105 protein-coding genes, 2 tRNA genes and 2 pseudogenes (1 of these 109 running past the window's edge) are annotated in these 115343 nt (G+C 42.6%); 41 read left to right on the top strand and 68 right to left on the bottom strand.

All coding sequences use genetic code 11. The features are described 5' to 3' along the window. A protein-coding gene (locus H6G17_RS13350; RefSeq protein WP_192157824.1) for an FtsQ-type POTRA domain-containing protein crosses the window boundary here: on the bottom strand, positions 1-544 show its 5' portion. It extends 287 nt beyond the left edge of the window; the window shows 544 of its 831 coding nt (coding positions 1-544); its start codon is at positions 542-544; the stop codon falls past the left edge of the window. Between the two features lie 204 nt (positions 545-748). Between H6G17_RS13350 and aroC the strand changes: the two genes are divergently transcribed. From aroC to H6G17_RS13325, 5 genes and pseudogenes are all read left to right on the top strand, one after another. Then, positions 749-1840: a chorismate synthase gene (gene aroC, locus H6G17_RS13345; RefSeq protein WP_192157822.1), complete on the top strand. Its 1092-nt coding sequence runs from the start codon at positions 749-751 to the stop codon at positions 1838-1840. Further along, a complete protein-coding gene (locus H6G17_RS13340) occupies positions 1837-2007 on the top strand; it encodes a hypothetical protein (RefSeq protein ID WP_192157816.1) in 171 nt (56 codons plus the stop codon). The genes aroC and H6G17_RS13340 overlap by 4 nt, the downstream gene beginning before the upstream one ends. Positions 2008-2264: 257 nt before the next feature. Then, a pseudogene (locus H6G17_RS34635) lies at positions 2265-2616 on the top strand (ABC transporter ATP-binding protein); the annotation flags it as partial. 1 nt (position 2617) lies between these two features. Beyond that, a complete protein-coding gene (locus tag H6G17_RS34630) occupies positions 2618-2749 on the top strand; it encodes a DUF4926 domain-containing protein (RefSeq protein WP_199316699.1) in 132 nt (43 codons plus the stop codon). A gap of 45 nt (positions 2750-2794) precedes the next feature. Then, the gene (locus H6G17_RS13325) at positions 2795-2947 is read left to right on the top strand and encodes a hypothetical protein (protein ID WP_192157814.1); all 153 of its coding nucleotides are present in this window, start codon (positions 2795-2797) and stop codon (positions 2945-2947) included. Between the two features lie 51 nt (positions 2948-2998). On the opposite strand, the gene H6G17_RS13320 is transcribed toward H6G17_RS13325, so the two are convergent. The 6 genes from H6G17_RS13320 to H6G17_RS13295 all read right to left on the bottom strand — a co-directional run bounded on the left by H6G17_RS13320 (position 2999) and on the right by H6G17_RS13295 (position 9119). Next, a complete protein-coding gene (locus H6G17_RS13320) occupies positions 2999-3682 on the bottom strand; it encodes an alternative oxidase (RefSeq protein WP_192157890.1) in 684 nt (227 codons plus the stop codon). A 77-nt stretch (positions 3683-3759) separates the two neighbouring features. Next, the gene (locus H6G17_RS13315; protein ID WP_192157812.1) at positions 3760-4041 is read right to left on the bottom strand and encodes a hexameric tyrosine-coordinated heme protein; all 282 of its coding nucleotides are present in this window, start codon (positions 4039-4041) and stop codon (positions 3760-3762) included. Between the two features lie 318 nt (positions 4042-4359). Then, complete coding sequence (locus tag H6G17_RS13310; protein ID WP_192157810.1) at positions 4360-4515, bottom strand: hypothetical protein; 156 nt, start codon at positions 4513-4515, stop codon at positions 4360-4362. A gap of 130 nt (positions 4516-4645) precedes the next feature. Beyond that, positions 4646-6979, bottom strand: coding sequence for a CHASE2 domain-containing protein (locus tag H6G17_RS13305; protein ID WP_192157808.1), 2334 nt, complete (start codon positions 6977-6979; stop codon positions 4646-4648). 2 nt (positions 6980-6981) lie between these two features. Beyond that, a complete protein-coding gene (locus tag H6G17_RS13300; protein WP_192157806.1) occupies positions 6982-8205 on the bottom strand; it encodes a DUF1822 family protein in 1224 nt (407 codons plus the stop codon). Between the two features lie 8 nt (positions 8206-8213). Then, entirely contained in the window at positions 8214-9119 is a 906-nt protein-coding gene (locus tag H6G17_RS13295) for a hypothetical protein (RefSeq protein ID WP_192157804.1), read from the bottom strand. Between the two features lie 215 nt (positions 9120-9334). Here H6G17_RS13295 and H6G17_RS13290 point away from each other — a divergent pair, with 215 nt between their 5' ends. Next, positions 9335-10345 (top strand): IS4 family transposase, encoded by a 1011-nt coding sequence (locus tag H6G17_RS13290; protein WP_192157888.1) that lies wholly within the window; start codon positions 9335-9337, stop codon positions 10343-10345. A gap of 56 nt (positions 10346-10401) precedes the next feature. On the opposite strand, the gene H6G17_RS13285 is transcribed toward H6G17_RS13290, so the two are convergent. After that, positions 10402-10830: a hypothetical protein gene (locus H6G17_RS13285; protein ID WP_192157802.1), complete on the bottom strand. Its 429-nt coding sequence runs from the start codon at positions 10828-10830 to the stop codon at positions 10402-10404. A 438-nt stretch (positions 10831-11268) separates the two neighbouring features. Here H6G17_RS13285 and H6G17_RS13280 point away from each other — a divergent pair, with 438 nt between their 5' ends. Both H6G17_RS13280 and H6G17_RS13275 read left to right on the top strand, forming a co-directional pair. Then, positions 11269-13779, top strand: coding sequence for an S-layer family protein (locus H6G17_RS13280; RefSeq protein WP_192157800.1), 2511 nt, complete (start codon positions 11269-11271; stop codon positions 13777-13779). Further along, a complete protein-coding gene (locus H6G17_RS13275; protein WP_199316697.1) occupies positions 13715-16831 on the top strand; it encodes a CHAT domain-containing protein in 3117 nt (1038 codons plus the stop codon). The genes H6G17_RS13280 and H6G17_RS13275 overlap by 65 nt, the downstream gene beginning before the upstream one ends. Positions 16832-16865: 34 nt before the next feature. Here H6G17_RS13275 and H6G17_RS13270 read toward each other — a convergent pair whose 3' ends face one another. From H6G17_RS13270 to H6G17_RS13245, 6 genes are all read right to left on the bottom strand, one after another. Next, on the bottom strand, positions 16866-17618 hold the full coding sequence (locus tag H6G17_RS13270) for a DUF928 domain-containing protein (protein ID WP_199316696.1): 753 nt from the start codon (positions 17616-17618) through the stop codon (positions 16866-16868). A gap of 60 nt (positions 17619-17678) precedes the next feature. Then, positions 17679-18077 (bottom strand): nuclear transport factor 2 family protein, encoded by a 399-nt coding sequence (locus H6G17_RS13265; protein ID WP_192157798.1) that lies wholly within the window; start codon positions 18075-18077, stop codon positions 17679-17681. A 26-nt stretch (positions 18078-18103) separates the two neighbouring features. After that, positions 18104-20260 (bottom strand): cytochrome c peroxidase, encoded by a 2157-nt coding sequence (locus H6G17_RS13260; RefSeq protein ID WP_192157796.1) that lies wholly within the window; start codon positions 20258-20260, stop codon positions 18104-18106. Between the two features lie 30 nt (positions 20261-20290). Then, complete coding sequence (locus H6G17_RS13255; RefSeq protein WP_199316695.1) at positions 20291-20749, bottom strand: lipocalin-like domain-containing protein; 459 nt, start codon at positions 20747-20749, stop codon at positions 20291-20293. Between the two features lie 41 nt (positions 20750-20790). Continuing rightward, positions 20791-21669, bottom strand: coding sequence for a dioxygenase (locus H6G17_RS13250; protein ID WP_192157795.1), 879 nt, complete (start codon positions 21667-21669; stop codon positions 20791-20793). Between the two features lie 256 nt (positions 21670-21925). Beyond that, complete coding sequence (locus H6G17_RS13245; RefSeq protein WP_242038371.1) at positions 21926-25591, bottom strand: NB-ARC domain-containing protein; 3666 nt, start codon at positions 25589-25591, stop codon at positions 21926-21928. Between the two features lie 397 nt (positions 25592-25988). On the opposite strand from H6G17_RS13245, the gene H6G17_RS13240 reads away from it, so the two are divergent. From H6G17_RS13240 to cobO, 3 genes are all read left to right on the top strand, one after another. After that, positions 25989-27038 (top strand): glutathione S-transferase family protein, encoded by a 1050-nt coding sequence (locus H6G17_RS13240; protein ID WP_192157793.1) that lies wholly within the window; start codon positions 25989-25991, stop codon positions 27036-27038. Between the two features lie 2 nt (positions 27039-27040). Continuing rightward, a complete protein-coding gene (locus H6G17_RS13235) occupies positions 27041-27958 on the top strand; it encodes a histone deacetylase (protein ID WP_192157791.1) in 918 nt (305 codons plus the stop codon). 240 nt (positions 27959-28198) lie between these two features. Continuing rightward, the gene (cobO, locus tag H6G17_RS13230; RefSeq protein WP_192157789.1) at positions 28199-28870 is read left to right on the top strand and encodes a cob(I)yrinic acid a,c-diamide adenosyltransferase; all 672 of its coding nucleotides are present in this window, start codon (positions 28199-28201) and stop codon (positions 28868-28870) included. A 72-nt stretch (positions 28871-28942) separates the two neighbouring features. Here the strand turns inward: cobO and H6G17_RS13225 are convergent, their stop codons facing one another. Together H6G17_RS13225 and H6G17_RS13220 are read right to left on the bottom strand one after the other, a co-directional pair. Continuing rightward, positions 28943-29104, bottom strand: coding sequence for a YqaE/Pmp3 family membrane protein (locus tag H6G17_RS13225; RefSeq protein WP_015154571.1), 162 nt, complete (start codon positions 29102-29104; stop codon positions 28943-28945). Positions 29105-29272: 168 nt separating this feature from the next. After that, positions 29273-29632, bottom strand: a complete 360-nt coding sequence (locus tag H6G17_RS13220) for a translation initiation factor (RefSeq protein ID WP_192157787.1) — start codon at positions 29630-29632, stop codon at positions 29273-29275. Between the two features lie 160 nt (positions 29633-29792). Here H6G17_RS13220 and H6G17_RS13215 point away from each other — a divergent pair, with 160 nt between their 5' ends. Together H6G17_RS13215 and H6G17_RS13210 are read left to right on the top strand one after the other, a co-directional pair. Continuing rightward, complete coding sequence (locus H6G17_RS13215; protein WP_192157878.1) at positions 29793-30626, top strand: peptidoglycan recognition family protein; 834 nt, start codon at positions 29793-29795, stop codon at positions 30624-30626. Between the two features lie 20 nt (positions 30627-30646). Continuing rightward, entirely contained in the window at positions 30647-30940 is a 294-nt protein-coding gene (locus H6G17_RS13210) for a hypothetical protein (RefSeq protein ID WP_192157785.1), read from the top strand. A gap of 227 nt (positions 30941-31167) precedes the next feature. Here H6G17_RS13210 and H6G17_RS13205 read toward each other — a convergent pair whose 3' ends face one another. From H6G17_RS13205 to H6G17_RS13175, 7 genes are all read right to left on the bottom strand, one after another. Beyond that, on the bottom strand, positions 31168-31794 hold the full coding sequence (locus H6G17_RS13205) for a ribonuclease D (protein WP_192157783.1): 627 nt from the start codon (positions 31792-31794) through the stop codon (positions 31168-31170). Positions 31795-31962: 168 nt separating this feature from the next. Further along, positions 31963-34737, bottom strand: coding sequence for a response regulator (locus tag H6G17_RS13200; protein ID WP_192157780.1), 2775 nt, complete (start codon positions 34735-34737; stop codon positions 31963-31965). 72 nt (positions 34738-34809) lie between these two features. Further along, positions 34810-37110 carry a methyl-accepting chemotaxis protein gene (locus H6G17_RS13195; protein ID WP_192157778.1) on the bottom strand — a complete coding sequence of 767 codons (2301 nt, stop codon included), beginning with the start codon at positions 37108-37110 and terminating at the stop codon, positions 34810-34812. 156 nt (positions 37111-37266) lie between these two features. Further along, positions 37267-39660 (bottom strand): methyl-accepting chemotaxis protein, encoded by a 2394-nt coding sequence (locus H6G17_RS13190; RefSeq protein WP_192157776.1) that lies wholly within the window; start codon positions 39658-39660, stop codon positions 37267-37269. Between the two features lie 245 nt (positions 39661-39905). Then, a complete protein-coding gene (locus H6G17_RS13185; RefSeq protein ID WP_192157774.1) occupies positions 39906-40391 on the bottom strand; it encodes a chemotaxis protein CheW in 486 nt (161 codons plus the stop codon). Further along, on the bottom strand, positions 40391-40750 hold the full coding sequence (locus H6G17_RS13180) for a response regulator (RefSeq protein ID WP_015154562.1): 360 nt from the start codon (positions 40748-40750) through the stop codon (positions 40391-40393). The genes H6G17_RS13185 and H6G17_RS13180 overlap by 1 nt, the downstream gene beginning before the upstream one ends. Before the next feature lie 216 nt (positions 40751-40966). Beyond that, on the bottom strand, positions 40967-42157 hold the full coding sequence (locus H6G17_RS13175; protein WP_192157772.1) for a response regulator: 1191 nt from the start codon (positions 42155-42157) through the stop codon (positions 40967-40969). Between the two features lie 228 nt (positions 42158-42385). Between H6G17_RS13175 and H6G17_RS13170 the strand changes: the two genes are divergently transcribed. Then, the gene (locus H6G17_RS13170; RefSeq protein ID WP_347276428.1) at positions 42386-45415 is read left to right on the top strand and encodes a UPF0182 family protein; all 3030 of its coding nucleotides are present in this window, start codon (positions 42386-42388) and stop codon (positions 45413-45415) included. Between the two features lie 99 nt (positions 45416-45514). Here the strand turns inward: H6G17_RS13170 and H6G17_RS13165 are convergent, their stop codons facing one another. Together H6G17_RS13165 and H6G17_RS13160 are read right to left on the bottom strand one after the other, a co-directional pair. Further along, the gene (locus H6G17_RS13165; protein WP_192157769.1) at positions 45515-46027 is read right to left on the bottom strand and encodes a GNAT family N-acetyltransferase; all 513 of its coding nucleotides are present in this window, start codon (positions 46025-46027) and stop codon (positions 45515-45517) included. Further along, entirely contained in the window at positions 46002-46301 is a 300-nt protein-coding gene (locus H6G17_RS13160; protein ID WP_192157767.1) for a DUF1778 domain-containing protein, read from the bottom strand. The genes H6G17_RS13165 and H6G17_RS13160 overlap by 26 nt, the downstream gene beginning before the upstream one ends. A gap of 191 nt (positions 46302-46492) precedes the next feature. Here H6G17_RS13160 and H6G17_RS13155 point away from each other — a divergent pair, with 191 nt between their 5' ends. Continuing rightward, positions 46493-46897: an OmpA family protein gene (locus tag H6G17_RS13155; RefSeq protein WP_192157765.1), complete on the top strand. Its 405-nt coding sequence runs from the start codon at positions 46493-46495 to the stop codon at positions 46895-46897. Here H6G17_RS13155 and H6G17_RS13150 read toward each other — a convergent pair. Beyond that, a complete protein-coding gene (locus H6G17_RS13150) occupies positions 46878-47033 on the bottom strand; it encodes a hypothetical protein (protein WP_192157763.1) in 156 nt (51 codons plus the stop codon). The genes H6G17_RS13155 and H6G17_RS13150 overlap by 20 nt on opposite strands. After that, entirely contained in the window at positions 47034-47540 is a 507-nt protein-coding gene (moaC, locus tag H6G17_RS13145) for a cyclic pyranopterin monophosphate synthase MoaC (protein WP_192157761.1), read from the bottom strand. 36 nt (positions 47541-47576) lie between these two features. Between moaC and H6G17_RS13140 the strand changes: the two genes are divergently transcribed. After that, positions 47577-47650 (top strand) — tRNA-Arg (locus H6G17_RS13140). A 61-nt stretch (positions 47651-47711) separates the two neighbouring features. Here H6G17_RS13140 and H6G17_RS13135 read toward each other — a convergent pair. The 3 genes from H6G17_RS13135 to H6G17_RS13125 all read right to left on the bottom strand — a co-directional run bounded on the left by H6G17_RS13135 (position 47712) and on the right by H6G17_RS13125 (position 50795). Further along, positions 47712-48938: an MFS transporter gene (locus tag H6G17_RS13135; protein ID WP_192157759.1), complete on the bottom strand. Its 1227-nt coding sequence runs from the start codon at positions 48936-48938 to the stop codon at positions 47712-47714. A gap of 75 nt (positions 48939-49013) precedes the next feature. Then, positions 49014-50018 (bottom strand): glycosyltransferase family 2 protein, encoded by a 1005-nt coding sequence (locus tag H6G17_RS13130; RefSeq protein WP_192157757.1) that lies wholly within the window; start codon positions 50016-50018, stop codon positions 49014-49016. Positions 50019-50105: 87 nt separating this feature from the next. Beyond that, the gene (locus H6G17_RS13125) at positions 50106-50795 is read right to left on the bottom strand and encodes a C40 family peptidase (RefSeq protein ID WP_192157755.1); all 690 of its coding nucleotides are present in this window, start codon (positions 50793-50795) and stop codon (positions 50106-50108) included. Positions 50796-50864: 69 nt separating this feature from the next. Here H6G17_RS13125 and H6G17_RS13120 point away from each other — a divergent pair, with 69 nt between their 5' ends. Together H6G17_RS13120 and H6G17_RS13115 are read left to right on the top strand one after the other, a co-directional pair. Continuing rightward, a complete protein-coding gene (locus H6G17_RS13120; RefSeq protein ID WP_192157753.1) occupies positions 50865-51815 on the top strand; it encodes a serine hydrolase in 951 nt (316 codons plus the stop codon). A 212-nt stretch (positions 51816-52027) separates the two neighbouring features. Then, positions 52028-52720, top strand: a complete 693-nt coding sequence (locus H6G17_RS13115) for a hypothetical protein (RefSeq protein WP_192157751.1) — start codon at positions 52028-52030, stop codon at positions 52718-52720. A gap of 40 nt (positions 52721-52760) precedes the next feature. Here the strand turns inward: H6G17_RS13115 and H6G17_RS13110 are convergent, their stop codons facing one another. Further along, entirely contained in the window at positions 52761-54119 is a 1359-nt protein-coding gene (locus H6G17_RS13110; protein WP_199316694.1) for an ABC transporter substrate-binding protein, read from the bottom strand. Between the two features lie 89 nt (positions 54120-54208). Here H6G17_RS13110 and H6G17_RS13105 point away from each other — a divergent pair, with 89 nt between their 5' ends. Next, entirely contained in the window at positions 54209-54358 is a 150-nt protein-coding gene (locus tag H6G17_RS13105; RefSeq protein WP_192157749.1) for a hypothetical protein, read from the top strand. A 10-nt stretch (positions 54359-54368) separates the two neighbouring features. Here the strand turns inward: H6G17_RS13105 and H6G17_RS13100 are convergent. Then, positions 54369-54460 (bottom strand) — tRNA-Ser (locus tag H6G17_RS13100). A 59-nt stretch (positions 54461-54519) separates the two neighbouring features. On the opposite strand from H6G17_RS13100, the gene H6G17_RS13095 reads away from it, so the two are divergent. Next, complete coding sequence (locus tag H6G17_RS13095) at positions 54520-54957, top strand: NUDIX hydrolase (protein ID WP_192157747.1); 438 nt, start codon at positions 54520-54522, stop codon at positions 54955-54957. A gap of 154 nt (positions 54958-55111) precedes the next feature. After that, the gene (locus H6G17_RS13090; RefSeq protein ID WP_192157745.1) at positions 55112-55507 is read left to right on the top strand and encodes a RidA family protein; all 396 of its coding nucleotides are present in this window, start codon (positions 55112-55114) and stop codon (positions 55505-55507) included. 58 nt (positions 55508-55565) lie between these two features. Here the strand turns inward: H6G17_RS13090 and H6G17_RS33450 are convergent, their stop codons facing one another. Next, on the bottom strand, positions 55566-55712 hold the full coding sequence (locus tag H6G17_RS33450; protein WP_347276429.1) for a hypothetical protein: 147 nt from the start codon (positions 55710-55712) through the stop codon (positions 55566-55568). A 376-nt stretch (positions 55713-56088) separates the two neighbouring features. Here H6G17_RS33450 and H6G17_RS13080 point away from each other — a divergent pair, with 376 nt between their 5' ends. Continuing rightward, on the top strand, positions 56089-56970 hold the full coding sequence (locus tag H6G17_RS13080; protein ID WP_192157743.1) for a DUF2382 domain-containing protein: 882 nt from the start codon (positions 56089-56091) through the stop codon (positions 56968-56970). Between the two features lie 525 nt (positions 56971-57495). Here the strand turns inward: H6G17_RS13080 and H6G17_RS34095 are convergent. Further along, complete coding sequence (locus tag H6G17_RS34095) at positions 57496-57627, bottom strand: hypothetical protein (protein ID WP_277875996.1); 132 nt, start codon at positions 57625-57627, stop codon at positions 57496-57498. A gap of 2 nt (positions 57628-57629) precedes the next feature. Beyond that, positions 57630-58013 (bottom strand): hypothetical protein, encoded by a 384-nt coding sequence (locus H6G17_RS13070; protein WP_192157741.1) that lies wholly within the window; start codon positions 58011-58013, stop codon positions 57630-57632. A gap of 1155 nt (positions 58014-59168) precedes the next feature. Here H6G17_RS13070 and H6G17_RS13065 point away from each other — a divergent pair. From H6G17_RS13065 to H6G17_RS13045, 6 genes and pseudogenes are all read left to right on the top strand, one after another. Beyond that, a complete protein-coding gene (locus tag H6G17_RS13065; RefSeq protein WP_192157739.1) occupies positions 59169-59384 on the top strand; it encodes a phage holin family protein in 216 nt (71 codons plus the stop codon). Positions 59385-59402: 18 nt separating this feature from the next. After that, a complete protein-coding gene (locus H6G17_RS13060) occupies positions 59403-61034 on the top strand; it encodes a cation:proton antiporter (protein WP_192157737.1) in 1632 nt (543 codons plus the stop codon). A gap of 704 nt (positions 61035-61738) precedes the next feature. Beyond that, the gene (locus tag H6G17_RS13055) at positions 61739-62497 is read left to right on the top strand and encodes a hypothetical protein (RefSeq protein ID WP_192157735.1); all 759 of its coding nucleotides are present in this window, start codon (positions 61739-61741) and stop codon (positions 62495-62497) included. Between the two features lie 73 nt (positions 62498-62570). Beyond that, on the top strand, positions 62571-62693 hold the full coding sequence (locus tag H6G17_RS34090; protein ID WP_277875995.1) for a hypothetical protein: 123 nt from the start codon (positions 62571-62573) through the stop codon (positions 62691-62693). 31 nt (positions 62694-62724) lie between these two features. Next, positions 62725-63339 (top strand): annotated as a pseudogene (locus H6G17_RS13050) (methyltransferase domain-containing protein); the annotation flags it as partial. 52 nt (positions 63340-63391) lie between these two features. Beyond that, entirely contained in the window at positions 63392-64039 is a 648-nt protein-coding gene (locus tag H6G17_RS13045; protein ID WP_192157733.1) for a fasciclin domain-containing protein, read from the top strand. A gap of 361 nt (positions 64040-64400) precedes the next feature. Here the strand turns inward: H6G17_RS13045 and H6G17_RS34085 are convergent, their stop codons facing one another. Continuing rightward, positions 64401-64523, bottom strand: coding sequence for a hypothetical protein (locus H6G17_RS34085; RefSeq protein ID WP_277875994.1), 123 nt, complete (start codon positions 64521-64523; stop codon positions 64401-64403). 102 nt (positions 64524-64625) lie between these two features. Here H6G17_RS34085 and H6G17_RS13040 point away from each other — a divergent pair, with 102 nt between their 5' ends. The 6 genes from H6G17_RS13040 (at position 64626) to H6G17_RS13015 (ending at position 68873) form a co-directional block, all read left to right on the top strand. Continuing rightward, positions 64626-64838: an NblA/ycf18 family protein gene (locus tag H6G17_RS13040; RefSeq protein ID WP_192157731.1), complete on the top strand. Its 213-nt coding sequence runs from the start codon at positions 64626-64628 to the stop codon at positions 64836-64838. A 49-nt stretch (positions 64839-64887) separates the two neighbouring features. After that, the gene (locus H6G17_RS13035) at positions 64888-65067 is read left to right on the top strand and encodes a chlorophyll a/b-binding protein (RefSeq protein WP_192157729.1); all 180 of its coding nucleotides are present in this window, start codon (positions 64888-64890) and stop codon (positions 65065-65067) included. Positions 65068-65837: 770 nt separating this feature from the next. Beyond that, entirely contained in the window at positions 65838-66323 is a 486-nt protein-coding gene (locus tag H6G17_RS13030) for an allophycocyanin subunit alpha apoprotein (protein ID WP_015154539.1), read from the top strand. 147 nt (positions 66324-66470) lie between these two features. Beyond that, a complete protein-coding gene (locus H6G17_RS13025; protein ID WP_015154538.1) occupies positions 66471-66776 on the top strand; it encodes a hypothetical protein in 306 nt (101 codons plus the stop codon). A gap of 201 nt (positions 66777-66977) precedes the next feature. After that, positions 66978-67247 (top strand): RNA-binding protein, encoded by a 270-nt coding sequence (locus H6G17_RS13020; RefSeq protein WP_192157727.1) that lies wholly within the window; start codon positions 66978-66980, stop codon positions 67245-67247. A 783-nt stretch (positions 67248-68030) separates the two neighbouring features. After that, positions 68031-68873 carry a fatty acid desaturase gene (locus tag H6G17_RS13015; protein WP_192157725.1) on the top strand — a complete coding sequence of 281 codons (843 nt, stop codon included), beginning with the start codon at positions 68031-68033 and terminating at the stop codon, positions 68871-68873. Between the two features lie 174 nt (positions 68874-69047). On the opposite strand, the gene H6G17_RS13010 is transcribed toward H6G17_RS13015, so the two are convergent. Further along, positions 69048-69227: an NblA/ycf18 family protein gene (locus H6G17_RS13010; protein WP_015154532.1), complete on the bottom strand. Its 180-nt coding sequence runs from the start codon at positions 69225-69227 to the stop codon at positions 69048-69050. Positions 69228-69340: 113 nt separating this feature from the next. Next, on the bottom strand, positions 69341-69520 hold the full coding sequence (locus H6G17_RS13005) for a hypothetical protein (RefSeq protein WP_015154531.1): 180 nt from the start codon (positions 69518-69520) through the stop codon (positions 69341-69343). A gap of 425 nt (positions 69521-69945) precedes the next feature. Here H6G17_RS13005 and H6G17_RS13000 point away from each other — a divergent pair, with 425 nt between their 5' ends. Next, a complete protein-coding gene (locus tag H6G17_RS13000) occupies positions 69946-70242 on the top strand; it encodes an RNA-binding protein (protein WP_192157723.1) in 297 nt (98 codons plus the stop codon). A gap of 129 nt (positions 70243-70371) precedes the next feature. Then, positions 70372-70560 carry a 30S ribosomal protein S21 gene (rpsU, locus tag H6G17_RS12995; protein WP_015154529.1) on the top strand — a complete coding sequence of 63 codons (189 nt, stop codon included), beginning with the start codon at positions 70372-70374 and terminating at the stop codon, positions 70558-70560. Positions 70561-70917: 357 nt separating this feature from the next. Here the strand turns inward: rpsU and H6G17_RS12990 are convergent, their stop codons facing one another. From H6G17_RS12990 to H6G17_RS12965, 6 genes are all read right to left on the bottom strand, one after another. Continuing rightward, positions 70918-71652 (bottom strand): DUF1269 domain-containing protein, encoded by a 735-nt coding sequence (locus H6G17_RS12990; protein WP_192157721.1) that lies wholly within the window; start codon positions 71650-71652, stop codon positions 70918-70920. Between the two features lie 35 nt (positions 71653-71687). Continuing rightward, the gene (locus tag H6G17_RS12985; protein ID WP_192157719.1) at positions 71688-74825 is read right to left on the bottom strand and encodes an MFS transporter; all 3138 of its coding nucleotides are present in this window, start codon (positions 74823-74825) and stop codon (positions 71688-71690) included. Positions 74826-74968: 143 nt separating this feature from the next. Then, positions 74969-75238 carry a hypothetical protein gene (locus H6G17_RS12980; protein WP_192157717.1) on the bottom strand — a complete coding sequence of 90 codons (270 nt, stop codon included), beginning with the start codon at positions 75236-75238 and terminating at the stop codon, positions 74969-74971. A gap of 7 nt (positions 75239-75245) precedes the next feature. Next, on the bottom strand, positions 75246-75764 hold the full coding sequence (locus H6G17_RS12975; protein WP_192157715.1) for a hypothetical protein: 519 nt from the start codon (positions 75762-75764) through the stop codon (positions 75246-75248). 60 nt (positions 75765-75824) lie between these two features. Beyond that, positions 75825-76262: a hypothetical protein gene (locus H6G17_RS12970; RefSeq protein WP_192157713.1), complete on the bottom strand. Its 438-nt coding sequence runs from the start codon at positions 76260-76262 to the stop codon at positions 75825-75827. 129 nt (positions 76263-76391) lie between these two features. Further along, the gene (locus H6G17_RS12965) at positions 76392-77273 is read right to left on the bottom strand and encodes a DUF2382 domain-containing protein (RefSeq protein ID WP_192157712.1); all 882 of its coding nucleotides are present in this window, start codon (positions 77271-77273) and stop codon (positions 76392-76394) included. A gap of 807 nt (positions 77274-78080) precedes the next feature. On the opposite strand from H6G17_RS12965, the gene H6G17_RS12960 reads away from it, so the two are divergent. Beyond that, complete coding sequence (locus H6G17_RS12960; RefSeq protein ID WP_192157710.1) at positions 78081-79556, top strand: helix-turn-helix transcriptional regulator; 1476 nt, start codon at positions 78081-78083, stop codon at positions 79554-79556. A gap of 58 nt (positions 79557-79614) precedes the next feature. Here the strand turns inward: H6G17_RS12960 and H6G17_RS12955 are convergent, their stop codons facing one another. Then, on the bottom strand, positions 79615-79959 hold the full coding sequence (locus H6G17_RS12955) for a PadR family transcriptional regulator (protein ID WP_192157708.1): 345 nt from the start codon (positions 79957-79959) through the stop codon (positions 79615-79617). A 904-nt stretch (positions 79960-80863) separates the two neighbouring features. On the opposite strand from H6G17_RS12955, the gene H6G17_RS12950 reads away from it, so the two are divergent. From H6G17_RS12950 to H6G17_RS12940, 3 genes are all read left to right on the top strand, one after another. Continuing rightward, on the top strand, positions 80864-82033 hold the full coding sequence (locus H6G17_RS12950) for a glycosyltransferase (protein ID WP_192157706.1): 1170 nt from the start codon (positions 80864-80866) through the stop codon (positions 82031-82033). Positions 82034-82119: 86 nt separating this feature from the next. Continuing rightward, positions 82120-83424 carry a glycosyltransferase gene (locus H6G17_RS12945; protein ID WP_199316693.1) on the top strand — a complete coding sequence of 435 codons (1305 nt, stop codon included), beginning with the start codon at positions 82120-82122 and terminating at the stop codon, positions 83422-83424. A 315-nt stretch (positions 83425-83739) separates the two neighbouring features. Continuing rightward, positions 83740-85014, top strand: coding sequence for a tetratricopeptide repeat protein (locus H6G17_RS12940; protein ID WP_192157704.1), 1275 nt, complete (start codon positions 83740-83742; stop codon positions 85012-85014). Positions 85015-85032: 18 nt separating this feature from the next. Here the strand turns inward: H6G17_RS12940 and H6G17_RS12935 are convergent, their stop codons facing one another. The 20 genes from H6G17_RS12935 to hepC all read right to left on the bottom strand — a co-directional run bounded on the left by H6G17_RS12935 (position 85033) and on the right by hepC (position 108788). Continuing rightward, on the bottom strand, positions 85033-86133 hold the full coding sequence (locus tag H6G17_RS12935) for a glycosyltransferase (RefSeq protein WP_192157702.1): 1101 nt from the start codon (positions 86131-86133) through the stop codon (positions 85033-85035). Beyond that, positions 86120-86968 (bottom strand): glycosyltransferase family 2 protein, encoded by an 849-nt coding sequence (locus H6G17_RS12930; RefSeq protein ID WP_192157700.1) that lies wholly within the window; start codon positions 86966-86968, stop codon positions 86120-86122. Before H6G17_RS12930 ends, H6G17_RS12935 begins: the two co-directional genes overlap by 14 nt. A 1308-nt stretch (positions 86969-88276) precedes the next feature. Further along, positions 88277-89458, bottom strand: coding sequence for a polysialyltransferase family glycosyltransferase (locus H6G17_RS12925; protein ID WP_199316692.1), 1182 nt, complete (start codon positions 89456-89458; stop codon positions 88277-88279). A 35-nt stretch (positions 89459-89493) separates the two neighbouring features. Beyond that, positions 89494-90027 carry an HAD-IIIA family hydrolase gene (locus H6G17_RS12920; protein WP_192157696.1) on the bottom strand — a complete coding sequence of 178 codons (534 nt, stop codon included), beginning with the start codon at positions 90025-90027 and terminating at the stop codon, positions 89494-89496. Next, positions 90020-90865 (bottom strand): 3-deoxy-8-phosphooctulonate synthase, encoded by an 846-nt coding sequence (kdsA, locus tag H6G17_RS12915; RefSeq protein ID WP_192157694.1) that lies wholly within the window; start codon positions 90863-90865, stop codon positions 90020-90022. The genes H6G17_RS12920 and kdsA overlap by 8 nt, the downstream gene beginning before the upstream one ends. 390 nt (positions 90866-91255) lie before the next feature. Further along, complete coding sequence (locus H6G17_RS12910; protein ID WP_192157692.1) at positions 91256-92227, bottom strand: glycosyltransferase family 8 protein; 972 nt, start codon at positions 92225-92227, stop codon at positions 91256-91258. A gap of 59 nt (positions 92228-92286) precedes the next feature. Next, positions 92287-93876: a glycosyltransferase gene (locus H6G17_RS12905; RefSeq protein WP_192157690.1), complete on the bottom strand. Its 1590-nt coding sequence runs from the start codon at positions 93874-93876 to the stop codon at positions 92287-92289. Next, positions 93877-94653 (bottom strand): 3-deoxy-manno-octulosonate cytidylyltransferase, encoded by a 777-nt coding sequence (kdsB, locus tag H6G17_RS12900; RefSeq protein WP_192157688.1) that lies wholly within the window; start codon positions 94651-94653, stop codon positions 93877-93879. Between the two features lie 36 nt (positions 94654-94689). Next, a complete protein-coding gene (locus H6G17_RS12895) occupies positions 94690-95682 on the bottom strand; it encodes a KpsF/GutQ family sugar-phosphate isomerase (protein WP_192157686.1) in 993 nt (330 codons plus the stop codon). A 50-nt stretch (positions 95683-95732) separates the two neighbouring features. Further along, a complete protein-coding gene (locus tag H6G17_RS12890; protein ID WP_192157684.1) occupies positions 95733-96599 on the bottom strand; it encodes a glycosyltransferase in 867 nt (288 codons plus the stop codon). 165 nt (positions 96600-96764) lie between these two features. After that, complete coding sequence (locus tag H6G17_RS12885) at positions 96765-97607, bottom strand: hypothetical protein (RefSeq protein WP_192157682.1); 843 nt, start codon at positions 97605-97607, stop codon at positions 96765-96767. A 165-nt stretch (positions 97608-97772) separates the two neighbouring features. After that, positions 97773-98828, bottom strand: coding sequence for a class I SAM-dependent methyltransferase (locus H6G17_RS12880; RefSeq protein ID WP_192157680.1), 1056 nt, complete (start codon positions 98826-98828; stop codon positions 97773-97775). Next, positions 98825-99844 carry a methylenetetrahydrofolate reductase gene (locus H6G17_RS12875; RefSeq protein ID WP_192157677.1) on the bottom strand — a complete coding sequence of 340 codons (1020 nt, stop codon included), beginning with the start codon at positions 99842-99844 and terminating at the stop codon, positions 98825-98827. Before H6G17_RS12875 ends, H6G17_RS12880 begins: the two co-directional genes overlap by 4 nt. Continuing rightward, entirely contained in the window at positions 99841-101082 is a 1242-nt protein-coding gene (gene metK / locus H6G17_RS12870; protein WP_192157675.1) for a methionine adenosyltransferase, read from the bottom strand. Before metK ends, H6G17_RS12875 begins: the two co-directional genes overlap by 4 nt. 207 nt (positions 101083-101289) lie before the next feature. Further along, entirely contained in the window at positions 101290-102378 is a 1089-nt protein-coding gene (gene rfbB, locus H6G17_RS12865) for a dTDP-glucose 4,6-dehydratase (RefSeq protein WP_192157868.1), read from the bottom strand. 280 nt (positions 102379-102658) lie between these two features. Then, positions 102659-103558 (bottom strand): glycosyltransferase family 2 protein, encoded by a 900-nt coding sequence (locus tag H6G17_RS12860; RefSeq protein WP_192157673.1) that lies wholly within the window; start codon positions 103556-103558, stop codon positions 102659-102661. 159 nt (positions 103559-103717) lie between these two features. Then, the gene (gene hepA / locus H6G17_RS12855) at positions 103718-105559 is read right to left on the bottom strand and encodes a heterocyst formation ABC transporter subunit HepA (protein ID WP_192157671.1); all 1842 of its coding nucleotides are present in this window, start codon (positions 105557-105559) and stop codon (positions 103718-103720) included. A gap of 346 nt (positions 105560-105905) precedes the next feature. Further along, positions 105906-107180, bottom strand: a complete 1275-nt coding sequence (locus H6G17_RS12850) for a glycosyltransferase family 4 protein (protein ID WP_192157669.1) — start codon at positions 107178-107180, stop codon at positions 105906-105908. A gap of 251 nt (positions 107181-107431) precedes the next feature. Further along, entirely contained in the window at positions 107432-107707 is a 276-nt protein-coding gene (locus H6G17_RS12845; RefSeq protein WP_192157667.1) for a hypothetical protein, read from the bottom strand. Between the two features lie 244 nt (positions 107708-107951). After that, entirely contained in the window at positions 107952-108788 is an 837-nt protein-coding gene (gene hepC, locus H6G17_RS12840) for a heterocyst development glycosyltransferase HepC (protein ID WP_192157665.1), read from the bottom strand. Positions 108789-109816: 1028 nt separating this feature from the next. On the opposite strand from hepC, the gene H6G17_RS12835 reads away from it, so the two are divergent. After that, complete coding sequence (locus H6G17_RS12835; RefSeq protein WP_192157663.1) at positions 109817-110173, top strand: response regulator; 357 nt, start codon at positions 109817-109819, stop codon at positions 110171-110173. Between the two features lie 74 nt (positions 110174-110247). Here the strand turns inward: H6G17_RS12835 and H6G17_RS12830 are convergent, their stop codons facing one another. From H6G17_RS12830 to H6G17_RS12820, 3 genes are all read right to left on the bottom strand, one after another. Further along, positions 110248-112032: a right-handed parallel beta-helix repeat-containing protein gene (locus H6G17_RS12830; protein WP_192157661.1), complete on the bottom strand. Its 1785-nt coding sequence runs from the start codon at positions 112030-112032 to the stop codon at positions 110248-110250. Positions 112033-112594: 562 nt separating this feature from the next. After that, complete coding sequence (locus H6G17_RS12825; RefSeq protein WP_192157659.1) at positions 112595-113515, bottom strand: phytanoyl-CoA dioxygenase family protein; 921 nt, start codon at positions 113513-113515, stop codon at positions 112595-112597. A 247-nt stretch (positions 113516-113762) separates the two neighbouring features. Then, a complete protein-coding gene (locus H6G17_RS12820; protein WP_192157657.1) occupies positions 113763-114794 on the bottom strand; it encodes a GDP-mannose 4,6-dehydratase in 1032 nt (343 codons plus the stop codon). Positions 114795-115343 lie beyond the last annotated feature (549 nt).

Raw genomic sequence — 115343 nt, 5'->3', positions numbered from 1 at the left:
CACTTTGACCGATTTTTTGATACAGGGAACTCCAGTAAGCGCGATAAGTCTCTGGCGAACCCAAAACTTTTAATTGAGGCTTGAGACGCTGCCGGACTTGGGCAGGGTAAGATTCAAATGGAATCCACGCGCCCTGCGAGTCGAGAAAGCCAACAGATGCTTTGGAGTAGGGAGTGGAACTATTGGGAATCAAACGGGCGATCGCTACAGCTACAGGCGTGCGTTCTTGCACTTGGACGACTAAACTAGGAGGGAAGAGTCGGCGAGCCACCTTAGCATCAGCAATCGGAGGGTAGGACTCTAAAGTTTGAGCGATCGCCATTGGCGAAATTTGCAGCAGCGATTGAGGATATGCTAGGGCAAGGCGCGACAGAATAACTGGCTCAGACAACAAACTATTACCTTCAATCGCCACTTGTCGATTGTCGCGTAACACCCAATTAGGTCGTGTCATTGCCCAAACTGTAATAGCCAAAAGCCCTGATAGAGATAGTGTCTGCCAAATAGCCTTTAGTACCTGCCCAAAATCGCGGTCTCGTCTCATTTCGCTCTCCCCGTCAACTCGCGCTGACATATTAGCGCAAGTTAGTGAGTAGTGAGTAGTGGCTGGTAGTTAGCATCTGGATTCTTCATCTAGTCACCAGTCACCAGCCACTAATCACCGATCGCTGATAACTGAAAAAAATCCCCTATATCTAAAGCTTCAGAATGTGATACAAAAATCAACAGTTCCTCACAACACAGCATCATGGGCAATACCTTCGGACATTTATTTCGGGTGACGACTTTTGGCGAATCGCACGGTGGCGGTGTGGGAGTCGTCATTGATGGATGTCCGCCACGCTTGGAGATTTCCGTGGAGGAAATTCAGAGGGAACTCGATCGCAGGCGACCAGGGCAAAGTAAAATTACGACACCCCGTAAAGAGGCTGATAGCTGCGAAATTTTGTCGGGGATATTTGAGGGAAAAACACTAGGGACACCAATCTCGATTTTGGTGCGTAACAAAGATACCCGTCCTCAAGATTATGACGAGATGCAACAAAAGTATCGCCCTTCCCATGCCGATGCTACCTATGATGCTAAATACGGGATTCGTAACTGGCAAGGCGGGGGACGTTCTTCAGCTAGAGAGACAATTGGCAGAGTTGCAGCAGGGGCGATCGCTAAAAAAATCTTACATCAAGTTGCTGGGGTAGAAGTTGTTGCTTATGTTAAGCGCATCAAAGATATAGAAGGCGTTGTCGATCCCAGCAGCGTAACTCTAGAACAGGTAGAAAGTAACATTGTCCGCTGTCCCGATCCCGAATGTGCCGATCGCATGATTGAATTGATCGAGCAGATTGGTAGACAAGGCGATTCTGTCGGTGGTGTTGTCGAGTGCGTAACGCGCAACGTACCTAAAGGTTTGGGTTCTCCAGTATTTGACAAACTAGAAGCAGATTTAGCTAAAGCTGTCATGTCTTTACCCGCTACCAAAGGCTTTGAAATTGGCTCTGGGTTTGCAGGAACTCTGATGACAGGTAGCGAACACAACGACGAATACTATACAGATGAAAATGGAAAAATTCGCACTGTTACCAACCGTTCTGGTGGGGTACAAGGAGGAATTTCTAACGGCGAGAATATTATTTTACGAATTGCATTTAAACCAACAGCGACAATTCGGAAGGAACAAAAGACAGTCACAAATGCAGGGGAAGAGACACTATTAGCAGCCAAAGGTAGACACGATCCCTGCGTGTTGCCCAGAGCTGTACCGATGGTAGAGGCAATGGTAGCTTTGGTACTATGCGATCACTTACTGCGACATCAAGGTCAATGTAGTGTATTAAGTTGAGTCAAAAGTTAAAAATTGTACGGGCGGGTTTTGACCAAGAAGCTTCGGCTAAAGCTGTCAATCTATTTGCTAAACCTGCCCGTACAAAAGTCAAAAGTCAAATATTTGAGGGGCGGGTTCATCCACAATCTCCTATTACATTTAAGTGCGTATTCTTGCAGTCATGATAGCTTTTCAGGACTTACGAAGTCGATCCCTCCTGGTTCCCCCCTTTTTAAGGGGGGAACCAGGAGGGATCGAGATCTCAGATTTTCTTGTGCGTAACTCCTACTTTTGTTAAAGAAAGCGTTAGAAGAAAGCTTTCATGAAATTGTCCGCCGTCACGAAATATTGTGTACCAACTTTGGAGTGCAAGAGGGGCAACCCGTACAACTAATTATGCCCCATTCAAAGGTATTCCTTAAGATATCCGATTTACAGCAGTTATCAACGGGCAATGGCATCGATTCGGCGAGTCATGGGATTGATGACAACTCCAATCACAATGGCGGCTGGAACGCGATCTTTGCCGATGCAGTAGGTGCGCGGCGAAGGGCAAATCGATCGCGCGAGCTTCACCTATGACAACTTTACTACAGTACTCAAAAACATTTCACTACACATTTGGGCTGGTAGCAAGCATCGGTATTGTTGGCGCGACCGGATCGGACAAAAGCACGCTAGCCAAGCTGCTGCTACGCTTTTATGAGGTGCAACAAGGCAGCATTCAAATTGATGGTATTGACATTCGATCGCTTCAGTTACGCGATCTGCAAAGTTGCATTGGTGGGGTGAGTCATGGCATTCGATCGCGAAGCTTTTTCGATCGATTTTTCCGATTCAAAAGGAACTACTTACGCGATGGAAACTCTTCCAGCAAATAAACTCATGCATTTAATCTACGAACCAACTGAGGTTTATGCAAAGTAAAACATTGATACATCCCTATTAGTTCGCGATGAATTGAAGAAAGGTGTGTCAACCCAAAGCCAATCAGTTGAAAGAAGCGATCGCCAAAATTACAGAAATCATACAGCAATGACAAAAAGAACTGCTAATGTGATGGATGCGATCGCCAGAGAAAAGCAAAATGTGGGATGGCTGAGAGTGAAAAAAATCAAGCTGTAAATTATTCGTCAATCGGACATTTTGAGCGAGGAACTATAATTTTGATGCGATTTAAACTTCTCCTTCGCTCGGTAAAGCTTTTGCTGCAATGAAAACTGTATGAGGACTGTGAAAAGTAGGCTGCGCTTCTGGTTTCTGGAGTGCCTCCATTGTTTTTACATGTTCCCATTCGTCATCGCGAATATTCACGAACACATCGTATAGATTATCTACTTTAGGGCGGCGAAATTCACAATTAGCTGTCGTCTGAACTTCCTCAAACATATAGAGATCGCCATCGCGATAAAAGTCGATCGCAACTTGAGGAGCGTTTTGAGCTTTCAACTGTGCTTCATGCGTCTTCAAGTACTTGTCATAGGTATGATAGGCATGACTTTCAATCAGTTCCATCAGATAGTAGGCGGATTCAGGAAACAATATATAGAGCGGCACGATCGCCCAGTAGTAAGCCACAGCAATATGTTGAGCGATGAAGCGATCGATCCAGCGGCGATCGCCACCCAAAGATTCCATAATCAACAGATGGTGTAATTCGTTCCAGGTTTGGGCAAAGTGAACTTTCAACCAGTCTGCTTTGCGCCAAGAACCGAGCGTCTCGTAGAGATGCAGCACCGATAGATAGGAAAAATAAGGCACGCGGGCGATCGTTTCTAGCACGTAAAACCGAGCGTAGGAACGATTGCCGTAGACAACATCGACAACGAAGACAAAAAAGCTCACGACCGCTCGAATCAAGAGTTTCATAGCGTATTTCTCCTTGTATCAGAACATATGACTGATTTAACGGCTTTAAAGTGCTATTTATGGAAATGCTACTTTCGCCAGTAGTTATTAGCAGCGGCGATCGTGGCAAATTCTGCGGCAACAACTTGACTTACGGCAATTAGCATCATGGCATCATTGTCATAAACCTTGCGTAGTTGTTGGCGCTTTTCTTCATCAGGTTGAGTTAGCTTAATAATCAGCCGTGCCATTTTAACTGCTAGTTGCCGTCCTTCTTCTGGTGTCTCGGTCAAGAGTGAATTGTTTGGGATTAATGTAATTTCTGGTGGTGTGAGAACAGGTGTATGGTTCGGAGCAATTGCGTTATCCATATCAAAATCTCCTACAATTATTGTTTTCTAAAGTAGGGTGGGCAATGCCCATCCTACTGTTTTCTACCGTCAACAGTTAACCCCCGATGTTTACGAATGATTTAGTGTTGCAATAGTTTATTCTTGCCTGAACACCGACCTCAAGTTGTGAATACCAATTGTGTTCATCGAACGACCCAGCAAGCGCAAACGCTGAACTCTTTGAGCTTGAAAGTTATTCATTAAATGAAGAAAAGCTTGATGTCTAACAGAGTTGATTTTCATGTTTTTATCATTGTGAGGTTTATCGCAATTGAGATTAGATTTTAAGCGGACTGTTTACGCATCTTGTGAAATCCATCGTGCTACTAAATGATGACGTTTACCGTCAAACTCTTTCACCCAAATCATCGATAATCTAGGACGGCGATGTTTGAATTGCTGTAGGTCAACATCTACTCGATCTAGTGAGTGTGAAGTCGTTTTGGCGTGCATAGGCTTTAATTATTTAATAAAATTTTCATGATTTTTATGACAAATTCATGATGTTGTTAACTCGCTCTGTTCTATCTATGTAATGGGTGGAGTTGCGGTTGAATTATGCAGCGATTTCTAATCGCCAAAACTATTTCTGAGTTTTGAATCCTACATATGCCGCTACACATGCAGACGCAATAACTAAAGCTAATGCAGCAGGAATCAACGGTATCCAGCCACCCAGTAGCAAGAGGCTAAAACAAACCCCATACATGACGCTAAAGGCGATCGCGCCTGCTAGTCCCAAACGTAAGCCTTGCAGGCGATAAGCAAGTATGCCACCAACAACAGACCAACACCAAACCCAAAAAACTTCACTCCACTGCGACCAAACCCAGATCGACGGTCGGCGATCCAAAACTGCACCGAGGATTTGACTGACCATGTGCGCCTGTACGATAACTCCTGGCATCTTTTGGTGAGGAAACTGACTGATACTGTAAGGAGTAGACCAATAATCGTGAAAACTTTCGGCGATCGTACCAATTAGGACGATCCGGTCTTTGACTACATCGGCGGTGAGTCGATTGTTAAAAACGTCTGCAACAGTTACTTGCTTTGCAACTGGATTGGCAGCACGATAATTGAGTAGGAGCTGATAGCCACGACTGTCTATACTGTGGTAGCCGCCAGTATTCTCCTCTAAAGTATGAAAAATGATGCTACCAATCTGCCAATCATTTTCTAAGGTTAGTTGCGGTTGGATGCCTAAATCGGCTAGGTAATGGGTTGCTAATTGCAAACTTAAGGATTTGTCAGTTTTGCAAGGAGGCGCAGCAGCCATAGCTAAGAGTTGACGGCGCAGAATGCCATCGGGATCTATCACCACATCGCTGAAAGCCAAGCGTTGCATGGGGACTTCTGGAGGTGGTGCAACACCAGATTTTTTATCCTCTTGGCTAGCTTTGCAGACTGCAAAAAAGCGATCGCTCTGTTGCATTGTCCGAGCTAAATCTGTATATTCTGCTCCCACGGGGTTTTCGCGATAGATATCCAAACCGATAACACGGGGTTGAAATCGCTCTAGTTTTTGAATTAGTTGAGCCAGCGTCCGATCGGAGATGGATGCGGCTCCCCTTTCTTTGGCTGGTTGCGCTTGTACGTCGGCTTCGGTAACGGTGACAACTAGAATACGCGGATCTGGCGGCTCGGCTGGTCTGCTCCGCATCAAGGCATCAAACGCTGAAAGTTCCCATGTCTGCAAGATGCCTTGCGATCGCACTCCCATCACTAAGGTCGTTGCGATTAAACTCGCTTGGAAAACTGTGAGGAAAACTTGACGCAGTGGTAATGGACGATGTGGGGAGACATTTGACCAAACTAGCGGTGCTGCTGTGGGATTTTGACAAATTACGGGTAGCCAACTGGCACAGGGGAAGCGATTTTCTAAACCCTGCAACCTTTCCCTTGCTTCTCGCGCCGCTCGATAGAAAGATTCGCCGCTAGCAAATGCTTCTAGAAAGTATTTCAAAAATTCTTGAGCAACCAAATCTGGCAATGGTTCCCGCGTCACGATAATTTGGGGAATGTGCAGAGCCGCAAGTTCTTTTGCCAATCCCAAACCATCGCAAGAGTTGAAAATTGCCAATCTCAAACCACGAGCGATCGCAGCTTTGAGTCCATTTTTTAATTGAGCGATCGTTAAACTATCGGTGCGATTCAGATAAATTTGACCAGTCTCACCATCAGCTTGACTCGCACTATGTCCAGCAAAAAATAGCATGTCCCAACCTTGTTTATCCCACAACCATCGATCTAATTCTTGGCGTTGTGGCTCTATGAGAAAAACAGTTTGTGCGCCTGGTAATTGCTCTAGAATATTTCGATCTTTTTGGATATCTATCCCTTCACTGTTACCCAAAACAGCTAGAATTCTAATTTTTCTCTGTGAATTTTTGCGTAACGATCTCACTCGATCCACTTCTGGTACGCTGAGGCTAGCGATCGCTTGTTGGTAATCTTCAAAGAAATCCCACAAATGCCAGGGAATTCGCCGTACTTGGTCTGATTCTGTTTCTAGTGCTACGAGAATTTCTTCATTTGGGGCTAATTTAGTGCGTAATTTGCGGTCAATATTGAGAAAAGACTCGGATTTAAGCCAAAGATTAAATCGATTTTTAAATTCATTACATAAATTACTAAACTCTACTGAGGAAACATGAGTAATATCTTCCGTATCAATTTCTAAATCTTCTATTTCTATATATCCGCGCCAATTTAAGCTGCGATCGAAAGACTCATAAAGTAGCTGATAAAGTAACTGCCAGCGTTGATATAGTTCGTATAACTCTGGTGCAGGGGGTAAGCTACCAGTAAATTGTATTGGCACGGGATTACCATCTTCCCACAATTGAGCTGTCACCGTGGGAAAACCTACTTGGAAGTCACCCTTACCCAGTTTGAGAATAACCAACTTATTCATGGCTACGCGCCAATTGGCGATTCGAGGACAAAATCTTCTCTAATATTGACATTACCTAAAGCTACTTCGATCCCGAAACTTTTTCCTAGAGGAGATTTAAATCGTTTCAGTTGAATTAAGCGATCGAGATTTCTCGATTGGATCTCCTGAAGCATTGTTCCTGCTTGAGATAGTAAAATGAGTTTGAGATTGGCTGGTAAGTAAGTTTGTCCGCTGGCTGGATGCAGTTGTACGCGGATACTAACTTTGCGATCGCTCTCTAATGTTAGAGCAACCAATAATACCACTTTTACACCTTCTAATTGCATTCCCAGATCGATCAGTTTTGCCCCTTGGACGCGAATTGTATTTGCGTCAGTTTCATGACGAAATTGAAATGCTAAATGTTGAGGATGTAAAAGTGAATCGAGCGACTGCCAACCCCCTGTAAAGAAATTTTGCCACCAGTGGCTTAAGTTATTAATTTGAGGCTGGCATTTTACAGCACAGCTTCGAGTTTGCAATCGTTTTTGGTATAATAGTTGTCGATTTTCATCCGCAGCAATAAGTGCTGCCCATTGTCCAAATGGAACGCAAAGGCGAGGCGAGAAGGGAGTATGTTGACTGAGTTGTGCTAGTAATTTTTCTACTTGTGCAGTGGATAAGTTAGGTAATGCTTTAACCTCTAGTTTCTGAGGCGCAAAAAGTTCCCGTGCTATCCACATCATGTTAATATCTGCAATTAAATCTGCTGGCTCTAAGCAGTAACTTCGATCCATGGGATCGTATTTTCCTTCCTCTCTAATTTGCTGATGGGTTGCATATCCCCATACCCGTAACCAGCCTGCTTCTAAGTTTAACTGTACGGCTAAATAATAATTGACTGCCCAGTTAGGAATATCAACCCATTCTTGAGGAATGCGAAATTCTGCTTGACTGCTTTTATCGCTAGGAATGAGTGCAAGTCGAGTTTTTCCTACAGCTAGTACTGTGCCGTTGACTATTTCCCAAAAACTAGGAAGTTCGGCTCGATTCGGACAGATAATAGGTGTTTTGGGTTCTATCGGTAGCCAATTGAACAGTGTATGCAAACACAAATGATTCAAAAATCCTCGCCAACGGGCAGCATGATTAGAATAAGACTCTTGAGTCACAATTTGCCATATCTTAGTTTGAACTTCTGATGGTAGTTCTATCCAAAGATGTTCTGGATAGATTGTAACTAATTCGTTGAGTTGAAGTGTCATTGTACCTCCTATATTTTTAATACGACTTGCTCGCTTTTCAACCATTCATGAATAAAAGTAGATATTTTAGCTTCGGCTACGCTTAATGAATTTTTAGTGATATTCATGTCAACTGCTAATTCTTGATAAAAACAATCGATCAAATTCTTTTGCATTTTTTGCTCTTGAAAACCAGTAACTTTATTTTCATCGAATAGTTGGTTTTTGGTTTTTTCTAAAGTTGAATTGAGGGATTGTACGCAATGCGATCGCAAACACTCTATTAAAGAATTTTTGAGGTACTCGATATCGCGATCGCCTTGAACTTGAATATCTGGATTAAGTTGGTTCCACTCTTGCAAAAAGTCTTGTAATAACTTTGTCGTGTATCGTCCTAATTGACGCGCAACTTGATATTGCTTTTGCATTTCTGGATATTTATGCTGGACGATCGCTGCTATTTCTGCTTGAGTTAAGTTTAATCCTTGCCAAAATGTAAATAATATTTGACCTGCGATCGGCATTGAGGTAAATAATTTGACAATCAAAGATTTAACTTGTTCTTGTTCTTCAATTTGAATTGCTGTGTCTAAAGGGGTAGAAATGAAATCTGATATATGACTATAGTTATCTAAAGGGAGAAATTGCATCGTGCGGCGATCGCGGGCGGCTTGGATGCAGGTTGTTAACATAGCTTGAATTGTTTCTGTTGTAGCTATGGCTGTGGGAAAATTGAGGCGATCGCGCTGCTTGTTATAATAGGCAACTATTTGTTGTAGATCTTCTTGAGTAGGTGGTTCTAGAATGCGGCTAACTCGACTGCGATCTGGCTGATAAATATCATCAAAACATCGCCACGCGAGAGAGTGTAGATCGAGTTGGCGATCGGTTATTCCTTGTAATATCAATGCTTCTTTTAATTCTTTAGCACTCAAATCTTTAAGCAAACCGTAATCAGAAAATTTCTGTCTCTTTGCTTCTATATCTTGACAATAAATTTTATCGTTGACGAAACGTAGTATTGCTGTTTTAGCATAGCCCTCTATGTTGGATTGAGACAGAAGTGTTGAATGTTAAGAAATCGCTATAAAAAACAGCCCAAAAGGTGATAACTTGTGAGCTGAGTAGAACTAATAAATGTTAACAATTGATGATACCTTCATTTCACAAACTTGTCAAACAGTGCCTAGCTAATTTGCCAAAAAATGATTTTCCAGTCCTCAGCACTCGCCTATTTGTCGAATGCTGGCTCGGCTATGTGATGGACAAAAGCCTAACAAGTATGAGAGATTTATTCGCCCGACTTAATTTGAGAGAGATTAACTGTGACATTTCGACTTTCTCTAAGGCTAGCAAACATAGAAGTCTAGAGCCTTTTATCAAAATTTATCAACAGTTAAATTCGCAATTACAACAGAAAAATTCCGCGAATAAATTGGTAATTTGTCCGATAGATACAACTGTAATAACTTTGACAAGTAAATTATTATGGCAATTGGGTTATCACCAAGTCAAACTGATAAGTAGTTTAAATTTATCAACAGAAGCAGTGGAAGAAAATCTAGTTAATTTTGGTTGGAACCATGACTATAACTATGGAAAAGAAATGATAGAGGCCTTGCCAGAAAATGGTATCGGTGTCATGGATAGAGGTTTTGCTAGCCTAACCTTCCTAAGAGAAACGTGCCAAACCCAGAAGTATTTTGTAGTCAGAATTAGTCAATTATACAAATTAGAATATGTGAGAGATAGTGAGTTAATTAAGGTAGGAACAGGTAAAGAGGCAGGATTGTATAGAGCCATCAATTTCTGTGATTTGGAAACGAAAAGAGAGTATCGATTAGTGACTAATCTTCCAGCTCAAGGAGAAGCAGAAGTGAATGATGCAGAAGTTGCGGAGATTTATAGACAGCGTTGGGGGATTGAACTCCTGTGGAAGTTTTTAAAAATGCACCTCAAGCTGGATGAGTTAATTACAAAAAATCCGAACGGAATTGCGATTCAGATTTATGCTACTTTAATTGCTTATTTGATTCTACAATTAGTAGAAATTCCTCAAGCATGGGGAAATAAATTATTAGATAAACTGCGCTATTTGCAGGCTTTTATGTGTCAAGAAATTAGCTATGTTCATTGGATGGAGAAGCTCATGAAATGTTGACCGATTCTCTTTTCTCACAGAAGTATCAAAAATTATATGAAGATTTGTCTCAGGATTCAACATTTCTGGGATTGAGAGTATTCTAAGTTGAAAGTTTTGAGTAGTTTTGCTGGCAAGCAGCTAGCAAGATTGGCAATCTGAAAGTAGTCTTCTAATAAATATTTATGTCTTAAATATGAGAGTCTTTTGTGTGTTTTTTGTGCTGCCCAAAGACAAGCTTCTTGTAAATATGCTGAGATGTGTTTTTCAGCTCTTAACTGGGTGTGAGGTGTGGGGTGTGGAGAATGGAAAGTGGGAGTTAGGGATATTTCTCGTAAAACTTTTAAGAAATATCGCGCCCAGAATTCTGCTTTAGCGTCTGGGTCTGACTGGACTAAATATTGCATAGAATGCTCTAATTGGAGTTCAGCCTGCCAACAGCAATTTTTGCTATTAAAGCAGAAAAAAGTAGAGAATTTTTGTACGATATCTTCACGCTGTTTCATGAAGTTTTCCTCACGATCTAACTTAATATCTCAAAAACAGGCTGCACCCATGAGATACGATGCGCGTATCTACAACTACATAAATCCCTCCGACCAAATGAATTAAACCAGTACTCTTTATCTATGGGTACAGCAGCAGGGCGATTATGCAGGTTTCCGTCTTTTTCTACTTAAGTCAGAGCTTAACTGGGTTAAGTTGCCTGGTATCAACCTGGGAAACAATGGATACTGTTGATATCTGGCAGTAGGAGGGTAGGTGTAGCGGCTATTTAACTTGACAATTTTTGTTCTGCTTTCAGCACCCGTCACTAGCGGGTCTAGCTACAGATAGTAGCACTTTCTAACAGGCTTTTGCCTATGAGCGTATTTTGTCTCATTTCGTCTCGACTACGGCAGAGCAGATCCCCTCAACCCCCCTTGCCAAGGGGGGCGATGAGGATGCTAATCGTATATGGTGGCGTGGTATTTGCTTTATGCAATACTTACCCAGGAGTAGCCCAAGTTGTCACAGATGCAAGCCTGCCAGTCAATACTACCGTCACGATTTCCGGCAACACAAATGTGATTTCTGGCGGAACTCAAGCTAGAACAAATTTGTTTCATAGTTTCGACTCATTTTCCATTCCTACGGGTGGTACGGCTGCGTTTAACAATGCTGTCGAGATCCAAAATATTTTTAGCCGCGTCACGGGTGAATCTGTATCCAATATTGACGGGTTAATTCAAGCTAACGGTGCTGCTAACTTATTCTTGCTTAATCCCAATGGAATAATTTTCGGTCAAAATGCGCGGTTAGATATTGGTGGCTCGTTTGTGGGGACGACGGCGAGTAGCATCAAGTTTGCTGATGGCACGGAGTTTAGTGCAACTACGCCCCAAACTGCGCCATTGCTAACTATCAACGTTCCTGTTGGTTTGCAGTTTGGACAGAATCCGGGAAGTATTGGAGTGCAAGGCAGGGGTCATAGCTTGAAGCGCGATTCGCAATTCTCGCCTTTTATTGGAGCAGGGAATAGCTTAACAGGGCTACGAGTAAAACCTGAGAAAACTTTAGCTCTAGTAGGAGGTAAGGTCACTTTAGAGGGAGGCATACTAACCACACCAGGACGAATTGAATTAGGCAGTGTTAGCGCAGGGCAGGTTAACCTCAATCCAGTCAATGATGGCTGGTCATTGGGCTATGAAGCAGTGCAAGGTTTCCAGAGTATTCAGCTACATCAAAAAGCGTTGCTAGATGCTAGTGGTACAAGCAGTGGCTCAATTCAGATCCAGGGACAGCGCCTTGAAGTACACGATGGTTCTGTCATTTTGATTCAAAACACTGGCAGCCAATCCGCAGAGTCGATCTCCGTTCACACCCAAGAATTAGTGGAAATTCGTGGATTGTCCGTTGAACCAACGCTTGATAGCGAGTTGGCTAACGAAACCACAGGAATTGGCAATGCAGGAGATATTGAAGTTTCAACAGCACGGTTAGTCTTGCAGGATGGAGGAGCAATAACCACAAAAACCTATAGTCCTGCAAGAGGTGGCAATATTACTGTAAATGCCTCTGAATCGGTGAAAATAATTGGGTCTTTAACTAACGATCGCCAAACTTTGAGTGCCATTGCGACTCAAACATTCAACAGCTCTGGAGACGCGGGAGATATCACAGTGTCATCAGCACGGCTAAGTAGTCTTAATGGAGGAATTTTAGCCTCTGTATCCTTTAGCGCTGGGAATGGAGGAGATATAACAATACACGCAACTGATTTTGTTGAACTAATCGGAGTCAACCGGACTGCTTCTGTGAGCAGTGGGTTTGCTGCTTCATCGACTGGTAGTGGGAATGCTGGTAAATTAACAATTAACACGTCAAAATTGAAACTTAAAGACGGAGCAGTTGTCAGTGCTTCCTCTTTAGGAAGTGGTAATGCAGGAAGCGTTCTTGTAAATGCCTCGGATTCTGTAGAGGTGAGTGGGATAACACCTGGTTTCGTAAATCCAAGTCTTTTGATCTCATCTGCCCAATTTGTGAGTTCAGACTTTCAAGCAATGGTTGGAGCGCCGCCAAGACCGAGTGGGGCTTCTGGAAATGTAACAATTAATACTAAAAAATTAAGCGTTACAGATAATGCTCTAGTAACAGTGAGAAATGATGGCTTAGGTAGTGCAGGGATACTACAAGTCAATGCTGATTTTGTTTTTCTAGACAATCGGGGTGGCATTACAGCAGCAACCAGTTCTGGTAATGGTGGCAACATCAATCTACAAGTACGGGATCTACTACTGATGCGCCGTAATAGTTCAATATCCGCTACGTCCAGTGGTACTGGTAATGGTGGCAACATCAACATCGATACTCCCTTACTCATTGCCATCCCATCTGAAAATAACGATATCAGTGCCAATTCCGAGAATTTTCGTGGTGGCAATGTCCGCATCAACACCCAAGGTATTTTTGGCACTCAATTCCGCAACTTCCCTACTTCAGCTAGTGACATCACGGCTTCTGGAGCAAATTCAGAGCTGAGCGGCACGGTAGAAATCGAGACTCCAGAAATTGACCCCAGTTCTGGATTAACAGAATTACCTACAATTCCTATAGATCGCACGAAATTAATTGTTCAAGGTTGTCCAGCAAATGAAGGTAATACATTTACCATCACTGGACGGGGTGGTTTACCATCACTGCCAGATGAAGCCCTGCGTAGCAATAACCCTGTTGCGATTGATTGGGTGTCGCTTGGGGAGTCGGGAGTCGGGAGTCGGGAGTCGGGAGTCGGGAGACAAGGGGGACAAGGGGGACAAGGGAGACAAGGGGGACAAGGAATCAACTACCAATTACCAATTTCTGAGGCACAAAGCTGGAGGTATGACGATCGCGGTAACGTGATTTTGATTGCAACTGCGCCTAGTGGCGATCGCCATAGTTTTTTATCTCACCCTACTTCTTGTAGTGATTAAACGCAGAAGACTGCTGAGGATTTACCAAAAAGCACGCGCTTTATTCAAAGCGGCTCGTACTGTTTTGTCTCGACTACGCCGGAGAAGATCCCCCCAACCCCCCTTGACAAGGGGGGCGTTAAGATCTCTACAACTTTCGTTAAAAAGAAGGGCTAGGAGCGATCGCAAGATATGGTGGTGTCAGTTTGTTATTGTTGTCTCAATTGCAGCGATAGCCTTTGGGGGAATTGTTCCCAACATAAATGGACGTATCTCCAGGCTTACATTTCCATCGGCTCAAGCAGTAGAAAGTCCAGCCGAGCGAAATCAACCTGATGCTCAAGCATTACTCGATCGCGGGCGGGAACTCTACAAATCTGGGCAATACTCAGCTACGATAACAGTTTTACAGCAAGCAGCATCGGCTTTTCAAGCTACTGGGGACAAACTAAAACAAGCGATCGCCCTTAGCAATCTTTCCCTTGCCTACCAACAACTCGGACAATGGGAAAAAGCCGCACAAGCGATTGCCTCTAGTCTCGATCTTTTAGGATATTCCGTAGAGAAGAGAGCTGGGGAACAAGGGGGACAAGGGGGACAAAAGAGCTGGGGAAGCCGAGGGAAAAATCGCCTCTCACCAACTACCAACTACCATTTACCAATCCAAAATCTCAAAATTCTAGCTCAAACTCTTGAAATTCAAGGCGATTTACAGCTCAAACTAGGACAAGCAGCACTAGCTTTGGAAACTTGGCAACAAGCTGCTAGCATATACGATCGCCTTGACGATAAAGTGGCGATCGCTCGCACCTTAATTAACCAAAGTCTTGCACGGCAAAGTTTAGGTTTCTACCGTCAAGCTCTAGCAACATTAGAGCAAGTCAGCCAAACTCTAGGGCAACAGCCAGATTCATTACTTAAAGCCATTGCCTTACGCAACTTGGGTGATGTGCTGCAATTGGTTGGCAATTTGGAGCAGTCGATGAAAGTGTTGCAACAAAGTTTGGATCTCGCCAAACGTTTGAAATCTCCCTCAGAAATAAGTACAGCGTTACTCAGCTTAGGCAATACAGAGCGCGCTTGGGGTAATCGAGTACGAATGCGGCAAAATGTGGTCAATGAAGACATATATCCTTCGTTACGCTGTAATATCAGTCAACCAGATGGTAAATTAAGCCCAACTGCTGTAATTTCCTCCTATCAAAAGGCTGAGCGATATTATCAAGAGGCAGCGATCGCTTCACCCTTACCCACATCACAAATTCAAGCAAAAGTCAATCAAATCAATGTATTGCTAGAACTCCAGCAGCGGTCGCAGATCCAAAAAATATGGACTAACCTACAATCAGAACTGACGAATTTATCGCCCAGTCACGCTACCATCTTTGCTCAAATCAACCTGGCTCAGAGCCTTGGGTGTTTGAAACACGCCGCTGCTACCAACGCTCCCACCTGGACAGAAATTGCTCAAATCTTCGCCACCGCCATTCAACAAGCGCGAAGTATTGGGGATGTGCGATCGCAAGCTTATGCCTTGGGTGCATTGGGCGGATTGTATTTAGAATCTCAAGATTTATCAGACGACGCACAAACATTACATGAATCGTCTCTACAATCTGCTCAAGAATTAACAAAACAAGCTTTGATACTAGCCCAATCAATTCAAGCGAATGATATTGTTTATTTGTGGCAGTGGCAGTCAGGGTATCTGCTCAAACTACAAGGAGATTTGAAAGGTGCGATCGCCTCCTACACTGAGGCAGTTAATACATTACAATCTCTACGCAGCGATCTCGTCGCTCTCAATCCAGACATCCAATTTTCCTTTAGAAATAGTGTAGAACCCGTCTATCGGCAACTAGTCGATCTATTGTTGCGATCGTCCTGTAGAGACGCACGGGTGTGCGCCCCTAACAACAATCCGATCGCTCGACAAAACTTACAACAAGCTAGAAATGCAATTGAAGCACTTCAGTTAACTGAACTAGAAAATTTCTTTCGTGAAGCTTGTTTGCAGGCTAAGCCGAAACAGATTGACGAGGTAGTTGACAAAACAGATCCGACAGCAGCAGTCATTTATCCGATTATCTTACCAGATCGCTTGGAAGTTATTGTAAAGTTGCCAAATCAAACCGAACTACGCCATTACACAACTTATAGATCGCGTCAAGAAATTGAAAACAGTATAGAAAAATTGCAGTCATTCTTAGTAGAACCCGACCGAATTAATGATATTAAAGAATTGTCTCAGCAGGTGTATGACTGGCTAATTCAACCCTTTACCACCGAATTCGATCGCCAAAGAATTAAAACATTAGTATTCGTACTGGATGGTTCTTTGCGGAATATACCAATGGCAGTACTTTATGACAAACAGCAAAAACAATATCTGATCGAAAAATATGCGATCGCCCTCGCTCCCGGTCTGCAACTGGTTGACCCTCGACCTTTGCAACGACGAAGACTCAATGCTCTCATTGCTGGAATTAGCGAGAAACGCCAAATTGCCGGAAGAAACTTTTCTCCACTTGAAAATGTCGTATTGGAGTTGCAGCAAGTTCAAACTAAATTGCCTAGTAGCGAAGAACTTTTCAACCAAGATTTTACGAAACAAAACATTCAAAACCAGATAGATTCATCTAAGTTTTCTGTCGTTCATATTGCTACTCATGGCGAATTTAGTTCCAATGCTGAAGAAACTTTCATTCTTGCTTGGGAACAACTCATTAAAGTAAAAGATTTTGATAAATTGTTGCAATTAAGCGGTCAACGCCAACCTAAAGCGATTGAATTGTTAGTTCTCAGTGCCTGTCAAACAGCTGCGGGCGATCGCCAAGCCGCTTTGGGATTAGCTGGAATCGCCGTGCGTGCGGGGGCGCGGAGTACGCTAGCAACATTGTGGTCGGTAGACGATCGCTCTACTGCCGAATTGATGACTCATTTCTATCAAGAATTAGAAAATGCCACAACAACTAAAGCCGAAGCTTTACGTCGCGCTCAACTAACACTGTTGAAAAATTATGAAATCCCCTATTTTTGGGCTGCGTATGTTTTAGTGGGAAATTGGCTTTAACAGTGAACAATGAACAGTGAACAGTTGTCAGTTGTCAGTTATCAGTGACTTTTGACTTTTGACTTTTGACTTTTAATATTGGTTCTTTGGCTAGTTTCTCTAAACCAACGTCTCTTAATAAGTCAGTCCAATGGCGATCGAGGGTTATGTTTTGGGGTTGAGTTTGACGGAGTTGCGCTAATTCAGTGAGGGCTGAGTACCAAATCCCATTTTGAGCGTAGAGAGTCACGCGGTCTAGTGGTGCGATCGCGGCTTTTAAGCTGTTTTTTAAATTAGGTGACGGTGCTACTCGTCGTACTCGTCCGTAGACAAAAACGGGAGCAGACAATTTTTGGCGATCGCAGTAAAGCTTAAAATACCAATAATATGTTTTGTCAATTTCTAAAGGTTTTGTGGATAGCGATTTCACGTTGATAATACCCGATTTGTTGGGTAGCAGGAAAGTCGCGCGATCGACATTCTGGTTTTGTTCGTCCTGCAAGGAAAATTCGCCCCAAACCGTCTTTTGGGAGATAGCAGGTACATAAAACCAAAAAGTAGGATTCTCTTCTACTGCTAAACCTGAGTTATTAGCGGGGACTAAAGCCGTAAGCGGAATATTTGCCACCGGAAAATCACCACGGCTACCCGTTCCCTCTCTTCTACCTGGTCTACCTCGACTCGACCCATCAATTTGCTGTTGGTTAAAAATGCCGACCGAGCGATCGCCCTGTGCTAGCAATAACATAGGATCGCCGAACGAACTCGCGAAGATTATAGCCAAGACAAAGCTAAGTTTGACTCGCATAAAATGACTTCCTCATATCGCATCTGTCGATAAATATTTATGCTTATGTCCACCTACTATTTATCTTGAAATTGGCGTAGGCTGAAAATGAATTAATTGCCATCCCTGTTTTTGCTTTGCCCAGATATTGACAAAAACATTGTCTATGTACCTTACTTCACCTCTAACTATGGCAGTCATTAAGATCCTGCCCGTCACCACAGCTATCTCGCTGTAAACTTTTATCAGCACGTTTTCACGCACAATTTGCTGGTACTGCACTGCACCCGATTTCAGGGAAGCAATGTAACTCGCTTTACTATCGATAAGTGCATTTGAATGTACGTAGCGTAGTTCTTCCCCTAGCAGCCGTTCGAGTGTAACGAGATCGTTATTCAGCATTGCCTGATAGCGGCGTTCTTCTTGCCGTTCTATTTCTGGTTCGGGTTGCGTAATTGCAACAACTTCCGCAGATTTCATCTTTTCACCTCTAAAATGGATAGAGTTTATTGAGTGGCGAGAAAATTGGGTGAAAGATCGCCACCGTTGCGACCGACAGCAGGGATCTCCATTAAGTTTTCGGTAGCTTTCCCCGTTCCGTCATTGTTTACGGTCTTCTCGTTACCTGGATGTCCGTTGGGGACGAAGATCTGTGGGTGGTCGAAAGGAGCTTTGTCATAACGAACGCGATCGTCGGTCAACCCCTTCAAAAACGCTACCAACGCCGCTTTTTCATTCGCAGTCAAATTCAGCACTGGCAGACTGGGAAAACTCTCAAAATCGCCACCACGATTGTAAAAATCGACAACTTGCTCAAGAGTCAAGAACCCGCCGTTATGCATATAAGGAGCCGTCAGTTCTACATTGCGGAGTCCTGGGGTTTTAAAAGCTCCATCCGCCACGACAACTTCATTCGGGTTAAGCGGTGGATTAAAAGTAGGGGGATTCTCGCCTAAGAGTTGCGGAAATTTGCCTTGTTGAGCTAATCGCACTTCTGAAAGAGAATTACCGAGTAGATCGTCACCACCGATCCCTAAGTCTTCCTGTACCGATCTAACACCAATATTGAAAAAGCCCCTGTCTTCCGGTGGATTTGTCCCGACAGGCGATCGCCCAAATCGCCCTTGACTGGCGACACTTCCTACAGAAGCAGAGGTAAATTCTGCCCCTGCGTGACAACCAATGCATAAACCTTTATTTTGAAAAACATCCAGACCTAGCTTCTGTTGCTGGGTCAGAGCATTGGTTTTTCCGGCTAAGTAGCGATCGATCGGCGCATCGTCAGAAATCAGCGTCGATTCATAAGCTTGCATTGCTAGCCCAAAGAACAAGGCGCAATTATACTCAATTAGCTTTGATTCGCTGACATTTAACGGTCGGTTTGGTTTGGTGATGAGAGTCCCGCCATTGTCATCAGAACGAATAACAACGTTAGATTTCCACCACTGCGGTTGAAAGGCGGCTTGAATCAGTGACTCATAACTGACTTTTAATCCTAGTTGGGGAAAATTGCTATAGCGACCGAGAACGCTATCTTCAGGATGTACGAGTTGTTTGCTCAGCGGTTGTAGGGAAAGCAGCTTTTTGCCGATGCGCTTATTTCCTAGCGGACTGAGCTGATTGGGTTGAAAGCGATCGGATACTTTGAGCTGAGCGTTGGAATTAATGTTACTCTGTGCAAGTTGTGGTAAGCGACCGATCGCTGATTGCTCGAATTCGCTAGTTGGTGGCTCCACCGCCTGAGAAGCCAGAGAGGAATTATTCAGCCGCACTTTAACTTTTTTGAGCTTTTCTAACCCATCCGCCTGCAAAACAAAAGCATCGGGATCTCTATGTCCCAGTGCATTCACTCCATTAAACAGGTTGAGGGCGCGTCCGTTCCACAAGTTGCGGAAGTTGAAGACGGCATTAATGACTGTTGGCGTATTGCGGGGTTCGACGCGGCGGACTTCAATCCCTTGGACGTTAAACACAGGGTCGTCTATTGGCTCCACTTCATCCTCGGCGCTACCAGGAATCACATTAATTAGCTTAGAGCTGAAAACTCCTTGGGAAGAAGAGACATCGTTACTATCCGCTATAACTGCCGACAGGCGATCGCTCGGATCTTTGAGCTGGTGAAATGGAAAATCTTTTGGTTTGAGTTGGTAGTTTGCGCCGCCTCCGGTATTAAAAGTTGTATCGGGGTTAGGAGTGCGATCACTGTTTACCCGCAACCTACCAGGATCGAGTTGGTTTTTCGACCTATTATCCACACCAGCGTGGAAGTGACAGCTAGCACAAGCTTGAATTCCGTCACTGCCAACTTGCATATCCCAAAAAAAAGTTTTTCCCAACGCGATCGCGGCGGTCTTGTCTCTGATAAACTCGCCAATATTGTCGGGGACGGGAATTGGTACATTTTTGAGCGGAACTAAAGGCGATGTTTGGGCTGTGGCTAATCCGAGTGAGATGGTATGTCCTGCCACAATTGCAGCTGCTACGAGTGTGGCGATCGCCATGCCACTTTTGGGCTGGCGAGCAAGTTTGACCGCGGCAAATTTTGCTTTTTTAAATAACTCTAAAATCCAGCAAATCAACCTAGAAAAAATATCAGTATCTTTTCTAGTTTTGGCTTTAGTTTCAGATAAATTTTTGGCAAAACTTTTCTGAGTGTTTTCCATAATATTTTGGCATTTTAGCCAAAGATTTCGTTAGGCAATTTCTACTCGTTCCCATACCAATTCAAAAATCTTTAAAACACCATCGCTGTAAGTAGGCGGCGTTTTCAGCGTGATTCGATCGCCATTTAAACTAAAAGTGCGGACTAAATCCGTACCTACTCGATTCGGGATAGACGCTATTTCAATGTGATGAACTACAGTATTTCCATTCAGCTCGTACGTCCCTGCATAAGCATTGAAGCTAGTAAAAGCTGCTGCTAGTTCCGCAAATGGTAATTTCTGTATATCCTTACCCAACGGTGACTTGACATCTATGCTGAAGAGAGCGCGATCGCTCCTGGCAAACATCACCATCATCCGCCCTTCAGATGTGTAAGTAATGTAGCCGACTGGATTAACTCCATACACGTCAGGCTCAATACTCCCATCAGGAAGAATGGCGATCGCACTCATTAACTTCCAAGTCCCTAAAAGTTGGTCATTGGTCACTGGTAGTTAGTAATTGGTAATTGGTAATTGGTAATTGGTAATTATTCCCCCTTGTCCCCCTTGTCGCTCGGTCGCAGCACGAAGTTAAAATTCGTGGTATAAAACGGTACGTGCCGATCGCTTGCCATGAGTTCGTCAACGGCATCGTGTTTTTGCAAAGAGGCGATCGCAGTTTTGACTGAGAAAGTTGTATCGGAATCGATGTGAGGATCGCCAGCAATAAATATCTGGGTTGTCAGTGGAGTATAGCTAGAGGCGCTGAGCTTAACATGGATGTGTGCAGCCCGCCAAGTATGCCGTCTTAATAGCTCCAATACCTCGCCGCAGGGTCCGCTAGCGGGAATGTGATACCCTGTTGGAACTACAGTTTCAAATGTATATATTCCATCCGCTTTGGTTCGGAAACGACCGCGAAAGTTATCCTTTGGCTGGGATGGATCTTGAATGTCGTAGAGTCCTTGAGAATTTGGTTGCCAGACATCGACAATCGCATCGGCGATTGGCTTACCGTTTAAGTCTAGTACGTAGCCTGAAACAATCAGCGGTTCGCCATCTTTATCTATCCCCAAGCGATCGCCCATGTTGCGCTCTGGTGCATCCGGTACGTACATCGGACCTTCGAGATTGCTTTCTGTTGCTGTACCGTTTGCATTGTGTAACAGCTCTACTAGTTCGGAAATGCCGATCAAGTCCGTCAGCATGTGGATTTCCCCATTGGGGATTTCTTGGGTATGGTGACTTGCTCGATTGAGAAAATCGCGCCCATACTGCAACTCCTGTTCGGTTAAATTCACTTCTTTGACAAAGGCGTGCAAATGTGTAATTAAGCTGCGGTAAATCTCGTAAAGTCGCGGGTGCGCCTTGCCACCATCGCCATGATTGATGACTGCTTGAGTAATATTGTCGAGAGTAATTTGCATGGTTAGCTCCTCCAACTAGAAACCGATCTGCGCCTGAGTCAAATCCAAACCTTTTCCTCTCCTCTACATAAGTGGCGATCGCTCGATTTATGCAAAGCCCCTGCCCTCCAACTTCCTGTAGGGGCGGGTGCGCGCAAATAGATTCACAACTTGAGCTGTAGATTTTTAGTCAAAACCCGCCCCTACGCCTTCTTATATCTAGTTTCGGCATAATTCTGAATTTTGACCAGGCAAGATCGCCCACTTAGGTACTAACTTAACGATCGACTGCCCCTAACGCTACAAGCGTAACTGTTTGTGCTGGGGTTAAACCGATCGCACCTGCAATCTTCATGCCTTCATAGAGTCGGTCGGCTCGTAGTGTTTGCAGGCACTGACCCGAACCAATATCCCAAAGCGCGATCGTTTCATCTTGGCTACCACTAGCTAGCAACAGGCGATCGGGGCTGAAAGTAACTGAGTATACCCAACTCGTATGACCTGATAACACTTGCAGACATTCGCCACTGGTCACATCCCACAATCGCACCGAGCAATCATCGCTACCGCTAGCCAACATCCTACCGTCTGGACTGAAGGCAACCGAGCGTACCCCACTGGTATGACCGCGTAAAATTTGCAGACATTCACCACTGTTGACATCCCACAAACGGATCGACGCATCAGCACCGCCACTAGCTAAGATCCCCCCTAAACCTTCCGATGGGGGAATTGGGCTGAAGCTGACCGACCAGACCCAACCAGCATGACCGCGTAAAATTTGCAGACATTCGCCGCTGTTGACATCCCACAAACGGATCGACGCATCAGCACTACCACTAGCTAAGATCCCCCCTAAACCCCCTTTGACAAGAGGGAATGGGGGGATTGGGCTAAAGCTGACCGACCATACCCAATCAGTATGACCTTGGAAAATTTGGAGGCACTCACCGCACCGCACATCCCACAACCGCACCGAGCAGTCAAAACTACCACTAGCCAAAGTTTGACCATCAGAGCTGAAAATAACTGAAAATACCCAATTGGTATGTCCGTTTAGTGTTTGGAGACACTGAACCCGCTGCACGTTCCACAATTTGACTGAGAAATCGGCACTACTACTTGCCAGAATGCTACCATCTCGACTGCTACTGGAATCTACAGGTGCATAGGTAACCGATCGCACCTCCTTAGAATGACCGTGCAGCACTTGCATACACTTACCACTCTTGATATCCCATAAATGCACGATCGCGTCTTCGCTACCACTAGCTAGGGTGCTACCATCCAAATTGAAACTGACTGAGCGGATGCCATTAGTAGAGCCGCATAAAGCTTTCAGACATCGACCGCTTTTTACATCCCACAATCGTACAGAAGCATCGTGGCTGCCGCTGGCTAAGGCAATACTATTCGGACTAAAAGCAACTGCCCAAACCCAGTTAGTATGTCCCGATAACGCCTTGAGACACTGACCGCTATTGACATCCCACAACCGTATTAAGGAATCAGCACTGCTACTAGCAAGAATGCGATCGCCCAAAAGAGCGCTCGTTTCTTGAGCTGGTGCAAAGGCAACAGACCAAACTCCATTTGTATGCCCGTACAATGTTTTGAGACACCGACCACGCCTCACATCCCACAATCGCACTGACGAGTCTTCGCTACCACTGGCGATCGTTTGACCATCTGGACTCCAAGCCACCGATCGCACGCCCCCTGTATGTCCTGGCAAAACTTTCAAGCATCGACCAGTCCGAATATTCCACAGTCGGATCGAGGTGTCGTGACTGCCACTTGCGAGAACGCAAGTATCCGTACTGGGTGCAAAGGTGACAGACCAAACTCCACTCGTATGACCGTGCAAGACTTGCCCACACTCACCAGTCGCATCCCACAACCGAATCGATGCATCGAAACTACCACTCGCTATAGTTTGACTATCTGGACTCCAAGCCACCGATCGCACGCCACTCGTGTGTGCCTGCAAAACCTTCAAGCATTGACCTGTACGGACATCCCACAACCGCACCGAAGTGTCATGACTGCCACTGACTATAGTTTTACCGTCAAGACTGAAGGCAACTGACCAGACCCAACCCGTGTGTCCCTCAAGTGTCAAAAGCTGTTTGCCGTCTACGACTTGCCACAAGCGAATTTTTCCATCTACATCACCCGTTGCTAAGAGGTTGCCATCGGGACTAAATACGACTGAAACTACACTTCTTAAGGTTTCAGCAAACGCAGACTTAAGCAGATTGGTATTTTGAAAATTCACGCCAGATAAATTCACTTGTCGTAAATCGGCTTGCCACACTGCTAGTTCGGAAAAGTCAAGCGATCGCAAATTTGTTTTCATCTGTACGAGCAGATTAATCGCATTACCTGCTGCATAGCCCAATTGAGAGCGCGATTGTTGCCGCTGTTGGTTTGGCAACTCCCGCAATTGCGCGATCGCTTGTCGAGAGCCTAACTGAGTCAGCAAACGCTCAATCGTAGGCTGTACGATCAGCCGTCTTTGCGTCTCCCGCACGTAGTCTTTGGCAAGTGCTTGCATCAATGGCAACCGCTGGCATAAATCGAGCTGCTGGCTCGTCAATTCTGCACCTACCAGCTCGACGAATCGCTCCGTCACATACTCCATAACCATTGGTTGGAGTGACAGATGCTTGCCACTTTTCTCGATTAGAGATCGCCGCAACAAGAAATTAATTGCTTCCGGTAGCTGGCGCTTGTATGCAATCGTCACCATCGCTTCTGACAACTGGGCGATCGCGATCGGTTCCCGATGTAGCGCCAGCCAATACATGACTTCTTGCTCAACCGCTGACAAGCGCTGAAACTGCCGCTCTAGCAAATCGCGGATATCTTCAAAAATTAAGATCCCTTGTTCGACATACTGCAAAACTGGAGTAATTCTGCCGTCAAATAGTTCTTGGGTTGCTGCTGCTACCAACTTCAACGCTAGTGGGTTGCCCCCATAATGAGCCACCAGGAGGTTCCACTCTGTTTGGCTACCCGTAAATTGACCCTTTTGCCGAAATATCTCGCGTCCTTGGGCTGGATTTAATCCTTTTAGCAGTAGCGATCGCGTGAGTAGCCATTCACCTTCGAGAAATGCTACCTCTTTCGGCTTTTCCCGACTCGTAACAATCGCGCAACTTTGATGGGACGCTTCCCCAAAATAGCGCAGTAGTTGACCGTAACCCTCGTAGCCGACACGATACTGTCCGGCTCTCCCAGACTGTAGAATTGTTTCTACATTGTCTAGAATCAGCAGACAGCGCGAGGAGCGCAAACATTCCATCAGCTTTGATAATTTATCGTTTAAGCTCGCAGGTGGGGCTGGATCTTCTCCTCGCTTCTGGAGCAGAAATTGTAATATGCTTTCGAGTAACTCTTCTAATAGCGGTGCGTTGGAGAGCGATCGCCAAATTACGAGTTCAAACTCATTTTGAATTTGCTGTGCTAGCTTCACTGCTAAGGCACTCTTGCCAATGCCACCAATCCCCAATAACGCTACTAAACGGCAGCGTTCTTCCAGCAACCATTGCCGCAGTTGTCCTAGTTCTGCCTCTCGACCGCAGAATGTCGAGACATCGATCGCTTCTCCCCAGTCCTGGTGTCGATTTTCTTGCCCAGATGCCCCACCTACAACGGGCAACTCATATATGGTACAGTCTTCCGAGGATAGTTCTAAGCTGAAGGCTTGAAAAAAGCACTCTAGCGATTGCCGATCCACCCGTTCTTGACGCTGGAGAATGCGAGAAATAGTATGTAGCGATAAACCCGTGCGATCGCTTAGTTGTTCGCGAGTTAAGCGCCGACCCCAGTTCGACTCTACCTCTACCGCTTGCTTTGCCCGTTGTAGTTTTTGCCATCCTTGAGGAGTGAGAATGACACCACGCTCGCGTTTAGATTTAGCTGGAGTCAGGGCAGCCATAAACAACCAGTAAAGTGACGAGATTTGAGGTAATTTGGAGCTTAGCCAGACTTATATTTGCTTTTGCGTCAATTTCCGCTGTTTGAGTTTAGTTTCTTGAGTCTCATTCTAACAGCAAGCGCCTGAAGCAAAACACTCGGTCGCTGCATATCTTGGAATCTCAAATTCTATTCCAGTCACTCAGCGAATCGAGTTACTGCGATCGCACTTCATTGAGCCGCTGGAACGCTAGTTTATAATAAGATAGAGTGCAGCTAGATTTAGGTTCTAGTATCGAAAGATGTGAAGGTTCATGTCCTTTCATTCGCATTTCCTTACTTTTCCAACTTTCTAAGCTTCTATAGACGGTCGATCGAGAAAGCCAAGCTGACAATAAATCCTTGATTTTTGTCTGAAAATGAGCGCTGATAACCAAAATGTAACTCCTACCAAACCCAAGCAGAAGGGGAAATCTCTACCACCCAAGTTAATTATCTGGTTGGGCAAATTTGTTTGGACGACACTTTGGCAGTTGATGATGTCTCAGCTCGCACCCCGTGGTAAATCGGGGGAATATCTTCGTCCTAGCAGTCAGTTTCGCGACTCTATTGGTGTAGACAGTCCTTACCCACCAGCAACAGGACGCTACCAACTTTTCGTCGGACTTAGTTGCCCTTGGGCGCATAGAACGCTTGTGGTACGATCGCTCAAGGGTTTAGAAGATGCCATCTCAGTTGCGATCGCCACACCCGATCCAATTCAAGGCGGTTGGGTACTACCTCAGCAAGAAGAAGGCTGTCGCAGCCTAGCAGAGTTGTATCAGTTGGCAAAACCAGGATATCAAGGACGCTGTACGGTTCCCGTCTTATGGGATCGACAAACAAAGGCGATCGTCAATAATGAGAGTGCAGAAATTATTGTCATCTTAAATAATGCCTTTAACGAGTTTGCCCAGCATCCAGAATTAGATCTTTATCCTGAAGATTTGCGAGAAAAGATTGACTGGTGGAATGAAAAAATCTATCATGCTGTCAATAATGGGGTATACCGTTGCGGTTTGGCTCAGGCACAAGCGGCATACCTAGAAGCTTGCAACGAATTATTCGCAACATTAGACGAAATCGATGCGGTCTTGGCAAACAGTCGGTATCTGTGTGGCGATTGCGTAACTCTAGCAGACATCCGGCTATTTACCACTCTATTTCGGTTTGATATCGCCTACTACGGCATATTTAAATGCAACCGCCGCCGCATTCAAGATTATCAACACTTAGGATCGTATCTGCGCGATTTGTATCAATTACCTGGGGTGGCTGATACTTGCGATTTAGAAAGTGTCAAGCAAGATTACTACGGCAATCTATTTCCCTTAAATCCTGGTGGGATTATTCCCGTAGGTCCAGATATGTCAAGCTTAGTTGTACCGCATGGGAGAGAAAATATAGGGAAGTCAACTGCTAGTAGCTAAGCATGGATTTACCCCTGGTCTACCATCCCGATTACGTCGTTCCCTTACCCGATACTCATCGCTTTCCCATGCCGAAGTTTCAGTTGCTTTACGAGTTACTGATAGCTGATGGCGTAGCGTATCCAGAACAATTTCAGATTCCCGAACGTCCGCCGCAAGCTTGGATTGAGTTGGTACACGTACCAGAATACGTCCAGGCTTATTGTACCGGGACGCTAGATGCTAAAGCACAGAGGCGCATTGGATTACCTTGGAGTCCAGCTTTAGCCAACCGTACTTGTGTTGCAGTCGGGGGAACTGTTTTAACCGCCAAGTTAGCGTTAGAGTGCGGATTAGCTTGCAATACAGCAGGAGGAACCCATCATGCTTTTCCCGCTTATGGTTCTGGTTTCTGTATTTTTAACGATTTAGCGATCGCCACTCGCGTATTACAAGAATTAAATCTCGTCCGCAAAGTTTTGATTGTAGATTTAGACGTACATCAAGGCGATGGCACTGCTTTTATCTTTCAAAATGACCCCAGCGTGTTTACGTTCTCGATGCATTGCGAAATTAATTTTCCTGGGACAAAACAGAAAAGCGATTTAGACGTGCCTTTACCAGAAGGCATGGAAGACGATGAATATTTGCAAACGCTAGCTCAATATTTACCAGATTTACTATCAAGGATTCAGCCAGATTTAGTATTATACGATGCCGGAGTCGATCCGCATATAGGCGATCGCTTGGGGAAATTAGCTTTAACAAATACTGGTTTATTTCGCCGCGACATGCAAGTTTTGAGTACCTGCGTTGCGGCTGGCTATCCTGTCGCCTGCGTCATTGGTGGCGGGTATGCAGAAGATATGACATCTCTCGTTTACCGTCATTCCCTCGTCCACCGCGCTGCTAGCGAGGTTTTTCATCAATATCGACTGTGAAAGGGAGTAGGGAGTAGGGAGCAGGGAGCAGGGAGAAAGAGAGCTGAGGGAGAGAAGGGAGCAACTACCCATTACCTATTACCCATTACCATCCGCGTTCATAGCGGTTTTCAATTGGGTAAACACACGATCTGTAGGGGCGCACAGCTGTGCGCCCCTACAAATGTCACGCACGCAATCGAGAATTGCTCTCAAATCAGACTATCCTAAAATTATCCCAGTCTGTTTATTGTCAACCTGATGCCAACCAACTCTCAATCCGAGCGCAGCTTAGAAACCACCAGCGATGTCGCCGTCACTGAATCATCCTCGCTGACAGCAGAACAATATCGGCAAAAAATGCAGCGCCGCCAACAGGTACAACACGATCGCGTTGCTAAAGCCTCAAAAGAAAAAGGCTTAATTATTGTCAATACAGGTAACGGTAAAGGGAAAACCACAGCAGCTTTAGGTATGGTACTGCGATCGCTCGGACATGGCTATCGAGTGGCGATCGTGCAATTTATTAAAGGTGCTTGGGAACCTGCGGAAAAAGCTATTTTCAGTCAGTTTGGCGATCGCTTAGAGTTTCATGCTATGGGAGAAGGTTTCACTTGGGAAACCCAAGATCGCGATCGCGATATCCAAAATGCCAATACAGCTTGGCAAAAAGGATTAGCCTACATCCTCAACTCAAACTTTAATTTGGTGTTATTAGATGAAATTAACGTAGCGCTTAAACTGGGATATTTAGAAATAGGAGAGATTTTAACTGGATTGGAGCAAAAACCAGTCAATAGTCATGTTATTTTAACGGGAAGAGGCGCACCCGCCGCGTTAATCGAAAAAGCAGATTTGGTCACGGAAATGACTTTAATTAAACATCCTTTCCGCGAACAAGGTGTTAAAGCTCAACCAGGAATTGAATATTAACAGTTATTAGTGGCTAGTAACTAGTGACTGGTGAGTGGAATCAAGCCACTAGCCACTCACTATTACCAATTACTACTTCTTAGAAAGAATGATCCATACAGCGTGAACAATACCTGGAACGTAGCCTAGTAGTGTTAACAGAACATTAATCCAAAAATCGATTCCCAAACCTACTTGTAAAAAAACGCCTAGTGGTGGTAAAAAAATGGCACACAGCAACCGAATAATGTCCATTTCATCCTCCCATGTAAATGTGCAAAAGTAACTTTCTGGCTGAAATAAGCATAGATAAGCTACCGTATTTTTACCATTCTAGGTTGACATAATTGCTAAAACCGTGACATCACCATTGAGATAGATTTGGCTCTAACAACGATCCAAAATCTAAAATATAACATCTTCTCAGCCGCCACTAATCTTGACTTTGTAACCTATTTGAGTCAAAACTTGCAGTAGTTTTTGCTTGTGATCGCCTTGAATTTCAATTTCATTTTCTTTCACCGTACCCCCAGTACCGCACTGAGATTTGAGTTGTTTGAGCAATGCTATCAAAGTTTCTGGCTTGGCTTGAAAACCAGTGATGACAGTGACAGTCTTTCCCTTACGTCCAGCACGAGAAGATTGGACGCGCAGGTTTTGCTGAGAGGGTGGTAAGTCTGGGACAGCTCTTTCTGTAGCCGCCGAGTTATCGCCACCAAATTCGCGGTAGACGATTTTTTCTTGTTTGTTAGAATTAGACGATTTACGCTTCTCAGTTGACATAAATGCGATCGCTCTATGGGTAAAGATTTTTGTAGTGCCTGTAACTATTCCACTGTAAAACAGTCTAGTGCAAGAAAGCAGATGGCAAAAAGCAGAAGGTAGAAAGAAACAATGGAGTAGGGAGTAGGTAGTAGTGACAAATGACAAATGACAAATGACTATGGAAATTAGTGTTTGGAAAACGAGAGCTTTACTAATATTTCTTCTATCTTTATGCGTTGCTGTAGCACTTTCTCTATCTCCTCAAACACCACAGTTACAGCAAATAGATGCATCTGTTTTACCTGCGATCCCCGTTTCCTACAAAGAGACAATTGTGCCTCCACCTGAAGTTACACAGCGCCAGGAGCAACAAAATGCCAATTCTCCCAACGAGATACAGGTAGCCAATGCTGCTACTGCTACCAGCTATAAACCAAGATATCAGATTACCTGGGCGCATCCGCTCAACTATGGCGATCGCTTCGCCACAGATATTTACGGCAAACCAGTCTACAACAAACCGATTATCGTCCTGCACGAGACTGTTTACTCCGCGGCTTCTGCAATCAATACCTTCCGAACTCCACACCAGCAGGACGATAAACAAGTAAGCTACCATACCCTAATTGGGTTAGATGGTACGGTAATATACATAGTCCCGCCAGAAAAACGAGCTTTTGGAGCAGCCAATTCTGTCTTTATAGGTAGTAATGGAACCGAAACCGTCAAAACTCACCCCAACCTAGCATCTTCAGTCAATAACTTTGCCTATCATGTCTCCCTAGAAACTCCAGTAGACGGACGCGATCGCGTCCGTCGTCACAGTGGTTATACTCAAGCTCAATATAAATCTCTCGCTTGGTTAATTGCTCAAAGTAAAGTCCCTGATGCAAGAATTACCACACATAAAGCAGTCGATCGCTCTGGTAGTAGAAGCGATCCGCGCTCTTTCGATCGCCGGAAGTTTCTCAGTTTGTTGCACTCTTATAGAGGAATAAGTCGTAAGTCGTAAGTAACTGATAACTGAAAAAAATGGCTTTAAAATTCGATGATGAATTCAAACATCGCCTTTTGCCTCAAGCAACTACTTTAGTTGAAAAGGCAGTAGGAACGGCTGATTCAGTCGTACTTGAAGCCCTACTTGATGCCTGCAATCTTTTGGAAAACAGCTCAAATAGCGATGCACCCATAGTGGCGATCGAGCGCGATGTCCGCACTGAAACGGGAACTTATCATTTATTCGTCCGCCGCCTCAGCACTAGCATTCCTATGGGTAAATTCCAAATTTTGATCGTCCGCGAACTAGCATCTGGCTTAATTCAGTGAGCGGTTATCAGTTATCAGTTAATTTCGACTTGCTTCTCACCAATCACCAACTACCAACTACCAATTACTATAGCAGTCCTATTTGATTCGTGAAAAAATTTAAGTACAGTAAAGTGTGTTATCGTGCCGCGTAACGCACCACTTATGCGTATAGGAGTGCGTTACGCCATCATGCTAACGCACCCTACGTAGATTTCAAAAATCAAATATGAGTCCTATAGTTTTAATTAATGCTCGAATAAATCTTTGAATTGTAACAAATCAAGTGTAACTATGGTTGGCAAAGTTTGAAAGCAGGTTTGCGCGAGTTCCCAGCGTTCTTCTCGTTTGAGCATTTCTGTGAGTTTTTGCCGCAATGAGATTAGATAACGGACATCGTTTGCAGCGTAGCGGAGTTGTTCTTCAGATAAATTTGCTGCATTTCCCCAGTCAGAACTTTGAGCGCTTTTATCAAGTTCTACAAGTTCTAATTCTTGGACTAATTCTTTCAAACTGTGGCGATTTGTGTAGGTTCGTACTAATTTACTAGCAATTTTTGTACAAAAAATTGGTGCAACTTGAATACCGAGATGATGTTTTAGAGTGGCAAGATCGAACCGTGCAAAATGAAAAATTTTCTCGATATTTGCTTCTAATATTTGTTTTAAATTAGGTGCGTCCGTTTGTCCTTTGGCAATGCGGACAACTGTAACTCTGCCCCGATTATCGCACAACTGTACCAAGCAAAGGCGATCGCGGTGGACGAGCAAACCCATTGTTTCCGTATCCACTGCAATTGCCTTAGCATCCATAAATTGAGCCAAAGCCTCATTGCTCAAGTCGCGATCGCAAATCTGAAAATCTTCCCCTACCATTGCCTTACCTAGATCTTTCGTTACTAAAATACTACAAGGGAGTAGGGAGCAGGGAGTAGGGAGCAGGGAGGGACAAGGGGGACAAGAGGGCTACCAATTACCAACAACCGTCAACTGTCTCCCGTTTCCTCAATTTTAACTTTTAACTTTTGACTTACGACTTACGACTTACATACGACTAACAAAAGAGCCAACCTTGCTCAACAATTCAGGGGTGGTAAATCCTTTGGTAAGGTAATCTGTTGCACCAACGCGCCGCGCTTCGTTACTCCATTCTTCTGATAAACGGGAAGAAATGACAAGGGCGGGTAACTGCATGCCTGCTTGCCGACAGCGATCGATCAGGGTGAAACCATCCATCCCTGGCATCTCAATATCGGTAATTAACAAAGCTGGTACAGGATGGCTAGAGAGCCAAGTCCATGCTTCTAAACCGTCGCGACAAGTCTCAACTGTGTAACCGTTTGCAGTCAAACTTGCTTCAATTCGCCGCCTCACCAGCGCTGCGTCATCAACAACGAGAATAGTACGACTAGCAGCAGGAAGTTCGGCAAATATTTCTGCTAGATCGAAGTTGGGAACGACAGTGCGATCGCCATCTCCAATGGGATTCATCCACAGATGTGCTGCTAGAGATGCAGGTTCTAAAACCGCGATCGACGTTCCATCAGTTTGTAAAGTTACCCCCATCATCCCTATAGGTGAAATTAACGGACTGGGTAAAGGCTCAATTAATAATTCTGACTGTTCTAACAAGTCATCTGCTAGTAACCAAGCGTCTCGTTCAGCTGCCGTGGAGGAGAAAGTAGAACGAACCCGCAAGCAAATGGCTGTATCTGACAACGGACGGTTTGCTCTCGCTCCTGGTTGCCAGTATTCTAATAAGTCAAGACATGGCATTGAAGCTTCATCTTGAGTTACAAACCAGTTAGGAGCGCTCGACATCGGGTCGCGATCGCTGGGCGTTGCTGATAAATTACTCCAAAGAGTTGTGGTGACAATCTCTTCCGCAGGAATGGCAAAGTTGCGATCGCCTGCCTGTACCAAGACGCAGCGTACTAATAAGTGCGGGACGGGAACCTGCATCTGAAAAGTTGTCCCTGCTCCCAGTACCGTTTTCAAGTTGAGATGTCCGCCGATGCTAGCAATTTGGGTGGCAACTACGTCCATCCCTACCCCGCGTCCAGAAATGTCACTCACTTCGCTACGAGAGCTAAAGCCAGGTTGACAGAGAACGGCAAGCAAATCGGCGGGGGTATCGGTACGAGTCAGGGGTAGTCCTCGCGCTTGGGCAAGTTGGGAAATCTTGCTGGCATCAATGCCACCTCCGTCATCTTGCAAAGATAGCAGGTAAAATTTCCCCTGGCGGCGTAGCGATAGAATAATCGTGCCTTGTTCTGGCTTCCCTAATGCTAGGCGATCGGCAGCAGGCTCTAGAGCATGGTCGTAGGCGTTACGCATTAAGTGTAATAGAGCTGGCTCTAGGTGTTGTACCGTACCAGCATCGAGTTCCAAGTGTTCCCCCTGTACGATTAACTGAGCCGGCTTACCAAAGCGATTAATCAGATCGCGGAGAATACCTTTCGCCCGAAAACCCAAAACCTTAAATGGGATCAGCCGACTTTCTTCTACTGTTTGTTGGAGGTTGAGGACATTGCGATCTAACAATTGCAAACTATCTGCTGTTAGCCGCGAACTTGTCGCTGCTTCTGCGCCCAATTCTGACAGGCGCAAACTCACTTCTAGCAGGCGATTGACAATCGTATAACCTTGACGATATCGCTCTAAAACTGGAGCCGTCGATAAACTAGAGCGCTGTTGCTGTAAGTTATCTAAAAGGGCGTAATCGTCTTGAACTTGTCGTAACTGCGTCAGGTATTGCACGCTATCTTGCGCCAGCGACAGCAGTTGTCCGATTTGCGTCTGCAACGATTGATAAAATCCTTGTACTGCCCTTGCAGATAATAGCGTCTCCACCAAACGCTGAGACGATCGCTCCAAGCGTTCTAGAGGGACGGGAACTTGGATATTTGTTTCGGTAGTTGGTTGTTGGTAATTGGTAATTGGTTGTTGGTAATTGGTAGTTGCTCCCTTGTCCCCCTTGTCCCCCTTGTCCCCTCCTGCTCCCAGCTCGTCCCTGCTCCCTGCTCCCTTCCCCGCAGGCAACTTCCCACCTTGTCTGGCACAGTCTTTTAACAGGGGGAGATATTTCAACCATTGCGATCGCCAGAAATCGGATTCGGGGCGGTTGAGTAAAGCTTTACTGTAACGTAGCAAGTCTAACCAACCAGCCTCAAATTCTAAATCGTTACCGATTTGTATGAGTTGCTGAAGCGTTTGTTTTGCTATTTTGATAACTTCTGGAGGAACTTGACCGCGATCGGGCAGTTCTTCTATTGCCATTTCCAAGTCCAGCACGACGAGATCGAAGCCTTGTTCGGCAAATTCTTGAAATAACTTCGTCTGTTCGTTGGCTTCCGGTAAGTAGAGTTGCTGAATTTCTTGGCGTAGAGCTGCAATACGATCGACGCTAGGTTGGACGGCAGCGATCGCCGCTTCTCCTGTTGCCTCAACTTGCAAACTCGCAGTCAGAAGCTCTCCCGCCTCTGCCAGCATTTGTGACAGCTGACCGTCTTCTAGCGGAGGTGCAATTTGCAGGTAGCGCAAGTCTGAAAGTAAGTCCTCTAGAATAGTTGAGACATAAAGAATCCCATCAGCACCCACCGTCACGGCTCCACCCTTGATCGTGTGGACGCAGCGATAAGTTTCTTGAATGTCTGCCGTCCAAGTTTGAGGCTGAAGCTTTTGGACGAGATTTATGTATGTTTGCAGATAAGTTTGAGTATCAACAGCAAACATACTGCGCAGCTCTTGCTGTAATTGCAGCTCGGCTACGTCAACAAAATCTGACTCAGCAGCAGTGGAGCTATGTTGTTCCAACATAATCGGGTATATGGGTGTAGTATATATTTACTGATAACTAGTTACTGTGTAGAGGTGTTACATGTAATGCCTCTACACTGCTCCCTGCTCTCTGCTCCCTGCTCCCTGTACCTCTTCAGAAATACGGAAGAAACTGACTTTTTCCAATAACGTCCGCGCCATGTTGTCAATTAATCCGGCTTGTTCCTGGGTGAAACTAGATTGCTGTTCTGTCTTAGCAGCTACCGTCGCAATTTCTTCAATCGATCGCAGTGTCGTTTGTGCTTCTGCAGCGATCGCTTGGCTAGATGCTGTTACTTGTTGTCCTACCTGTGCCACGCGATCTGTCACGTCTTTAATCAGCTCGAATACGTACTGCGATTGTTCTACACTACCAACGAATTGATTCACTGAATGGCTGATGCCTTGCACGTCTTGGTTAATCCCAGACACTACAGTTTGAATTTGAGCTGCTTGCTGCTGCAACATTAGCAAACCTTGGTTTGTTTGTACGGCAAGATCGTTCACTTGAGTCGCGATGGTTTCAAACTCGCGGGCAACACTAGCAAATTGGTCGGGGTCTTGCTGTCCAGAGGCACGCGCGGCAATCATAGAAGCATTTAAAGCAAGTACCCGTGTCAGTGCGGCAACTCGTTTTTGGTCTTTGGCAAACTGGGCAGCTGAGGTCACGAAGTTAGTTAATATTTGGGCGCGTTTGACGATTTGCTCCGTCCCTGAGTGGAGAACTTTAATTTCTTCGGTCAGTTTCACCATTTCCTCCTGTCCTTGGGTAACAGCGATTTGTGCCTGTTGCACGGCTTGGTCTGATGCCAATGCTTGCTGTGCTGTTTGTTGGGACAAATCCGAGAAAGTGACAACTGAGGCTTGCACGGCGTTAACTGAGTGTGCCTGCTGCTGTGCTTGTTGGGCTGTTACTGCTGCTAGTTGTTCTAGCTCTGTCGAGCCCTGAGTTACTTGTTGAGCGGTAGATAACACCGTCGCCATAATTCGAGCCAGTTCTTCAATTAGGCGGTTGAGGGTATCTGCTACGAGTCCAGTAGCGCGATCGCTTACTGGTGCTTGTACCGTCAAGTCTCCGCCTTCCAGTGCTGCGACTGCATCAAGTAGATGACTCACATCTGATTGTAAGACGTGGCTCTCCTGTTCGATCGCCTCTTTCAATTGCTTAATTTCAGCAGTCCCTTTTAAGTTCTCCAATAGGTCTTGGATTTGGTCAGCCATCTGATTAATATTGGCTCCTAGCATTGCCAATTCGTCACTGCCTTTGACTGCAAGACGTACATCTAAATCGCCCGCTCCCAACTTTTGGACGGTTTTAGTCGCCGCCTCAATTGGTTGGAGCGATCGGTTGACTAAAAGCACTGCGATCGCGCTTACTGCAATTGCTGCTGCTAGAGTACCAAGGGCAAAAATTTGCGCCAAGCGATTGTTGACTGCAAAAGCAACGTTTCGATCTGACAGAATAAAGCCATCCCAACCTAGATCTGGTAGTCCTTGTTTTACCTCAAACGGAGCATATCCCCCAACCACATAACGCTGTTCTGAAGGTTCGTAAGCCTCTGCTGGTGCAGCTTTTCTAGCTTGGCGCAGTTGTGGAAAAACAGAGAGATGTTTGGTGGCATCCACGCCTAAAGTGTCTTCCTCTTCATTAGTGACAAAAACCTTGCCTACTTTATCGACCAGATGATAGGTTCTATCATTCTCACCATAGCTTTTAACCAGATCGTCCAGAAATCGAACTGGCATTTGGGTACGCACGACCCCAATGATTTTATTAGTGACTGAATCACGCACGGGTGCAGCAAAATAAATGACAGTTTTACCCGTAGATGGTGCAACTCTGGGTTGGGAGATAAATCGCTTTCCAGTAGCAAGGACGGCTTGAAAGTAATCTTCGCTTTTATGGCTGCCAAGTTTAGCCCCTTGGGAAACTAAGAGATTGTTGCCGTTTAAATCGATGAAGGCGATATTCTCATAGACTTCATATGTTTCGGCGTAATTGGTGAGTACCTGCGAACGGTCTTTTACAGAAACGACTTGCTTCACTTTCTCATTTCGCAAAATTGGCAGGTTGCTGAGAGCTTGAATATCGCCGTAACGCTCAAACAGAAAACGCTCAACTTTGTCCATCATCGCCACAGTTTCTTCCTGCTTGGCAAGCTCAATTTGCGCGTCTAACATATTGGCTGCGATGAGATTGGCTGCGATCCCAGTAACGACTACAGGTAACGTACCAATTGCTACTGCTGCCAAAGTGGTTTTTAAACGCAAACTCAACCCTTTTTTGATAGAGCGGTTGGCATTACTTGAAGGTGATGGAGCTGCATTGTTAGGAGCAGATGGTAAGCCGAGGTCTGATGAATTCGTTGTCATAAGAGCAGGAAAAATGACTGGATAAGCAAGTCAAAAGTTAAAAGTTAAAAGTCAAATATTCGTAGGGGCGGGTTTAGCAAAGAGATCGATTACAGAGTTTTTTCCAAACCTGCCCTTAGAGCCATCTATAGGGACGATATGCCGCAGAGCAGTGCGTTAAGTTGTTGTCAGTTCGATAGCAACAGCATCTTCAAATTCAGACAATAATTCCAGATCTGAAAAAGTTGCATTTTGCTTCAAGGTAGATTCAGGTAAGCGGAAGAATTGAATACTGCTGAGTAGTTTGCGCGATAGCTGTTGCATCTGTTCCGATTGCAGGCGCGTACTCTGAGTCAAGAGCGCGGTACGTTTGGCTAGATCGGCAATATCATTCATTGCTTGAGCTGTAGACTGGGTAGCGTGCAGAATTTCATCACTAGAACGAGATACACCTAGTCCAGCCTGTACGACCTCTACGGTACTACTGCGGACGTTACTAAACACTTGGTTCGACTGTTCCACACCCGTCGTAAAGTCGCTCACCAATCCACCCAAGCCTTGTACTTCGCCGTCAATTGCCGATACTACACTATGAATTTGGTCGGTACGCTGTTGCAGAGTGAAGAGTCCTTCGTTGGTCTGCTGCGCTAGAGTACTGACCTGAGCCGCGATCGCCTCAAATTCTCGCGCTACAACTAAGAACTGTCTGGGGTCGCGCTGTTCGGAGGCGCGAGCTGCTACCAGGGTGGCGTTTAAAGCTAGTACTTGAGTCAAAGAAGCAATCTGGCTTTGGTCTTGCACGAATTGATCCGCTAGACCGACAAATTCACCCAGAGTTTTCATTTTCTGAATAATTCGGTCAGTCCCTTGACTGAGAACGTCAATACCTTTAGTCATCGCTTCCAGCGCAACTTGACCTTGTTCCACTGCCGATTGCACTTCGGTGAGAGATTGATTCGAGCGATCGACCGTTCCCGCAGAGTCTTGCGCCGATTGTCCTACCTGCTGGGTTAACTGTAGTACCTGTTCTACTTCTTGCGCTTGGGTTGCGGCATTATTTGCTACGGTTTCAGCTAGCTGTCCCAAGGCACTAGAACCAACGGAAACTTGTTCTGCTGCGGCATATACCTGAGCCAGCACTTGTCCGAGTTTTTCTAACAGGCGGTTGAGGGTGTCTGCCACGAGTCCAGTAGCGCGATCGCTTACATCAGCTTGTACCGTTAAATCCCCTTCTTCTACTGCCGACACCACGTCGAGGATGTGAATCACCTCCATCGACAGCGCTTCTCCTTCTTGTTGGTTGAGTTCTGCTTGTTTGAGTTGTTCCTGTGTTGATACCGACCGCGATACTTCATCCCGAATCCGATCTTCGTTAGCCGCAACCTGTTTCAACAAGTTAAAAAACGAAGTTGACAATCTGCCAATCTCGTCTTGCTGCTGCATTTGCATTTCGGTCTCAGCATCCGCTTGTGCTAGCTTGTTACATTCATCTAGAATTGGGCGTAAGCGACGATTGAGGCTGCGCACGAAGAGTAAAACTACGGCTGCTAGCAACAAACCCGCACCTAATGCACCAGCGATGGTAATTGTCAATACTGGACCTATAACAACTCCTTCTGGTACTGCTGCCATCATCAACCAATTGGTGCTGGGAACTCTTTGATAAGCCCAGAATTTACCTCCCGTCCACAATAGTCCCGATCGCTCTTTTTTGTCTGGCGATGATATTTTCGACCAGATAACTTTGAGTTCTGGAATGGTTTCGTATCCGCTCTGATTTTTGGCACGATCGGGTGCAGGTGGGTAAGACATGAGTTTACCCTGTTCGCTGGCGAGGACAAAATAGCCCTGGTTACGAATCACAGATTTGGAGATCTGGTCGCTCAAAGCCCCTAAGTTTACGTCGATCGCGGTGATACCAAGGATTTTATTGTTGCGATCGCGGATTACCTTACTAAAACTGGTCATGGGGATGTTATACCAGGAGTAAGGCTCAGTCCAGCTTTCGCTTCCCTGGGCTATGGGATCTTTAAAGTACGATTGAGTTGGATAATTGTCCTCCTTGAACAAATCCACCTGGAAGAGTTGGTCGTAAGGTGCAGCTAGACGCTTACCTGGCTGCTTGGGGTCTTTTTGGTCTATGTAGAAATATGTTCCATGCCATTGACGGTCTGGAAGAATTGCATAAGCCGTTTGTTCCATTGCCATACCCATAGCCAAAGTAGGACGTTTGCGAAAAGCTTCTAGGAGCAAACTGTCGTATAGCTCTGGATTTAAAGTTTTCTTGCTGCTCAATAACTCAGATGTACCAGCCAAATCGCGCATCGATTGCTTAACCGGTTCTAACTTACCTTCAATTGAGGTTATCTCAGTGTTTAAGTTATCGCTAATCTGTGTGAGGATTTGTTGTTTTAAGGACTGATAGAAGAAAAAACTAATACCACCGAGACTAACTAACGCACCGCCCATGACGGAGATAAACAGTACTGTACCGATGGAGTTAAACCGAATTTTTCGCCCAGGACTGTTTTGCGGGGCAGACGAGGAAACGGTAGGTTGATTAGTAGCCATATGATTGAGAATATTGTTTATAGAAGAAGGGAGTCGGGAAAGAGAGCTGAGGAGCAGAGGAGGCAGAGGAAGCAGAGGAGGCAGAGGAAGCAGAGGAGATAAAATCATTAACTGGTCACTGGTCACTGGTCACTGTCATCCCACACCCCACAACGCCAGTTGCTCATGGGGGGAACCCCCAAGACCGCACTAGCTCCCCCACACCCTATTTACTGGTCACTGGTCACTGATAACTGCTCCCTTTATCAAGTCGATCGCCATCTCAGGGGTTGCCACAATGAATCTGCTAAGAGTTCCGGTTTGAACAGTCGCATGTTTGGTTCAGTATTTGACTGCGCGGCATCAAATAAATCTGGTGGTAATTGGGAATGCGATCGCATCCCCAAGGTGCGATCGACAACTAACCCCAGTCCTGCTTGTTCCGCCGCCGCAGCGCTTAATTGCACCACTGTCAGTCTTTCTGCGGCAAAACCCTTAGCAACACCCAAGAGTTGACGCAGAGAAACTAACGGCATAACGTGACCTGCATGATGGAGTACCCCCATCATCACTGGCGAGTAGAACGGCATCACCAGGATCTGCGATCGCTCGATAATTGGAATTTCTGCCACTAGAGTCAGTGGCAAGACAAAAGTAAATTGTTCGACTTGGGTGAGGATATATCGCTGTTGCTTTTCCTCAAGCTGCATCGATCTATCACTTTGGACGATCGCGTCAGGAGAGGGATTCATTAGCGTACCTTTTGTAAAGCTTGCTCAACTGTCTCCCGCGTCACGGGTTTAATCAAATAATCATCTGCTCCAGCCCGTTTCATGCCATAGTCAATCTCCAGTGGAGTTTTTTTAGTCGAACAGAAAATGACGTGCTGCTTTGCAGTTTTCTGATTAGAACGCACCTCGCGCAAAAACTTGTAGCCGTCTTGTTCTGGCATCACAATATCTAGAAATACAGATGCATAGTCTCGATCTGTAAGCATTTGCATAGCTTCCTTCGAGTCGGAACAAGCATCGACTTGATGCCCTAAACCTTCTAATAAAGAAGTGAGTAAGTGGCGATCGACCGAGCTATCATCAACAACTAAAAATTTCATGAGTTTGTCGTCCTTTCGTGTGGTTTAATTGACCTTAATATTTAGAATTCCCATCAACAGTTGTCAGTTATCAGTGAACAGTTATCAGTTGTCGTAGGGGCGGGTTTTGCGCGTAGATTAATGCTGAAGTCATAATTTTTTTTGCTAAACCCGCCCGTACTAGTGCAGAAAGAAAGGGTATAGGGTATAGAATTTAATCGTGAATTGCGCATAAAATTACACAACCATATCTTTAGTGGTGGGGGCTATTTCAAATAACATTTGCCGCAAATCTGTGCGAAATGTTGGCACTTCGGCAGGGGTACGGGGCTTAGCTAAAAACTTGCAATTTGCCCACTGCGCTCGCCATTGGTTGGAAACAGATTTTTCGGCTGTCAGTAACACCAGAGGCAGGGATGCTAGTTGGGGTTGTCGTCGGATTTGCTTAATCAGGTCGAATCCAGAAGCTCCTGGCATATTGATATCGAGAAAAATTGCTAGGGGTTGAGATTCCATCATTGTTTGCACCGCAGTGAGGGCATTGTTGGAATACTTCACTTGGTATCCCCAACCTTCTACGAGCTGACGAAATTGCTGGATTAGTAGAGGCGAGTCATCAACAATAAATATTTCTGCAGAAGATTGAGAATTGCCAGAAGTGTTAACGGACTTTTCTATTTCTACTAAGCCTCTTTCGATCAAACGGCTAAAGAATTTTGCGACTTCTAAAGGATCTTTTCCCATCGTGCGGGCGATCGCCGCTAAATTTTTACCTGGTTGGACTAAGTTCTGTAACTGCTGCTGTTGTGCTGTTGGCATAGCAGCAGCTGCTATTGCCTCCTGTTTCAAGATCAAAGTGCTGTCGAGGGAAGGAATGTATTTTTGCAGTTGCTTCCATTGACTTTGGCGGTTCGAGGCTTCTACAAACAAACCACTCAATTCAAAGCCGCGAATTGGAGTATTGACAACGAGTTCGGGTTCGGAAAAAAACTGGGCTTGTCCGCCGTAGTCAAATAAATATGTATCTAAATCGATGAGAATTTTTTGCCGCAGTGCTTGCGTTACGTCGTCGTGAGTCACCAATTTCATATTGACCATCTCGACGACAATTTTGCTTAAAGGCGTGCCTTCCTTACTAGATAATTCCTGTTGTAGCTGTCCAAATGCTTGTTGTGCTTGTGGTTGGCGCAGTTGAGGTATAGATTGATTGAGAGTTGCCAAAAAAGGCTTCCACGCTGCTAGTTTCTCAATTCCAGAGGAAATGACCCGCCCTTGCACGACTCCTAGATAGCGAGGCTGAGGAATACGAGAGCGCTCTCCTTTGCTTAATTGAATTTGCCAGTACCCTGTTAGGGTATCGTCAAAAACTTGCTTCAGTCGGTCGGTTAGTTCTGATGCCCCAAACGAAAAGCTTAAATTTGATTGCATACCAATTATTTATCCGCGAAAGTCCCTATACTCTGGCAACCCTAGTTTTCTCGCTTTTATAGTTCCCTAAATTTTCAGATTCCTAACATCTTCGTCAAGAATTTAAGTGCAGGCGATCGCGGCAACAAAGGACAAAAGCTATCTATACTTTTTCTTAAGAGTCACTAAACAAGCGGGTTCTCCGTCTTTAACGAACATAAAATCTTTTCAGATATTGACAGTAAGAAAGTGTTAAACAAATCTATATTTTTGCAGCGCTGTTTTCAACTTATCGCAATTGCCTTTGGCTTGTGGTTGATTTTCGATCTTGTCAGCCGTCTGGGGGCAGAGATTTTTTGGTTTCAAGAAGTCGGTCACTTGCCAGTATTAAGACTGCGACTATTAACCCAAGGTTTATTATGGGCGATCGGCATTGGTGTCACGGCTTTGTATTTGCTGGGTAATTTAGTAGTGGCTGAACGCTGGATCGGGAGCAGGGAGCAGGGAGTAGGGAGCAGGGAGGGACAAGGGGGACAAGGGGGACAAGGGGGACAAGGGGGACAAGGGAGACAAGGGAGCAACTACCAATTACCCACTACCAATTACCAACTACCAACTACCAACTACCAACTACCCCCACACCTATTTCTCCCCCTAGTCTTGCTATTAAGTCTGTTAGTGGGGCTGTTGTTGTGGCATTACGGTCAAATTGCTAGGCAGTACTGGCAAACTGACTTGAATTTACCGAATATATCGCCGCTGATTCCCAAGTTATTTAGACCAGCATCAGTTTTTTCGCTAGGCAAACGATTGTTTTCTCAAAGCTGGGCGCTGGGAGTGTTGGCAGGATTAGCGATCGCGCTATTATTCTATACGCGCTTTTTTCTGTGGGCGATCGCGATTGTGTTCAGTGGAATTTTTGGTCTAGTTCTGTCTGAGAATTGGGCAAGAATACTGAAATATTTAAATCCCACTACTTTTAATAGTGCCGAACCCGTTTTTAATCGCGATATTAGCTTTTATATCTTCACCCTCCCATTAGGAGAATTATTAGAATTTTGGCTAGTGGGAATGTTTTTATATGGTTTAACTGCTGTCGCCCTGACTTATCTTTTAGCTGGAGATAATTTAAGTCAAGGGCGATTTGCCAGGTTTACGCGATCGCAGCAGCGACATCTAGAGGGATTAGGCGGCTGTTTCATGCTAGCGGTTGCGCTCAGTTATTGGTTGAACCGCTATGAATTACTTTATTCTCGCCGTGGCGTGTCCTTCGGTGCAGGTTATACGGATGTGACGGTACAGCTACCAGCCAATACTTTCTTAAGTTTATTGGCAGTGGCGATCGCTATTTTTTTGTTCTGGGGCGCAGTTTTTGGTTATCCCAAACAATTCAGACGCAAGTTTTTAATTGGAAGCGTTAGTACGTATTTACTGATTGCTTTGGGAACTGGTACGCTATTACCCTCAGCCGTGCAGCGTTTTGTCGTACTCCCGAATGAATTAGAACGAGAACGACCCTACATTCAGCGAAGTATTGGATTAACTCGTCAAGCTTTTAACTTGGGAATCGATAACCGTACCTTCGATCCACAAAATAATCTTACCTATCAAGACATTCAAGTTAACGACCTTACCATTCGCAATATTCGCCTGTGGGATCAACGTCCTCTATTAGAAACAAATCGCCAATTGCAACAGATCCGACTGTATTATCGGTTTCCCGATGCCGATATCGATCGCTATACCTTACTACAAGATACAGTTGCGCGCCGACCTAGTGCCGCACCACCATCTACAACCGAACAACAGCAAACTGGTGTAAATGCAGTTAACACGGAGACAAGGCAAACTCTGATTGCCGCAAGAGAGTTAGACTATAGCGCCGTACCCCAAGAAGCACAAACATGGGTAAACCAACACTTAATTTACACGCACGGCTATGGTTTTACCCTCAGTCCCGTGAATACGGCGGCTGCTGGGGGACTACCGGAGTATTTTGTCAAAGATATCAGCGACACAACAACTGATGGCAGTACTCTGGCTGTCTCTAGCGAAGCAATCCGCGATAGTATTCCCATTGGACAACCGCGAATTTATTTTGGGGAAATTACAGATACTTATGTCATGACGGGTACGCAGACAAAAGAATTAGACTACCCAAGTGGCAATGATAATGTTTATAACGTTTATGACGGTCGAGGTGGGATTAATATTGGTTCTTTTTGGCGACGGTTGCTATTTGCTAAGTATTTAAACGACTGGCAAATGTTATTGACGCAGGATTTCACACCCCAAACGAAGCTACTATTTCGGCGTAATATTAATCAGAGAATTCGGGCGATCGCTCCCTTTATCCGCTACGATCGCGATCCCTATTTGGTAGTTGCAGATGCAGGAGATCGGCAAAGTTATCTTTACTGGATTGTCGATGGATACACGACGAGCGATCGCTATCCCTATGCCGATCCTGGTAATGAAGGAATTAACTATATTCGTAACTCAGTTAAAGTTGTTATCGATGCCTATCACGGTACGGTCAATTTTTATGTTGCCGATCCTAACGATCCGATAATTAACACTTGGCAAAAAGTTTTTCCTGGTTTGTTTCAACCGTTAAACAATTTACCAAAAACTTTGCGATCGCACATTCGTTATCCACAAGACTTGTTCAGCATTCAAGCAGAACGGTTGACGACATATCACATGACCGATCCTCAAGTGTTTTATAACCGAGAAGATCAGTGGCAAATCCCTACCGAAGTCTACGGCAGTGAAGCAAAATTAGTCGAGCCTTATTATTTAATCACCAGTTTACCTACTGTACCGTTTGAAGAATTTATCCTTTTATTACCTTATATTCCCAGTCAAAGAACGAATTTAATTGCTTGGTTGGCGGCGCGATCGGATGGCGATAACTACGGCAGATTGTTGCTGTACGAGTTTCCCAAACAGCGGTTGGTTTATGGTCCAGAACAAATTGAAGCAAGAATTAATCAAGATCCGGCTATCTCTCAGCAAATTTCGTTATGGAATCGACAGGGTTCTAGAACAATTCAAGGAAATTTATTGATAATTCCCATAGAACAATCGCTGTTATATGTCGAACCACTTTACTTAGAAGCAGCGCAAAATAGCTTGCCAACTTTAGTACGGGTCATCGTGGCTTATGAAAATAGAATTGTGATGGCAGAAACTTTAGAGCAAGCATTAAAAGCTATTTTTCAACAAAAAGAAACACCCGCAACACCAATTATTCGTCCGGTGGAAGAAAACAACTGAAAATATCGCAAAAGGCAGATGGCAGAAGGAAAAACCTTGTGGGTAAGAGATTATAGGTAACTTTGATATCTTAACAAGTTCACTCTTTGCGATAAACCTCTATTTCGGTTCAATTGCTTGTTTGAGGAATGACTCGATAGTTTGCAAAGGAAGAAACATTTGTAAAGGAGAGTCAAGACTCTCAAAACCATAGCGTAAGTAATAGGCTTTAGCTGTTTCATCTTTAGCATCCACAAACAGCCCTATTCCACCCGCATTTTCTGCTACAACCAGCGCCCGCTGCATCGCTTCAACTATTAAAATTCCTCCAATTCCTTGTCGTTGCCAATTCTTGCCCACTGCTAAGCGAGCTAATTTTACCCCTGGAATTAGGGAAGGATATTTCTTCGCCCATTTTTGGGGCAGTTCTTGTAAGCGTACTTCGCACAAAGTCAAGGTAAAAAAACCAATTATTTCTCTAGGACAAGTGCAATCGATGAGAACAAAGGTACGAGAAATGCCTTTCTGGATATGTTGCCGTGCTGTCTGTTTCAGAAATTGGTTAAGGGCTTCGTTACCACAGTCAAATTGTTCGCATTCGTGAGATTTATCGAGTAGTTGAATGACTTTCACTAAAAAAATCTTGGTGTCGAGCAATTGCTGAGAGCAATTTTTGATTGGCAGCAGGCGGGTTTTCTAGTGAATGAAAAATCTTGTCTGCATCTTGTTGTGTAATGCTAATTATCCGTTCTGCTTCTAGAACTTTTTGGGCTTCTTTGAGGGCTGCTTGGATGAGAAATTGGTTCAAGGTAGCACCAGACAAATCAGCAGCTTTTTGCAATGTTTCTTTGACTGAAGCAGAAACCCTTGCCGTGACTCGTTCATCATTTTGAGGACGGTTAGGCATGATACATTTTGGCTTTTATAGCGTTATTATAACTGAAGTGGTGACAAAATGACACCCGTTTTTGCTTTTTAGAAGAACCACAGGCGATCGCTGTAACTCAATTAGAACAACCCCATCAATCCGGTACTTCTATTACGCAGCTAGAGGTCGTCCAATCTACTCAAACAACGCAAACAGTAGTCCAAAAAGCTTTGACAGACTTAAAAGCCCAAGAAACTAGAGCGGGTATTCGGATTAATTTACCAGAAAATATTTTGTTTGATTTCGATAAATCGAATATTCGTCCTAGTGCTAAACCAACGCTACAAAAACTGAGCCTACTACTAAAAAACTATGCCAAAGCACCCGTGACCGTCAACGGGTATACAGATAGTAAAGGTAGCGGCGCTTACAATCAGGTGCTTTCTCAGAAGCGGGCAGAAGCTGTCGAAAACTATTTAGCGCAAAACTTTAGTATTAATAATAGCCGCATGACAGCTAAAGGTTGGGGTGAAAAACAGCCCATCGCCCCGAACGCGAAATCCAATGGTGCAGACAATCCCGCAGGAAGGCAGAAAAATCGGCGGGTAGAAGTGATTATAAGTCGTAAGTCGTAGGGGCGCACATCTGTGCGCCCGTACTAGGGAGTTGTAAGTATTTCACACACCATGCACCACGACGCGGCTTTATTGCGCCGTACGACGGCGCAACCGCCCGCAACACCCCACGCACCACGCGCCACACAGCTATCAACTATCCATTACCCATCACCGTATAATCTCCCGACTTCCCGCCCGTTTTACTCACCAAATGTATCGCTTCAATTTGCATCGATTTTTCTAAGGCTTTTGCCATGTCGTAGAGTGTCAAAGCAGCAACGGAAACAGCAGTGAGTGCTTCCATTTCTACACCCGTTTCGGCTTTGGTTCTGACTGTGGCAATAATTTGATAGCCAGGAAGTTCGGGATCGGGAGTAATTTGGACTTCGACTTTTTGTAGGGGTAAGGGATGGCACAGGGGAATGAGATTTGATGTTTGCTTGGCTGCCATAATTCCAGCTAGTCTTGCCGTTCCCAAGACATCACCTTTGGGGGCGTTGCCAGCTTGAATTGCTGCCAAAGTATCTGCTTGCATCCTCACTCTACCAGAGGCAATCGCTTCTCGAACTGTTGGCTGTTTGGTAGAAACATCTACCATCTGAGCTTGCCCTTGCCGATCCAGATGAGTCAAATTAGCAGCAGAAAAATTTTCTTGTGTCATTTAGTCAAAGTGTGTGTTACTATAAGTTTCTGGCAAGGGTGTGTAGCTCAGTGGACTAGAGCACGTGGCTACGGACCACGGTGTCGGGGGTTCGAATCCCTCCTCGCCCGTTTTTAATTTATCAATTTGTAGGGGCGCACATCTGTGCGCCCCTGCTTTAGTTATGCGCCCCTATTTTAATGCGTATGCATCCTGACCCCTGCCCAAGGCGAAACGTAACGAGGCTGGAAAACTTTTGCTCGAATGGGTCAAAAAGATGAGTAAAGCGAGGAAAGTTAACCCGCCAGCCGCACCAAACATCGCCCGATAACCAACTTGTTCGGCAATTAAACCTAAAAAGGGACCCGCGATCGCAATTCCGACATCAAACCCCACCATACACACGCCAAAGATTCTCCCCCGTTCGTCTGGCTGGGCGCGGTCTACCAGTAGTGCAGCAATGGTAGGCAATAGCATTCCTGCCCCAGCCCCTTCGATGATTGCTGCCCATAAAAACAGACTGGCGTTGGTAGCTTGCCATAGTATCAGCATCGATACCGAGTAGAAAATCAAACTAATGGAAATAAATAAACCCCTGCCGTAACGGTCGGAAGCTCTTCCCGTAATCAAGCGCACGACAAAACTCGCGATCGCGGCTGCGGTATAAAATAAGCCTGCGTTTAAATCTACTTGAGTCGCTTTAATAAATAGGGGTGCAAAGGTACTTAAAGTTCCGAAAGCTAAACCAACGAGTAATAAAACGATCGCGGGGATACGCAGTCGCGGACTGAATAATAAACTCCAAAACCGATCTGCTGAAGGACTTTCGGTTGTCACTTTCGCGATCGGTGGATTGTAGACTTGGGAAGTAAACAAGATGCCCAAAAATCCCAACCCTGCCGAGAGGAGAAAGAGAGGCGCATAGCCAGCCCCAGCTTGTAAAAAACCGCCGATGGCGGGTCCCACTGCCATTCCAATCGCAGTCACTAAACTCATATAACCGATAACTTCACCGCGATGTTGGGGGGGTGCAATATCGGCAACTAGGGCGCTGTAGCCCGTGGTGAAAGCGGCAATACTAATCCCGTGGAATGCCCGCAGTGCCATCAATAAAGGCAAAGATGTAATGACTAAATAACCTAAAGGAGCGATCGCGACTACAGCCGTGCCGATATATAGCACTAGCTTACGACTGCGGCGATCGGCAAGCTGTCCCAACCAAGGACGAAATAATAACAGTCCAATGGCAAAACAACCCATCACCATACCAATTTGTTGCTTGTTCGCCCCCACATCCTCGATATAAAGGGGCAGAACGGGCAATAATGCTGTCAGACTAGACCAGAAACTCAGCCCAGCACAGAATAAAATCAGCAAATTTCGCCGCAAACTGCGATCGAATTTCAGAAAAACGTTCAAGGTTTAACAGAGGGAGTAGGGATCATTCGGTGTAAAGACGTTACATGTAACGCCTCTACATCAAATATTTTTACTTTACTTAACATTATGACCTACGACCTCTCGCACGCGATAGATTGGACGACCTTGAGATTCATGGTACGTCCGCATCAAAAGTTCTGCTAGTAGCCCGAAGCAAAACAACTGTACCCCAGTAATGAATAGCAAGACAGACAAAATCAATAAGGGACGATTGCCAATACTTTGACCCAAACCCAATTTTAAGAAAGTCAAATATAGCCCGATTGCCGTACCTAAAACTAGAGACAGCAGCCCGAAGAGACCGAATACGTGCATGGGACGAGTGAGAAACTTCTTCATGAAGGAGATTGTCAGCAGATCCATCAACACGCGAAACGTCCGCCACAACCCGTACTTGCTACGACCAAAACGCCGTGCGTGGTGTCTCACGGGCATTTCGCCAATTCTCGCCCCTTCAATAAAGGCTAAAGCGGGTAAAAAGCGGTGTAATTCTCCGTAGAGATTCATATCAGCTACGAGTTCTGACCGATAGGCTTTGAGAGAACAGCCGTAGTCGTGTAACTTGACACCTGTTGTTATACCAATGAGTTTATTAGCAATTTTAGAAGGGAGTAAGCGAGTTAAAGCTGCATCTTGTCGTTGTTTGCGCCAACCGCTTACCAAATCATAGCCCGCATCTAGTTTGACAAGTAAAGCCGGAATATCCGCCGGATCGTTTTGTAAATCTGCATCCAGAGTGACGATCGCTTTCCCTGTAGCATACTTGAACCCAGCCGCCATTGCTGCTGTTTGTCCGTAGTTGCGTCGTAACAAGACAGCTTTTAAATCGGTGCGTTCTGTTGCTTGTTGCTTGAGGAAGTCCGCCGAACCGTCTTTGGAACCATCATCAACGCAAATGATATCGTATGTTAAACCACTTGCTTTCATGGTAGAAGCGATCGCCTCCAGCAAATGAGGCACGCTCTCTACCTCGTTGTAAACTGGTACGACCACCGAAACGTCTAGTTTATGTGAGGCGATCGCCCCATTGGACTGAGTTAAGCTATCGGAAACGATCATGAGTAGTTAGTAGTGGCTAGTGGCTAGTGGTTAGTTAATTTTGACTTGTGACTTGTCTCCTGTCTCCTTATTTTTGACTTCTGACTTCTAACTTTTGACTTTTGAATTCCGAATTCCTTCGTAACATTTAACGACTCTGCCGTAGGAACGCAGCTGTTGAAAGTACGACCGACTAATTTCGTCTCCCTCTGCCGTTAAGCGATCGATCGCAATGCCATTGCGCCCCATTTTTTGCCCAGAACTATGTATATAAGATCCAGCGCCCAAATATAGCCCTACATGGGTAGCTTTCTTATCCGTCCCGAAGAACACCAAATCTCCAGGTGAAATTTCCGCTTCAGAAATTGTCTCTACAAAAGCTTCCTGTTGATAGGCATCTCTAGGCAACCAAACACCTACCGAAACAAATGCGGCTTGAATCAAGCCGGAACAGTCATAGTTTGGTCCTAATGTTCCACCCCATAAATAGTAATTGGGTTGCTGCATCGCTTTCCTAGTAAAATCAATAACTGTTGGCAAGCGGTGCTTAATTTCTGTAATAGAAAGAGCGATCGCTTGATAGGAAGCCTTTGCTGTAGCAAGCTTTTGGAAGTCGGACGCTGGTAGCCAACCTGGATAATCATCCTCACACAAACACACCCTAATTGCTGAGGCATTGTCAGGCGTAGTCGTCACTTGTAAATGTCTTCCTGCTGCTGCTTGAGTTGCCAAGCGATCGCACTGAGGAGAATCATATATATTTAGAGGACTGAGGCACTGATATTCGATGTTGGTCATTGGTCATTGGTCATTGGTCATTTGTAATATAACTCCCTACTCCCTGCTCTCTGCTCCCTACTCCCTGCTATGGTATTTTTCCGCAAAGACGAACAACTAGAAACTCTGGGCGATCGCGTTTTAGAAACAACTTGGGCAGAATTTCCCACTTTGGCACGTAACCAAATTGCTCTGACGTGGATTGTCTACGATCCTCCAGTCCCCGTCAATACAGGTGGCGCTTTGAGTCCCCAAGCCTTCTGGAATTTTCCAGTGCGGGGGTATAGCTATCGCGGTGTGGAACGAATCTATCCTGCTAGTATCGTCAAACTATTTTATTTGGTGGCGATACAAGAATGGCTAGAAAAAGGTATGGTGGGGTCTTCGCCGGAGATCGAACGCGCCATGCGCGATGCGATCGCTGATTCTAGCAATGATGCAACTAGTTTAATAGTTGACGTTCTCAGCGGTACGACTAGCGGTCCCGAACTCCCAGCCGCACCTTTTGAGACTTGGAAAACTCAACGCAACATCGTCAATCGCTACTATCAGTCTCTCGGTTGGGAGGAGATGGCGACAATTAACGTCAATCAAAAAACTTGGTGCGATGGTCCCTATGGTCGCGAACGGGCATTTGTGGGGGAGTTGATGGACAATCGCAATATGCTGACAACTAATGCCACAGCAAGGTTGTTACACAGTATTGTAGGTGGGGTAGCGGTGTCTAGCGGGCGATCGCAAGCAATGATGAGTTTACTCAAGCGCAGCCTCAAACCTACCGATTTACCGACAGATAACGATGAAGACCAAATTACGGGTTTTTTAGGTGGCGGATTATCCCCAGAAGCACAATTGTGGGCAAAAGCTGGCTGGACGAGTCAAGTCCGTCACGATGCTGCTTATATAGAGATTCCTAATTTGCGACCATACTTATTAGTCGTATTTACCGAAGGTCGCGATCGCAGCAAAAATCGTCATATCTTACCTTTCATCTCGCAACAGATCGCTGCCGCAGTTGCTACTTTGGGGAGTCGGGAGTAGGGGAAAGAGAGCAGGGGGGCAGGGGGGCTGAGGGGCAGGGGAGCATCAACCATCTTCACGCAGTGTAGCGGAGCGCGTCAACCATCAACAAATGACAAATGACAAATGACAAACAAACATTGACAAAACATAAAAAGCTAGAGCTAATAACTAATAGATAGAGAGAATTATGCAAGTTTTCGGCATAAAATCTGCTAGGAGTGAACGCAAATATGCTTTTTTCTCGTCATTTGCCGTTGGTGTTTGGTGTTGCGAGCTTGACCGTACTCGGTTGGAGTTTATCTGCTCAAGCTCAGACGTACGATCGCGATCGCCTACAGTTAAACCAACCTGCACAACCTCCAGAGCGTGTCGTCCCGATGCCAGGAACGTCTGTGACTTCAGCTACGACTCTTACGACTCAATCTGCTGCACTTTCAGAGTTAGAAACGACAAAAATCGATAATTCCCAGATCGCCCAAGTCGATAGCGCTGATGTGGGACGCGCTGTTATCGGTGGTTCTAGCTATGTTGGCATTGCCGCTAATATAGGTTTGGATGGAGACACGGATTTAGGCGACTCTAACTTTGCGGTGATTAGCAAAATTGGACTGCCCGGTAACTTCTCAGTGCGTCCATCTGCCGTCTTTGGGGGAGATACAGTTTTTCTGATTCCCCTAACTTACGATATTTCTTTACCAGGAGTTGATGTCATAGATGCTGCGCTACCCATATCACCTTACATAGGTGGGGGAGTTGCGATCGCTTCTGGCGATGATAGTCAAACCGACTTCTTGCTTACTGGTGGGGTAGATTTTCCCCTGACTAATCAATTTACTGTCACGGCTGGGGTAAACGTTGCCTTTTTTGAGGAAACTTCCATTGGTTTATTACTAGGAGTCGGCTATAACTTCCCTGGCTTCTAAAAATAGTAGAGACGTTACATGTAACGTCTCTACATCTGAATTATTCCGGGCTAATTTTACCAATTGTACCTAGAGTACCGTCGTCTTTGACTGTCCAAACGTCATAGACTCCGACCACATCACCGTTAGCATCGACATCGACGTTACCGCTAGCGCCTTGATAATTGATATCTTGACCTTTGCGTAATAACTCTAAACCTTTGCAAACGTCAGTGACTGCCGTACCTGGAGCATTAGCAACTTCTCGTAGTTTACCAGCAATTGCTTCGCCAGAATTTGCCTTGGCTGCTTGGGCGGCGAGGACGAGCAGTGCTGTGGCATCCCAGGCTTGAGGCACGTATTCTCCAACCGCCTGATTTTTCTTTTGTTTCCACAGTTGGGTTAACGCTGTCAGTGCTTTGCCATCTGCACCTGGCACAGTCCCAATCGCCCCAGTGACGATATATTTGCCGTCATCTTTCTTGCCAACTTTTCCAGGGAAGGTGGCGGACTTCACCCCATCGGTGAGCATCACTTGTACTCCCTGCATTAATCCTTGCTCGTAGGCAGATTTTAGTAAGATGCTACCTGTTTCTTCATACATTACGGCAATCACTGCCTGGGGTTTGCCAGCGAAAGCAGCTGCGGCTTCAGTTTCAAATGTTGTTGCTTTGGGATCGTAGCGAGTCGGTCTACCTTCGTTAACGATAGTTCCACCAAGTTTTTTAAATGTTTGGACAAAAGCTTTTTCAAAACCTACACCGTAGTCGTTATTGATTACTACCGTCGAGACTTTATTAAAACCTCGTTTTTTCGCTAATTGAGCCAGGGCTTCGGCTTGATAGGTATCGGGGGGAGCTGTCCGCGCCCAAAAGCCTTTAAATTCACCTTTTTTAGCTCTATCTGTAAAGACAGGGCTGGTACTACCAGGCGAGATCAGCATCACCTTATTGCGCACGGCAATCGGTACAGCCGCGCTAGAAACGCTACTGGCAAAAGAACCAACCACACCCGCTACGCGATCGACGTTTGCTAGTTTCGTCATCGCTGCCGCACCCTTACGCGGATCGGTTTCGTCATCTTCTGCCACTAAGGATACAGGAGCGCCATTAACACCACCACAGGCATTAACTGTCTCGATGACTAAGGGAACAGCACTTGACATTTGCTGTCCGATGGGACCTAGATCGCCCGTAGCAGGGAGGAGAGAGCCAAGCTTCAGTGCTTGCGTACTAGCTTGTACATTTGTTGCAACCGGAGCTGTTGCCGGAGCAGAATCGGCAGTTGTTGTTTGGGGCGTGCTGCTTGTTGTTGTGGTTTGTTGACAAGCCGCAGCCAAAAAACCGAGCGAGAGAGTAGCGGTAGCTAGGGCAATAGTACCTGATAAGCGTTTCACCAAAACAGGATCGGTCGTTTTCATAGAGTTGTTTATCGTCTGTGCGATTGAAAATTAATGCAGATTATTCTTGCATAACTGGGTAGAAAACTGAATCTAATTACACCTACCCAATGGCGGAGATATTTTCTCCTGCCATAAAGTTCCGCGATCGCCATAATTTCTACCAAATGGTAGAGGAAGGAGGCGATTGGCGATCGCCGCAATTCTTTTTCAGCTATGGGTTTATGAGGTGTAATTCACCCACAGCAGAAATCTGGTAAATTTTTAAAACGGAGAGGGAGGGATTCGAACCCTCGGATGGGTCTTACGAGTCCATCAACAGATTAGCAATCTGCCGCTTTCGACCACTCAGCCACCTCTCCTGGTGACATGGCTTCATGATTATAACAAGCTTTGCACTAAGAAGCAAAACCAATTATTTATGGCTTACCGCAATCCCGTTCCGACAGTTGACATTATCATCGAATTAATTGACCGACCGCAACGACCGATCGTCTTAATCGAGCGCCATAATCCTCCTTACGGTTGGGCGATCCCTGGCGGTTTTATTGATTATGGGGAGTTAGCAGAACTAGCCGCACGTCGAGAAGCTGAAGAAGAAATTGGCTTGCAGGTAGAATTAATCGAACAATTCCACGTTTATTCCGAGCCTAACCGCGATCCGCGCCAGCATACGTTAAGTGTAGTATTCATTGCTACGGCGACAGGCGAACCTAAAGCTGGAGATGATGCTAAGGGTGTTGGCATTTTTGAATCGTGGCAAGTGCCTACGAACTTATGCTTCGATCACGATCGCATCTTGCGCGATTATTGGCGTTACCGTCATTACAAGATTCGTCCCTTGTTAACCAGTGAGTAGGGTTTACTTAACATAGTTGTTGTTCTACTGTAATATTTGGCGAACAAACTTCTACAAGTACAGCCAACCTTACGCCAAACTAGGCTGTCATGCATTTAATTTGCATCATCAGCCCAGACATTTTGACTTTTAACTTTTGACTTTTGACTTATTTATGACTCGCAAAATCATCCGTACCGATGCCGCACCCGCACCCGTGGGACCATATAATCAAGCGATCGCGGCTAGCGGACAAATGATATTTGTCGCTGGGCAAATTCCCCTCGATCCTCAGAGTGGAGAAATTATCGGTACGGAAGATGTCACCGCCCAGACAAAGCAAGTGATGGCAAATTTAGAGGCAATTCTCGCCGCAGCAGGAGCAAAGTTTCAGGATGTGGTAAAGACAACCGTATTCTTAAAAGATATGAATGATTTTGCGGCGATGAATGCGGTTTATGCTCAACATTTTGATGAAGCAAATGCCCCAGCGCGTGCTTGCGTGCAAGTATCGCGGTTGCCGAAAGATGTGTTGGTAGAGATTGAGTGTATTGCGGCGATCGCTGCTTAATTGAATTTCACACGGCGATAAGCCCGTAGAGTATATCAAGGGAAACCGATCGCTTTATTCACACTGTTGCAGTTTTTTCCGTTGAGGCTAGTTCTTGACAGCGTGCTATGGTTTCTTGTTGCGATCGCTCGAAATCAGGCTGAACGATCTCCCACGCCTGTGCGTGTAGTTCCTCTGCTTTGAGTTGGTCTGGATTTCTGGTAATAGCTTTATCTAGATTTAGAACTCAATGTAACCAGAAAATGACATTGGCGCGATCGCTTCAACTTTATCGCTTGGTTTGAGTGGCACGATCGCGTTCAGCTATTGCTTAGCAACGTCAAACCACTCGATTAATTTTCTATATTACTAGAGCCTAGCTTTAATTTTTTCTATCTCAGTTTGAACAATAACTTATATCCAATCGCAGATTTATAGCTATTTAGTTTATTAGTTAGCTTATCATTTATTGGGCGTAGCTACATCAAAAGACAGAGTAATTGTATCAGTGAAAACATTTTATCTCTATCGCTAGCAAGATACATTATTCAGATAAAGTTTTAGTCTGGTTAATAAGTTCAAATTAAATGGAGGGAATTAATATGGCTCTTCACAAACTTGAGGACTTTGATACTAATTATCGAGATTCTTTTGACGGCAACGATATCAAAGATTACGAAGTTTATTCAGACAGAGATAATGAAAAAGTTGGCACTGTCAAGAATATCTTGGTCGATGAAGATGGTCGTTTTCGTTATTTAGTTGTTGACACTGGTTTTTGGATTTTTGGTAAACAGGTATTGCTACCAGTGGGACGTTCTCGCATTGACCAAAACCAGCGACACGTTTATGCGGTCGGCTTTACCAAAGAGCAAGCGGAAAGCTTGCCAGAGTTTAGCGACGATCTGAAAATTGATGACGCATACGAAGAACGGGTGCGGGGAGTTTATCGCGATCGCCCCCTAGAATCATCAGCAGCATTAGGTTCGACAGCTCCAACGGCAAAAACAGTTGATTCCGATCGCAGCACTTACAACTATCAGCAAGAGCCAGATCTGTACGATATGAACCAGCCAGATCGTCAATCGCTCAAGCTGTATGAAGAAAGGCTGATTGCGAATAAAACCCGTCGTAAAGCTGGAGAAGTTTCCGTAGGCAAGCGCGTTGAAACTGAAACAGAAAGAGTTTCAGTTCCAGTAGAAAAAGAACGAGTTGTGGTCGAGCGCGTCACGCCAAATGATGCTGGTAGACCAGCTGCTCCAGGAGAAGCCAACTTCCGCGAAGGTGAAGCCGCACGTATGGAGATCTATGAAGAAACTCCCGACATTCGTAAGGAAGCTGTTTTACGCGAAGAAGTAAGAGTTAGAAAGGAAACCGATCGCGAAATGGTCAACGCCGAAGAAACGGTGCGGCGAGAAGAACTAGATTTGGATGCTTCAGATCGTCCGGTTGTAGATAAGAACGATCCTAACTACCACCGATAGAGCATTTAGGTTTATTGACTCGCTTACAATTTGCTACGCGCTTTGATGTGGGAGGCTGGTGCTACTTATGGTACGCCTCCTTTGCGCCGAGCGATGCATTGGACTATCGCACACTGCTTAATACAATTGAATAGCTAACAGGAAATAGTACGTATAGCTGCCTACTCAAGATTTTTAGTAAAAGTAGCTTCTGTCACCGACGAGCGATGTACCAAAGGCAGAGATTGTTCTAATGCCTCTTCTCGGACAAGGAGACAAGGGATTAGAGGAGTGTCAATCGACTTCTAACTTCTTACCCCAGCCCCGATCGTTGCCATTGGTAAATATATGTTGTGACTTCCATACATAGGTCAAGTTCGTCATAATCTGGTTGCTCCCAATCCGTCAGTGGCTTGCCGATGGGTGGATGGTAAGAACTTTCTCCAGGTGTACCTTGGGGGCTTTAGAACTGTTGCTTTGCTCGTCTGGTGTAAAGCGATTTATTTTGTCCCAAACCATGATGGTTCTCCTTATGCGATCGTGTCATTAACCTAACTTTTGCTCAGGTCTTTCAGGGTACGTTCTCTCTAGCTTTTTACGTAGGCGTTGAGTAATCGAGCGGCGATCGCTCTCTACCCTAGTAATGATACTAGCAATTGTCAATAAAAAATTACGCATTTTCACTTTAAAAACTGAGTGCGTGGATTGTAATCGGCACAGTTGTTTGCTTCTTTTGTCAACACAATGGTTGGGTGTACCGCACACTTTAAAAAAGGATTGTTGAAGAAGAATCGACACTTCCTACAAGGAGACTGAGAAAAGCTGGCAATCTCAATCATCTCTTCAAGATCTTCCTGTGCAGCCATCCATGACTTAGACAGCATAATAAAACAGATAACACAACTCAAAAGCACAATACCTAAAGAGAGATTAGCAACTATAGGTTTGTTCTCAATCTTTTCGGCTTTGACTCGCTCCGACTCTACTCCACTAACAACTATCGACGTGTAGTTAGTCTCCGCTGTTGCTAATTTTTGATGTCGAAATATATCTTCTGAATACATATATCTTTCTCCAGCCCTCAATTGCCGCGATCGTATCGAGCGGCTCAGTTATCTAATACATTTCCGAAGAAGAATTAAGGCTGGCATTTCAAACTAAGTTCAGTCTAACAAATATTCGCCCGTACAACAACTTTTTCTTACTAAAGATAGAATTAGCTGTTAGCTCAAGGATTGAATTGCCTTGTCGATACTATATCGTTCTTCTAGCGTCGTCAATTTCTGTCATTTTCTCATCACATTTCGACTGCAAACTAATAATTAAGGCTGCATTAGTTCAATTGCAACCGAATGGCTGGCGTTAATTTGCACTTGGTTTACAGAGGTAGGTATTTAGTAATTGAAAGTAGTTGAATTTTCATGACTATTTATCTACCATTTTTGTTCTTTGTCAAAGTTAATAATTTAATTTCGATGGGCATAAAACCTCATCCTGAAACTGAAAGTTATCTGGAACGAGTGCAAGCTTTAGAGACGCAGGTTGTAGCTACAACTGGTATGACATATTTTTGCTATTACCTTTTTGGCACTGGCTGCGAACGATCCCCGTATCGATTCGCTTATATCATGTCGGTTTATTGAATTTGGAACTCGTATAAGCAGAAGCTCAACGAGATTTTGTTATCGATTTTGCCGCTGAATTAATAGAAATGGTAGGAATTTAAGTTATCGACCAGCTACAAGTATCAATTATGCAGGGAGATATTACCGATTGGCTGTTTCATCCAGAAAATTGTTAACCTTACGTACAGGTGAATGGGAAAAATGAAGTCAAGGCGATCGCCACTCGATGAGTTAATGTCAGCGTTTATGACGTTCTGCCTCAAATTCAAACCGATCTTGAAGATTTAGTCCATCACAGTATTAATAGTACTTTAGATCGATTACCTATTTAGGGAACCACGGCTGTTGCAGGTTGACCCAATTGTGACAAATTTGATTGGGTTCATTTCCTAATTTGTAGATGGAATATGACTCGAAGATGACACTGTTGCTGCTGTTTATCATTTGCCATTTGTTAGGAGTAGATATTGGTCTCTAGTCACTGATAACTGTCATTTTCTCATCACATTTTTGGTCGAGGTTAAAGATAGTCAATAATGCGAACTCAAATGCGATCGCATTATTTATTTGTTGCCATTCCTACCACGAAGATTTATGCTGTACTTTCTACTCACTTGGGTAGCTGCTGCGCTCTCTCTACTGATTACAGCCTATGTCGTTCCTGGATTTGAAGTTAATAATTTCCCCCATTTGGAAATTGACATCACAACCAGAAGGCTGATGGCTCCTACTGTTCCGGCTTGCGGCGGAAGGGTAGGGCTATCGCTAGCCAATCTGACTTTCCAACGCGAGTTACGGTTCAACTGTTAACTAACCCGTAGTTGCGCGATGTTAGAAAGCTTTATCTGGATTTTGCTATTTGGCTTTTTTGGCGGTCAAATTGCTCGTCGCTTGAAAATTCCGGCACTTGTAGGCATGGTGCTGGTGGGGATTTTCTTAGGTCCACAGGTGGCAAATGCGATTAGCCCTAGCGTTCTGGAGGCAGCTGGCACTCTGCGAACGATCGCTGTGATGGCGATTTTGATGAAGGCAGGGCTAGGGCTGGATCGGGAAAAGCTAGCCCGACAGGGATCTGTAGCACTGCGATTGGGATTTTTACCAGCGGCGTGTGAGGCAATAGCTGTTGCTTTGGCTGCAATGACAATTTTTCAGTTTGACTTTCTCACTGGATTAATGCTGGGTTGCATCATTGGGGCAGAGTCTCCGGCTGTCATCGTGCCAGGAATGTTGCGATTGAAAAGCCTTGGTTGGGGCGTAAACAAAGGAATTCCCGATGCGATTTTGACGGGTAGCGCTTTGTCAGATGTTTTGCTGCTATTAGTGTTTAGCCTATTATTGACATTCCTTTCCCAAGGGAGTGCAGCAGGTGTAAAGTTACCTGGAGGTTTAACTTTAAGCGCGTTGCAGTTACTTCCATTGCAAATTATTTTCCAAATTGTGCTGGGAGTTTTACTGGGGCTGCTGACGGCGCGGCTTTTGGTATCTCTGCTAACAAAGCAAAACTGGACGCAGAATGCGGTACAAGATACGTTAGTAGCGGCAAGTTTGGCTCTGTTGCTCGTGGTAGCGGCAGAGAAATTGCCAATTTTCTCTGGCTACTTGGCTGTGATGGCAATCGGATTTTTTGCGATCGCATTCGATCTGCCTTTAGCGCGACGATTGCGGAGTGGGTTTGATAGTTTATGGGTGGTAGCGGAAATTATCTTGTTTGTCTTGCTAGGGGCAAGCATTCAATTGCAAGTGTTAGGAAAAATTTTACTTCCAGGGCTACTGATTTTGATAATTGGAACCCTAATCGGACGGGCGATTGGATGGTACTTGTCTACGTTGGGTAGCAACTGGAACTGGCGGGAGCGATTATTTCTCTTACCTGGTAATTCTGCTAAGGCAACCGTTCAGGCAGCAATCGGCGCACTACCGTTAGCATATGGGATCGAAGGAGGAGAAACAATTCTGGCGATCGCGGCGCTGTCAATTCTGGTCACTGCGCCTCTAGGAGCTTGGGCAATTCCGACATTTGCGCCGAAACTGTTAGAGCGTGGTGAGGTTGACCCGACAAAGGTAGCAGTGACTCGCCGCATCATTATCTTAGCAGCCGTGGATACCTCCCCCTTAGCCGCTCAAGTGCTGACAAAAGCCGCAGAACTTGCCCGTCGGAGCGATAATGAAGCGATCGTGTTGCACGTCATCCGCAGGCAAGATTCTCAAAAAGTGGCATTGCTCAAAGAAAAAGCCCAACGTCTTTTAGCAGATATCCGCCATCAATTCATCACCCTAGAAGGCTCGGTTCCAGAAACGATTGTTCGAGTGGCGCGAGAATATGGAGTGGCTGAGATTGTCATCGGTAAACGGGGACATCGAGCTTGGGATGAAGTTTTAGTCGGTTCGGTTTCCCAAGCAGTACTAGAATCGAGTCCGATTCCGGTAATTGTAGTTGAAGATAACCAAATCGTTGTTTAATTCGCCGTAATCCTGAAATATGCTCAAAAATCCTGTACTCCGCACTTCTATTGCGCTCGCTCTTGGTACGATCGCGCTTTGCGCTTAGCCGCTATTACCTCGGTGCGTGGTTCGTACAACTGTTTGGCACTGCAATTCCCTACGGTACGCTCTTCATCAACGTCAGTGGGTATTTCCTGATGGGATTCTTTAGCTACGCTGTCATGGCAATACCGAACAAAGGTTTTAGTTTCATATTCGTTCTCCTCAAATCTTTTACTTGTATATTCCTATACTCAACATCGATCCGTTTACCACGACCTTTAGACAGAAATCGAAACTTAGATTCTTATATATCTCTATCTTTAGAAAGAGAGTTTTAAAACTCGTTCTAAAGAATTGATCTTAGATGTTACTGTGGTCGAATCTGAGCGAGAAGTAAACATAAATTCTCCTCGCGTTTCTAAAGACATATATCTAGTGTTAGAGATTTTTTCTGGCAAAGACAAGTCAAAACTTAAAAATAAGATTAGAGCTTCACACTCCTCATTTCATGGCTCATCAAATATTCTTAAAACTGAAATCTTTATCTTTCGTTGTCATTTTCTCATCATTTTTGTTCGTGATGCTAAAGATAGCTAAACAAAAAGTCAGGTAATTGTCAAACCAGTTGCCATAGTTAATGGCACTGTTAGCTACTTCTAGAAACATTTGAGGGAACGCTCGTGAACACCAAACCTATTCAGCAGATTTCTACTATCATCGCGATCGCCACCGTAGCTGTGGCAGGCGGACTGTCAGCTCAAGCTCAGACCCCTAGTAACAACGCAGAAGACACGAAAGTTTCAACTTCAGCGGCTGCACTGAGAAATGAACCTACAAATTCTGTAGTAGCTCAAGTTGACCCTACTTATCCTACGACTCAACCCACAACTCCTACTACTGAGCCGACGTATCCCAGCACTCAACCAACTACCCCAACTACAGAACCACCTGCAACTACACCAACTCAGACTACGCCCACTCAACCCACTCCAGGTGCAATTGAACCAGGTAGAGCTACCCGTGGCGGTTCTAGCTATGTTGGAGTTGGCGGTAACATCGGTCTGGGCGGTGGCGACACGGCTTTGGGTATCGGTAACTTCACAGTTATCAGTAAAATCGGATTCACGGAAGCTGTCTCTGCCCGTCCTGCTGTCGTATTTGGGGACAATACTACCTTTCTGATTCCAATTACTTATGACTTTACCGTGCAACCCACAGGAGCAGCGACAGAAGCAATCTCTAGTTTCGCACCTTACGTAGGAGGAGGTTTAGCGATCGCCACAGGAGACAACAGCGATGTAGGACCAATGGTAACTGCTGGTACTGACGTACCTATAGGCGATCGACTGACGGCAAATGCTGGCGTAAACGTTGGCTTCTTTGACAGTACTAGTGTAGGACTGACTATCGGTGTTGGTTATAACTTTGAAGGATTGTAAGAACTGTCGAGTTGTCATATTTGCATCATTTTTGTTTTCAAAGCTAGAAACAGGATATTCAAAGCAAACAACTATGAAGCAAGGAGCATTCTTCAGTTTAGCCTTAACTGCAATTCTGGGCGCGATCGCGTTACGTCTCCTGCACAGGTACGTCCACCTGTACCCCCTGGCAAACCGTAAAGTTCTTCTGTTGTAGTAAATCGATTGCGCTAGGAGGAAAATCAACTATGCAGCAACGACAGATGCTACGGCTACTCGCCATCAGTATCAGTATTGGTAGCTTAGTATTTGTCGGATGCAAGCAACAGCGTCGATTTGGTACAGAACCCCAAGCAGAGTTCAATCCTGGCGTTCGAGTTCTACAACGGCAACTGGATGTCCCTTACGTACCAACACCTCAGCCTGTTGTAGATGCAATGCTGAAACTGGCAAATGTCGGTAAGAATGACGTGATTTACGACCTTGGTAGCGGAGATGGACGAATTCCCATAACTGCTGCTCAAAGATACGGAGCCAGGGGAATTGGTATAGAGATTGACCCTCAACTCGTTCAAGAGGCAAATCGGAATGCAAAAACAGCAGGAGTCAGCGATCGCGTCCAGTTTAGCCAGCAAGACTTGTTTCAAACTGACATGAGCGAAGCAACAGTCGTGACGCTTTATTTATTGACAGAGAACAATCTCAAACTGCGTCCCAAGCTGTTGCAAGAACTTAAGCCAGGAACTCGCATTGTTTCTCATAACTATGGCATGGGTGAGTGGAAACCCGAAAGAGTCGAGCAGATAGACGGCAGAACGATTTACTTGTGGACTGTACCAGAAAAAATTCCAGAGAATTTGCGCTCTGAATTTAACATTTGGAAAAATTTAATTTCAAAAACAGAGGATAGATCGGATGAAGGTTCAAAATCATACTCACACGATGAAAAAATTAGCAGGACTCGCGGCAGGTTTGATGATTCTCCCAGTCATCGCTGCTTGCGAACCACAACAAACAGCACAGACCCCTCCGACCGCGACTGAGCCATCCCCAGGTGCTACAACATCCCCAATTGAGCCAACACCAGGCACGACACCAGGAACTACAACCCCTCCTGCTGGGCAAGCAGAGGCAGATGATAATCATGTAGTTGATGTAGTGCAAGCAAATCCTTCACTAAAAACCCTTGCTTCCGTCATTGATGAAACAGATGCTAACGAAGTCTTAGAACTTCAGGGTCCATATACGGTGTTCGCACCCTCGGATGCTGCCTTCAATGCCCTTCCCGCAGAAACTCGACAACGCCTGCTACAACCAGAAAATCGCCAACAGCTTGCCCAGATTCTTTTTTACCATGTCGTCCCTGGTCAAGTGAGTGCCAATCAACTGCAATCGGGAGACGTGAAAACGGTAGAAGGTGCAAATGTCAACGTTCAAGCTGACCAAATTGCTAACTCTGTGAAAGTCAATGATGCTACCGTAACCCAAGCAGATATTCCGGCTAGCAATGGTGTGGTTCACATTGTCGATCGCGTTATCTTACCGCCCAACTTTAATATCTAGTTCGGCTGAGAGACGCAAAATTTTGCGTCTCTACCGGAAGATAACATATTGTTTCTGGGAATTGTACGAGCCGAGCCGCTACTTGGCAAGGGTCGATCGACATTATAAAATCCCATTCTGAATGCTGGAACCGATTGAGCTGCGAAATGTTCTCAATCGGGAGTAATCCTTATAATGGCAGGGTGTAACATACTTCTACGCGATCGATGCAGAGTTGTTGGTAAAGGTAGAAGCAACATCACAATCAGCTCTAAGTATCTAAATATGTAAATAGTATGTTACATTGATTGTGCGAGGTGAAAAGTAGGAGAGATAGCTCTGTGTGCCTCTAATCACCAAGGTACGTGCGATATCTATCCGATTAAAGAGTCGATTTTCTATCTGAGTATCCCATATCTGGAGAGCAATGTTGTAATGCTTTCCAAGGTGTCTTTACTGTTGCGATCGCTACGTCAATTCCGTTAACTGCCTTTGCTTTTGGCAAGTCGTTAACACTAGGAGTCGATTGATTTCAGATTTAGATTTCTAGCTCTTAATGCAACATCGGCTGACAGTTTTCACCCTAAATTGGGTACGGGAGGCAGCGATGGATCGAACTATCGAATTAACTTTAGAGCAGGAATTTATCTTCAGAAGTTTCGCCGACCGAGTAAGGCAAATGTCTCGCGAACAAGCTCAAGAGTTATCGATCTTGCAGTACAAGCACATGATAATTCAGAACATGATATACAAAGGAATTCTGAAAAAGGATTGGCAAATAGAGCTAGATTTTGGTTTGCTGAAAACCAAGAAACAGTAATGACTTTACATCACCGAGCAAATCGCTAACAAAAATTGGAGTATTAACTATGTCTGCTAACACAAATCTTACTTCTTCTTCGCTTAAAGATCGCAATGCTTGGCTTTGGGGATTTACACCCCAATCTGAAATTTGGAACGGTCGTTTAGCAATGATTGGTTTTTTGTCTGTCATCTTAATTGAAGTATTTTCTGGTCAAGGCTTTCTTCACTTCTGGAATCTTCTATAAGTTAGCAGTTACCCTGTAATGATGCTGATCGCGATCGCGCCTTTGCCGTTGGCTAGGTCAGCTTCACTGACAAATAAGTTGTCATGAACCTTTCGAGCTTAACAAATTAATACACAGTTAAATTTAACTAATTCTTGGAGCTATTTCTAATCTCAAGACATCACTACAAAATAAAATTCGAGACAATCTGCATTGGTGGCTCGGCAGCAATGTTCTATATGAACATCAACAGATAGAGCTGATATCCTCATATACATTCTTGGACTGACTTAAAGGACTACCAAGATCGGGATATCAAGCCGAAGGGATTCATACTTCGTTTTTCGCGTCATATTCGCTCGGAAAAAGCCGCATAAGGAATTCACACTCAATTGGAGGCAGGGAACTCAAGCTGTCTGAACCCCAAAGGTTAATCCAGTGTATTACTAGAGACAATCGCAACTCAACTTTTAGATACAGAAGCGATCGAGGGTGAGAAACTACACGACTTGCTGAGTCAGGTTCAAGCTGTCATCCTAATGTGGTTAGTACTTCAGGGCAGCCATACCGCGTTTTGAAGCCCGCAACTCCTTACTAGAGATTTTTCGCTCCTTGGTGTAAACCGAATTTAGTAAGATATTCAGATTTCAAAATAGGAAATAAAATACACTGAATAGAAAGAAGCGATCGCCCTATTAGGTTTAAGTCGACAAAAAGTATAGACCTAATATTTACATTGAATCGCGATGGTTTGAATAAATTCGCTCTCATTTCTTTAAAGGAATCCATTCATGAGTATTGTCAAGAAGTTGATTGTTAACGCAGACGCAGAAACTCGCTATCCTACCCCTGGCGAATTGGAGCAGATTAAGATCTTAGCCCAGAGTGGCGATCGCCGCCTGCGCCTTGCTCAAGCGCTGACAGCTAATCGAGAAGGCATTATCAAACAAGCTGGAAGTCAACTGTTCCAAAGGCGACCGGACATCGTTTCTCCTGGGGGAAATGCTTACGGTCGGGAAATGACTGCAACCTGCTTGCGGGACATGGATTACTATCTACGTTTGATTACATACGCTATTGTGGCTGGTGATGCTACGCCAATTGAAGAAATTGGGGTGATTGGTGTCCGCCAAATGTACAGATCTCTGGGGACTCCTATCGAAGCTGTCGTCGAGAGCGTCCGAGCCATGAAGAATGTCACCAGCACGATGATGTCTGGAGAAGACGCTGGCGAAGTTGGTGCTTATTTCGACTACTTAATCGGTGCTATGCAGTAGAGCAAGGGCTATCGATTTAAGTATTTTAGGTCTATGTAACATAACTCCAATCGAATTCTGCCGAGCAATTTAAGCTTTGGTTGGTCTGGTCGGATAAAATTGGTTAAATGACCCAGAGTAGAACCTAATACTAAAGTGGAGTTTTATATGTCACCCGAAGCTACCCCAACCCAATCTGCCGTCCTAGTTACTATTATCGGTGAAACAGTACTCAAAGATAGCATTGTCCAATTACTGAAAAGCCACAATGTTAGTGGCTACACTATTATTCAAGTGCAGGGTGAGGGTGGTCACGGCAGACGCTTGGGAGACATGGCAGGCTACAACACTAATATTGAAATCAAGACAATTGTGTCGCCAGAAGTCTCAGATACTATTTTCTTGGCACTTAAAGAGCATCATGGCAAGCACGCTTTAATTGCCTTCCGACAAAAGGTAGAAGCTTTGTATTAATGATTAAACGCGAGTTTGAGGAAGTTAAAAAGCTACTGAAAAAGCTGCTCAAGAATTAGTTCTTTAAGCGCGATCGAGCATTTTATGCTAAGATTAAACCAACGAGAATTATTTTCGGCTACGTGACTAAGCATTAGACACTCTGCCATAGACATCTTCCCGAATCTAAAGCTCTACACCTAATAGGTTTGGGGGTATTGCATGTCAATTTATATAGAAAATCTATCTTCTGAGGTTGAAGAAGACGACCTCAAGCGGATATTTTTAGAGTATGGAATTGTGAAACAGGTTCATATACCTACAAATCATAAAACTGGCAAGAACAGAGGATTTGCTGTAGTAGAAATGGAAACATGTGCCGAAGAAATATCGGCAGTTCAGATGCTGAGAGGCATTGAATGGATGGGTCGTATCCTCACAGTGAATAGAGCTAGGATTGAGTTAAAGGACGTTTCGTTGAGCCGCTTGTAGAAAAGATTTCCAGCGGGAAGCAATTGCTTTTTGGTTTCTCTAGCTGCTGAATCTACAAGAACGCAGCAGTGCAGTAAAAAATGGGACATGCGTACTGTTGCAAGTAGGTTTCTACTACCGCGAGATTCAAACGATCTTTATTTTAATTTCTACTAATTGTCTCATCTGACTTTGCCCGCTTTGTTGCTCCAGAATTGCGATCGCAGTCACTTCCGAAAAAAGACATAGTTAAAGGCTCAATCGAGAGATTTTAAACTTGAAGTGCAGATAAGAGCTATGGATTCAGCTGTAGATTGCTGCGATCCCAGATAAAAATTAAATCGAATATTAACAAAACATAGGTTAGAAAAATGCAAGTTTTATTAAATAAGTCTCTTCAATCACTGACTCCTTATACAACTGAAAACAGCCGAGAGAATCTAGCCGTGTATGCTGGGCAATCTAGATTGAGGAAGTCTACATGCCCTTGTTGTTCATACATTTTGCTCCGTCATATAGATTTGGCAGGAATTTACTGGCGTTGTAGTCACTGTTACCAAAAAATGCCAGTTTATCAACCACTGTATAGCGATCGCAATGACCAACCAGTTCAAGCTCTGAGACCTGCTGTAGTTGTCGCCACGCTCAACAGCTTAAAGTTGTGAAGATAGTTTGTATTCAATTTAACCTTCCAATAATTTGTAGTTCTCTACTTTAGCAGTACAGCTACTTCAAACTCTAGGCGGACACGAACGATAAAACACTTGGCTAGGATATAAAGTATAAGTAATAAGTAAGGTTTTCATGACGAATATGGTTGAAACTGACCGTGGGAACGGTCAGCCGCTCGTATTGGATTGGACGAGCATAACGTTTTTTGCGGCAGTTCATGCTATAGCTTTGTTAGCACCCTGGTTTTTCTCCTGGTCGGCATTGGGGGTAGCAGTCTTCCTCCACTGGTTATTTGGCAGCATTGGAATCTGCTTGGGGTATCATCGATTGCTGACTCATCGTAGTTTGCAAGTACCGAAGGGTTTAGAATATGCGATCGCCCTGATCGGTTCGCTAGCATTGCAAGGTGGTCCACTTTTTTGGGTTGCAGGGCATCGCAGACATCACACGTATACCGAAGACATTGACAAAGATCCCTACTCTGCAAAACGGGGTTTCTGGTGGAGCCATATGGGTTGGCTACTGTACAAACGTCCAGAATTTTTTGAGTATGAATCCAACCGGAAATTTGCACCGGATTTAGCAAAAGATGGGTTCTACCGTTGGCTCGATCGCTACTATCTGCTGCTGCAAATCCCACTCGGAGTTGGACTATACCTGCTTGGGGGTTGGTCATTCGTTATCTATGGACTATTCCTAAGAACAGTGATACTTTGGCACAGTACTTGGCTGATCAACTCTGCAAGTCATATCACTGGCTACCGCAGCCATGACTCCGATGATAATTCTCGTAACCTGTGGTGGGCAGCAATTCTCACCTACGGGGAAGGCTGGCACAACAACCATCATGCCTATCCCAACGTGGCAAAAGCGGGTTGGAAGTGGTGGGAAATCGATCTAACCTGGTGGACAATTCTGCTCCTGAAGCAAATGGGGTTAGCTCGAAAAATTGTCCTACCACCAACAGCCTCATAACGCGCACTCGAATCTTAGCTTGTTGAAGAAGCTAATGCTATTTTTCAAGCCTTACGTTGTTCTATGTGAGGGATGCGAACCTTTCAAAATCCCACTATTATTTGAGATATATAAAGCAGGTAGATAGAGGTTTCGGAGGCGCTTTCTCCCCAGCTCTGCCCCAAAAGCGCGATCCTAGTCCAGATGCCACTCATGCTTCAGAAATTCCTGGTACATTGTTTTCTGAATTATCATCTGCTTATGCAGCACAATCAAAAATTCCTGGGCTTGTTCGCGGGACATCTGCTGCACTTGGTCGGCAAAGCTTCTGAGGCTAAATTCTTGCTCTATAGATAATTTAATGGGCTGATTCATCGCTGACTCCTGCCCCACTGGGGCGAAAACTAGAAGATAGAGTCTAGCTAGATATCTTTGTCTGAGGTTAGATACCTAGTTCGCTCGCTATTGTCATACTGAGCTAATCGCCACTACAAAGATTTGCTAACTACTGCTTTCTTCGGTCTCTTTCCGGCTTTGAGATCTCCGTTTTGGTTGAAATGCATTTCCAGTGGTTCGCAGGTATAAACGTCAGGCTCCATCAAGAAGCTATCGGCAGTCATACATTCATTCAGGTTGAGGGTATTCCCTTCTTTATCGGTGTAGCGCATGGATGCCCTCGTGTAAGCGTATGTAAATTATTATAACAAAATATTTCTGTCGATCTGCTTGAATATTTCAACGACTAGTCTTGACCGCACTCAATCGGAGTTATCTATCTTTTGACTAGATCCCAACTAAATAAATCAAGAGCAAAGTTCCACAAAACAAAGCACCAAAGGCTTTTGAGCGCATACATCTAGCGATGCCGGAGGGATCGTTTACACAGCTTGTTAAAGTATGGCGAAGGTCTTTTATCGCTAACATAAGATGTATTAATACGCCCATTCCGACGCGATCGCTCTCGTGTGAGAGTTCAATAGTGCGCTAGTATAGTGGGTGAGACTAAAATTCGGTTATATCGTTTGTTTTTAACATTAACAGGCTTCTCTCCGAAATCTAAATCTCTACACCTTTTGATTTTGGAGACAATCATATGTCTATATATGTCGGCAATTTATCATACGAGGTAACGCAAGAAGACCTCAGCGCTGCTTTTGCAGAGTACGGTTCTGTAAAGCGGGTGCAACTCCCAACCGATCGCGAAACTGGTCGGATGCGCGGCTTTGCTTTTGTGGAAATGGATACAGAGACTGAAGAAACAGCCGCCATTGATGCTCTTGATGGTGCTGAATGGATGGGGCGCAACCTGAAGGTTAATAAGGCAAAGCCTAGAGAAGACAGAGGCTCATTCGGTGGTAATCGCAGAGGTAATTTCTCTAGCCGCTACTAAGCTTTAAGACAGATAATTAACTCTAAGGTTTAAGGGTAGATCGGGAGTCTACCCTTTTTTGCTAACAACTTAATTTCAGGATAAATTGCCCAAATTCTATCCTAATTTACTCAATTGAGAGGAAAATAGATGGCACAAATTATTTTGGGTGAAAATGAAGGAATTGAGTCAGCCTTGCGTCGATTTAAGCGCGAAGTTTCTAAAGCAGGGATTTTTTTAGACATTAAGAAACATCGTCACTTTGAAACGCCAATTGAAAAACATAAGCGTAAGGAACTCGCTAAGCATAAGCAGCGTAAACGACGTTCCCGCTACTAAGCTAGCTGTCTGAAATTTCAGTTTTTACAGGTTGAAATGGCATCATTGTTGTACCACATGCAGAATTTAGCAAACGTTAGGAAAACCCTAACAGAGCTAAAGTCATAAAAATTCAAGTATTGGATATTCAAATTGGCGATCGCATTGTTGCTGACTGCAATAACAAAAGACAAGCCTGTACTGTCAAGCAAATACTATAGCAATCCTATTTGATTCATGAACGTGGAGTAGGCTTCTAGCCTGCGGCAGGCTAGAAGCCTACTTTACACATCATTTAGAACTGCTATAGTCTCCGAGCGAGATAGTATCGCACTGACAGTATGTCCTTCCACCCATTAGTCAATACTATGCTTGTTCTCAGTGAGTCTCGTCCCGACGATCGATAATAATGACTTCAGGAGCATCGTCAATACTACCTTCGGTGCGGTAGGTGGGGTTAACGGTATTGACGTTATCGACAATGCCTTCGGTGCGGTAAGCCGATCTAGTCGAATTCACCCGCGCTACATCAGTCACAACATCGGTGCGGGTAGTGGTCGCATTTGGGTTGTTATATACACCCCATTCTTGAATCCCGCCACCGCCGAGGATTCTGGCTGCATGGGCGATTTCGTCGTCAGTGCCATCCACAATAACTAAATAATGTCCTCTAGAAACGCGATCGCTGTAAACTTTGGCTCTTTCCTCGGGAATCCCCAAGCCAATTAGTGCGCCTAGCAAACCGCCCGCAGCCGCACCAATCGCACCACCAGCCGCAGTCGTAGCCAGGGCTGTAGCAACTTCGCCCGCTAGCATCACTGGACCAACACCAGGAATTGCTAAAGTACCTAGTCCAACCAATAAACCAGTCAGTCCGCCTAAAACGCCGCCTGTCACCGCTCCAGTAGCAGCACCTTCATCGGCTTTGTTCCCGACGCGATCGCGATCTTCTACATCTACACCAGCAATATCAGGTTTGCTGTCTGCATCTTGGGCGATGATGGAAACCCGACCCATCCCAAAACCAGAATGCTTTAATTCATTCAGGGCGCGTTCCGCATCTTTACGCCGCTCAAATGTGCCTACTGCTCGTCTGTGGTAGCCTAAAGTCATTTTTTTGCTCCAATTTCAAAATTCAAGTGGAAACTTTAAAACAATCCGCCGATCCCGTTCACGGCTAACGCTCCGGCGATCGCAGATGCGACAAGAGAAGTCAAAGCCGTACCAAACAACCACCAAGCTGCACCAGATGCGGCTTTTTTGGTTTCTACTGCTGTTGCCTGTGCTTGCTGTTTCAAAGCTTCCAGCCGTTTTTGCGTTTCTTGCTGAATGCGTTCGGCTTGATGCAGCACTCGATCGCGCGTACCTTCAATTTGACCCACAATCCGCTCGGCATCGGCTGGGGAAATATCTTCGCGAGAACTCAACACGGCGATTAGTGTGTCGCGATCGAATTGGCTCAAGCGATTGCGTAGAGCATCAAATCCCGCTTGCGGATCGTCAAACAAGGTGGTGAAGTCTTGCTGAATTCCCTCGTAGTTGAGTTCGGGACGCTCTAGCGAGTTGAGGTAGCTGCGAATGCGATCGAAAACTGAGTCGATAACAGACTGTACGCTACGCTGAATTTTCTCAATTTGCTCGGCAACAGAGTTACGTACAGTCAGGATGCGATCGACAATTTGATTTGCTTCTTCTTCCGAAATATCTTCTCTTTGAGACAGTAAAGCCACAATCGTCGAACGATCGAAGTGCGAGAGGCGATCGCCCAAACTACCCAATCCAGCACGGGGATCGTTGAGCAATAGTTGCAAGTCGCGCTTAATGCTATCGGGATTGAGTTCTTCTTTATTCGTATTCCGCAAGTAACCTTCTAAAGTTGTCTCAAAATCGATCGCTTGCTGTTGGACGCGGCTTGCCAAGCGGCGCGGTGCTTGCACAATGCTGTTAATTGCTTCTTCCACAGAGTCGATCGCGCGGTTGACTTGTTCTTCACTCAAGTCTTGCCGTTGCGACAGTAGTTTCACCAAGGTTTCCCGATCGACGTGAGACAAGCGATCGCGTAATGCTATGGCTCCCTCTTGAGGATCTGACAATACTTTACGTAAATCCTGCTGGATGCCTTCAGGATTGAGTTCCTCTAAGTTGGTGTTACGTAGATATTCGGAAATCGCTGTTGTCGTTTTGTCGTATTGCTCTTTCGCTTTGCCTGCTAGCTGTTGCGGCGCTTGTAAGATATTATCGCGGACTGATTCAAGGCGATCGAGAGTTTGATTTATTTGCTCCTCGCTCAAATCTTGACGTTGCGATAGTAATGCGACTAAGGTTTCGCGATCGAACTGCGATAATCTTGAGCGTAATACAGAAATTCCCACTTGCGGATCTTCTAGCAAGGTGCGGAAATCGCGCTCGATGCCTTCAGGGTTGAGTTCTTCTTTATTAGTATTGCGAAGATACTCTTCTACTTTCTGCCTTACTTCTGCTGCTTTAGCTTGCGCCTGCTCTTGCAATTCTTTAGCTTTGTTGACAACGCGATCGCGAGTGCTTTCGAGTTGACCGACAATATTATTTGCTTCCTCTTCACTAATATCCTGGCGTTGTTTGAGCAGTTGAGTCAAAGTCTCGCGGTCAAATTGCGATAGGCGATCGCTGAGTGTTTCCACACCCGCTTCTGGATCTTCTAGAAGAGTTTGGAAGTCGCGCTCAATTCCTTCGGGATTTAGTTCTTCCTTACCAGTCGAACGCAGATAATTTTCTACACGGCTACGCAGATCTTGCGATTGCGCTTGTGATGCACCAGCAGAAACCGTAGCTAAAATCTCGGTGCGGATCTCTTCTAATTGCTGGGCAACTTCTTGGACTTTGTTCTCAAGTAGATCGCCGCGTTGATTCAGTTTTTGTGTGAAATAATCTTTGTCTAGCTGCTCTAGCTCTTGTTTAACTTTACCTGTATCTGCTTGCGGATCGTAGATAACGTCTCTAAATTCTTGCTTAATCGTTTCGCGGTTGAGATGCCACGGGTAAGATTTCAGCAGATAATCATCCACATCGCTGCGGATGGCGCTATTTGGCAGTGCTGGTAGTTTTTGCGCTTGCTGTTGCACCTGTTGTTTAAATTGCTGTAACTGACCGGAAATTTTTTCTCGGTCTACTTCTGGCAGCTTATCGACGAATTTTTGCAGTTGACCAGAAATGTTTTCCACATCAATTCCAGCCAGATTAGTTCTTTCGAGTACTGCTGTTGTCAAGGCGCTTACTCCCAATTGCACGGCTCGATTTCCCCAACCGTTGCTTTGCTTCCCGTTCGATTGGCTACTTTGTACTAGTTGTTCTAGTTTTTCGCTCAAATCGCTGGAATTGAGTTGTTCGGGCGAAGCTGACTTGATAAATTGACTTAATTGAGCTTGCGGATCTGCTTCACCTTTGCCGATCGCCTGCTGCCAAACGCCTTGCAGCTGGTCTACAATCCGGTTGACATCTTGTTTGGATAAATCCGTGCGATCGCTGACTAAATCTGCAAATGTTTCGCGGTTAATGTTACGTAGCAAATCGCTATCAGCCACAGATTTTAAATCCGAGCTGTTGAGAATCGTTTCAAACTGACCGCGAATCTCGTCTAGATTCAGTTGCGGTAGTTGTAAATTTCCCAAAGACTTTTGCAATGTCTTGCCGATCGCGTCTGGGTCGAGTCCTGTAGTGAATTCTTGCCGAACTGCGGCGGCGATCGCTTCAGCCGTGTCCACAGCTTGGTTTTTCGCTGCATTAGCACCCAAAGCGGTAGCTGCTGTCCCTAGTAGTCCTTGAAAGCCAGAGGTAGCAGTGCTGACTAAAGAACCGATCAGCGAACCAACTGTAGTCGATCCTAACCACAACAGGATAGAAAAATAGGTAGACCAGATCGTTACCCCAATAATCGCCCCTAATACCGCACTGCTGACTAAGCTGAGTTTCACTGCTAAAAAACTAGCCACGAACAGAGCTACGCCACCAGTTGACAAAGCCAAAAGACCCACTGCGGCTGAGATTTTGCGGACTGTGCTGCTTAAATTATCCGTATCCTCAGCATCTCCTCCACCCAAGGCGGAAATACCTACAGCCACGGAAAAGTTAGTTAACAGGAGTTGAAAGGCAAACGCCATCACTACACCTGCAACCAATGCCACCAAGAATTGCGGACCCGAAAAGACTGCGGCAGCTTCTTCTGGAGTCAGAATTTCTTCTGTGATAATTTGTGCTAAGTAAAGATTTGCAAAGTCAAATTGTTTTGCTATTTCTGCGATTTCCCACATATGATTTACTCCATTCATGCTCGATCGCAAGTCAAATTTCTTATTTGAGATGCCCTTTAATTGTCAGCTTAGCTATTAACTAAGATCGTTACTACTTTCCCAAGTGAGGAATGTTCTACTCCTCAAGGATTGTATTTAAGCTGTTAGAAATGATGCAGGCTTAAGTTATATTCAAAAGTAAAATTTTGTTTCACACAAAGAAGATCGCTAAAAGCATTTGCTAATGCGATCGTCAAGCAGGTAATCGATCCAAAATCAAAGTGATTCATCCTCAACCAACCGTTAAAGTTGAGAGAAATAGCCCCGCCTCCTTCTAGACCAAAACCGAGAGAACCAGTTTTACCTGTTACAGTAAAACCATTTCTCGGCTTTGTTTCGGTTAATGCTTGTAGTAGTCTCTCTCTCCGATGCAATTTGTACTTACTTGCGACCACCTAACCATTTAGCCGCGATCGCACCAAATGCAGCACCGACGAGTGGATTGCTGAGGAATTTCACGAAGGCAGGTTGTTCCGCTAATACCTCTTGAAAAATATCGGGATGGTTGTGATAAGCAAATGCAGCTAATTTACTTACATCGTCGGCATTCATCCGGCTGGCGTGATGGGTAGATAGCCCTAGTTGCTTTTCTAAATCGCGATCGTGCAGTCCTCTTTTACCTAAATGCTTAAAGAAAGCCCGCGCCACATCATCTCTTTCATTTGGTTTAATCTGGGCGATCGCTTTTTGCAATTCCGGTTCCATCTGATTTGTCGGAATCCGATCTGGGTGGAAAGAGCGACCGAATAAGCGGCGACGTTCTTCGTGAGATGAGCGTTGAGCAAAATCGTCAAAATTTTCGTAATCTTGCGCTAAATTTGTGGGAGCGTCAAGGTTTTCTACATTACCTTGAGCGAGATCGTTCATGACTTCTTTTCTATATTTGTCGCTACTACTCATTTTTTTCTCCTTGTTACAACCGCCATTTGCATTCATAGTCAATGACAAATGATTAACGACCTACTTGTATTCAATCTGATTAGTTTGAGTGTCGTACTTAGCTGTCAAAATTAGCTTTTTATCCGGTGCGTACATCAACACAGTCAAATCTTGATTGGGGAAATTGCGGCGAAAACCTTGAGCTAGAGATTTTGCTAATGGCTTAACTTCGTTTGGGCGAACTTCAGGTGAGATGACAACACCTAATTTATTGTTGTCGCGCACGTAGGCATCTTTAACCATTCCCCTAGCCGTTTGCACGACCCAACTACCAAAATCTTGTCCGGCTTGAGTGTTTCCTCTCGCTATTTGCGAGTAATCTGCACTCCGGCTAGCTGTTGGTAGCGTTGTTGTTGGCTGTTTGGCTTGAACTGCACTGCTACAGGCTGTAGTTGTAGTCACAAATAATACTAAGAGCAGCACAGTCGCAATTTTCCGAAACTTTTTAATCAAACTCATTTCTACCTCCTACAATTTACAAATGAATAGAACAGTTATCAGTTGTCAGTTGTCAGTAAAAAGCAGTCAGGAGTCAGAAGTTAGAATTAACCGATCGCTAGTCACTAGTCACTGGTCACTGATAACTAGTCACTGGTCACTGATAACTGAACGACCATCAGTATCGATATCTAATTCTTCCCGACGGATCGTTTCTTGTGCTTCCACAGTTTCCTGTTCTACAACCTTCTTAACTCTGATTTCTTCTCTAACAAAGGCTTCTTTATGAATATCTGGAACTTCTTCATACACTTCTACACGGGCAACTTCACCCTCATGGAAGTCAACTTCGCCAGGTGCAACAGCCCTACCTGCATCGGTTGGGGTAATTCTTTCAATCACGACGCGCTCTTTTTCTATTGGAACTGAAACTCGTTCTGTCTCAGTTTCAACGTGCTTGCCAATCGCAACTTCTCCAGTTTTGCGGCGCTGTTTGCTGGCAATCAACCGCTCTTCGTAAAGTTTAATGGTGCGATCGCTATGAGTGCTTGTATCGTATAAATCTTTGTCATGTTCGTAAGTGTAAGTGTCGCGGTTATAGCTAGTTGGCGTAGCAGTACCCATCATTGCAGCAGTAGACGCTGAGTTTAGAGGTGCTGATGCATCTAAAGAAGCTTCTGTACGATAAACTCCTCTTACCCGTTCTTCGTAATCGTAGTCTGCTGTCATGCCTTCTGTATATTCGGGTAAGCGATCCGCCTGCTCTCTAGTCAAACCGCTGGCATAGAGGCGATGAGCGTTGCGATCGATCCGAGCGCGACCAACTGGCAGTAGTACTTTTTTACCAAAAATCCAGAATCCTACGTCAATAACAAAATACCGAAAATTACCTTGTTCGTCTACTAAAATATCTTTTACTGTACCAAATTTTTCCCCATCTCCTTCACCGTAAACATCCATACCTTTGATGTCATTTTCTTCAAAGGTACTTTGATAGTCTGTATCGAAATCATTAATGCTTAGTAATGGCATAACTTTCTTCTCCACTTAGAAATAATTCACGATTAATAACCCATCCAATATTAAGCCATCAAAGCTATATTCTTTTCACCTATCCACAGAATCAAAGTTTGAATTTTTCACTACTCATGCAGACAGATATTTGACTTCGTTATGGCGAGCAATCTCTGTGTTAATTGAGTAACATTCCCTAAAACTTACAGGCTGCAAGGTTTTTTATTACTTCATTTACAATGATTTTACTTTGAGGCTATCTCTAAAACCGTAGATTTAGAAAAATATATTATTCGATCAATTCAATAGCCCTTACATTTTCAGTTTGAGCTAAAAATGTAAGATTTTAATGTAAGTATTTTAAATCTAAGCACTATAATGAAAAAGTGTGACTTGTTTCTAGCAAAAGTGTGACTTGTTTCTAGCAGTAGATGTAATATTGTAAAACTATTGTTCGGTAAGATTTTGATGCTGTTTAAAGCAAATTTATTCAACCCGTTTGGGAAAAAATGAGACGATACTAGTACTTTAGAACTATACTAAATCCAATCGGCTCAAATCTGCTGATGAAGACGGCACTTATGCGATCGCCTACTTTTATCAGTACTACTTTTAGACTATACCTTTTGATAGATCGGATTGACTCGTACACTTTCACTTAATCAGCATTCCTGTAATTAATACTTCAACAAACCCCGCAAGTTCTACCAAATTAGGTAGGAAAATATCGTTGAATCCGAGATATGTTTAGATGGAGATGCAATAATTTGCGTTTCCAGCAAGAGCAAAAAATCCGATGAATGCGATCGGTATACCAAGCAAGAAATGAATTTACCAGAATTACTGCGTAATCGGCTTGGAAGCCTGCTTCAACTGGCAATACAAATAGTTATTCTTCGGCGAAATGACACAGGCAAGACCGAAGTAGACCGCGAAGAAACGATCGCTACAGAATCAACTACCACGTCACCTCAGACAAGTAAATTGGGGACTGTCAAAGAGATTCTTCTGAAGTCTAGGCAGCTGAAATCTCCAACCAAACCATTCAAGAAAGCTTCTCTGTTTCCAGATGGCAAGACGAGTTTTGCAGCTTTGTCACTCTTGTTGCATGGAGTGGCAGAAGTGTTATCTCAAAAGCGCGATCTACCCTGGAAGACCGAAACCCAAAACAATTTGAGCTATGAAAAAGCAGCTGATGGCAAAAAAGGCACGATCTCTTACTACGTCACTGACAATTTAGAAAACTTGTCTCCTGACACCATATCTGAGACAGCAGCTTTAGCTGTCATAGATCGATTCGATCCTAGAGCAGGCGCTATTCATCTAATTTATTGCGCCGCTGCTGCAAATCTGCATAATCCGTGGCAAAGTGAGTTTCTATTAGATGATAAACAACTGCTGGAATACACCGGATTAATCAAACGTAGAGATTTATGCAGACATGAGCAACTGACAATTCTGTATGACCTGGTACGACAGCCTGCACAGATATTAGCTCACGTAGTTTGGGAAAAACAAGGCAAGGTAGGAGCCTTTACCGTAGCCGATTTAAAAATCTGGAATGTCAATGTTGCAAGAGATTTTGAGACAGATAAGGCAGGCAATCCGAAGCTGACAGGTTTAAAAGTCATCGTTCAACCTGGATTGTGGGCGAAGTACTTTTTAAATAAGTCTGAGTACTATTACTATACGGGAGTTATTACCAAAAAAACAGTACAAACGCTGTTTAGCATTGGTAAGCAAAATGCTGGTGCAGCTCGAATGCTAATTTGGCTGATTTTTCAAGTCAAGCCGGGATGCCGCGAAGTCTTTTCCGGCAAATCTCTGATGCAAATTGCGTATGGTATGGCTAAAATTGCGGTAGCAGAGCAAGATCGGCAACTACGACGGCAACTAGCTGACGATTTGGCGACTGACTTGAAAGTAATTGAAGCGACTGGATGGCGAGTCGAGGTAGAAACTGGTCCAGCGTGGTTGATAAATAACGATGGTGCGAAAAGACCAATCGGCTTCTGGAGTCAACTTTTAGATGCTACATGGCGATTCGATTTACCAGAAGCAGCGCTGGCAGAGATTGCCAAGTCGCCAAACCAGCTTAGAGGCGTGGAACGTCCCAAACAACAGCCGCCATCTGGTGCTGCGATTAGAGAAGCTAGAAAAGCTAAAGGCTGGTCGAGGGCTTTCTTTGCCGCAACAATGGGGAAAAGTATATCTTGGGTTGATGCGATCGAAACCGAGCATCGCCAAGTATCTCAGAAGGATCTGCCTAAATTACTCGAAAAATTGGAGATGAAATCGTAGAAGCGATCGCCCAGCTATCCCGCAGCAGAGGCGTTCTGCGCCTAAAAGGCTGACTGATTTATTTACATTTGGTGATGCTATCGCTCCATAATTTTGCTAGCTTTCGTGCTTCATCTTGCCATTGGTGATTGAGCCGGAACATTCGTCGGGGACGACCGCGACCCTCTAGTTTTTGCCAGTACCCCGCGAGCGCTCCTTCATCTTCGAGAAATTTCAGCGCTGCATATAACACGGTATCGGAGAGGCGATAGCGAGACTCTTCACGTTCGAGCTTTTGAATCAATCCAGAGCCATAAGATTCACCTTCAAGCAAGACCGACAGGATATAACAAACTGCTTGCTCTTGGCAAAGATAAATCTCTGGAGGATTGGCAAAATATTGATAAATATCTTCAAGCTGCATTAAAGGTTAAGGAATTGTAATAAAACAAGATTGACAATTGGGTGCGAGCATCCATTTTGATTTGAAGCCGCAAAGTGTCAAGCACTAACAACGGTGCTAGTCACAAAAATCCCACTGAATTTAGCAAGCGCATGGGGACGAGTATCTCTAGGAGATCGAGCAGTGCTAGCACCAGTAAACCATAGTTCACAAAGCGGAATAGTAAGATAGAGCCTATTCCTTGTCTTGTGTTTGATGTTTGCGTTTTGCATATTTGTAAAGACAATTTCGCTCCTTGTCCTGAACTTTTCTGTAACTTTTATGTATTGACAAAAACTGACTTATAACTGAACATGATGATAAAGCAAAAATATAATTATTAAATTCATGACAGTAAAAACCATTATTCAATAGAGTTTTAAGTGACTAATTTAACTATCAATACTAAAATTATTAATACAAGTAAAGTAGCGCTATGGGCGTTATAGATCGCGGCGTTATAGATTGTGAGAGAAGACACTAAGAGTGCACTTAAGCAACACAAGTCAGAGTCTGAAATATTTTTAGTTCATCGTTGATTTTTACAACTTAATAATATTTATCGTGTAAAAAAGCACATGCTGTTAGTTAAGTCTGAAGTTTCATTAAACAGGATGAAAGCTTGGATAATGTATTGTAATTTACAAAGTAGCAATTCGAGTTTTTCATGAAATTCAATTTCTATTAAGCTACGTCTTTCATCCCTGCATAGGTGCAATTGTTGAGATATAGCTTGCACTAACTAAATTATTATAAAAGTTAATTCGGTTTTTTTCACTATTTAATATGAGATGTTTCAACATTTCAAGCAAGAAGAGAACACGGTACTTAAAAAATAGTTTCATGTATTTTCGCCAATAGTTCAATTCTCAAAAATATTACTTCAATGCTAGCACCCATCAACCAAGCCAAGGTTTTGCTCTGTGGCAATATTTCTCGCGTAGATCGTCGTTCTCAAGCTCTCATCGAGTTTTTATCTAGTTCCAAAAATTATTTTGTTTCTCAATTATGTCCTAGCTTTTATTATGTAAACTTAAGTACGCAAAGCTCTTTACTTGAAAAAACATTAACTAAGTTTTACTGGATTGAACTTTTAATAAAAGCTGCATTTACGGATGTAATTTACTTATTGCCAATGAATACTATTTTCATCAAAAGTACTATTTTTGTAGCAAAGCTTTTTAGGAAAAAAGTCATAGTTGAAATGTATATCTCGCTTTACGATACTGAAGTGAGGGATAGAAAAAGAGTTGGCGATGGAAGCAAACTCGCTAAATCATATATTGAAAAAGATATACTAGCGTTAAAGAAATCAGACTATCTCATCCATAGCTCCAATCAAGAGTTAACTTACTGGGAACAGATTCTGAATACTGATATTGACAGAAAAAAAGTTTATATAGCTCCTCTGTGTAATGTTTCTTGTTTGCTTCCCAACAGAAGCTGGATGCAAGATGGCAAATTAAATATTTGTTGGTGGGGAACATTTATTCCTTTACATGGATTGGATAACATATTACAAGCAATAAAAATTTTGCGAGAAAGAAACTTGCGATTTACTTGTAACTTTTTTGGTGTAGACAATAAAGCTTTTTACAATTATGTAGAAAAAATTCGGTCATATCAGCTTGAATCTATAGTTTTTCTAAGAAAAGATTTAAACTTTATTAATGGTTCCTTACCTAAATATCTAGTTAATTATTGCGATCTAGCATTAGGTATTTTTGGTAATACAGATAAGGCGTATCATGCTATTCCTAATAAGTTGATTGAAGCCCTCTCATTAGGATTACCTACATTAACCATGAATTCTCCGGCTTTGAGAGAGTTTTTTAATCCAGAAACAGAGTTATGGACTTGCGAAAACACACCTGAGTCGATTGCTGAATCAATTGTGTCGATCGCTAGCGGTTCGGCTTATTCTGTAGACTGGAAGCAAACTCGTGAAAAAGTATTGGAGACATTCAGTCTTGCTCGATACACAGAGGTCGTATCTGAAGTTTTAGCAAAAGCAACTAACAATCTTCCAAAAACAGCAGTGACTCGATTTAACTAGTGTTTTCGCGATCGCAAATATTATATATACTAGTGTTATCAAAGCGAAAGGTTAAGCATGAAAATACGAGCAATAGTATATAGGTTTTGCATGTACTAATCATTGGTATCATCAAAAAACAACTTATCAAAAAAAGTGAAATGGAAACGCTAAAATCTCTAATTTATGTATCTAAAGGAAACCTACCATCAAAAATGGCTCACTCAATTCAAACTGCTAAAATGGCGCAGGCTTTTTCTCAAAAAGTTGGAAATTTTGAATTGGTTACTAGCGGAGATATTTTTTCAGTTTTAAAAGGCATAGATTCAGAATTTCAAGCTTGGTATGGTTTGTATGATAAATTTAAACTAGTTCGCCTACCACTGCATATTAAGATCGAATATCCTTTTCCCCAAAATTATGAAAATTTTATCTTTTATAAACTAGCTATTTTATACGCTTGTTTTAAAGCTCCTTGCTTAATTTATACTCGTTCGTTTCCTGTGGTTGAAATTTTGCTAAGAATGTGTATACCTGTGCTTTGGGAATGGCACGAACCAGTTTCAGAAAAACTTAGTTCTACATGTAAAAAGTTATTCGATAACAAGAACTTGCTTGGTGTTGTTACCACATTACCTCAACTTGCAGAGAACTATTTAAATCATGGTTTGCTTCCTGAAAAAACATTGGTAGCTCCTAATGCCGTAGACATTAAAAATTTTCTTCCTTATCAAACTAAATCTTTAGCCCGCCAAAAGTTATCTTTACAACAAGACAGTCAAATTATCTTATATTCAGGGCATTTGTACGATTATAAAGGCATACCAACAATTTTGAAAACTGCTAGTCTGATGCCAGAATGTGAATTTGTTTTAGTAGGAGGATGGATTGATGATATCAACCGGGTAAAAGCAACTTGTCAACAGATGAATTTACAAAACATACAATTTTTTGGTCACGTACCACAATCTGAGCTAGCATTATATCTATATGCCGCAGACATTCTAATTCTTCCTACCAGTAAGTATTGGGAACTGGCTGAAGCTACTTGTCCGTTGAAGCTATTTGATTATATGGTTGCTAAGAGACCAATTGTCGCTTCAGCTTTACCGACTATAGCAACAGTATTGCGACATAGAGAAAATGCACTGTTGGCAGAACCTGATGAACCACTCTCATTCAAATTAGCAATAGATACTCTATTAAATAATCCTTTATTAGCTAAGACTATTGCCGATTGTGCTTTTCAAGAAGTACATAATTTTACTTGGGATGGACGAGCGGAGCGAGTTTTGCAGTTTGCAACTGAAAGGCTACAGAAAGCTGAGAAAAGCGATCTTAGTTACATGAGAAATGTACTTAAATACATCACATTGAAGACTATTTCACCTCATAAGTTAGTAAAGCTATAACTTTTGCCACTTACAGTATTAAGCTTTGCTGCGATCGCATAGCTAATAGAAATTTGAAAGACTTATCCAAATATACTGCTACAAACGAAACTGAAACAAACGTCTTCTATTTACTAAGATTGTTAGAGCGCACTCTGAGTGTCTTCTCTTAACAACTTGTAGATTGTGTAGTACTAAATCACCTCTATGTAAGAGAACTTTGACACTTAGATTGGTGTCATATCAATATGTTCTCTTGATAGATAAAGTTTGTCTATACAGAAAAGTTCAGGAGTATTATCATTTCCACATCCAATCGAAGTATCCAAGTAAATTATGGTAAAAGAATTTCAAGCTTGGCAGTACAAGCAATATGGTTTACATGCGTTACTTGAAGGTAATGTTAAAATAGCACTTTTATATTTTAACAAAGCTCTTAAGCTCGATCCGAGTTTAGTGGAAGTTATATACAGTCGAGGCAACCTTTATAGTATTTTAAAAATGTCAGATAAAGCAATCTCTGACTACGATCTAGCAATAAAAATCGATCCGCTACACTATAAAGCTTATATTTGCCGAGGAATAACTTACCTAGAGCAAAAGCAGAATGCTGAAGCTGCTATTGCTGATTTTACTAAAGCAATCGAGGTTGACTCAAATAAAATTCAAGCGCATGTTAATCGAGCAAATGCTTATAGCTACTTAAATGATTATAGTGCGGCATTAAAAGACCTTTCTACGGCTATTGACACTGCACCCGATCGCAGTGATAGCTATTTGAATCGAGGCTATATATGGGTGAGAACTGGAGATTATCATGCTGCGGTGGCTGATTTCTCTCAAGCGATCGCGCTTAACCCTGATTTTGCGATTGCTTATTTGAATCGAGGTAATGCTTACAAAAAATTAGCTCAAACACAAGCAGCATTAGATGATTATGCAGCCGTAATTCATCGAGATAAAACTAATCCGAAAAATGTTGTTGCTGCCTATACATATCGCGGAGAGATTTTAGAATCTCTTGGAGAATTAGCCGCAGCTTTTTCTGAATACGATCGCGCCATCGAGTTGTGTCCTGACGAGCATTTTTTGCAACATAAGCGCGGGGCGTTGCTATGTCAGTTCGGACAACTATCATCTGCTTTAGAACATTATAATATAGCGATATCACTAGATCGCAAGTGCATGTACTGTTATGCAGATAGAGCTTGGGTGAGAAAAAATCTAGGTGATATTTCAGGAGCGATCGCTGATTGGAGCCAGGTAATTGAACAAAATCCAGAAAATGTTTTGGCTTATATAGAAAGAGGAGAACTTTACTTTCAAAGTAATCAGTTGAGAGCAGCAAAAGCTGATTATACAAAAGCAATTATTCTCGAACCTGACGAACCACACTTTTATGTTGTAAGAGCTGAAGTGAATTTATCATTAAATTATTTAGTAGCAGCGTTGAAAGATTGCGATCGCGCTATAGAAATTGCTCCCGATTTTACCCGAGCTAACTTTATTAAAACTTTAGTTAAGCTACGTTCTAACAAAATGGGAACTGCTGTCAGCAATGCCAATTGCTCTGCTACCTTATTAAAACCAGAAAGAAATTTAGAAAAATAAAGCGGAGCCAAAAAAGCTTTACCTTATCATTACGCGGATCAAATCGAACCATTCTTCAAAATTGTCACTCACTACTAATTTTTTCCTCCGATCTACAATTCCTTCAGCACCTACAGTAGTAGCAATAACTGGCAAGCCAGCTTCTAGCATTTCTAGAGTTTTTAGTTTAATCCCACCTCCCTTAAATAGAGGAACTATTCCAATTTCAGCTTTTTCAAAAAACTCAGTTGGATCTTCAACAAACCCTGTAACTATAATCTGTTTACAAGCAAGTGCCAAAACTTTTTGAGAGGGATTAGAGCCAACTATGTAAAGTTTAAAATCTCGATCGTGTTGAACCAGCTTCTTAAAACACTGCTCGACAAAGGTAAGAATTGCTTGTTCGTTCTCTGGTCTTCCTATAGCTCCCCAGAACAAGAGACTTTTTTTCTCTATCTTTTCTAAGCAACGCTGCACTCGATACACAAAACAACTAGCTTGGTGAGGCTTGATAGTAATCCTTTCACTGGGTATAGAAAATAAAGAAGTTAAAAGGTCACGATCTTTGGTAGATGATACCCATAACTCACCGATACGGGAGTATAGTTGCCGTTCATAATGGAAAGTTCTAGCTACTTCAATACCATAGAAAAAATTACTGACAGACTGTCTCAAAAAAACTTGAGTCCACACATCTCTTAAACTAATTACAGTCTTCGTTTGATTAGGATTAATATACTTTTCAATGATTTCAAAATATATGGCAGCATGAGAACATTCAAAATGAATTGTATCATAAATATTAGTCATAAGAAGTTTTTGAATGCTTCTCTCGACTGTATTAATAAGACGAGAAGCAAACTTCAGGGGAACTTGATAATGAGTTAAGCAATTAGTAATTTTGTCGAACTGATGGAGTGGATATGTGTAGAGGTTACTACCAAAATTTGCAACTAAATCTTTGGCAGCGTCCAACTCAACTTTATTAGCTATAACCACTATATCAACGACTTCACTAGCAATGGCATATTCTGCAAGATGTGTAAAGGCAATCCTTTGTCCAGCTTGTGGATATTGGTTAGTGGGAGCCTGGGCAGAGATAAACAAGATTCTTGACATAGAAAAACTACCATTTACCATAAGTATCCGACACTGGCTTTCCAAGATATCTACTTAGAAAAGACTTCAGCTTTCTAGCTAGTGGAGGTTTAAGAAAATACCTAGTTGGGAGCGCGAATAACTCGTTGAAAACCCAGGCTCTATATACGTTCCATCGCTGAAGCTCCATTTCCCTAGAAACTTGGTTAGAATGGCTACAGCTAATCTTCCAGCACTCCCGAATTAATTTAATTCTATCAAAAGGTATGGCAGAAGAACTCATTCCACTTAATGAATAAGAGGCAAGTGGCGTACTCACATAATGAAAATTTACGCCAGATACAAATAAGCGAAGAATCAGATCGTAATCTGCTGCGATCGGGTATTCTAAGTTATACAAGCCTACTAGATTATATGCTGACTTTGTGATAAAGCAAGATGGATGGTTGAGCGTAAATCTAAATAAAAGTTTATCTAGCTCGCCAGGAACAAAAGTAGCAACATATTCTCCTTTATAGTAATTTGTTATAGGTGAATAGAGAACGGAAATGTCGTGATTTCGACAAAATTCTTGCTCGACCGTTGCGATCGCATTATCGTGATACCAATCATCAGAGTTAATTATGCCTATAACATCACCTGTTGAATGGTTTATTCCCTTATTCATGGCATCATAAGGACCACGATCTGGTTCTGAAATAAACAAATTTATCTGGTCTGCATACTTGTTTATGATTTGAATAGTACCATCAGTCGAACCACCGTCAATTACAATATATTCTAAGGGAAAGTTTCTTTTTTGAGAAATCACACTCAGAATCGTTTTTTCAATTGTTGTTACAGAATTGAAAACTGGAGTAACAATAGATATTTTCATAAAAGTGCTATGTTGAGATAGCTAAACTCGAAACATATATGCAAATAGCTCGATTTCATTAATCAATTTTAGATTGCTAATATGGGTGTAATCTCTTACTTTTTGAAGGTAAACTTAAAATCAAGATAAAAAGCGTGAGTGTTGCTCCTTGTAAAGAGCTATGTAAAAATAAAGTAAAAGTCAAATATGAATAAATATATTTAAAATTATCTTTATGATAGAATCGCATGACAACTCTTACAAAACCGAAAAAATACAAGCAACTAAAGGGAACCCCAGTATATGCAAAAACTTCAAGAAATGATTGATGTATTAATAAGCGAAGTGGTTGAAACACGCTTCCGTAGGTATCTCTATAACCCTGGAAAGCTAGTACCGGATTGTTCAAATAAGATTGGATTAGAAAAACGTTGGCTTCAAATCTATCTAAATTAGAACTATCATTAAAAGAACTAAAAGAGAATAGACGACTAGCTCCACTATCGTATAATAAACTGGAAGTTTCTACATTTGTAATCCAATAATAGCTGAGTAGAATTACTAGAAAATTAACAGTTATAAAAATATAAGCAAAGTGAATTTTGCTGAGTATTTTTGAAAATGGAGCTTCAAATAACAAAATCAAAAAAAAGACGCATATACTAATAAAATAGTTTCGGCTCAGAAAAAAACCTACACAAAGAAGCGATAAACCTATACCAATTCTAAATTTATTTTTATAGCAAAAAAAGAAGAACAATAACATAAATAATCCCGATATGTTATGATCTCCAACACTTAAAGTAATCCTCGCTACACCATCAAAAAACTGATTTCTATATACAACTAGTTGATAAAGAATTGAAGGTAAACAAATCCAATATAATATAGTAAGATAGTTTTTTTTAAGTAACGTAGGTTTATTATCATTAAAACCAATCAGAATAAAGCATATAGGTAGCGTGTATCTAAACAAAACCAAAGATGACACTGGTAATGAAGAAGCTATTAAAATCAAACACACAATTATAGTATCTATAAGCTTTATCTTGGTCTTATAAACAATAAGTTGTAAAATTAAAATAAAAGCAATTATTGGTAAAAATAGTTTTGCATGTGGAAAAAAAGATTGAAATGGAATTACAAATATAACTATCAAGCAGTATAGAATTAAGGCATATCGAAAGTAATTCAATGGTTCGCGTATAGCACTTGCTTTTGTCGAGTTAATTCTTTTGCTTATTTCCATAGTCTTTTAGAATGATAGAAGAAGTCTTAAAGAATACAATAGATTGCATGAATAATCTTAAATTTAATGGGGCGATCGCCCTATATCTGTTGAAGTAAGTAATTAAGCTCTAATTCATGCTGTATTCTTTTATTGACTTGTTCGTCATAGAATGATTGATGTGTAATCTCACTGCCAAAACCGATAATGCAAGGAAGATTAAAAAGAAATTTTAAAGATAAACAAGCAGAACTAAATGCAAATATTTTTATATCGCACTGAGGGACTAAGTTTCGATCCAAAAATACTTCCATTAAGAAGAGTTCAAAAGGGAGAAAAAACCAACTTAGCTCAGAAATCACTATTACTTCTGAAAAGAGTCTATTTAGGCTATGTTGTAATTTTTCTATTTTAACTGCGCTATCTCTTGGATGTGGCTTGATTATCAAAATTGTATTATCTTCTCGTTTATGAATTTTAAGGAACTTTTGATATGCACTAATTTCATTTTCCTCAGACATTCTAGTTGCCTCAGAAAAATTTGAGGTCAGCAAAATGGATACAGAGTTGTTTACGAGCTTTGTATGCAGGTTATTAATGTAATCTGAGTCTACGACCTTTCCGACAACTCCTCTTAATCTTTGAAAAATATTAAGTGTAACTGCTTTGTTTACCGTAACCACTTCCATAGGAGGAGACGCGCTCAAAGTATTAAAATTAGCTATTGTGAAATAACCAACATCAAAATTTATTTCGTCGATCGAGTTTTTAGTAGATATAAATGATTTCAATAATCGCTTTAATTTATAATTTAAACTCCTTGGTTCAACTTGAAGAACAGTAGAAGAAGCCGAAAGATACAATCCAATACTATCTCCATAGCAAATTTTTTTAGCCGATTCATAAACATTTAGCAAAAGTCGATCCCAGATATCGTAGTTTTTACTTAAATAAATTTCATCAGCAGATGAAATACCAGTTAATTTGTGAACTAAAGAGAAAACTTGCTGAATATTTGAAAGATTTAGTCTCACAAGATTTAGTTTTGCCTGAAGTGCCTGCATTTGCTCGGGCTGGATATACACAATTTTTCGCCAAGTGCAGACTTCTTCTGCCATCTTTTTGATGAAATTAGCAAATGTATTACTCTGATTTTCAGGAGTTCTAAGGTCGTAAATCACTAAGTAGTTATCATATTCAACGTTCGTACTTTGTTGCTCTTTCTCTCTGCAAGTCAGCGCTGATATAGCCGTGATGAGTTGAATGCTACCCTGGCAAGCCACAAGTCGCTTTAGCTTTGTTGGAGTGTACATCTTCTTCAAGCACAAATAAACTGATTTTTGAAGTTTAAACGAGAGTTTATCAAAAGGTCGCAGATTTCTCTAACTGCACCTTGCCCACCAGACTTTTTAGTAATGTATATAGCGCGAGCTTTGTTCTCAGGCATGGCATCAGCAACTGTAAAAGGACACCCTACCGCTTGTAATACTGGAAGGTCGTTGTCATCATCCCCAACATAAGCAACTTCAGACAAAGATAAGCTTAGTTGTAAGCACAAATCTTTGAGTACAGACAACTTATCTTCTACATCTATGAAGCTATGAGTAATTCCTAATTTTTGAGTTCGATGGAGCGTTGACTTTGAAGAGTTAGCTGAGATTATAGCTACTTCTACACCAAATTGCATCAATTTCTTCAGTCCTTGACCATCCTTTATGTTGAACTTCTTCAGTTCTTCTCCACTCTCTGTGTAGTAAAGACCACCATCTGTCAACACGCCATCAACATCTAGCGCTAGAAGCTTAATCTTCAATAGACGTGATAGTAACTCAGGCTCAGTGATTTTAAGCATTGAACTCAGCTTGGCTAGCAATTTCTAAACCGGCACGTACACATAGTATTTGTTTAAGAATATGTTCGAGATTTACTAGAGGAATCATGTTTGGTCCATCACTAGGGGCTATATCAGGGTTTGCATGAATTTCCATAAACAGTGCATCGATACCAACAGCCGCTGCTGCTCTCGCTAAGTAGGGAATGAACTGCCTTTGCCCTCCTGATTTGTTACCGTACCCTCCTGGTAATTGCACGCTATGGGTGGCATCGAAGACAACAGGATAATTAAAACTCCGCAATTGAGGCAAAGAGCGAAAATCTACCACTAGACTGTTGTAACCAAAGCTCGTACCTCGCTCGGTTAATAGAATACGCTTTGTCCCACCAGCTTCTAGTTTGCTAATGACATGTTTCATATCCCAAGGAGCGAGAAACTGACCTTTTTTGACATTGATAGCTCGACCCGTAGCAGCTGCTGCAAGTAACAAATCCGTTTGACGGCAGAGAAAAGCCGGAATTTGCAACACGTCAACAACCTCAGCTACAGTTGCCGCTTGATAACTTTCGTGAATGTCTGTCAAAGTCGGCACTCCGATTCTATCTTTGACCAGTTGCAAAATTTCTAGCCCTGCCTCTAGAGAATGACCTCGAAATGAGTCTAACGATGTACGATTTGCTTTATCAAAAGAAGATTTAAATACAAAAGAAATACCCAAGCGATCGCATATTTGGCGAATTTTTTCTGCCATTTTTAAGGTAAAATACTCTGACTCAATAACGCAAGGACCACCAATTAGAGTTAATGGATAGCCATCACCAATTGAAAGGGTGTCTGTAATTTGTGTACAAGCCATAAACTGCTCTCTTTTTTAGATAGCGATTAGACAAATTTTCTAGGTGATATCCATCCTTTATTTCAAAAGGTAACACCTTAAAAAAAATCAATATTTGTGTTTTTTTTAAATGACTAAATGGCAATTTAAGCGTAACTGTTACATGTAGTTTAAACTCATGCTTATAACCAAAGTTTAACCTAAATAAATTGACTTTTAAACTAAAAGCAACCGCCAAAAATGAACAACTGCAATATCTATATGCTGATTTAATAGCAAAAGTTTGTCGATATGGAAAAGTTCAGTTTTTTTATCCGAGCATTAAAAATACTTCTCAAGCGATCGAATCTGAACATAGACAACAACTCGATGTACTCGCTTGAGCTGATTTGATGCGCGTAAGGTTTCTAGTTACCTTGAAAGAGATAGATGCCATGCAAAACTCTTGAGCAGAGATTTTATGTTTTCTCTAAATCGTCGTAAGCCTAACCTTATTATGTACTTCAATGGTTTTTTAGGTCGCCAACCCGACCAAGATGTCAAATCGAGATACTGAAAGAACAAATCTTTAGCTGGATGTTCGCAGTAGTAATGCCAAGGCTTGATAGCAGTTGCAAAATGAACAATATAAGGCTGTTGAATCACAGATTGATACATCTCTTCAGTAAAAGGACTGTCTTTCCACGAGCGATATTTATACACGCTAGGAGTTTGATTCCAACGTGGATCGAGTTCTCTCCATTTACCTACAAGAACTGCGTTTACTCCGTCTTGATCCCAGTTTAAAACATGTTCTTTGTTCTGCTCAAGATACTCAATGGCTTGGCTGCTGATATTTTCGGCTCGCCACTTTTCCAAATTAAATACCATTACCCCAGCGTTTAAATACTTGGAATGAGGAGGAATTCCTAATTCTTTATAGTTATGAAGTCCACCGCGAGGATTTGATACTTCACGTATTCCCATATCTTGAACTGCTAGTAGATAGCTGTTGTCAATCTCTATAGCCCATAATTTTTGTAAATTTTCGTTGACAACTAAGTCACAGTCTAAATAAATTACCTTCTTGATTTGCTGCGGTAATAGATCGGGAATAAGTAACCGATAGTAAGTTGCAACCGTAACATGACCTGAAACTTTCACTTTACTGAGAATAGCGTCAGTAGGCTGCAACCATTCAATCACAATTTGTTGTGAGTCCAGCGATTTTAATATTTTCTGTTTGTTAACTTCTTCAATACCACCATCTATTACAAAACAAGTTACTCTTTGTAAAGGTTTAAGATTTATAAGTATAGATTTGAGCGTCACCGATAATGGAATTACATAATTGTTATCAGCAGCACATACGACTACAATAGATTCTGGATCTGAAGAAATCATTGTATTATCCTTAATGTTTAATTTTCTGGCGATCGCGTAGGTGTATGTACTTCACTCATTTAACCTTTCCTCACATTAATTGTATGCACTAAATTTTTAACTAATTGCCTGATACCGCCAGAACTATTTTTTAGAGGGTTATTATAGTCTTCTATATCAGAATAGCGGAACAATTCTAAGTTAAGTTTTTTCGTCCGAGATAAAGTTTTAGTTTCTTCAAACTGCCGTTGATAAGCTAGGTAAGTGTGGGTTTCTCTTTCGACAAATTGAGTAGGTACTAATCCTTTAAATTTGAGCAATGAATTCAATCTTTTTTGTTTTATACTAGAAGAAATACCTAAAGCTAAAAATAAACTACAGCCAGATATACATGGGTTGAGTTGCTCGATCAGATGCTCTAAATCTGAAACTTCATTAGGTAAGTCTATTATGATTACTTCAAAATCTTTTGTAGTATTAGCAAGCTCTTGTGATGAATTGACCGACGTAATCTGAAATTTAGGCAAGTCGGATAAATCTGCAATTAACAATTTATTTTTACCTTTGTAATAAAGCAGATCGATTTCAAAGTTTAATCTGTGGACTTCCTGTAGTAATTCATAAATTCTTAATCTTGAATGCAAATTATTTTCATTAATTGTTCTGTTAAAAATATTAGTGACTCTTACGTCATCTTGAGCTGAAAAAATAGATGGAATACTTTTGCCATCAAAAACGATTTGATTAAATTTTTCTACAAGAATTTCAGGATGATATTTTGCCATAAATAGTTCATGCCCTTGTCGGGCAATTTCTGCTGCCGCATCAGGATGACTGAGGTAGTATTTTATCTTGTCGAGTAGTTCTTGCTTGGAGCCGTAACACTCTAAATGTACTCCTTCTTGAAATAGCAAAGGAAGACCAGATTGTAGAGCGAGGCGATCGGTTAGTAAAAAACCTCCTACCATGAGTACTTCATAAACCCGTCGATTCAGATCTCCATTTAAACTACAATTCAGCACGATTTTGGACTGAACGTATATATCCAAACATTCTGCATAAGGACTTCCACTAAAATCTACATTTATTTCGGCTTCCTGTAAAAACTTTAAGAATTCACGACGATGATAGTGGTTACTATCGACAGCACCTCGAAAGATTACATCGTAAGTTTTGTCTTTCACCGATTCTGGTACATAAGGAGGAATTGAGATCGCTCCTGGCATCCAAAATACATTCGGTAAACCAGCTTCAACAAAAAAATGAATGTGATGGCGAGTATAGCCCGTCCAATGATATTGACAGCCCACCAACTTAGCGTACTCAATCAAATTTTGAATTGGGCGAGGCATATGATGGCTGTCAATTAGCTTCATCACTGATGGACAAGTTAAGCTAGGAATTCCCACAGGGATCGGTGGATTCTGTACCAACATTAGAGTCGAACTGATGGAAACTAGATCGGGCAACCACCCAGAGGGTAACTGTTTTAGAATGAGATCGATCTTAAACTTACCATGAGGTAGAGCGATCGCCTTCCCTGCTTCAATAGCTTCAACAGGCGGGTCCATGCAAGCATAAATGTTGCTTTGGTTCTCAGGTATAAAACCATTGTCACGAGGATAGTACTTTGACAGTGTCAGAACTTTAATTGTTTTACTAGAACTCATTTATTCAGCCTCTAAAATTCTGGCTTTGATTGCATCAGTCTGAACTGGAATGGTTTTTTTAGCTAGCAATACCTGAACCTGTAACAGATCCTCTGGCGTATTGATTTCAGTTGTAGATGTTTGAGTGTGGCAGACAGTGATTCGATAACCATGCTCTAAAACACGTAGTTGCTCTAACCCTTCACAATCTTCTAGTGGTGTAGGCGCTAATTTGGTGTACTTTGCTAAAAAATCACGCCTGAAAGCATAGAGTCCCAGATGATGAAAGACGGGTGCTGGTTTATGGTTGCGATAGTAAGGAATTGGCGCACGAGAGAAATAAAGAGCGCGATCGCGACGATCGCATAGTACCTTAACCGCGTTAGGATTGCCGTAGTCTTTCTCTGCTAGAGGACAAGCTAGAGTGGTCATGTCTGGCGAGTCACCGCGCAGATAAGGTTTGACTAGCTGTGTTAGCATTTGTGGAGTCACAAATGGTTGGTCGCCCTGAACGTTAGCGATCGCAGTCATCTCAGGATAACGTTCCGCTACCTCCGCTACTCGGTCTGTCCCTGTAGCATGGTCAGTACGAGTCATCTCCACAACACCACCAAAACTCCACACGCACTCTGCTATATCTGCATTATCCGTAGCTACCACAACTTGACTAAATGAAGGACAACTGACTGCCGCTTCATAAACCCATTGCACCATGGGGCGATCGCCAATCTTTACTAAGGGTTTGCCAGGAAAGCGCTGTGAGTTGTAACGAGCTGGAATTACTGCCAAGATTTTCATTTCAACTATTCCCAGAAGCGAAACATCAAGCAGTTTTTAGAGACCGCTACGCACAATATCATGCAGCCTCAGCAGACCAAGGCATTGCTGTTCTCGATCGACTACTGGCAATACGGAAAGCTGCTGAGGTCGGTTTTCCATTAGTTGCAGTGCTTCATAAGCAAGGAGATCGGCAGAAACTACCGTTGGATTGCTTGTCATCATCGTCCCTGCGCTTAGACTCTCTATATTAGTAAGGCTGACCTTCTGCAACCAACGCCGTAAGTCTCCATCTGTGATAATGCCGACTAGATATCCTGTACCATCAACGACATTCACCGCGCCAAGACCACCTTCACTAATCGCACGCAGCACTTCAAACCAAGATGCTTGTGGTACGACTTTGGGATTATCCAAACCACCATGCATCAGATCGCAAACTCTTAAAGTTAGACGTTTGCCTAAGCGCCCTGCGGGATGATTGAAAGCAAAATCTTGTGAAGTGAAACCCTTAACTTGGATCAGTGTCATTGCCAATGCATCCCCAAGTGCCAAGGAAACTGTAGTACTCGTTGTCGGTGCTAAGTTGAAAGGACAAGCCTCTTTGTCAACAGATGTATCCAATGCAACATCGGCACTACGAGCGAGGGTTGACTTGAGATTGCCAACCAAGGCAATGAAAGGGATCTGCCGATATTTAAGATATGGTAGTATGCCTAGTATCTCGTCTGTCTCTCCACTGTTACTCAGAATTATAGCTACATCCCCAGCAGAAACAATTCCTATATCTCCATGCAGAGCATCAGACGGGTGCAAGTAAACTGCTAGTATCCCCGTGCTAGTGAGGGTAGCTGCAATTTTTCGTGCCACAATTCCTGACTTGCCAACACCGATCGCAACGACTTTGCCTTGACAATTAGCCAATAGCTGTACTGCTTGTTCAACCTGTTCCGACTGAAGCCGATGCGCCACACGAGCGATCGCTTCCGCTTCTAATTTCAGGAGTTCGGTAACTTGTTTGAGGTAAGGCTGACTCAATATTTGTTGCATTATTAACCTGTGGCTATAAAAAGCCCATATGAGATTTGAGAGAGGACAAGTTAAGCTGGCTGATTAAAAACGCCAAGTCGTCTCCGATTTTTTGCAAGTAGTGGCTTCATGAAGTGAAAAGCTTTTTTGAGAAAATTTACCGAACTTCCTACCGCTGAGAAGTTACCTTTTAATAAATTGCGTCTGACATAGCCTCTATCTATGCTCAATTTGATATCCTCTACAGTAATGTAGCCAGATTCCAGAGCTTCTTTCAAATAGTCAAACCATAACTCACCGTAAGGATGATTCTGATACTTCCACGGTTGAGCGTGAAGATTTGTATAGTGGATCAGATGAGTGCGTCGATCCCAATAGTCAAAAACATTCCAGTGAGGATCGAGTGTAGCAATTCTGTAGGAATGACGCTCTAGAAAAGCCTGGCTCATACCTGTAAAATCTGCTAGAGAATAAAAGCCGCGATCGATTTCATCTAGAATTAATTCAAGATCGAATCGGCACCGATTGCAGTTAATTAGCATAACGCTAAGTCCCCAGAGATCGGTTCCCGCATAAGCGTCTTTTTTTGCTAGAAAATCGTAATCTGACACAGGAGTTTCAAAGAGTGTCCCAATATCTGTAAGACAAATAGTATCCGAGTCGAGATAAATTGCCTTACCTTGAAAATTACAAAGTTCTGGAATTAAATAGCGATAAAGACTAAACTCAGTTATATTTTGATATTTAACCTTTAAAGACATTGGAGCTAGAAACGGCTCTCCATCATTTAATTCAATTGAGTTGTGCGTCCCATTAAAAACATAAACATCAAGAGGTTTTTGGGTGTTTCTACGAAGAGAATGAATCAGGGTTTTACGCTCCAAAAGACTTGCTTCACCAGAGCCAACAAAAACTCTTACTCGCTCATCTTGTGTCATAATAAACTCTCTTTACTAGAGCTTGAATAAATTGAGTTTGAGAAAAATATATAGGCTTAATAAATTTACGGTAATTGAAAATGAAGAACGGTTATTTTTTATTTTCTAGATTTTGTAACAATTATTTATTTTGTGTAATTCATCTATTATTTTAAAAGCAAAAAACTATAGAAGTGTTTGAAACAAAGAAGTCCATTGTGATATAACTCTGTCTTTATTATATTTCATCTTGATGTATTTTTGTGCTTGAGCAATGTGTTGATGCCGTAACTCTTTATTTGTTGCATAAGTGTATAAACTATTCTGCCAATCAGAAAATAACATAAAGTCGCGAAACTCTTCATAGCTAGGAATCTTGTCTGCAATAACAGGAACCCCTAACAAAAGAGACAGAATTAGCCGATTATTTGATTTACAAATTGTAAAAGGATTGATATTAATTGGGATGATACATACGTCATGTTGTTTGAACAAATATTGGAATGTAGCCTTTTTCCAGTTATAATATTTTACGGGAAATGAAACTCCATTCACATATTTCTTAAAAAGAGTTTCAGAGCTACTGATTACAGTTAAGCTTACTGGTAATGTAGAGTGTAACTTCTCTATAAATGGTAACACGCTAGGTAGATCGACTATGCCGTAAGAAGGATTTTCTAATCCGGCGCTACCATACCAAACTACTTTAAATTGCTTCTCAGTAGAGTTTTTAAAATAATTCTTACGTTTAAAACAAAAATTAATCAGAGAATTTATTTGCGGTTCATCAATAGCATCATCAATAACTCGCGTCTTTTTACTATGGATTAACTTTTCAACTTCTGGAGTTGAAACCGATACTGCATCTACAGCATCGATCATGCTTTGGAGTAATTTTTCTCTTTGTCTATCTGCTGTGTCAGGATAAACAAACAAGTTATCACATAAGTCAAATATGGTTTTTATACCTTTACTTTTTAAGGACTTTGCAAGTGCTATATTTTCCTCATCATATGTTTTTTGAAACACAACTAATTGATAGCGATCGATATTTTTAGAGTTAAATAGTTCGCAAGACCACCCTCTATTCCTTAAATACTGGCATGGTAAAAAGCATCGAAGTCTTGAACTAGGTGTATTAATGTGTCCGACTGGTTTCCAAGCAATTGTAGGTGAAAGCATAAAGTAGTGCGATTACTTTTTTGCAAAGATATGAAATCTATCAGATGCTTGACAGATTGCTGCAATTTTCATAGGAATGTAGAGTTGAGCAGCTAGAAGTTTGTGCTGCATCATAGCTTCAACTTCGTTAGAAGATATGCGACCGCGATCGTATAGAAAATAACCTAAGCTTCTAGCAAAGTCTTTTGTAATCGATTCATGGAAGACCTTAAAATTGGAAAAACCGAGTTGAAGGAGAAAATCTTTTAGGACTGGGGGAGAGTAGAGCATTACATGTCTTGGACATTCTAATCCCCACCATTGGGAACGAAAAACTTGAGATGAAATTCCATGTGGATTTGGCACTGCAATATGTAGTATAGCCCCTGGTTTCATCTTTCGTCCGATCGCCGTTAAGACTTGTTTTGGATGATAAAGATGCTCTAGGACGTGATTCATTCTCACAAAATCCAAGGATGCATCCTCTATTTCGTTCCATGCTGTTGGAGATACCTGCAAGGCTTTATGTCCATTTCGGCTAGCTTGTTCTACAGCTTGCTCTGAAAAGTCCATACCAAGTGTATTCCACCCTTGCTTGCGAGCTTCATTCAGAAATTGAGCTGAACCACAACCAAAGTCAAGGAGTTTTGCACCTTTTTCTGTAGGTTGATAAAATTCTTGAATTTTCCTGGTGTAATTCTTAAAAGGTAGAGCTTTAAAACTAGCTTTAGTAGCATTAAGTGAAATTTTGAGAATTTGACGAACGTATTGATATTTTTGTCGATCGCACGCTTGGCGATCGTTTGATAAATTTGGCTCTTGCAACCGTTGATTTAGCGTTCCTTTGTAGGGAGCATAATTTTCAGGATAAAACTTATAAACTTCTGTCTCTACTGGTCTGACCGATAAGAAGACTAAATTACACTCTTTACATCTAGAGTAGATAAATTCTTGCTGACTACTTTTGTGCTGTCTATCGTAGGCTCTACACCAAATATTTAATTTGTTGCTACTACAGTTAGGACAAGTAGATAATGCTTCCGTGTCTACCAAACTTGTCGTGAAAATTAATGTTGTAGGTGCATTCATAACCTTGTGTGGAAATGATTTATGTTGTGGCTATTCCTACTTAGTACTGGCTCTGCTAAAGCTATCCTAGTAGTTGCTACATTCTGCACGGATTGACCTTGAGGTGAAATTTCAGCCATTTCAAGAATCTGAGGAATTAAATCTTCTCGTTTAACCGCCATGATATGAACGCCTTGGCATAGTTGACGAGCTAATCGTACTTGTTCTGCTGCAATGACTATGCCTTCATGTAATGGATCGGTAGCTTGTTCCAACCGCGCAATTATTGCCTGGGGAATATTCACGCCTGGAACGTATTGATTAATGAATTGAGCATTTTTTGCAGATTTCAGTAAAAAAATTCCAGCTAAAATTGGTTTGTTAAACTTAGCCGCAATTTGACTCATAAACTTCTCTAAGCGGCTAAAGTCAACAATCATTTGACTTTGAAAAAACTGCGCTCCTGCTGCAACCTTACGCTCAAAACGTCGTTGTAATCCCGACCAACTAGAAAGTTGTGGATCGACTGCTGCGCCTGGAAATATTTGTGTTGCTCCGTCACACAAAGTTTTTCCGTTATAATCAAATCCTTGATTGAGTTTCGTAATAGTTTGTAAGAGCCTTACAGCTTCTAGATCGAAGACGCTTCGAGCTTGGGTATGATCTCCCGCTTTTACCGGATCGCCTGTGAGAGCCAAGATATTGTTAATGCCAAGAGCATTAGCCCCCATAAGATCGGCTTGGATCGCAATTTGATTGCGATCGCGGCACGTCATTTGACAGATGGGTTCAATTCCGTGCTGTGACAGAATCGTTGCCGCAGCTAAAGGACTCATTCTTAAAACTGCGCGACTACCATCTGTAACATTAACTGCGTGAACCCAATTTTTCAGGGCTAATGCCACTTCTATCATACGTGTCGGATCGCTTCCTTTGGGAGGAGTTACCTCGGCAGTGATTAAAAACTCCCCCGATTTAACTGCTGCACGGAAGCTGCTGCGACTGTCGCGATCGGACTTGATATATTGCTCGATCATGCTGACATCTGAACTGTAATAGCTTGCTGCAACTGTGGAACTTTGTCCAAGCGTTCCCAGGGTAGATCCAAATCCATTCGACCAAAGTGACCGTAAGCAGCTACCTCTTGATAGAAACGACCGTTGCGTTCTTGAGGTAAACCTTGCATATTGAAGGTATGAATTAAACCAGCAGGTCGTAGATCGAAGTGTTGATTGACCAAATTCAGCAAATCTTCTTCAGGTAGTTTGCCCGTTCCAAAGGTATCAATCAAAATACTCACTGGTTTGCTCATGCCAATCGCATAACTGAGCTGTACTTCACATTTATCGGCTAAGCCAGCAGCCACAATATTTTTGGCTACATAACGACAAGCATAACTTGCCGATCGATCCACTTTAGTAGGATCTTTACCGGAAAAAGCACCGCCTCCGTGCCGCGAGTAGCCGCCGTAAGTATCGACAATAATTTTGCGTCCAGTGAGTCCAGAATCTCCCTGGGGTCCACCAATGACAAACTTGCCTGTAGGATTGACTAAAAAACGAGTGGAATTATCGATCTTAATATCAAGATCGGCAAATACAGGTTCGACGACTTCTAGTAGTAACCCTTGATAAATCTCTCCTAAGGTTGTTGCTTCTGAATGTTGAGTAGAAATTAGAATCGTATCTATGCCTACAGGACGACCATTCTCGTAAACAACTGTCACTTGAGTTTTACCATCAGGGCGCAAGTACGAAAGCTTGCCAATTTTCCGTACCTTTGCCAACTGCCGAGCAAGGCGATGAGCTAAACTAATCGGCAGTGGCATCAACTCAGGAGTTTCTTTGCAAGCATAGCCAAACATGATTCCTTGATCGCCAGCGCCAACAGCACTCCAATCATCTTCATTATCACCTTGCTCGTACTCCTGCGCTTTGTTGACCCCTTGAGCGATGTCTGGTGACTGTTCGTCTAGAGCAACTAATATCGAACAGCTATTCGCAGAAAAACCATTATTTGCATCAGTGTAACCAATCTCAGCAATTTTTTGTCGGACTAGTTTGACGTAATCCACTTTTGCTTTTGAGGAGATTTCACCTGTTACTAGTACTAAGCCAGTATTGACGACTACCTCGGCTGCCACCCGACTAGTGGGATCTTGACTTAAGTGAGCATCCAGAATTGCATCCGAAATCTGATCGCAAATTTTGTCAGGATGCCCCTCTGTTACAGACTCTGATGTGAACAAATATCTGCTCAAATTGCACGCCTCCATGTTTATACAAGTCCAATTTATGCAAGTCCAATATTTTCATCTTGTCAGTACTCACTCGCTTCAAATCTACGAGTATCGCATACAAGAAGTACAGTTATTTTTAACTACCGTTCGACTTAAAAATAATGTATTGTTTTGATTATGGACGGGCAATTAAAACTTGTCGATACAGAAAAGTTCGGTTGGCTTACGTTCGTGTTGCGATCGCTACACAGATAAGTAGTTAGCTGTTCTATCGGTGTAATTTTGCTCGATCCAGCTTTGATAAGCCCCAGTGCGGATCTGCTCCACCCACTGAGGATGATTAATGTACCACTGCACTGTTTTTAGTAAACCACTGTCAAAACTCTCGGTTGGTTTCCAGCCTAGCTCTCGATTCATTTTGGTACAGTCGATCGCATATCGGCGATCGTGTCCTGGTCGATCTTTAACAAAAGTAATTAAGGAAGAGTGAGAAAAATTAGGTTTGCTAGGTAACAATTCGTCCAAAATCGTACAAATTTTTTCCACAACCGTTAAGTTTGTTTGTTCGTTTTGACCGCCAATACAGTAAGTTTCACCTACCTTTCCCCGTTGTAGGACGAGATGAAGGGCTTCACAGTGGTCGGATACGTACAGCCAGTCTCTAATATTTTGCCCGTCGCCGTATATAGGCAAAAGCTGTCCCTCCAAAGCATTGAGAATCGTTAAAGGAATCAGCTTCTCTGGAAACTGGCGAGGACCGTAATTATTCGAGCAATTGGTGATTAGGGTAGGTAAACCATATGTATGGTAGTATGCCCGCACGAAGTGATCGGCTCCTGCCTTAGATGCTGCGTAGGGACTATTAGGTTCGTAAGGATTGTCTTCACAAAAAGGTGAGTCTGTTTTGCTCAAAGAGCCATAAACTTCATCAGTAGACACTTGCAAGAAGCGAAATATTTCCTGTTTGTGGGGTGGTAATTTTTGCCAATAGGCTCGGCAAGCTTCTAGTAGCTGAAGCGTGCCTGTTACATTCGTGAGAGCAAAGGTTAAAGGATTTAGGATTGAGCGATCGACATGGCTTTCGGCAGCAAAGTTAATGATTGCATCAGGTTGATATTGCTCTAATAAATGACTTACCAACTGGGGATCGCCAATATCACCTCTAACAAAACGGTATCCAGAATCGTTTTCTAAAGCTGTCAAATTTTGTAAATTACTGGCGTAGGTCAGCTTATCTAGATTAACTATGTTATACCATTGCGCTTCTCTAGCTTGAAGGATGAAATTTGCACCAATAAAACCAGCGCCACCTGTTACCAATACAGTTCGTATTGTTTCTTCACTGTATTCGTGTCTTTCAGATTTAAAGAGATGGTTCATAATGCCTCTACAAAGGAGATACGTGATTATGGGATTTCAAAGGGAGCAGGGAGCAGAGAACCTATGCTTTCAATCTTAATGCTTGAAAGCGCGGACTCCCAACTATCTCTTATGTTCGCAATCTTGATATATTTATTTTTTAGAGGGCTTGTATCCCCCAATTCAAGTTTTTTTGTAAATTGCTGCTCCCTGCTCCCTGTATCGGTCAATTTCATACTTTTGTTTTGTTGAGTTAACTCCAACGTCTTGTTAATAGTAGAAATTTAAAAGGAGACTTCAAACTCAAATTTAACTCAAGTAAATGAGTTAGTAATTGCCACCTCTTCTTATATGGTCTGTACTTTGCAAAGAATCGCAGTGCTGAAACTGTGTGTAGTAACTTCATGTAGTTGAATTTTGAACTCGTACTTACACGCTGGTACATGTGTAGCGCGTAAACTTGAGGTTGAAAGATTACCCTAAATCCATTTAGCCATGCATCTACACACAAACTCACATCTTCAAAGTAAAGAAAAAACCTTTCATCAAATAAACCATATCTATCTACATAATCTTGTGAAACAACCATAAAAGCACCAATAGCCCAGTTAACCTCAACGGCGCTGTCTAAAGTTGGTACTATATCATAGTAGTACTTAAATGGATAGAAACGCTGCTGTAATCTTTCACCTAGTAAATTTCTTAGTAAAAAATAAGTAAAGGAAGGAAATTTTCGGATCGAAGGCTGAACAGATTTATCTAGGTAGAGAAGTTTAGGACAGACGATTGCAATATCATTTGCTGAATTTAATGTCGCAGTTAAGGTATTAACGATCTCGGGTTCAAATACAACGTCGGGATTGATTAAAAAGTATGTCTTACTAGGAGAAAGTTGAACGGCTTTATTGTTGGCTCTACCAAACCCTATATTTTCATTGCTTTTAATACCTATAAAGATAGATGGATATCTGTTAGCAAAGTCATCAATAATTTGAGGGCAATTGTCAAAAGAAGCATTGTCATAAACTACAACTGCTCCAGTGTTTGCATAGTATTTCTGAACAGATACAAGACAGGAATTAATCGATGCTTCCAATGTTTTATCTGAATTGTAGGAAACAATGATAAATGTTACATCACGTCTACTAGACATCAGCTATGTTCCTTTGTTCAGTCAAGTGTAGTTGCTTTCTCTCAGAAACTGTTATCTATTATTTTTGAGTCAAGACTCAAGTTTTTATTGCTCAATTATTTAATAAAAATAGCCTTGCTACTCTACTTACTCAAACACTAGATTTGATTTTGTATGAGTTTAATTCGTCTGATGTTGCATCTGGTGATACTTCCAAAGCTTACCGCGTCGTTCTAATAACTCTTTATATGTTCCCTGCTCTACAATTCGTCCCTGCTCTAGCACGACCACCTTATCAGCACGGACAATTGTAGAGAGTCGATGAGCGATCGCAATTACTGTTCGACCTACAGCAAGTTGTTCTATAGACTCCTGAATTAATCGCTCAGCTTCGGAGTCTAGCGCACTCGTCGCTTCATCCAAGATCAGAATTTCTGGGTTGCGCAGCAAGGCACGAGCAATTGCAATTCGCTGCCGTTGACCTCCAGATAGCCTAACTCCTCGATCTCCTAATTGTGTATCGAAACCTTCAGGCAGGTTTTGGATAAACTCTAGTGCATTAGCAAGTTGAGCCGCTTTTTGAATCGCAGCTTCATCAACATCTTCCATAGCGTAAGCAATATTGTTACGGACAGAAGTATTAAAAATGAATGTATCTTGACTGACCATAGCTATCTTACGCCGCAATGTATTGATGTCGAAATCTTGCAAATCGACTCCATCAATCAGAATCTTTCCTTTTGTAGGATCGTAAAAACGGGGAAGAAGATCTGCAATGGTGGACTTACCAGCACCAGAAGCACCAACTAATGCTGTCATTTGTCCTCGCTTCATTGTTAATGTGATATCTTTTAGCACTAGTTGATGAGGATTGTAGGCAAAATCTACAGCAACAAACTCAATGCATTGCTTTAATCCTAAAAACTGAACTGTCCCATTTTGTAAATAAGGTTTATCATCGGTTCTCAAGAGCTGCTTAATACTATTTAACGAGCCTTGAAAGCTATTAACGTGCGCCCAAGCTGCATTTATCTGTGCCACCACTGGTGCAGTTCGTAATAAAACAAATAAAAATGCTAGTAGTGAGGCTATTTCTAACCTATCACTTGCCACAAAAACTGCAACTGCTGCAATTAGCATAACTAGAAGAATAGTACTAGCTACAGCTTCAGTAATCGGTTGTACTAATGCTGCGGCAGCTGCGGATTTAGCCTGAGTACGCATCAATTCTGTAGTAGCTTTGTCAAACCGCTGAAACTCAAAATTATAAGCGGCAAACACTTGAACAGTACGGATGCCAGTAATATATTCCATGACCATTGACATGAAGTGATGAGTAGCCGTTACAGCCTCAAAACTAGCTTCTCTTACCCGTTTGACTAGTGTAGCCAAACCTGTTGCTAGTAGAACAAACATCAGAATCGAAATAACTGTCAGTTGCCAAGACAGCCAAAACATCGATAGCGTATACACTAATAAGGTAAAGCCTTTAGAAATTAAGGCAGAAGCCACACCAACAGCTAATCTAAGTTGGTTAGCTTCGCCGTAAATGTTATTAATTAACTCGCCTGCACGCTTTTTCAGAAAAAAACTCAAACTTAGCTTTTGGAACTGATCGAAAATCCGTTTCCGTATACAATTTGCTAGATGTAGTTCGGCAAGCGTAGTTGTGAAGTTACCTAGATATACAAAGCTGAAACGCAACCAAACAGTGAGAAAAATTAAGATAGCTACTCGATAAAGACGGCTGGAAGCTGAGGTGTTTATACCTAAAATCCAAACATCAAACCAATCAACACCTATTTTAATTGATGAAGTATCGGGAGTAGTAAACGTTTGTAGAAAAAGCGTTATAAAACCAATTGTAATTCCTTCAAAGACTGCTGCAAATAACGAAAAGATTATTGCTGATATAGCAATTTTACGAAAGTGCTTGAATTCTCGTAAGATAAAGGAGTTATTTCGCCATAAGCTCGTTCTCATCAAAATTGTAAAAATCGGAGTAGGTAATTTAAGATCCACTTGCTTTCTCGTTTAAGTTTCAAACTGTTTCTCTATCTACCTCAATCATTCCTTGAGCGAACTATACCAATTAGTTTATCTTGGTGGTTCTAAAGGTAGTACTAGACTTTTAAGTTCTAAGTTATGTCGAGCTATATAGCCTTTTTTTTTGAATTACAAACATCTCATTATCGTTGTCAACAACCAATCTTTTACGGCTCTCATACATAGATTTTTTCTTCATAAAAATACGATTAGATTTACAAATTCTTGAAAAGCACGAAACTTCAGCCATCAGTTATCAATAGTTTATTAAATTAAAATATTTGTAGAATAATATTAAACTATTTATGCTTGTATTTCATCCTTATCCAATTGCAATTTGATCGCGAATATTTTCATCAATAACTTTTGCAAAAAGTTCTATATAACGACGTGCTTGTATTTCTAAAGAAAACTCTTGTTCTGCTTTTATACGAGCAGATTGACGTAAAGTTTGGTAGCGATCGCTATCTTCTAGTATCCAAGAAATACCCCGAGCTAAACTTTCGACTTCCAATTTTTGAGCTAAGTAACCGTTTTTTTGGTGATCGATCAGATCGGGCATACCACCAATATTAAAAGCTACGCATGGAGTACCACAGGCAATTGCTTCCATTATAGTATTTGGTAAGTTGTCTTGAATTGATGGAGCCACAAAAACATCTGCTGCTGCATAAATTAATGCGAGTGAAAGGTCATCACTAAAACTTCCTAAGTAGTGAGACTTGAAACCCAATTCAACTGAATTTTCAGGTTGAGAAGAACCAAAAACAACTAGCTCTACTGTATCTTGCCATCCAGATTGACTCAGTTTTTGTAGAGCAGCTTGAAGTAGATGAAAACCCTTTCTAGGTTCGCTAGTCGATTCTACCGCACCAAAGAGAATAAGTTGCTTATCTTGTGGCAGGTTGAGTATTTCTCGTACTACGCCTCGCTCTACTGGTTTGTACTTTTGAGTATCTAAGCTATTAGGAATTACCTCTATTCGCAGATCTTTAAACAAAGAGCTTGATTTAGCACATTTAGCTAACCAAATACTGGGAGCAACAATGGTTAAGTCTAATTCTTTCCATGCTTTTGCTTTACGTTGCCATATCCAATGAGAGAGATCGTGCGGATTATTGCTGTGAAGTTGGAAGCAAGATCCACAAGAACTAGTATAGCGATCGCAGCCTTGACTATAATGACAACCTCCAGTAAACGCCCACATATCGTGGATAGTCCAGACTAAAGGTATCTTGAATTTAGCAAGGCTCTCAATACTTAAATAGCCTCCACAATTCCAATGAAGATTAATTACGTCAAGGCAGAGGTGCTTTAATTTTGATTCGAGCGCGTCTGGAAGCCACTGACAAGAAAAGATGTTGCAGTTACGCTTGGGGTAAAATTGCAATGGTAGCCCATCGAGATTCGGTCTCAATCTGTTAACCCACTTCCCAAACTTATTTGAAGGTTCGAGAACTGTTTTATCATTACTAGACTTATACTGCACCATCATTTTAGAGTTCAGTCCACCACTTTGCAAACCTAAATGTAAGCGATAAGCAGCGCGAGCAGCTCCACCATTGAGATCGAAAGTACTGAGAACTAGAGTGTTCATTAGATTTTATAAGTAAATATCTATTACATGCTGGTAGGTTGTGCTGATATGAGTTTTCTTAAATATCCGAACGCTTTGATTTGCTGACATGCATCAACTCATACTATTCGTCGATCGGCAATTACAACAAAAATCTAACTTATACAACACTCTCGAGATCGATACAACTAGGAGCTATTATTATCTAATTGGCAATAAGTCGCTTTATAGACATAAATAATGTAGCTCCTTGAATTATCATCTATTATCACTTATCTAGGTATAAGTCGAAAATTTTCTTTCAAAAAACTTAGCATGTCGTACACGCGCATAACTAGGGATACATTATCGAACTCTTCGCAAAATGACTCTTCAGTGAAATTGTTATAGAGGCAGTAATAACATTCATCGCCGTAAGCTACCGTCATTGTCCAAACATCGATAGTGAAGGTATAAACGACTGCACCTGCATCTTCATTATACTCGCTGTAGGCAAAATGGTTGTTCACCAGAAACTGTTTTAGAGCAGCTACTTGTAAGGGTTTCATCCCTAATGTACCTTCCTCGAAAATATAATTTTCTGTTCTACATCTTTAGGTTGCAACACCTTCTGGTTAAGACTAAATCCCTATCCCTTTTTAAGGAAGTTAGAGATTCTTCAAGATTTTGTTATTCTTAACCGGGATATATTGCTTTAGCTTGGGCAATTCGCTTTGCTAGATAATACTCAATTCGTTTGAAGGAGTAATAACATACCAAATAGCTCCTCAACCAATTCTCTGCCACTATCTTTTATTCCTTATTTTTCGTCCATAAGCTAAAATTCAGATGGGAAAGGGCGATTATCCCTGGCAGTGCATTCAGTTGCCTCTGGCTATCAGGAGCAAGCCTTATAGCATCATTTAAACCGTAAGCTGATGAACCTACAAAGCTCATGTCGCCTCGTACCACATTTAGTAGTTGTGGCAGCTTATTCAAGCTATATTTACGCATCCAACAACCTAGTCTTGTAACATGCAAATCATTACACTTATCTGGATCTTGCCGATCGTCTGTGGTTTGATGGTGTTGCGTTGTCAAATTTGGAGCCGTTGTACGGAATTTAATCATCTGAAACAGCTTGCCCCTTTCTCCAACACACCATTGATAGGAAAAAATTCGCCCTGGTGAGTCAAAATAAATGAGTAGGGAAAGCCCTAAAAAAACTGGGCTAAGAGTTACTAATAATACAATAGCAATAATGCGCTCGACTATTCGTTTTACCCACCAGTTAAACCGATATTGATGTTTGCGAAGTCCCTGTGCGGGAGGAATTCGTAAAAAAGTCACCTTTTCTGTTTGCTTGCAGACATCTGCCCAAAGTTGGATCGCGATCGCACCTAAAGCTGGATCTATGCGAACTAAACGCGCGGGACAATATTGCAGCCACTCAGTCAAAAACTGTCGATCCCGAGATGAAAGTAGACTACTACGATCTTGACTGGAAGCAAGCTTTACTAAAAGCTGTCCCTGCCGAAGTTTAACCTCATAGTTGGGACTTATACTCTCTATTTGCCCGTGCTTCAGAAGAGAGGGACTAGAATAGCTATCTAAAACTCTTACATCCAAGTTGAATTCAGAATTTTGCATAGTGAGGTATCGATAAAGGCTATGAAAACTATTGCCCAAAAGCGGTGTTGATTTATCATCTGTTGCGCTAATCTTTCCGCGATTACTACTTTGCTATCTTCAGACTTAGCAAAATGACTTTATTGTGAAGCTTTCGTCAATTCTGAGTAGCGATCGCTGCACAATTTAAATATATGTTGTTATCTATTTTCATTAGAGTGCGCTCGCTTGAACTCAGCACGTAGATTCTATTCTCTTTGTCCGGTATAGTGCACTCTAAGTGTCTTCTCTAACAGACTAGATGTCGAGCTTTCTTACAAGCTCCGAACCTCTTTTAAGTTTTCGATTTATCTACCTATTAACTTACAAAAAATAGTTTATCGTTGAATCACAACTGAATTTTTTATAAACTATTATTATTAAAATAAAACCGACAAAACTTTAATAATTTATATTCTATCAATTTACGACTAGCTTGGCAAGACTACTCTTCAACTACTATAATATCCCTGAACTTTTCCTTCTAGACAGTAGTAAATAGACTCTGCATAGTTAAAGCTAGTAGTATTTTTGTATGAAAAACTGTCTGTTAACTATAAATAATATTGCTACTTTGTAGTAATTTCAACAACCTTTATATTTTTCGATCGCTCTCAACAAGAGAACGATTGCTAATGCAGCGCACCTCCGAAACCATTATTTATATTGGGTAGACATTGAGAATAGCTAAATCATAGCGAGAACGCCAGCGTTTTCAAAAGTGGCTCAAAGATGAATTTAACTAGATTGTTTCTGCTTCAACTAAATTAATCTAGGTCAGCCAACAGCCTAAATGTGTAAAATTTACACATTTAGACTTGCTAATTTTGCTTTTACTCTCATAGCTACTTCCTCGCTATCTGACGTAGCTCGTTAGGTAAATCTCCACCGCGCTAGTTGAGGAAAGCAAAATTTATCTTTATTAACAGCAAGTTTTCCGTAACAGTTTTTGTTGCGTATTTGTAGGATGTGCTTTTTGTCTTTGTCACCTCATATTCAAAAGAGCCGTAATGGAGATTTTAGTAATTGATTATGATGAATATTCTCTACTATTAATTGACGATTTTCTTACCTTGAATAATTTTCAAGTTCTGACTGCAAATAATGCTCGAACAGGTTTACAAATAGCTAGAGAACAACAGCCAGACTTAATTATTTGCGAACTCAATCTACCGAGACTAAGTGGATACGAAGTTTTAAGAATATTGCGTAGCGAACCATCTACAGCTAGTATACCGTTTTGGTTTCTTTCATTTGAGGCAGACATGGCAACTCGTCGCCGTGCTTTACAACAAGGAGCTGACGGTTATTTTACTAAACCTATAAACTTAAACGAATTACTCTCGGCAATTCGAGATCGGTTTTGACTGCGATCGCCGAGTCGCCGAGACATTTTACGAAAAGCGATCGTATGCTGGTGAGAGTAGCTATGTATGGAGAGTCATCTTTCTAGAAAAGTGTCTTGTGGATCGCCTTGAATAGAAGAACCTGCAACCAACCCAACAGCACCATATTCATATGCCCCCACATCTGGCTTTCCATCAGGTATAGGCATGTTTATGCCTAACAAGGGAACCGCAGCGTCAATCGAAGGAGAATGACTGCGCAGGCGAAAGTCCCCTGTTCTCGGATTTACAAATTCCGAAGATACAACCCCTTCCCGATTATTCGAGATTGCAGCACCACCACTCTTGTCGTAATACGTCGTTCCTGGCAACTGTGCAATATTGTTCGATATCCGGCTATTCTTCGTGCCACCACCCTTACCGTTCCAGTTTCCGGCGAAAAAGACAGCCTTATCGTCATAACCCCAGAGGGTATTGTTATCTACAAAAACGTCCTTGATAGCGTGACCGTTATAGTGAATGAAAATTGCCCAATTAATTCGCCCACCAGTATTAGTAACATTGTGATGGATGTATGCACCATGCGTTCCATCATCTAGATAAATTGCCATACCTTTTCCATTGTCAACAAAAGAAGTGTTGACTAAGCCAATGTAATTGTATGCAATGACACCACCCTCAAGAGTTCTCTTATCTGTCGGGCGATCGCAGAAATTGCAAATATAAATTCCCGTTTGTCCGCTGTCAAGCAGTAGCCGCCCCGTGTCGGAGATGGAGTTATACAAGATCTGGGGACGACGTATGCTTCCGGCGTGAATCCCCGTACCAGAACTCTTTCGTACCGTATTTCTAAAGATCTTATTGTCATTGCCACTGACAACAATTGGAGCGCCCTGGCTGCTCCAAGCTAAGTCCTCGACAAAATTATTCTCAATGGTTGTGCGATCGCCTGATATTGAGATTCCCGCACCCCATCCGTGTCCGATATACGAATTCTTAACGGTATTATCGGAACCCGAGACAGAAATTCCTGGAAATGCCACATAGCTGTGACCGTTGTAATTTGCTTGAAAGGGAGAATGGTAGCGAAAGATCGAGCGATCGATCGTGCAGTTGACTGCATTCTCCATCCGCACGGAAGCACCTCGAAAGACGATGCCTTTGATTGTCACATTTTTGCGCTGACTCAGATCGAATCCCCACAGTCTTACTTGAGCTTCAACAAGCTTTGATGTCAGCATCTCTTTATTTGGTGGATAGATGTAAAGGGTTGAATTTCCCCAATACCATTCACCTGGCGCATCAAGTGCATTTAAGTGGTTGATGATAAAGCCTCTACCGCTGCCCTCAAATTCATGCCACGCAGGGTTAGAGATCGTCTCGGTAATTTCTGTTAGAGCAAGTTTGTTGCCACTAGAAGAAGCAATCTTACCTATGTTGGGGGCATAGAAGTTATCTCCATTAAGTCCGAAGAAGTAACCTCCATTCCAAAAGTCGCTAAATACGTTCATGCCGTTTAGAAACTGGACGTTTGCCCTTCCTCTACCATTATTATTGACTCGTGTAGCGCCCCATGTTCTCGAATCGAGGTAATCGTTACCTACATTAGGATATCGAGCAAGAGAAAGATAGTTGCCTTGAACAAATACGGCATAGACCTTTTTGGGCAGTGAAGTACGGAAGACATTATCTGAATGACGAAACCAATTGCTGACAAGATCTGTGCCTGTCACTACAACCCGCTCTCCAGGCGCAGCCACAAAGGTTTGTCCGTCTTTCGGTATGACTGTTTCTCTATACACGCCTTGCCTAATAATGCACGTATCATCTGTCCCCATCGATTCAGCAGCTTTCTGAAGTGTTTTCCAGGGTCTTGCCATCGAGCCATTTCCTAATAAATCATTGCCTGATTTTGCATCGACATAGAAAGTAGTGATAGAGGCACTTTTATATGTGGATAATGTCAATATCAGGGTAACAAGACCACAGAATATTACAAGCTTAAAAGCTGTTTTCGATCTCATATCACTCCAGTTTTTAATATTTTAAAATTTGCTCGATTTTATCGCTATCACTAAGCTACATTTTTAGAAAAACTAGTTTTACAGGTAGAATACTTTGTAAAATTTTTTACTTTTAAGCAGGTATTTTTATGAAAAATAAACAGAATCATTAATGGTAAACTCAAATCAATTAATATTAAAGTAAAATCAATTAGAACAAGTACAACAATATCCCAGAGATTGCTCCAGAAAACTTGACAATACTCTGGGATTATTTTCTAAGTGAATTAGTAGTTATAAAATTTTTCTAAAAATAAACTTTCAGGCGATTCTCATACGTCAAAATCTATCTCTAGAGATGCAGTTTTGCCCTGAATTTATGTTGAAAAGAAGTATTGGAACCTAGCTCTTTACCCTTTTTTCCAACAAAACTAAAGCTTCAGGAAAACCTGTAATTGTTTAGAACAAATTTGATTTGAAGGATGAGTCTATCTTTCTCGGTAGGAATATTTGCTCGGTGAAAACAAAACTGATCTTCAGCAAATCCCGACCCCGCTTCTCCACAAATATTGACAATTCTCTCACTACCGTAATAATTAATTAACTCTCGTTCAGATTTATCTCTATCTATGGACAACTGATATTGTAGCTTTTTCTTATTATGACTACCTTTCACATAAGCATGGGAACCGCTGTATAGATCTACATCTGTTAGATAAAACAGAAATTGTAAGCAGCGATAATCATCTAGATCGTAATGAAATAATCCTTGAGCAAATCGCAAGCGCTCATCTGTTTGTTCTACGGGAGTAGCAAAACTCCACCAGAGCATGATACTTTTAAGAATAGGTTCGCCAACTAAATATTTCGCAGCAATTTGCCGTAACTTAGGGTCATCTCCTAAGTTTTTAATGGTTGCACAAGAGAGGTAAGGCTTATGATGATAGCCAAATAAGAATGGCTTTCCATATTTAGCTTCTTGTTCTTCTTTATTGTTGAGAGTAAAAGGAAATTCAAACTCACCATTAGCAAAATAATAGGTGTGATTAGTAAAGTTTAAAATTTCATTTAATGCATGATTTGGCAAATGAATTCCTAAACTAGCCCCATCTCGTCTTAAATCTTCCACAACGGAGTCAACATCAAGTTCTGCAAAGAAGGAAGAGTCTGTAGTAGAAATAATAAATTCTGGTTTACTAGCTAATAAAATCACTAGCGAGCGAATAATATGTATACGCCCAAAAATAAACATGAGTAACCATTGAGGATTTTTGAATCCAAGGTCGGTATACTCACCTAGCCTTCGTTTAAACTTAAAATATAGCTTGTACCAGTAAGAATAAGAAATAGTTATGCTCATAGCGGATTCTAAATCTTTGCTACTTTTACTTAATTAAGAAAAATACAGTTGTCAATGAATATAGAAAACTTTCTTTTGAGATGCTACTGCAAATTACGAAAGCAAGCGATATAGAAAAAGTCAGAAAAGTTCAGTCCTTGTCGTTTCGATCGGTTTTAGTTAAGCTTTATTGAAAACTGCGATCGCCATGTTCGGAATTATTTCGTAATTTTGCTAAGCTTTCCAGCCAGTAATGCTGAAAGTCATTCTAAAAAGTTGTAGCTAGACCTAAATATTTATCTCTTTCCTTATTGTAGACTGCTGTTCTACTACCATTCGCAAGCTCAGCTTGTGCTTGAATCATCATTTGTACAACAGCATTATCGTTGAGTTTATAATGCGCTTGCCATCCCAGCTTTTTTCTGGCTTTAGCGGGATTACCTTTGCTTACAGCAATTTCTGTTGGTCTGAATAAACTTGTATCTATTACAACACGATCGCGCCAGTCTAAACCTACACAGGCAAAGACTGCTGCTACAAAATCTTCTAATTTGCAACTTTCTCCGGTTGCAATGACGTAATCATCTGGCTGCCCTTGTTGTAGCATTAGCCACATTGCTTTAACGTACTCTGGAGCCCATCCCCAGTCACGCTGAATAGAAATATCGCCTAAATAAAGCTTTTCCTTACTACCTTTAGCAATTCGGTTAGCTGCGGATACAATCTTTTGAGTGACGAATCTCTCCGGTCGCAAAGGAGATTCGTGGTTGAATAGAATACCAGAACAAGCAAACAAATCGTAGGCTTTGCGGTAGTTAGCAACTTGCCAAAAAGCGGATGCTTTAGCTACGGCATAAGGGCTTTTAGGACGGAATGGCATAGTTTCATCTGCTGCTTTGCCTTCAGTATCTCCAAAACACTCACTCGACGCAGCATTATAAAACTTAATGGGGCGATCGATAAAGCGTAGGGCTTCTAGTACATTTAAAGTACCAAGTGAGATGCTTTCAAAGGTTTCAACTGGTTGATCGAAAGAGAGGCTGACTGAACTTTGTCCTGATAAATTGTATACTTCATCTGGCTGAAATTTATTCAAAATTTGTAAAACACTACGAAAGTCGTTAAGGGCAACGGACTCTAATTTTAATTGTTCGCGGATTCCCAGTCGTAGTAAATTTTGAAAAGAAGAAATTTGTGCGTCTCGTGAGGTTCCACAAACAGCATAACCCTTATCGATTAACAACTGAGCTAGATATGACCCATCTTGACCTGATACTCCAAAAATTAATGCTTTCTTCATAAGATAATTCACTGTTTTCCTCTGGAGAACTCAATCGCAAACTTTATTTCAAAAAAATAATTTTATGAGTAGCCGCGGGAGTTAAACAATTAACAACGAGCGCAAATTTTTATGCCTTAACGTCCAAAGATTTATAAAAACCTGTTTTATAAGGTCGTTTTGGACAAGTTTTTACATTTTAATTGATTCCTATCAGCTTTAAAATCCTCTAACATGTTCTTCTATAAGTTTGCATTAATCAATACGGATAAGTTCAGGTATTTCATAGCTAAATAAATCGAGTCAAGACAATCGGGATAGAAAAAGCAAAAAATACGTTTTTTGATGCAATTCGAGGATAGTTATATAACTAGCGATCGCATTAACTTTTCTATAACTTTTAAACATGAGATTTCATAGTCATGCTAAACGCTACAGCGTCCTTATATCTTAGTATCTACAATAGCTCCAGAAGTGTTGAATGTTAAGAAATCGCCATAAAAAAGCAGCCCAAAATGTGATAACTTTTGAGCTGAATAGAAATAATAAATGTTAACGATTGATGATACC

Source organism: Chroococcidiopsis sp. [FACHB-1243], assembly GCF_014696895.1.
Classification (GTDB): Bacteria; Cyanobacteriota; Cyanobacteriia; order Cyanobacteriales; family Chroococcidiopsidaceae; genus Chroococcidiopsis.
Note: the sequence above shows the minus strand (reverse complement) of the source record. Positions and strands in the feature narration are given on the sequence as shown.

Bases quoted from the DNA above. Each gene is read 5' to 3' on its own strand.
- H6G17_RS13280 (WP_192157800.1), top strand. From the start codon at position 11,269: ATGCTAATCGTATATGGTGGCGTGGTATTTGCTTTATGCAATACTTAC.
- H6G17_RS13080 (WP_192157743.1), top strand. From the start codon at position 56,089: ATGGCTCTTCACAAACTTGAGGACTTTGATACTAATTATCGAGATTCT.
- kdsB (WP_192157688.1), bottom strand. From the start codon at position 94,653: ATGAAAATCTTGGCAGTAATTCCAGCTCGTTACAACTCACAGCGCTTT.
- H6G17_RS34090 (WP_277875995.1), top strand. From the start codon at position 62,571: ATGAAGCAAGGAGCATTCTTCAGTTTAGCCTTAACTGCAATTCTGGGC.
- H6G17_RS13235 (WP_192157791.1), top strand. From the start codon at position 27,041: ATGGATTTACCCCTGGTCTACCATCCCGATTACGTCGTTCCCTTACCC.
- H6G17_RS13300 (WP_192157806.1), bottom strand. From the start codon at position 8,205: ATGACACTTCAACTCAACGAATTAGTTACAATCTATCCAGAACATCTT.
- H6G17_RS13270 (WP_199316696.1), bottom strand. From the start codon at position 17,618: ATGCGAGTCAAACTTAGCTTTGTCTTGGCTATAATCTTCGCGAGTTCG.
- H6G17_RS13065 (WP_192157739.1), top strand. From the start codon at position 59,169: ATGCTGTACTTTCTACTCACTTGGGTAGCTGCTGCGCTCTCTCTACTG.
- H6G17_RS12890 (WP_192157684.1), bottom strand. From the start codon at position 96,599: ATGACACAAGATGAGCGAGTAAGAGTTTTTGTTGGCTCTGGTGAAGCA.
- H6G17_RS12850 (WP_192157669.1), bottom strand. From the start codon at position 107,180: ATGAACACTCTAGTTCTCAGTACTTTCGATCTCAATGGTGGAGCTGCT.
- H6G17_RS13030 (WP_015154539.1), top strand. From the start codon at position 65,838: ATGAGTATTGTCAAGAAGTTGATTGTTAACGCAGACGCAGAAACTCGC.
- H6G17_RS13015 (WP_192157725.1), top strand. From the start codon at position 68,031: ATGACGAATATGGTTGAAACTGACCGTGGGAACGGTCAGCCGCTCGTA.
- H6G17_RS13215 (WP_192157878.1), top strand. From the start codon at position 29,793: ATGGAAATTAGTGTTTGGAAAACGAGAGCTTTACTAATATTTCTTCTA.
- H6G17_RS13105 (WP_192157749.1), top strand. From the start codon at position 54,209: ATGGCGGAGATATTTTCTCCTGCCATAAAGTTCCGCGATCGCCATAAT.
- H6G17_RS13310 (WP_192157810.1), bottom strand. From the start codon at position 4,515: ATGCACGCCAAAACGACTTCACACTCACTAGATCGAGTAGATGTTGAC.
- H6G17_RS12985 (WP_192157719.1), bottom strand. From the start codon at position 74,825: ATGTGGGAAATCGCAGAAATAGCAAAACAATTTGACTTTGCAAATCTT.
- H6G17_RS12820 (WP_192157657.1), bottom strand. From the start codon at position 114,794: ATGAAGAAAGCATTAATTTTTGGAGTATCAGGTCAAGATGGGTCATAT.
- H6G17_RS12835 (WP_192157663.1), top strand. From the start codon at position 109,817: ATGGAGATTTTAGTAATTGATTATGATGAATATTCTCTACTATTAATT.
- H6G17_RS13180 (WP_015154562.1), bottom strand. From the start codon at position 40,750: ATGAAATTTTTAGTTGTTGATGATAGCTCGGTCGATCGCCACTTACTC.
- H6G17_RS12920 (WP_192157696.1), bottom strand. From the start codon at position 90,027: ATGCTTAAAATCACTGAGCCTGAGTTACTATCACGTCTATTGAAGATT.
- H6G17_RS13265 (WP_192157798.1), bottom strand. From the start codon at position 18,077: ATGAAATCTGCGGAAGTTGTTGCAATTACGCAACCCGAACCAGAAATA.
- H6G17_RS34095 (WP_277875996.1), bottom strand. From the start codon at position 57,627: ATGCGTAATTTTTTATTGACAATTGCTAGTATCATTACTAGGGTAGAG.
- H6G17_RS12970 (WP_192157713.1), bottom strand. From the start codon at position 76,262: ATGAGTTTGATTAAAAAGTTTCGGAAAATTGCGACTGTGCTGCTCTTA.
- H6G17_RS13185 (WP_192157774.1), bottom strand. From the start codon at position 40,391: ATGAATCCCTCTCCTGACGCGATCGTCCAAAGTGATAGATCGATGCAG.
- H6G17_RS13225 (WP_015154571.1), bottom strand. From the start codon at position 29,104: ATGGACATTATTCGGTTGCTGTGTGCCATTTTTTTACCACCACTAGGC.
- hepC (WP_192157665.1), bottom strand. From the start codon at position 108,788: ATGCAAAATTCTGAATTCAACTTGGATGTAAGAGTTTTAGATAGCTAT.
- H6G17_RS12845 (WP_192157667.1), bottom strand. From the start codon at position 107,707: ATGAAACCCTTACAAGTAGCTGCTCTAAAACAGTTTCTGGTGAACAAC.
- H6G17_RS12880 (WP_192157680.1), bottom strand. From the start codon at position 98,828: ATGAATGCACCTACAACATTAATTTTCACGACAAGTTTGGTAGACACG.
- aroC (WP_192157822.1), top strand. From the start codon at position 749: ATGGGCAATACCTTCGGACATTTATTTCGGGTGACGACTTTTGGCGAA.
- H6G17_RS12975 (WP_192157715.1), bottom strand. From the start codon at position 75,764: ATGAGTAGTAGCGACAAATATAGAAAAGAAGTCATGAACGATCTCGCT.
- H6G17_RS13120 (WP_192157753.1), top strand. From the start codon at position 50,865: ATGGTATTTTTCCGCAAAGACGAACAACTAGAAACTCTGGGCGATCGC.
- H6G17_RS13210 (WP_192157785.1), top strand. From the start codon at position 30,647: ATGGCTTTAAAATTCGATGATGAATTCAAACATCGCCTTTTGCCTCAA.
- H6G17_RS13000 (WP_192157723.1), top strand. From the start codon at position 69,946: ATGTCTATATATGTCGGCAATTTATCATACGAGGTAACGCAAGAAGAC.
- H6G17_RS12860 (WP_192157673.1), bottom strand. From the start codon at position 103,558: ATGTCTAGTAGACGTGATGTAACATTTATCATTGTTTCCTACAATTCA.
- H6G17_RS13095 (WP_192157747.1), top strand. From the start codon at position 54,520: ATGGCTTACCGCAATCCCGTTCCGACAGTTGACATTATCATCGAATTA.
- H6G17_RS12830 (WP_192157661.1), bottom strand. From the start codon at position 112,032: ATGGCAAGACCCTGGAAAACACTTCAGAAAGCTGCTGAATCGATGGGG.
- rpsU (WP_015154529.1), top strand. From the start codon at position 70,372: ATGGCACAAATTATTTTGGGTGAAAATGAAGGAATTGAGTCAGCCTTG.
- H6G17_RS12905 (WP_192157690.1), bottom strand. From the start codon at position 93,876: ATGAGTTCTAGTAAAACAATTAAAGTTCTGACACTGTCAAAGTACTAT.
- H6G17_RS13285 (WP_192157802.1), bottom strand. From the start codon at position 10,830: ATGAAACAGCGTGAAGATATCGTACAAAAATTCTCTACTTTTTTCTGC.
- H6G17_RS13010 (WP_015154532.1), bottom strand. From the start codon at position 69,227: ATGAATCAGCCCATTAAATTATCTATAGAGCAAGAATTTAGCCTCAGA.
- H6G17_RS13240 (WP_192157793.1), top strand. From the start codon at position 25,989: ATGAGCGCTGATAACCAAAATGTAACTCCTACCAAACCCAAGCAGAAG.
- H6G17_RS13305 (WP_192157808.1), bottom strand. From the start codon at position 6,979: ATGAATAAGTTGGTTATTCTCAAACTGGGTAAGGGTGACTTCCAAGTA.
- H6G17_RS13290 (WP_192157888.1), top strand. From the start codon at position 9,335: ATGATACCTTCATTTCACAAACTTGTCAAACAGTGCCTAGCTAATTTG.
- H6G17_RS13045 (WP_192157733.1), top strand. From the start codon at position 63,392: ATGAAGGTTCAAAATCATACTCACACGATGAAAAAATTAGCAGGACTC.
- metK (WP_192157675.1), bottom strand. From the start codon at position 101,082: ATGGAGGCGTGCAATTTGAGCAGATATTTGTTCACATCAGAGTCTGTA.
- kdsA (WP_192157694.1), bottom strand. From the start codon at position 90,865: ATGGCTTGTACACAAATTACAGACACCCTTTCAATTGGTGATGGCTAT.
- H6G17_RS13035 (WP_192157729.1), top strand. From the start codon at position 64,888: ATGTCTGCTAACACAAATCTTACTTCTTCTTCGCTTAAAGATCGCAAT.
- H6G17_RS13160 (WP_192157767.1), bottom strand. From the start codon at position 46,301: ATGCCTAACCGTCCTCAAAATGATGAACGAGTCACGGCAAGGGTTTCT.
- H6G17_RS12895 (WP_192157686.1), bottom strand. From the start codon at position 95,682: ATGCAACAAATATTGAGTCAGCCTTACCTCAAACAAGTTACCGAACTC.
- H6G17_RS12955 (WP_192157708.1), bottom strand. From the start codon at position 79,959: ATGCAGCTTGAAGATATTTATCAATATTTTGCCAATCCTCCAGAGATT.
- H6G17_RS13260 (WP_192157796.1), bottom strand. From the start codon at position 20,260: ATGGAAAACACTCAGAAAAGTTTTGCCAAAAATTTATCTGAAACTAAA.
- H6G17_RS12960 (WP_192157710.1), top strand. From the start codon at position 78,081: ATGAATTTACCAGAATTACTGCGTAATCGGCTTGGAAGCCTGCTTCAA.
- moaC (WP_192157761.1), bottom strand. From the start codon at position 47,540: ATGACACAAGAAAATTTTTCTGCTGCTAATTTGACTCATCTGGATCGG.
- H6G17_RS13175 (WP_192157772.1), bottom strand. From the start codon at position 42,157: ATGCAATCAAATTTAAGCTTTTCGTTTGGGGCATCAGAACTAACCGAC.
- H6G17_RS13195 (WP_192157778.1), bottom strand. From the start codon at position 37,110: ATGACAACGAATTCATCAGACCTCGGCTTACCATCTGCTCCTAACAAT.
- H6G17_RS13130 (WP_192157757.1), bottom strand. From the start codon at position 50,018: ATGATCGTTTCCGATAGCTTAACTCAGTCCAATGGGGCGATCGCCTCA.
- H6G17_RS13245 (WP_242038371.1), bottom strand. From the start codon at position 25,591: ATGGCTGCCCTGACTCCAGCTAAATCTAAACGCGAGCGTGGTGTCATT.
- H6G17_RS13220 (WP_192157787.1), bottom strand. From the start codon at position 29,632: ATGTCAACTGAGAAGCGTAAATCGTCTAATTCTAACAAACAAGAAAAA.
- H6G17_RS12825 (WP_192157659.1), bottom strand. From the start codon at position 113,515: ATGAGCATAACTATTTCTTATTCTTACTGGTACAAGCTATATTTTAAG.
- cobO (WP_192157789.1), top strand. From the start codon at position 28,199: ATGCCAACCAACTCTCAATCCGAGCGCAGCTTAGAAACCACCAGCGAT.
- H6G17_RS12875 (WP_192157677.1), bottom strand. From the start codon at position 99,844: ATGATCGAGCAATATATCAAGTCCGATCGCGACAGTCGCAGCAGCTTC.
- H6G17_RS13090 (WP_192157745.1), top strand. From the start codon at position 55,112: ATGACTCGCAAAATCATCCGTACCGATGCCGCACCCGCACCCGTGGGA.
- H6G17_RS13115 (WP_192157751.1), top strand. From the start codon at position 52,028: ATGCTTTTTTCTCGTCATTTGCCGTTGGTGTTTGGTGTTGCGAGCTTG.
- H6G17_RS13200 (WP_192157780.1), bottom strand. From the start codon at position 34,737: ATGTTGGAACAACATAGCTCCACTGCTGCTGAGTCAGATTTTGTTGAC.
- H6G17_RS13025 (WP_015154538.1), top strand. From the start codon at position 66,471: ATGTCACCCGAAGCTACCCCAACCCAATCTGCCGTCCTAGTTACTATT.
- H6G17_RS13315 (WP_192157812.1), bottom strand. From the start codon at position 4,041: ATGGATAACGCAATTGCTCCGAACCATACACCTGTTCTCACACCACCA.
- H6G17_RS13110 (WP_199316694.1), bottom strand. From the start codon at position 54,119: ATGAAAACGACCGATCCTGTTTTGGTGAAACGCTTATCAGGTACTATT.
- H6G17_RS12965 (WP_192157712.1), bottom strand. From the start codon at position 77,273: ATGCCATTACTAAGCATTAATGATTTCGATACAGACTATCAAAGTACC.
- H6G17_RS13040 (WP_192157731.1), top strand. From the start codon at position 64,626: ATGGATCGAACTATCGAATTAACTTTAGAGCAGGAATTTATCTTCAGA.
- H6G17_RS13190 (WP_192157776.1), bottom strand. From the start codon at position 39,660: ATGGCTACTAATCAACCTACCGTTTCCTCGTCTGCCCCGCAAAACAGT.
- H6G17_RS13250 (WP_192157795.1), bottom strand. From the start codon at position 21,669: ATGCAAATTACTCTCGACAATATTACTCAAGCAGTCATCAATCATGGC.
- H6G17_RS12940 (WP_192157704.1), top strand. From the start codon at position 83,740: ATGGTAAAAGAATTTCAAGCTTGGCAGTACAAGCAATATGGTTTACAT.
- H6G17_RS12990 (WP_192157721.1), bottom strand. From the start codon at position 71,652: ATGACTTTAGGCTACCACAGACGAGCAGTAGGCACATTTGAGCGGCGT.
- H6G17_RS13125 (WP_192157755.1), bottom strand. From the start codon at position 50,795: ATGACCAACATCGAATATCAGTGCCTCAGTCCTCTAAATATATATGAT.
- H6G17_RS12910 (WP_192157692.1), bottom strand. From the start codon at position 92,227: ATGATTTCTTCAGATCCAGAATCTATTGTAGTCGTATGTGCTGCTGAT.
- H6G17_RS13060 (WP_192157737.1), top strand. From the start codon at position 59,403: ATGTTAGAAAGCTTTATCTGGATTTTGCTATTTGGCTTTTTTGGCGGT.
- H6G17_RS13005 (WP_015154531.1), bottom strand. From the start codon at position 69,520: ATGCGCTACACCGATAAAGAAGGGAATACCCTCAACCTGAATGAATGT.
- H6G17_RS13020 (WP_192157727.1), top strand. From the start codon at position 66,978: ATGTCAATTTATATAGAAAATCTATCTTCTGAGGTTGAAGAAGACGAC.
- H6G17_RS12950 (WP_192157706.1), top strand. From the start codon at position 80,864: ATGCTAGCACCCATCAACCAAGCCAAGGTTTTGCTCTGTGGCAATATT.
- H6G17_RS13070 (WP_192157741.1), bottom strand. From the start codon at position 58,013: ATGTATTCAGAAGATATATTTCGACATCAAAAATTAGCAACAGCGGAG.
- H6G17_RS12930 (WP_192157700.1), bottom strand. From the start codon at position 86,968: ATGAAAATATCTATTGTTACTCCAGTTTTCAATTCTGTAACAACAATT.
- H6G17_RS12935 (WP_192157702.1), bottom strand. From the start codon at position 86,133: ATGGTAAATGGTAGTTTTTCTATGTCAAGAATCTTGTTTATCTCTGCC.
- H6G17_RS34630 (WP_199316699.1), top strand. From the start codon at position 2,618: ATGGCATTCGATCGCGAAGCTTTTTCGATCGATTTTTCCGATTCAAAA.
- H6G17_RS13205 (WP_192157783.1), bottom strand. From the start codon at position 31,794: ATGGTAGGGGAAGATTTTCAGATTTGCGATCGCGACTTGAGCAATGAG.